Annotated in this window: 96 protein-coding genes and 1 pseudogene (2 of these 97 running past the window's edge); 49 read left to right on the top strand and 48 right to left on the bottom strand. The window is 38.3% G+C overall.

The features are described from left to right. The 7 genes from XM47_RS06365 to XM47_RS06335 all read right to left on the bottom strand — a co-directional run. Positions 1 to 1,321: the 5' portion of a DEAD/DEAH box helicase gene (locus XM47_RS06365; RefSeq protein WP_048690861.1), read on the bottom strand. It extends 1,820 nt beyond the left edge of the window; only the first 1,321 of its 3,141 coding nucleotides appear in the window; its start codon is at positions 1,319 to 1,321; its stop codon lies beyond the left edge, outside the window. Positions 1,322 to 1,331: 10 nt separating this feature from the next. Then, positions 1,332 to 1,556, bottom strand: coding sequence for an HVO_A0114 family putative DNA-binding protein (locus tag XM47_RS06360; RefSeq protein ID WP_245623429.1), 225 nt, complete (start codon positions 1,554 to 1,556; stop codon positions 1,332 to 1,334). 487 nt (positions 1,557 to 2,043) lie between these two features. After that, entirely contained in the window at positions 2,044 to 3,963 is a 1,920-nt protein-coding gene (locus tag XM47_RS06355; RefSeq protein ID WP_149865468.1) for an alpha/beta hydrolase family protein, read from the bottom strand. 136 nt (positions 3,964 to 4,099) lie between these two features. After that, a complete protein-coding gene (locus tag XM47_RS06350) occupies positions 4,100 to 6,115 on the bottom strand; it encodes a POTRA domain-containing protein (protein WP_048690857.1) in 2,016 nt (671 codons plus the stop codon). Positions 6,116 to 6,256: 141 nt separating this feature from the next. Then, a complete protein-coding gene (locus XM47_RS06345) occupies positions 6,257 to 7,705 on the bottom strand; it encodes a hypothetical protein (RefSeq protein WP_048690855.1) in 1,449 nt (482 codons plus the stop codon). Positions 7,706 to 7,725: 20 nt separating this feature from the next. Then, positions 7,726 to 8,430, bottom strand: a complete 705-nt coding sequence (locus tag XM47_RS06340) for a SapC family protein (protein ID WP_048690853.1) — start codon at positions 8,428 to 8,430, stop codon at positions 7,726 to 7,728. 59 nt (positions 8,431 to 8,489) lie between these two features. Continuing rightward, positions 8,490 to 16,700 (bottom strand): filamentous hemagglutinin N-terminal domain-containing protein, encoded by an 8,211-nt coding sequence (locus XM47_RS06335; RefSeq protein ID WP_048690852.1) that lies wholly within the window; start codon positions 16,698 to 16,700, stop codon positions 8,490 to 8,492. 209 nt (positions 16,701 to 16,909) lie between these two features. On the opposite strand from XM47_RS06335, the gene XM47_RS06330 reads away from it, so the two are divergent. The 3 genes from XM47_RS06330 to XM47_RS06320 all read left to right on the top strand — a co-directional run bounded on the left by XM47_RS06330 (position 16,910) and on the right by XM47_RS06320 (position 20,829). Next, positions 16,910 to 19,285, top strand: coding sequence for a DNA polymerase II (locus XM47_RS06330; protein WP_048690850.1), 2,376 nt, complete (start codon positions 16,910 to 16,912; stop codon positions 19,283 to 19,285). 87 nt (positions 19,286 to 19,372) lie between these two features. After that, positions 19,373 to 20,263, top strand: coding sequence for a hypothetical protein (locus XM47_RS06325; protein WP_048690847.1), 891 nt, complete (start codon positions 19,373 to 19,375; stop codon positions 20,261 to 20,263). Positions 20,264 to 20,307: 44 nt separating this feature from the next. Beyond that, the gene (locus XM47_RS06320; protein WP_048690845.1) at positions 20,308 to 20,829 is read left to right on the top strand and encodes a DUF805 domain-containing protein; all 522 of its coding nucleotides are present in this window, start codon (positions 20,308 to 20,310) and stop codon (positions 20,827 to 20,829) included. Positions 20,830 to 20,847: 18 nt separating this feature from the next. On the opposite strand, the gene XM47_RS06315 is transcribed toward XM47_RS06320, so the two are convergent. Both XM47_RS06315 and XM47_RS06310 read right to left on the bottom strand, forming a co-directional pair. Beyond that, positions 20,848 to 23,100, bottom strand: coding sequence for a CHASE2 domain-containing protein (locus XM47_RS06315; RefSeq protein ID WP_048690844.1), 2,253 nt, complete (start codon positions 23,098 to 23,100; stop codon positions 20,848 to 20,850). A 62-nt stretch (positions 23,101 to 23,162) separates the two neighbouring features. Beyond that, entirely contained in the window at positions 23,163 to 23,891 is a 729-nt protein-coding gene (locus tag XM47_RS06310; RefSeq protein WP_048690842.1) for a FecR domain-containing protein, read from the bottom strand. Between the two features lie 472 nt (positions 23,892 to 24,363). Between XM47_RS06310 and ilvG the strand changes: the two genes are divergently transcribed. From ilvG to ilvA, 5 genes are all read left to right on the top strand, one after another. Next, complete coding sequence (gene ilvG, locus XM47_RS06305) at positions 24,364 to 26,007, top strand: acetolactate synthase 2 catalytic subunit (RefSeq protein ID WP_048690840.1); 1,644 nt, start codon at positions 24,364 to 24,366, stop codon at positions 26,005 to 26,007. After that, on the top strand, positions 26,007 to 26,273 hold the full coding sequence (gene ilvM, locus XM47_RS06300; protein ID WP_048690838.1) for an acetolactate synthase 2 small subunit: 267 nt from the start codon (positions 26,007 to 26,009) through the stop codon (positions 26,271 to 26,273). The genes ilvG and ilvM overlap by 1 nt, the downstream gene beginning before the upstream one ends. An 18-nt stretch (positions 26,274 to 26,291) precedes the next feature. Then, positions 26,292 to 27,221, top strand: coding sequence for a branched-chain amino acid transaminase (locus XM47_RS06295; protein ID WP_048690836.1), 930 nt, complete (start codon positions 26,292 to 26,294; stop codon positions 27,219 to 27,221). A 180-nt stretch (positions 27,222 to 27,401) separates the two neighbouring features. Beyond that, positions 27,402 to 29,243, top strand: coding sequence for a dihydroxy-acid dehydratase (gene ilvD, locus XM47_RS06290; protein WP_048690833.1), 1,842 nt, complete (start codon positions 27,402 to 27,404; stop codon positions 29,241 to 29,243). 90 nt (positions 29,244 to 29,333) lie between these two features. Further along, positions 29,334 to 30,881 (top strand): threonine ammonia-lyase, biosynthetic, encoded by a 1,548-nt coding sequence (gene ilvA / locus XM47_RS06285; protein ID WP_048690831.1) that lies wholly within the window; start codon positions 29,334 to 29,336, stop codon positions 30,879 to 30,881. Between the two features lie 53 nt (positions 30,882 to 30,934). Here the strand turns inward: ilvA and XM47_RS06280 are convergent, their stop codons facing one another. Continuing rightward, the gene (locus XM47_RS06280; protein ID WP_245623428.1) at positions 30,935 to 31,525 is read right to left on the bottom strand and encodes a thioredoxin family protein; all 591 of its coding nucleotides are present in this window, start codon (positions 31,523 to 31,525) and stop codon (positions 30,935 to 30,937) included. A 119-nt stretch (positions 31,526 to 31,644) separates the two neighbouring features. Here XM47_RS06280 and XM47_RS06275 point away from each other — a divergent pair, with 119 nt between their 5' ends. From XM47_RS06275 to XM47_RS06255, 5 genes are all read left to right on the top strand, one after another. Then, positions 31,645 to 32,178 carry a DUF1415 domain-containing protein gene (locus XM47_RS06275; protein WP_048690828.1) on the top strand — a complete coding sequence of 178 codons (534 nt, stop codon included), beginning with the start codon at positions 31,645 to 31,647 and terminating at the stop codon, positions 32,176 to 32,178. Positions 32,179 to 32,187: 9 nt separating this feature from the next. Next, a complete protein-coding gene (gene ppk2, locus XM47_RS06270) occupies positions 32,188 to 32,958 on the top strand; it encodes a polyphosphate kinase 2 (protein ID WP_048690826.1) in 771 nt (256 codons plus the stop codon). A gap of 124 nt (positions 32,959 to 33,082) precedes the next feature. After that, complete coding sequence (locus XM47_RS06265) at positions 33,083 to 33,457, top strand: hypothetical protein (protein WP_048690825.1); 375 nt, start codon at positions 33,083 to 33,085, stop codon at positions 33,455 to 33,457. A 365-nt stretch (positions 33,458 to 33,822) separates the two neighbouring features. Continuing rightward, positions 33,823 to 34,464, top strand: a complete 642-nt coding sequence (locus XM47_RS06260) for a substrate-binding periplasmic protein (protein ID WP_149865467.1) — start codon at positions 33,823 to 33,825, stop codon at positions 34,462 to 34,464. A 235-nt stretch (positions 34,465 to 34,699) separates the two neighbouring features. Further along, positions 34,700 to 36,625, top strand: a complete 1,926-nt coding sequence (locus XM47_RS06255) for a CRTAC1 family protein (RefSeq protein WP_048690822.1) — start codon at positions 34,700 to 34,702, stop codon at positions 36,623 to 36,625. A 76-nt stretch (positions 36,626 to 36,701) separates the two neighbouring features. Here the strand turns inward: XM47_RS06255 and XM47_RS06250 are convergent, their stop codons facing one another. The 6 genes from XM47_RS06250 to XM47_RS06225 all read right to left on the bottom strand — a co-directional run bounded on the left by XM47_RS06250 (position 36,702) and on the right by XM47_RS06225 (position 42,758). Further along, complete coding sequence (locus XM47_RS06250) at positions 36,702 to 37,220, bottom strand: DUF2937 family protein (protein ID WP_048690820.1); 519 nt, start codon at positions 37,218 to 37,220, stop codon at positions 36,702 to 36,704. Beyond that, complete coding sequence (locus tag XM47_RS06245; RefSeq protein WP_048690818.1) at positions 37,213 to 39,117, bottom strand: MFS transporter; 1,905 nt, start codon at positions 39,115 to 39,117, stop codon at positions 37,213 to 37,215. Before XM47_RS06245 ends, XM47_RS06250 begins: the two co-directional genes overlap by 8 nt. A gap of 9 nt (positions 39,118 to 39,126) precedes the next feature. Next, on the bottom strand, positions 39,127 to 39,723 hold the full coding sequence (locus XM47_RS06240; RefSeq protein WP_048690816.1) for a TetR/AcrR family transcriptional regulator: 597 nt from the start codon (positions 39,721 to 39,723) through the stop codon (positions 39,127 to 39,129). A gap of 68 nt (positions 39,724 to 39,791) precedes the next feature. Continuing rightward, a complete protein-coding gene (locus tag XM47_RS06235) occupies positions 39,792 to 40,364 on the bottom strand; it encodes a response regulator (RefSeq protein WP_048690815.1) in 573 nt (190 codons plus the stop codon). Positions 40,365 to 41,668: 1,304 nt separating this feature from the next. Further along, positions 41,669 to 42,172 (bottom strand): pantetheine-phosphate adenylyltransferase, encoded by a 504-nt coding sequence (gene coaD, locus XM47_RS06230; RefSeq protein WP_048690813.1) that lies wholly within the window; start codon positions 42,170 to 42,172, stop codon positions 41,669 to 41,671. Between the two features lie 7 nt (positions 42,173 to 42,179). Further along, complete coding sequence (locus XM47_RS06225; RefSeq protein ID WP_149865466.1) at positions 42,180 to 42,758, bottom strand: hypothetical protein; 579 nt, start codon at positions 42,756 to 42,758, stop codon at positions 42,180 to 42,182. Between the two features lie 141 nt (positions 42,759 to 42,899). Here XM47_RS06225 and XM47_RS06220 point away from each other — a divergent pair, with 141 nt between their 5' ends. Next, positions 42,900 to 43,304, top strand: a complete 405-nt coding sequence (locus XM47_RS06220) for a hypothetical protein (protein WP_048690810.1) — start codon at positions 42,900 to 42,902, stop codon at positions 43,302 to 43,304. Between the two features lie 221 nt (positions 43,305 to 43,525). Continuing rightward, positions 43,526 to 45,403 (top strand): EAL domain-containing protein, encoded by a 1,878-nt coding sequence (locus tag XM47_RS06215; protein WP_048690808.1) that lies wholly within the window; start codon positions 43,526 to 43,528, stop codon positions 45,401 to 45,403. Positions 45,404 to 45,421: 18 nt separating this feature from the next. Here XM47_RS06215 and XM47_RS06210 read toward each other — a convergent pair whose 3' ends face one another. Beyond that, entirely contained in the window at positions 45,422 to 46,339 is a 918-nt protein-coding gene (locus XM47_RS06210) for a 1-aminocyclopropane-1-carboxylate deaminase/D-cysteine desulfhydrase (RefSeq protein WP_048690806.1), read from the bottom strand. A 237-nt stretch (positions 46,340 to 46,576) separates the two neighbouring features. Here XM47_RS06210 and XM47_RS06205 point away from each other — a divergent pair, with 237 nt between their 5' ends. From XM47_RS06205 to XM47_RS06115, 19 genes are all read left to right on the top strand, one after another. Beyond that, positions 46,577 to 47,515 (top strand): hypothetical protein, encoded by a 939-nt coding sequence (locus tag XM47_RS06205; RefSeq protein ID WP_048690804.1) that lies wholly within the window; start codon positions 46,577 to 46,579, stop codon positions 47,513 to 47,515. Further along, positions 47,512 to 48,159 carry a PilN domain-containing protein gene (locus tag XM47_RS06200; RefSeq protein WP_048690802.1) on the top strand — a complete coding sequence of 216 codons (648 nt, stop codon included), beginning with the start codon at positions 47,512 to 47,514 and terminating at the stop codon, positions 48,157 to 48,159. The genes XM47_RS06205 and XM47_RS06200 overlap by 4 nt, the downstream gene beginning before the upstream one ends. After that, positions 48,156 to 48,842 (top strand): type II secretion system protein GspM, encoded by a 687-nt coding sequence (locus tag XM47_RS06195; protein ID WP_048690800.1) that lies wholly within the window; start codon positions 48,156 to 48,158, stop codon positions 48,840 to 48,842. The genes XM47_RS06200 and XM47_RS06195 overlap by 4 nt, the downstream gene beginning before the upstream one ends. Further along, complete coding sequence (locus XM47_RS06190) at positions 48,839 to 49,216, top strand: general secretion pathway protein GspB (RefSeq protein ID WP_048690798.1); 378 nt, start codon at positions 48,839 to 48,841, stop codon at positions 49,214 to 49,216. The genes XM47_RS06195 and XM47_RS06190 overlap by 4 nt, the downstream gene beginning before the upstream one ends. Next, positions 49,206 to 50,849, top strand: a complete 1,644-nt coding sequence (gene mshL, locus XM47_RS06185) for a pilus (MSHA type) biogenesis protein MshL (RefSeq protein ID WP_048690796.1) — start codon at positions 49,206 to 49,208, stop codon at positions 50,847 to 50,849. The genes XM47_RS06190 and mshL overlap by 11 nt, the downstream gene beginning before the upstream one ends. Positions 50,850 to 50,856: 7 nt before the next feature. Beyond that, positions 50,857 to 51,783 carry an ExeA family protein gene (locus tag XM47_RS06180; protein ID WP_048690795.1) on the top strand — a complete coding sequence of 309 codons (927 nt, stop codon included), beginning with the start codon at positions 50,857 to 50,859 and terminating at the stop codon, positions 51,781 to 51,783. Continuing rightward, positions 51,780 to 52,880, top strand: coding sequence for a hypothetical protein (locus tag XM47_RS06175; RefSeq protein WP_048690793.1), 1,101 nt, complete (start codon positions 51,780 to 51,782; stop codon positions 52,878 to 52,880). Before XM47_RS06180 ends, XM47_RS06175 begins: the two co-directional genes overlap by 4 nt. Beyond that, a complete protein-coding gene (locus XM47_RS06170) occupies positions 52,877 to 54,637 on the top strand; it encodes a GspE/PulE family protein (RefSeq protein ID WP_048690791.1) in 1,761 nt (586 codons plus the stop codon). Before XM47_RS06175 ends, XM47_RS06170 begins: the two co-directional genes overlap by 4 nt. After that, on the top strand, positions 54,637 to 55,863 hold the full coding sequence (locus tag XM47_RS06165) for a type II secretion system F family protein (protein ID WP_048690790.1): 1,227 nt from the start codon (positions 54,637 to 54,639) through the stop codon (positions 55,861 to 55,863). Before XM47_RS06170 ends, XM47_RS06165 begins: the two co-directional genes overlap by 1 nt. A 2-nt stretch (positions 55,864 to 55,865) precedes the next feature. Further along, a complete protein-coding gene (locus XM47_RS06160; protein WP_048690788.1) occupies positions 55,866 to 56,360 on the top strand; it encodes a hypothetical protein in 495 nt (164 codons plus the stop codon). Between the two features lie 17 nt (positions 56,361 to 56,377). Then, the gene (locus XM47_RS06155) at positions 56,378 to 56,992 is read left to right on the top strand and encodes a prepilin-type N-terminal cleavage/methylation domain-containing protein (protein ID WP_172656507.1); all 615 of its coding nucleotides are present in this window, start codon (positions 56,378 to 56,380) and stop codon (positions 56,990 to 56,992) included. 130 nt (positions 56,993 to 57,122) lie between these two features. Next, entirely contained in the window at positions 57,123 to 57,557 is a 435-nt protein-coding gene (locus tag XM47_RS19445; protein WP_048690785.1) for a prepilin-type N-terminal cleavage/methylation domain-containing protein, read from the top strand. Between the two features lie 29 nt (positions 57,558 to 57,586). Further along, positions 57,587 to 58,072 carry a type II secretion system protein gene (locus tag XM47_RS06145; protein ID WP_048690783.1) on the top strand — a complete coding sequence of 162 codons (486 nt, stop codon included), beginning with the start codon at positions 57,587 to 57,589 and terminating at the stop codon, positions 58,070 to 58,072. Further along, positions 58,069 to 58,656, top strand: coding sequence for a type IV pilus modification PilV family protein (locus tag XM47_RS06140; RefSeq protein WP_048690782.1), 588 nt, complete (start codon positions 58,069 to 58,071; stop codon positions 58,654 to 58,656). Before XM47_RS06145 ends, XM47_RS06140 begins: the two co-directional genes overlap by 4 nt. Beyond that, positions 58,656 to 59,513, top strand: coding sequence for a type II secretion system protein (locus XM47_RS06135; protein WP_048690781.1), 858 nt, complete (start codon positions 58,656 to 58,658; stop codon positions 59,511 to 59,513). Before XM47_RS06140 ends, XM47_RS06135 begins: the two co-directional genes overlap by 1 nt. After that, complete coding sequence (locus XM47_RS06130; protein ID WP_048690779.1) at positions 59,503 to 59,940, top strand: hypothetical protein; 438 nt, start codon at positions 59,503 to 59,505, stop codon at positions 59,938 to 59,940. The genes XM47_RS06135 and XM47_RS06130 overlap by 11 nt, the downstream gene beginning before the upstream one ends. Continuing rightward, positions 59,937 to 64,064: a DUF6701 domain-containing protein gene (locus tag XM47_RS06125; RefSeq protein WP_048690777.1), complete on the top strand. Its 4,128-nt coding sequence runs from the start codon at positions 59,937 to 59,939 to the stop codon at positions 64,062 to 64,064. The genes XM47_RS06130 and XM47_RS06125 overlap by 4 nt, the downstream gene beginning before the upstream one ends. Before the next feature lie 116 nt (positions 64,065 to 64,180). After that, positions 64,181 to 64,408, top strand: coding sequence for a transglutaminase N-terminal domain-containing protein (locus XM47_RS06120; protein WP_048690775.1), 228 nt, complete (start codon positions 64,181 to 64,183; stop codon positions 64,406 to 64,408). A 113-nt stretch (positions 64,409 to 64,521) separates the two neighbouring features. Beyond that, on the top strand, positions 64,522 to 64,821 hold the full coding sequence (locus tag XM47_RS06115; RefSeq protein WP_149865465.1) for a hypothetical protein: 300 nt from the start codon (positions 64,522 to 64,524) through the stop codon (positions 64,819 to 64,821). A gap of 25 nt (positions 64,822 to 64,846) precedes the next feature. Here the strand turns inward: XM47_RS06115 and XM47_RS06110 are convergent, their stop codons facing one another. Both XM47_RS06110 and XM47_RS06105 read right to left on the bottom strand, forming a co-directional pair. After that, complete coding sequence (locus XM47_RS06110) at positions 64,847 to 65,683, bottom strand: IS3 family transposase (RefSeq protein ID WP_048690771.1); 837 nt, start codon at positions 65,681 to 65,683, stop codon at positions 64,847 to 64,849. Positions 65,684 to 65,685: 2 nt separating this feature from the next. Further along, a complete protein-coding gene (locus XM47_RS06105) occupies positions 65,686 to 65,991 on the bottom strand; it encodes a transposase (RefSeq protein WP_048690769.1) in 306 nt (101 codons plus the stop codon). A gap of 63 nt (positions 65,992 to 66,054) precedes the next feature. On the opposite strand from XM47_RS06105, the pseudogene XM47_RS06100 reads away from it, so the two are divergent. Further along, positions 66,055 to 67,119: pseudogene (locus XM47_RS06100) on the top strand (circularly permuted type 2 ATP-grasp protein); the annotation flags it as partial. Position 67,120: 1 nt separating this feature from the next. Then, positions 67,121 to 68,047: an alpha-E domain-containing protein gene (locus XM47_RS06095; RefSeq protein ID WP_048690767.1), complete on the top strand. Its 927-nt coding sequence runs from the start codon at positions 67,121 to 67,123 to the stop codon at positions 68,045 to 68,047. Positions 68,048 to 68,072: 25 nt separating this feature from the next. On the opposite strand, the gene XM47_RS06090 is transcribed toward XM47_RS06095, so the two are convergent. Beyond that, complete coding sequence (locus tag XM47_RS06090; RefSeq protein ID WP_048690766.1) at positions 68,073 to 69,086, bottom strand: AraC family transcriptional regulator; 1,014 nt, start codon at positions 69,084 to 69,086, stop codon at positions 68,073 to 68,075. A gap of 1 nt (position 69,087) precedes the next feature. Next, entirely contained in the window at positions 69,088 to 70,158 is a 1,071-nt protein-coding gene (locus XM47_RS06085) for a GGDEF domain-containing protein (protein WP_245623427.1), read from the bottom strand. A gap of 218 nt (positions 70,159 to 70,376) precedes the next feature. Between XM47_RS06085 and XM47_RS06080 the strand changes: the two genes are divergently transcribed. The 3 genes from XM47_RS06080 to XM47_RS06070 are packed head-to-tail and all read left to right on the top strand — an operon-like array spanning position 70,377 to position 76,161. After that, positions 70,377 to 73,091 (top strand): TonB-dependent receptor, encoded by a 2,715-nt coding sequence (locus XM47_RS06080; protein WP_048690764.1) that lies wholly within the window; start codon positions 70,377 to 70,379, stop codon positions 73,089 to 73,091. Next, on the top strand, positions 73,091 to 74,143 hold the full coding sequence (locus tag XM47_RS06075) for a purple acid phosphatase family protein (protein ID WP_245623426.1): 1,053 nt from the start codon (positions 73,091 to 73,093) through the stop codon (positions 74,141 to 74,143). The genes XM47_RS06080 and XM47_RS06075 overlap by 1 nt, the downstream gene beginning before the upstream one ends. Positions 74,144 to 74,151: 8 nt before the next feature. Continuing rightward, the gene (locus tag XM47_RS06070; protein ID WP_048690762.1) at positions 74,152 to 76,161 is read left to right on the top strand and encodes a phytase; all 2,010 of its coding nucleotides are present in this window, start codon (positions 74,152 to 74,154) and stop codon (positions 76,159 to 76,161) included. Positions 76,162 to 76,365: 204 nt separating this feature from the next. Here XM47_RS06070 and XM47_RS06065 read toward each other — a convergent pair whose 3' ends face one another. Continuing rightward, a complete protein-coding gene (locus XM47_RS06065; RefSeq protein WP_048690760.1) occupies positions 76,366 to 76,680 on the bottom strand; it encodes an SUI1 family translation initiation factor in 315 nt (104 codons plus the stop codon). A gap of 194 nt (positions 76,681 to 76,874) precedes the next feature. On the opposite strand from XM47_RS06065, the gene mutY reads away from it, so the two are divergent. From mutY to tmpT, 3 genes are read left to right on the top strand one after another with little or no spacing between them, the layout of a single operon-like run. Then, positions 76,875 to 77,924 (top strand): A/G-specific adenine glycosylase, encoded by a 1,050-nt coding sequence (gene mutY / locus XM47_RS06060; protein ID WP_048690759.1) that lies wholly within the window; start codon positions 76,875 to 76,877, stop codon positions 77,922 to 77,924. An 18-nt stretch (positions 77,925 to 77,942) separates the two neighbouring features. Further along, on the top strand, positions 77,943 to 78,215 hold the full coding sequence (locus XM47_RS06055) for an oxidative damage protection protein (RefSeq protein ID WP_048690757.1): 273 nt from the start codon (positions 77,943 to 77,945) through the stop codon (positions 78,213 to 78,215). 26 nt (positions 78,216 to 78,241) lie between these two features. Continuing rightward, positions 78,242 to 78,874, top strand: coding sequence for a thiopurine S-methyltransferase (tmpT, locus tag XM47_RS06050; protein WP_048690756.1), 633 nt, complete (start codon positions 78,242 to 78,244; stop codon positions 78,872 to 78,874). A gap of 63 nt (positions 78,875 to 78,937) precedes the next feature. On the opposite strand, the gene XM47_RS06045 is transcribed toward tmpT, so the two are convergent. The 4 genes from XM47_RS06045 to XM47_RS06030 form a co-directional block, all read right to left on the bottom strand. Further along, entirely contained in the window at positions 78,938 to 80,044 is a 1,107-nt protein-coding gene (locus XM47_RS06045; RefSeq protein ID WP_048690754.1) for a choice-of-anchor A family protein, read from the bottom strand. A 58-nt stretch (positions 80,045 to 80,102) separates the two neighbouring features. Beyond that, positions 80,103 to 82,883, bottom strand: coding sequence for an XrtA/PEP-CTERM system TPR-repeat protein PrsT (gene prsT / locus XM47_RS06040; protein ID WP_048690752.1), 2,781 nt, complete (start codon positions 82,881 to 82,883; stop codon positions 80,103 to 80,105). A gap of 82 nt (positions 82,884 to 82,965) precedes the next feature. Continuing rightward, positions 82,966 to 84,135: a phosphoglycerate dehydrogenase gene (locus XM47_RS06035; RefSeq protein ID WP_048690750.1), complete on the bottom strand. Its 1,170-nt coding sequence runs from the start codon at positions 84,133 to 84,135 to the stop codon at positions 82,966 to 82,968. A 215-nt stretch (positions 84,136 to 84,350) separates the two neighbouring features. Next, the gene (locus XM47_RS06030; RefSeq protein ID WP_048690748.1) at positions 84,351 to 85,469 is read right to left on the bottom strand and encodes a phosphoserine transaminase; all 1,119 of its coding nucleotides are present in this window, start codon (positions 85,467 to 85,469) and stop codon (positions 84,351 to 84,353) included. Positions 85,470 to 85,851: 382 nt separating this feature from the next. Here XM47_RS06030 and XM47_RS06025 point away from each other — a divergent pair, with 382 nt between their 5' ends. From XM47_RS06025 to XM47_RS06015, 3 genes are all read left to right on the top strand, one after another. Continuing rightward, entirely contained in the window at positions 85,852 to 87,852 is a 2,001-nt protein-coding gene (locus XM47_RS06025) for a VIT and vWA domain-containing protein (RefSeq protein ID WP_048690746.1), read from the top strand. A 437-nt stretch (positions 87,853 to 88,289) separates the two neighbouring features. Beyond that, positions 88,290 to 89,042 carry a ceramidase domain-containing protein gene (locus XM47_RS06020; protein ID WP_048690744.1) on the top strand — a complete coding sequence of 251 codons (753 nt, stop codon included), beginning with the start codon at positions 88,290 to 88,292 and terminating at the stop codon, positions 89,040 to 89,042. A 403-nt stretch (positions 89,043 to 89,445) separates the two neighbouring features. After that, complete coding sequence (locus XM47_RS06015; RefSeq protein ID WP_048690742.1) at positions 89,446 to 90,312, top strand: hypothetical protein; 867 nt, start codon at positions 89,446 to 89,448, stop codon at positions 90,310 to 90,312. Positions 90,313 to 90,410: 98 nt separating this feature from the next. Here XM47_RS06015 and XM47_RS06010 read toward each other — a convergent pair whose 3' ends face one another. From XM47_RS06010 to XM47_RS05995, 4 genes are all read right to left on the bottom strand, one after another. Next, positions 90,411 to 92,531, bottom strand: a complete 2,121-nt coding sequence (locus XM47_RS06010) for a PAS domain-containing hybrid sensor histidine kinase/response regulator (protein WP_048690740.1) — start codon at positions 92,529 to 92,531, stop codon at positions 90,411 to 90,413. Between the two features lie 157 nt (positions 92,532 to 92,688). Next, positions 92,689 to 93,009, bottom strand: a complete 321-nt coding sequence (locus tag XM47_RS06005; RefSeq protein WP_048690739.1) for a hypothetical protein — start codon at positions 93,007 to 93,009, stop codon at positions 92,689 to 92,691. Positions 93,010 to 93,194: 185 nt separating this feature from the next. Next, positions 93,195 to 93,416 (bottom strand): hypothetical protein, encoded by a 222-nt coding sequence (locus XM47_RS06000; protein ID WP_048690737.1) that lies wholly within the window; start codon positions 93,414 to 93,416, stop codon positions 93,195 to 93,197. 74 nt (positions 93,417 to 93,490) lie between these two features. Then, positions 93,491 to 94,483, bottom strand: a complete 993-nt coding sequence (locus XM47_RS05995) for a LysR family transcriptional regulator (protein ID WP_245623425.1) — start codon at positions 94,481 to 94,483, stop codon at positions 93,491 to 93,493. A 19-nt stretch (positions 94,484 to 94,502) separates the two neighbouring features. On the opposite strand from XM47_RS05995, the gene XM47_RS05990 reads away from it, so the two are divergent. Both XM47_RS05990 and XM47_RS05985 read left to right on the top strand, forming a co-directional pair. Further along, positions 94,503 to 95,285: an NAD(P)-dependent oxidoreductase gene (locus tag XM47_RS05990; RefSeq protein WP_048690733.1), complete on the top strand. Its 783-nt coding sequence runs from the start codon at positions 94,503 to 94,505 to the stop codon at positions 95,283 to 95,285. 237 nt (positions 95,286 to 95,522) lie between these two features. Further along, positions 95,523 to 95,861: a VOC family protein gene (locus tag XM47_RS05985; RefSeq protein ID WP_245623424.1), complete on the top strand. Its 339-nt coding sequence runs from the start codon at positions 95,523 to 95,525 to the stop codon at positions 95,859 to 95,861. A 56-nt stretch (positions 95,862 to 95,917) separates the two neighbouring features. Here the strand turns inward: XM47_RS05985 and XM47_RS05980 are convergent, their stop codons facing one another. The 4 genes from XM47_RS05980 to XM47_RS05965 form a co-directional block, all read right to left on the bottom strand. Further along, positions 95,918 to 96,166, bottom strand: coding sequence for a DUF3297 family protein (locus XM47_RS05980; protein WP_048690729.1), 249 nt, complete (start codon positions 96,164 to 96,166; stop codon positions 95,918 to 95,920). Positions 96,167 to 96,257: 91 nt separating this feature from the next. After that, on the bottom strand, positions 96,258 to 98,087 hold the full coding sequence (glmS, locus tag XM47_RS05975; RefSeq protein WP_048690728.1) for a glutamine--fructose-6-phosphate transaminase (isomerizing): 1,830 nt from the start codon (positions 98,085 to 98,087) through the stop codon (positions 96,258 to 96,260). Positions 98,088 to 98,113: 26 nt separating this feature from the next. Next, positions 98,114 to 98,878: a DeoR/GlpR family DNA-binding transcription regulator gene (locus XM47_RS05970; RefSeq protein WP_048690726.1), complete on the bottom strand. Its 765-nt coding sequence runs from the start codon at positions 98,876 to 98,878 to the stop codon at positions 98,114 to 98,116. Between the two features lie 143 nt (positions 98,879 to 99,021). Beyond that, positions 99,022 to 99,594, bottom strand: coding sequence for a peroxiredoxin family protein (locus tag XM47_RS05965; RefSeq protein WP_048690724.1), 573 nt, complete (start codon positions 99,592 to 99,594; stop codon positions 99,022 to 99,024). Positions 99,595 to 99,790: 196 nt separating this feature from the next. Between XM47_RS05965 and XM47_RS05960 the strand changes: the two genes are divergently transcribed. Then, the gene (locus XM47_RS05960) at positions 99,791 to 102,130 is read left to right on the top strand and encodes a hypothetical protein (protein ID WP_048690722.1); all 2,340 of its coding nucleotides are present in this window, start codon (positions 99,791 to 99,793) and stop codon (positions 102,128 to 102,130) included. 358 nt (positions 102,131 to 102,488) lie between these two features. Here the strand turns inward: XM47_RS05960 and glmU are convergent, their stop codons facing one another. Next, entirely contained in the window at positions 102,489 to 103,856 is a 1,368-nt protein-coding gene (gene glmU / locus XM47_RS05955) for a bifunctional UDP-N-acetylglucosamine diphosphorylase/glucosamine-1-phosphate N-acetyltransferase GlmU (RefSeq protein WP_048690943.1), read from the bottom strand. Between the two features lie 238 nt (positions 103,857 to 104,094). On the opposite strand from glmU, the gene XM47_RS05950 reads away from it, so the two are divergent. Further along, a complete protein-coding gene (locus tag XM47_RS05950; protein ID WP_048690721.1) occupies positions 104,095 to 104,958 on the top strand; it encodes a hypothetical protein in 864 nt (287 codons plus the stop codon). Between the two features lie 70 nt (positions 104,959 to 105,028). On the opposite strand, the gene XM47_RS05945 is transcribed toward XM47_RS05950, so the two are convergent. From XM47_RS05945 to mnmG, 13 genes are all read right to left on the bottom strand, one after another. Then, positions 105,029 to 105,454 (bottom strand): F0F1 ATP synthase subunit epsilon, encoded by a 426-nt coding sequence (locus tag XM47_RS05945; RefSeq protein ID WP_048690719.1) that lies wholly within the window; start codon positions 105,452 to 105,454, stop codon positions 105,029 to 105,031. Positions 105,455 to 105,472: 18 nt separating this feature from the next. Then, positions 105,473 to 106,858 carry a F0F1 ATP synthase subunit beta gene (atpD, locus tag XM47_RS05940; protein ID WP_048690717.1) on the bottom strand — a complete coding sequence of 462 codons (1,386 nt, stop codon included), beginning with the start codon at positions 106,856 to 106,858 and terminating at the stop codon, positions 105,473 to 105,475. Positions 106,859 to 106,886: 28 nt separating this feature from the next. Further along, positions 106,887 to 107,747: a F0F1 ATP synthase subunit gamma gene (gene atpG, locus XM47_RS05935; protein ID WP_048690715.1), complete on the bottom strand. Its 861-nt coding sequence runs from the start codon at positions 107,745 to 107,747 to the stop codon at positions 106,887 to 106,889. Positions 107,748 to 107,793: 46 nt separating this feature from the next. Continuing rightward, on the bottom strand, positions 107,794 to 109,335 hold the full coding sequence (gene atpA / locus XM47_RS05930; RefSeq protein WP_048690714.1) for a F0F1 ATP synthase subunit alpha: 1,542 nt from the start codon (positions 109,333 to 109,335) through the stop codon (positions 107,794 to 107,796). Positions 109,336 to 109,346: 11 nt separating this feature from the next. Beyond that, positions 109,347 to 109,880, bottom strand: coding sequence for a F0F1 ATP synthase subunit delta (gene atpH, locus XM47_RS05925; RefSeq protein ID WP_048690712.1), 534 nt, complete (start codon positions 109,878 to 109,880; stop codon positions 109,347 to 109,349). Positions 109,881 to 109,890: 10 nt separating this feature from the next. Next, positions 109,891 to 110,361: a F0F1 ATP synthase subunit B gene (gene atpF / locus XM47_RS05920; RefSeq protein ID WP_048690710.1), complete on the bottom strand. Its 471-nt coding sequence runs from the start codon at positions 110,359 to 110,361 to the stop codon at positions 109,891 to 109,893. A 54-nt stretch (positions 110,362 to 110,415) separates the two neighbouring features. Next, on the bottom strand, positions 110,416 to 110,637 hold the full coding sequence (gene atpE / locus XM47_RS05915) for a F0F1 ATP synthase subunit C (RefSeq protein ID WP_048690709.1): 222 nt from the start codon (positions 110,635 to 110,637) through the stop codon (positions 110,416 to 110,418). 52 nt (positions 110,638 to 110,689) lie between these two features. Next, a complete protein-coding gene (gene atpB, locus XM47_RS05910; RefSeq protein WP_048690707.1) occupies positions 110,690 to 111,553 on the bottom strand; it encodes a F0F1 ATP synthase subunit A in 864 nt (287 codons plus the stop codon). A 16-nt stretch (positions 111,554 to 111,569) separates the two neighbouring features. Next, positions 111,570 to 111,944 carry an ATP synthase subunit I gene (locus tag XM47_RS05905; RefSeq protein ID WP_048690705.1) on the bottom strand — a complete coding sequence of 125 codons (375 nt, stop codon included), beginning with the start codon at positions 111,942 to 111,944 and terminating at the stop codon, positions 111,570 to 111,572. A 178-nt stretch (positions 111,945 to 112,122) separates the two neighbouring features. Further along, on the bottom strand, positions 112,123 to 113,025 hold the full coding sequence (locus tag XM47_RS05900) for a ParB/RepB/Spo0J family partition protein (RefSeq protein ID WP_048690942.1): 903 nt from the start codon (positions 113,023 to 113,025) through the stop codon (positions 112,123 to 112,125). A 22-nt stretch (positions 113,026 to 113,047) separates the two neighbouring features. Then, positions 113,048 to 113,836 carry a ParA family protein gene (locus XM47_RS05895; RefSeq protein WP_048690703.1) on the bottom strand — a complete coding sequence of 263 codons (789 nt, stop codon included), beginning with the start codon at positions 113,834 to 113,836 and terminating at the stop codon, positions 113,048 to 113,050. Positions 113,837 to 113,851: 15 nt separating this feature from the next. Continuing rightward, complete coding sequence (gene rsmG, locus XM47_RS05890) at positions 113,852 to 114,496, bottom strand: 16S rRNA (guanine(527)-N(7))-methyltransferase RsmG (RefSeq protein ID WP_048690701.1); 645 nt, start codon at positions 114,494 to 114,496, stop codon at positions 113,852 to 113,854. Further along, on the bottom strand, positions 114,496 to 115,343 hold the 3' end of the coding sequence (gene mnmG, locus XM47_RS05885; protein ID WP_048690699.1) for a tRNA uridine-5-carboxymethylaminomethyl(34) synthesis enzyme MnmG. The gene runs 1,045 nt beyond the window's last position; only the last 848 of its 1,893 coding nucleotides appear in the window; its start codon lies off the right edge, out of view; it ends in the stop codon at positions 114,496 to 114,498. Before mnmG ends, rsmG begins: the two co-directional genes overlap by 1 nt.

Genomic DNA, 115,343 nt, shown 5'->3' with positions numbered 1-115,343 from the left:
TCACGATGTAGTCATAATAATCAGCGGTTAGGTTAAGTTGATCTAACTGATTGTCCAACGTTTGGATAGAAACAAACAACTGGCGATAATACTCCGGCGTATGTCCACCAACCCAAAGTTCACCAAAAGCACCATTACGCAATACGCCACGATATGCCGCCCTCGCTTGTTTTAAAATTTCTTCTCGGTGCGCAACAAATAAGAAATTTGCTTGAGGTTTTTCTTTGATAAAACGCGCAAAATCAAAGGCTGAAATTAGGGTTTTTCCGGTGCCGGTTGCCGCAACGACTAAATTGCGAAATCGTTGGTGTACACTGCGCTCAACGGCCAGTTGTTCCAAAATGTCACTTTGGTGAGGAAACGGCGAGATATCAAAAAAGTGGGTTGGGCTGGCCTCAATATCTCCGCGCTGCTGGTTCAAGGCTTTTTTGAGTTTTTCACTGCTTGTTGCATCGCCACTAAAGTGTTCAAAATCATTAGAAGCCCAATAGGTTTCAAAGGTGCTCAATGATTTATTGATAATGTGAGGGATTTCTTGCGAAGTAATTTTTAAATTCCACTCTAATCCATTGGTTAACGCTGATTGGGAAAGATTGGAAGAGCCGATATAACCAGTGTGATAACCCGTGTTGCGTAAAAATAGATAGCTCTTTGCATGTAAACGTTCCCGCTCAGTGTTATAACTCAACTTCACTTCGGTATTTGGTAAACTCGCCAAATACTCAACCGCTTTCGCGTCAGTCGCCCCCATATATGAGGTAGTAATAATTTTTAGCTCACGGCCGCTAGCAGTAAACTCTTCTAACTCTTTGCGAAAAATTCGTATCCCTGCCCACTTAATAAATGATACTAACCAGTAAATTTTATCCGCGGATAAAATCTCTCGCTTCAATTCAGATTCAAGTGATAATCCAGCATTGCTACCACAAAACAGCTCACTTTGCGTTAAACCTGTCAGAGGAAAAATATCGTTAATATAATTTTTAAAATCAGCTGAGATAGGATTTTCGAGCTCATAGAGCGCGGTCAGAATTTTACCTTGGCTGGCAAGCAAATTGTCTTCGATAAAATCGTTAGCTTGAATTTGTGTTTTTAGCCAGAGTAACAATTGATTGGACAAAGCAATTTGCTGTTGCAGACGATCATCTCTTGAGGGGACAGACTCAATCGCATACTCAAGAATGTGTGATAAGAAACGTGATAGCCAGACGGATGCTTCACTGCTATTGAGCTCACGTTCGCCGACATAGAATCGCTCTCGGTCAATGCGACTGGCAATCAGCTGTGTTATTAACTGCTCATAAATTCCAACTTGCTGCATGATATTCCTTTTATTCTAATGGCTGGATCAATAACAACATCGATTGATATCGCAGTTTTACCGCCAATCCATTTTGTGATTTTTGCATTTCAACCAAGTTGTACTTGCCCAATGTTTTCAGTGTTCTCGACACATTACTGACAGCTCGGCCTGTAAGTGTTGCCAGCTCAGTCACAGATTGCGGCTGTTGATCGGCAATCACTTTTAACAACTGCTGGTTTTCTTTCGACAGCACATTGGCCACGGATTTCAGCGAGTCGAATCAGATATCGACGGGGTGAACTGGGTCGGGAGTTTGCCCTTTAATCCCGATTACGCAGCGCGACTGTTTTGCGTTTTTAATTACTTTACATGCATAGTTTACTTAAATCGTTTGCTAGCTCTATAAAGCCAGCGCCAGCGAGTGCGTACAACAGCGCTTGGTCTGTACTGTACTCTTTATACATAGCCGAAAATCTTATCAACTGCTGATAATATCGCAAGGTGATTTTACTGCTTAGAGTAAAAACAATCTAACTGAGCAAGAAAAGTAGCTAAACCACACTTTCTTGCAGATAATTTTTGAGTTGAACAACACTTTTATGCGCATAAAAGTGATCATTTCATACATTTTTATGCGCGTAATAATATCAAGTGGTAAATTACAGCTTGTAGGTTGTTATTTAAAAATACAGTTTATATGCTGTTTTTTTTCTAGGCGTCAGGCTTGCTGACGCAGGGCTTTATAGTAGTTGTTTGGCTAGGAATTTTTCCATAGCTTTAAATGTCGTTAATCTATGGTCGGCATTACTCAAGTAATGGTCACCGCCATCAAGTTCTATATATTCGACGTCTTTGTCTAAATCGTCCAATTCATCAAACATATCTTCACTTTGGTCAACTCTCACAACTCTGTCTTTGGTGCCATGAATTAACAGTACAGGGACTTTGATTTTTTCAGCATGTTTTAACGGTGAGTGTTCCCACAGTTTGCTGTAGTCATCGCCGATTTGTTTTTTCACTATTTCGTAGTTAACAAAGTTTCTGTGTGCTTTTACTAAAGCTTCTATATCACTTACTCCAGCGAAGCTGACAGCACATTTATATAAGTCGGGCGTTTTCACTGTGCCCATTAATGCTGCGTAACCACCGTAACTAGCACCGACAATACAAACTTTATCTGGATTGGCAACACCTTGTTCAATAATCCATTTGGTGCCATCTTCAACGTCGTCTTGCATTGCTTGGCCCCAAGCTCTTAAGCCTTGTTGCATAAACTGAAAGCCGTAGCCAGCTGAGCCTCTAAAATTCATTTGCAGCACGGCGTAGCCTCTATTGGCAAAAAATTGAGTCCAATAATCAAAGCCATCATTGTCGTAGCTAATCGGTCCACCATGAGGGAAAATTAAGGTAGGCAGGTTTTTACCTGAGCTAGCTTGCGGCAAGGTTAGGTAGCCTTCTATTGTTAACCCGTCTCTCGCTTTGTAGCTTATTTTTTCTTTAGCTGCCATTAATTCTGGTTTTAGGTCTGAGTATCTGTAAGCAACTATATCCATAGTTTTAGCTTTGCGGTCGCCAACTAAGTAGACACCCGCTTCTGTATCACTGGTTGATAGGGTTATATATTTATTTTCATCTTGGCTAAAGCTAACTAGGTAATTGTCGTTATCTGGTAAGGCTTTATCAATTGCTTTTTCAAACCGAACTCGCGCTTTATCCCATATATAACCGCCAGCACCTATTACTTCGCCAGTTTTATTTGAGCGGGTTAGATAACCACTTACATCATAATCTTCTTTTGCATAAACCAGATTTAGCTTTAAATCTTTGTCCGTCAAATCGACTTTATAGATGGCATCTTTACCCTTGTGTAGCGCTTGTACATAAAGAATATTTGGATCGAGATCAAAACCTAACGGCCAAACCGTTTCGGCACTAAAAGCTTCAAACTTCCATAAGGTACGAAATTCTTCGTCTTTATTTTTTCGTTCTAAAATTTTGTAATGGGTTTTATCTCTGTATATGCCTATCCGTACATTACGTTGCTGATCTAGTTTCCAGTGAAAAATGTTAGTTTCGGCTCTTTCAAGAAAGCGAGTTCTCGCTTTGTCTGTCAGTGGGATTTGGACAACACTCGGCTCACCTGTGTGCATATGACCCGAAATTTGCATAATAATATAGTTAGGATCTTCCGGCACTATGCTTAATACATTAGATAGCACATTGGGCACATAATCTAATCGAGATAACGTCGATTTTGGAATAACCGATTTAAGCTTTTTTTCAAAAATATTAATTTTAACGACGCGATATTCATCTACCGGAGTACCTCGACGAGAGGCTGGATATTTAACATCAACAATAATATTTTCATTGTCTAACCAAGCTATGTCTGTCATGACATATTTTTTATTTTCTGCATAGGTTAGAAAGCTTGATTCAAAATTTTGTAAGTTTACCGATTGTAGTACGGTAGCTTTTACGTCGCCTTGTTCTGCTTTAAGTAGCATAGCTATGTGTTTGCCATCTGGCGAGAGTAAAATTTTGCTGACATCCGGCTTTGATGCAAAAGCTTTGGTTGGTATAAATTGAGGTTTACTTATCGCTAAGTTCGTAAATGTACAAAGCACTATCAACAAAATGGCAGTAAGGTTTTTCACCATTAGCATCCTTTCTAATATTCAGAAGATTTTTAAAGCAAGACAAAACATTTTACATGTTAAAACAGGGAAAGGGAAAGTCGTAATTTGAACCGCGATACCTGAAAATACGTTAGATACCGCGATTAGTCTGAGGTTTTTAGAACTTATATGCGTAAGAAACGGTTAAGCTTCTTCTGCGAGACTCGAAAACCTCAGGTTTTGTTCTCAAGTTAACCCCAAAGCTATGGTTACCTTGTTTATAATTAGCTTGTAGGTATGGATAAGTCACGTTACAAGTAAAATAGCTATTAATATCAACGGTTTTTATGCCGCAACTAAAGTGCTGAACTTTACCATCTTCTACCGTTATCGTTTCTGTCGCGACTTCAAACTCACCCGTTGGCTCGCCTTGTGAGTCTAAAATAGGCACTAGGACATCGTCGCCATTATCATCTTTTACATTCACTGTTGTTTGTACTGCGTCTGTATAGTCTTTGTCTGATGTGTAATTAACTGCGGTTTCTAAGTGATAGCCTAGTTGGATATTAAAGCTGTCAGTTAGTTTATATTGCAGTGCTAAGTCTAAATTACCACCCCAAATACCCGAATCGGCTCCACCGTATTTATATGAGCTAGGAAGTGCTTTTTCTGGTGTGTATTCAAAATGTGAATTCACGATAAGGTTTAAGTTTGGCGTAAATTGCTGATAATGAGTCAAATCAAAGTAGATTTTCCAAAAATCAGCTTGCATCAAGGTTTCGTTACCAACAGGGCCTGTTAGAGTTCTAAATTCTTGTTGCTGGGTTTGCGCATTTTTGACTCTAAATTTGTCATTAATCTCGGCCTGAGTTAAAGCGCCAAGCGCGCCTTCTAACGATTTAGTTAATTTAAACTGGGTTTTGGTGTATGCCTGTTGGTCAAATAACTTGTATCTAAAGTCTTTACTGGCAAAAGCACTCACTGCCAAGATTTTTTCTTTAGTATCTAACCATTTAAAGCCAGCCAATAAATCCGGGTGATCGTACACACAAATTCTTTGCCCAGTGGCTTCGTTTTCGACAACTTGATTAGTTGGACATTCATCTAAGCTAGTAATAGGCACATTAACGTTAATATTAGTATGCTGAATTTGTTGGTTTGTCGATTCTTTAATTTCAGCTGAGTAACCGTATTTGGCGTTGTCTCCTAACCAATCCCAAGGTTGTGAATATTGCAACTTCATTAAAGTGCCAGAACCATTGGCTTCAAATGTATCTGGGTTTAATATCTCAGGAGCGACTCGGTAATTCATGTAAGCGTAGTCAAACTGAATCTGACCGCCTTGTATGCCGTATGGCATGACATATTTAGCGGTTAACGAGCTGAAGTTACGATTTTCTTGCGGATCAATCGATACACCATATTGTAGGTAATCACCACGTCCGGTTGGGTTTACAAAAATTCCACCTAAGTTAGCTCTAACATCGCCAGTTAATCTTGATGCATTGTTGTATAAAGAGATAACGCTAGTCGCTTTAATCTCATTAATTTCTAGAATTAGGTCAGTTTTACCAAAGCCCGCATTAGATAACCTTGGCTTAATTTTAGCCGAAGGTAAAAAGTTTAATTTAGCGAGTCGCTTAGTTAATGTTGGCGCATGAATTATTTTACCGCTCAGGTCATTTAGATATCGAAGAAATAACCTAGTTTCATATTCAAAGCTATTATCACCCACTATTTTAATTTGGTTTAACTTGTTCTCTTCCATCTTAAGCGTAACAACGCCATTTTTAATTTGTTGTTCCGGAACTATGCAACGTGAAGTTTGATAACCTTTGTTGTGATATAGCAAGGTAACTCTTTGCGCAATTTCTTTCAGCTCAGCCACTGTGACCAGTTTGCCCACATAAGGTTTAATCACATCTATGAGTTCTGCTTTGGCTAACGTTTCATTACCTTGCAGGTTAATGCTATTTAAGCGAAATTTAACTTGCTGAGTCATTTTACTTTCAGCTTGGCGTTGAATGTTTTGATCTATCTCTAAAGCTTCGATTGATGTGGGTTTCTCTAAGTCAGCCGCGTTCACTTTGTCGATTTCTTGTTGGTCTTTATCTAGTTTTTGAATGGTATTGGCCGTGGCTTGTGTTGAGAAGTAGGTAGAAAGTAGCGCAATAGCGAGAGTACGAAGATTCATAGTTAGCCTTTATAAAATCCAACTTATTATTTTTATCGTTGAATAGGATTAGAAAATGAGCAACTATGAGTGTATACAAAAATCCCGTTTAAACTCAATGCTTAAACGGGATTATTTAATAAATAAATGCGGATATTTTGTTTAATTATTGGACGTAGAGCAAGAATCACCGTAATTCGCATTTATGCTCTGCAAAATACTCTCATTCAGAGGTTGGTTATCATAAGCTGAGCAGATTTCTGCTTTAGTGGCTAAAGCATAGCTTTGCTGGCCCTGGTTATTTACGCCGCATGTTTGAGTGCTTGTATCATAGTCAATACAAAAAGATATTAGCCTTAGCTGAGATAATGAATACCCTTCAACACCGACTAAATCAATCGCGTTTAAAGAGATAGCATAAGCGTCGTTACCACTAATACCGCCATATGCTTTGCTTGTATCTGAATAGCTGAGCTGAACCCCAGCACCAGAAAAATAAGCACCATTATCGGCAATGGTGATCACATTGCTGGTTTTATTTAAGCTTAAAGCAAAGTCACTCATGCCACGTTGTATCACGTCGTTACCTTGCGGAAAGATATCGCCATTAGCATCCATAGGAGGAACAAGCAAAAGTGATGCGACAAACGCTTCTTTACCGCCACTGCTTGCGACCGTTTCAGCCAAATCTATGCCGGATACAACTTGAGTTAACGCAGTCAGTAGCTTGGTTTCAGAAATCAAACTACTCACTTGAGCCACTGTCGTAGTTTGCTTTATTTCGGTTTGAACTAATTTAATTGCCGACTCAAATAAATTACCCTTGGTTGGGCTAGTTGCTTTATTAATGTTAGTTCCGACTTGAGTGGCGGTTGCTTTGACAACTTGAATACTTTCCGTGCTTAGCCCTGATGAATCTAACGCGGAATCAACAAGTTGATTTAATTTAGTATCATCCGTCAAGGTATCTGAGCTGAGGTTAAATCTATCAAGTAAATTAATACTCGTTAAATTAGTTTTAGAAGCTTTTTGCCCTGTTGAGGCGACAATAGCCTCTTGCACTGCTGTGATCTTAGCCGCTATTTTTTGCAGTTTAGTTTGCAATACAGGATCAGCATTTTTAACACCGCCAGATAATGCGCTATTCACTTCGGATAAATTTAACCCTCCCAAACCACCAGTGGTACCTTGTGCAGGAATCAAGGCGGTTATTGGGTTAGCAAAAACAGATGTAATACCGGCTTCGTCTGGGTTTATTTGAGGAATAAACTTAAGTGAAAATCCAACATTGTAAGCAATATCGGCTTCAGAAAGATCACCACTGGCATCCAAATCTTGAAAACTGTTAAAAGGCTCAGAGTCGGTATTTCTGGTAACAAAAGTAACTGGAGGCTGTGGTACTACCCCAGCATCAAATGAATATGTACCAGGAGAAGATTCTGTTGCCTGATTGCCAGCATTATCAGAAACATCTAAACCTATTAAAGCAGCATCTTCCGCAACAAATGAGTAATTAATTTGTTTTCTTGCAGAATCAGAGTCAGAACAAGCTGATAACCCATTCAGCAATAAAATCAAAAACAAGCTATTTCTTTTTAGTAAATGCTGCATGTTTTATTCCTTAGCTTAATTTAGTTTGCTAGTACTGATAACTTTCTAAAATTAGATAAACTCATTAAGTGCGCTACGATCAGGTTGTATACACCAGAGCGTACTAATTCAAGAGTTTGCTCATCAGATAAAGCTTTTAGTTTCTCTTCGTTAACACGCTTAAAGCCATTAATTGAGTATTTTTTTCCTGCAGAAACCATTTCAGCTTTGGCATCTTCTAAAAGGCCAAGTTCATTTATGGTAGCAACAATTGATTCTGTATTTTTACATGACTGCTGAAAGTCTTTCATAAAACCCATCACTTTTTTAGTAAATGATGTCGCTTCACCGTTAGATTCAAACAACGCTTGGCCATCATCTTTATTTACTGCCTCTGATGCGGCATCCAATGCAAGCATTAAGCTGTTGTCGTTTTGTACGAAAACAAATGGATATCGACGTAAAAATGCAGGAATGTATTCCCCTGCTCTCCATTGTAAATTTTCATCTAGCATTACATTTTTTTCTGGTTCAACGCCTAATAATGTAATGGCCGTTAAACTGCCTGATTTAGACTCTGTAAATAAAATAGGAAGTGATTTTGCGCACTCATAAAATTCATTTGCGGTTATCACGCATTCACGTAGTGAACTAGAGAATTGATAATTTTTAAGCGGTGTTACTTTATGATTAAAGTGAAGATCTTTATTTAATATTTCAACTTTACGATATATACCTAATTCCATACTGGCGTCCTTTAATTATTATTCTTGGTAGTAATGGGAGCTAAGCTCCCATTTAGTTTTTATTGCTCTGAGTTACCAAACAATTTTCTGAAGAAGTCTAAGAATCCGTTACCTGTATTCTTATCGTCTTCAATGTCTTGTACATCATTGCCTAATTGGCCTAATGTTTCATCTCCAACTGTTGCTGCTGTTGCATCAACCGCTTTCAATACGACATTGCTGTTATTAACTTCTTCAACTGTTGTTGCAGCGGTATCACCTTCTCCCACTCTAAAGTCTGCAATCGCATCTGCTTTAGCATTGGCAATATTAGCAGTGTTTTTCACACTCGCAATTTCAGTAGCGTTAGCTGTCACATCTGCAATTGCATTAGATAAGCTCGCACCTGTGCCTCCAGCTGTGACATTCACATCATTATTGATAGTAGTTGATGTAATGTTTCCATCTGTATCCATAGTGAATGCGGCTAATGCTGCTAGTTTAGTTGCATTAGCTGTTTCTGCAGTGGTTGCACGAGTTGTTTCATCGCTGATTGCAGTTGCATTCGCCATTTCAGCAGCGGTTGCACGAGTGGTTTCGTCACTGATTGCCGTTGCATTCGCTAATTCAGCTGCCGTCGCACGAGTGGTTTCGTCACTGATTGCCGTTGCGTTCGCTGTAACTGCGGCAGCTACTGTGCTAGCAGAAGTATAACCAGTTAATGTGCCTTCAACTTCTGTTACTCTATTATCTAATGCTGTATCTGCACTATCTGAAGCTGTTTCATTGTTATCAATATCAGTTTGAATTGCGGCAATTTCATTCGCTAATGTGTCTGAAGTTGAGTCGCTATTTAAATCGCCAGCTCTCACAGATGATTTAAGTGTTGCATAACTAACATCAGATCCATCCGCAGCTGTCGCAGTTGCATCAGCGCTATCAAAGAAATCAGCAATTGAAGCAATTTGATTACCTAACTTAGTAATAGTAGTAAATGAACCGCCAGTTCCATCGAAGAAGTCTGAAGCGTTAATACCTGCTGTGACTAAATCACCATCAATATCAACAAATCCATTTATACCATCATCACCATTCACTAAGTATGAAATGTAAGCGGCTACCGTTTGACCATTATCTGAATCAAATCCTTCACCTAATAATTCTTCTAATTGATCAATTCTGTTATTCACAGAAGTAAATGTATTTCGATTAAAGTAATTTAACTCTAAGAAGTTACCCGACAAGGTGTCGTTTGTTGCATCAATTAGATCCGGTCCAGCTGAGGTATCTGACGAATTTTCAGTTGTGAAGCTAATCGCTATTTCACGACTACCACCTTGCAAATTATCTTCGTCTTCTAAATCAAAACCTGCAATATTGATATTTAATGAAACATCATCAAAATCGCTATTATTATTTGAGTGATTTGTATCATTATCTATATCAACTGCATCTAGATCACCTAGTGAAACGGTTAAGCGATTTACAGATGAAGCTGTAGAGTCTTTCCAGTCAATATCAATAGGATTAGTTCTACCTAGGTTACCATGAGCAGTGAAAGTAAATGCCTTAGCTTTTAATAATGCATTACCATCTGAATCAATCTCACGTTCATTTGAGCTACCTGCACTCACACTTACACTAGATAAGTATAAGTCACTCGCCCCATCAGTCGCTTTAATATCACCCGCAAGTGTAATTCCAGTTTCTGCACTACCTTGAGTCTCTGTGATTGACACTGAGTAATCAGATTCATTCGTATTAACAGGCGTTGAGTCTGTAATTATGATGTCATTAACTGTCAGTGTATCACCAGAGTTAGCTGTTGTTGTGATAGCAACAGAGCCTTGAGCAGCTGAATCATTTATGGTTGAAACATCAATCGCATCTAAAGTAACACCACCGGTTGAATCAAAATCTAACGTATTGACTGTCACGGTCGCTGAGTCGGTTAAATCACCACCACTAGTTACTGTTAACATATTAGCCGTTGTCGCTCCTAATTCAAGCGCAGTTGAATCAACTAAAGTAACATCTCCCGTTCCTGCATTAACAGCAACTGAACCAGCAAAGCTATTTGCTGCATCATCTAATACAACATTACCATTACCCGTTGAGGTATCTAACGTCGTCGTACCTGATACCGTAATTACACCCGTATCTGTTATCGCGCCCGCTGAGATTATCGTTAATGCCGACGCCGTCGTTGTACCTAGATTTAAGTCATTTAACTCTAAGATATCAATCGTACCCGTACCTGCATTACCTCCAAAGTTCGCTAACGTATGAACATTATTGTCTAAATCAATATTGCCGTTCGCAGCCGAGGTATCTATGCTCACTGTACCTGTTGACGTTAACGCGCCTGCATCTGTAACTGAGCTCGCAGCTGTCACCGTTAAGTCAGCCATTGAACCTGCGTTCAAGGTTAACGCTCCTACCGAGTCAACTGTCACATCGCCCGCTGCGGTCACTTCAAGTGTTAATGCGTCTGTTTCATTAACATAAACATCACCTGTGCCCGCATTCACAACTAACGTATTCAATACTTGAGCATTATTGCTTAAGTCAATATCTCCACTCGCGCCCGAGGTATTAATGCTTGTTGTACCTGATACCGTTACAACCCCCGTATCTGTCACATCTCCGCCTGCTGTAATTGTCAGCGCAGAGCCTGTCGTTGTACCTAGGTTTAAGTTATCCGTTTCCGCAATATCAATCACACCTGTACCTGCATTCACAAGTAAATTGGTTAAGCTGTGTGTATTGTTATCTAAATCAACTACGCCATTTGAGGTGGTTAAGTTCGCTGTATCTGTAATCGTTAACGCACCTGCATCCGTAATCGAAGCTGATGTCGTTACCGTTAGATTCGCCATTGAACCTGCGTTCAAGGTTAATGCACCGACCGAATCAAGTGTTACATCACCCGCTGCTGTCACGGCAAGAGTTAGTGCATCAGCTTCATTAATGTCAACGTTCCCCGTGCCCGCATTAACTTGTAAGCTAGATAAACTATGTGCTGTGTTATTTAACGCAATGCCACCATTTGAGTGTGAGGTATCTATATCTGTTAAGCCCGATACCGTTAACGTACCTGTACTTGTTAGGCCGCCATTATTTACATCTGCGGTTAACGCTGAGGCTGTGATATTACCTAGGAATAATGCCGCATTGGTATCGACATCAACAGTGCCTACGCCTGCATTCGCCACTAACGTCGTAATTAAGTGTGAGTCCGCTGTATTCGCTAAGTCTATATTGCCGCCTGCAACTGAGGTATCAATACTCGCTGTATTAACGATTAATAATGCACCTGCATCTGCAACTGAGTCTGCAGCACTAACCGTTAGGTTATCCATTGAGCCTGCGTTCAAGGTTAACGCGCCAACTGAATCAATGGTGACGTCTGCTGCTGCCGTAACCTCAAGCGTTAATGCGTCTGTTTCATCTACATCCACATCACCTGTGCCTGCATTCACAACTAAAGTATTTAACACTTGTGTATTTGTACTTAAGTCAATATCACCATTTGCACCCGAAGTATCAATGGTTGTGGTACCCGATACCGTAATTACATCCGTATCTGTTACATCTCCGCTCGCTGTAATCGTCAGTGCTGAGGCAGTCGTCATACCGATATCTAAAGCATCTTCGTCAACAACTGTAATATTCGCACCATCTAACATCACGCTATCAAAGTTGTTATCCACTGTATTTAAGCTGATATCAAAACCGGTTGCCGTCACTGTCGTGGCGCCTGTTACGTCAACTGTACCTGAATCAGTTACCGCACCACCTGCTGTCACATCTAATGTGCCTGTAGCCGTAACCACACCTAAATCAACATCGTCTACATCAACAATTGAAACATTCGTACCATCTAAATCTATCGTACCAAAGTCACTTGAGGCATCCGCTAGCGTAATGTCAAAGCCTGTCGCCATCACACTCGTATCACCTGTTACTGTGATAGTGCCTGAGTCAGTTACCGCACCGCCTGCTGTGATGTCTAGATCACCTGAGGCTGTAACGCCACCGATCACGACATCATCTACATCATTAATGGTAACGTCGCTACCTCGACTAACAATTAAAGTTCCAAAATCATTACCAGCTTCATTTAAAGTTAACTCAGCATCATTCGAACCATTCGTACCAGTAGCAACTGTTGTGGTTCCAGTTACATTAATTGTTGTACCTGCATCCTGAGTTAAACTTTCTCCAGTACCAACATTGTCAACATTAGATGTCGCGGTTAAGTTGGTAGCTGTAATATCACCTAAAATAAACTCTCGCTCATCTACCAGCGTTACATCGCCAGACGTAGATGCATCAACAATATTAAAATTGTTACCTGTGTTTGTTAGAACTATATCGCCAGTCGAGTTTAAATCAGCTCTGCCATCAATTCTCAGGCTCGCTATGTTACTCATGCTTGTTGAGCTTGTGGCAGTGAAATCACCCGCTGCAAAGCCGCCTAAACCTAAAGCGCCAGCACTTTCAACAGTCACATCACCAACAGAATTAACCGTCAGATCAAGGTCTGTAGAACCATTATCTAAGGTCACATCAACCGTGCCTTCCGATCCAGAGTTATCCGTAACAGTAACTGCACCTGTAAAGCTGTTACTATCGCCATCTAAAATAACATCTGCATTAGCATTTGTTACGCTAGTTGTTCCTGTTACAGTTATAACGCCAGAGTCAGTCACATCGCCTGCTGCTGTTATAGATAAATTACCAGTCGCGTCCGTGGTGCCAAGATCTATAGAATCGACATCAACAACTGTGACATTGGCACCATCTAAATTAATCGTTTCAAAATCATTAGCTGCTGAATCTAACGTAATGTCGTTGCCCATTGAATCTATGGTCGTTGTACCTGTGGCAATCACTGTGCCGCTATCTGTAACCGCACCATTAGTAGTCAGGGTAAAAGATGTTGTCGTAACAGCGCCTAAATCTAAGCCAGCTGTATTAGTAACCGTTAGGTCACCACCAATATTTGCGGTAAGCGTGCCATCTAAAGCGTTACTACCACTCAGGACTGCATTTCCGGTTGTAACTATATCTAGCTCATTAGCAGTAATAACCGCACTACCGCCGTTCGAAATACTCGCACCTTGCAGATCTAGATCGTTATCACCACCCGCACCAATGTTTAACGCATTATCGATAGCAATAGCGCCAGCAGATAAAATATCAACGCCTGAATGAGTTGTAGTTGTATCTAAGTCAACCGCATCAATATCAACCGCACCACCTGTTGCTTTACCAAATGTAATAACACCTGTACCAGCTTGAATCAAATCGAGCTCTGCTTGCGATATATTGACATCTCCAGTACCTGAACCTAAGCCCAAGGTATCTGAATCTGATAAGCCTCGAATATCAATATCATTGTTATTTGTTGTTAAAGTACCAGATAAAGCTAAATCGCCCGTACCGGCTTCAATCGTAATATCTCCAGCGCCACTAGTATCTGAATCAGAGGTCACTGCTGCTAAACTAACTGTATTACCAGACAGCGTAACATCGCCTGTTGCGCTTAATGCGCCTGCAACGGTTAAGGTTCCCGTCGCTGATAAATCTAGGTCCCCAGCGGTTACCGTAATTGCATCTGCACCTGTGCTAATATCTGTAGCAGATTGAATATCTAAACTAGTAACTGTCAGGGTATCATCGGCATTATCATCCCCAACCGCATCAGTGAAAGTTAAACTATTACTTCCAGCATCAATTGCTAATGCAACGCCATCAGATAAAGCATTAAAAGTTGCTCCACCTGTCACATTGATATCAACATCACCTGTTGTGGTTAATCCAATTTGACCACCGGCACCAGTTTCAATGCTTGTTGAAGCATTAGAAGTTAACGCAGCAGAACTAATAACAATCGCATTAGTGGCCGTACTAGTGGTTGTAATATCATTCAGTGTTAGCGCATCTGTTTCTGTAATTGAGATATTGCCTGTACCCGCATCAATATCGATAGTATCAACATCAGTTAATAAAGTGACATCGCCACTGGCAACAACACTAATATCATCAGCGCTAACCGTTGCTGTTGTGGTCACTGTTGAAGTTGAATCTATATCAAGTGTTTTCGCTGTGACAGCTGAATCAATATTTAATGCGCTTGAATTAATATCAAGATTTACATTTGCATTGTTAATACTTGAACTGATAGTAACAGTTCCGGTATTTGCAGCATCTGAGATCTGAACATTCTGTTCATTTGTACCCGCTGTTAAATTAGAGAGACTGGTTGAATCTAAATTCAATGTGCCGGTTGCGCCACCTAAATCAATGTTGGCATCAGCCGTTGCTGAATCTATGGTGACAACCCCCGTATCAATAGCTGAGTTGATATCCATATTATCAGCGACTAAGTTCAAAGTACCCGCACTTGCAGAGTCACCTGAAACAGCACCATTGATAATAATTTCACCTGCACCACTGGTATCGAGTGATAATGAGGCTCCACTAGCAATTGTCATTGAATTACCTATGGTAATATCATCGCCCGCGTTTGCTGCAGATATGCTGGTATCACCATTAACGGTCGCAACACCTAAGACTAAATTGCCATCATTGGTAACATCTAAACTACCAGCTGAAGTTAAATTCAAATTATTGACATCGGTTTCAAACGTGCCTGAACTATTAGAGCCATTAATCACTAATGTATCTGCAGTAAAATCTGTGCCGGTAGCGCCACTAATTGCGCCATCAACACTTAAGGTAATAGTTTGACCAGTAGCAGAAATGCCAGAAGCTAGGCCTAAAGAATCGGAGGTGATAGAAATATCATCGGTATTTGCAATAGTTGCTGCGCTTATATCATCTGCAGAAATAGTTAAGTCTGCGACATTAGTATCGTCTATCGTTGCTGAGGTTAAATCGTTCGCGGTAATACTTAAATCATTTGAGTTACTTACTGTTACGTCTAGGTTGGTAACATCAGCGCCTTCAAAATCTAACTCTATTTCACCACCCGCTGATTTAGAAAGCGTAAGTGTGCCAGTTTGAGTGATCTGATCCGAATCATTTACACCTGTAATTTGTATATTCTCAGCAGCAGTGACATCGCCTAGGTTAAGACTGCCATCTAACTCTAAATATAAATTTCCGACTTTAGTCCCTGAAGTTGTCAAGGTTCCGCCAGCAGAACTAACTTGGATTAAATTACCACTTGAACCTATTTCTAAATTATTAGTTGCTGAATCAGAGGCAGTGATCGTAATTGTGCCGTCGGATATTAGATGCGCATCAGCATCGCTGAAATCAGTGTTCTTACCACTTTGGGAACCTGTCGTTGCTGTAATTGGGTTATTAACAATAACCGCACCACCAGCCAAGCTTTGGACACTGGTTAAATCTATATTTGCACCTTCAATTTGGCCTATCGTAAGCGTGCTTTCAGATTGAGAAACAGACACATCGCCAGCTGCGTCTATATATATGACACCCGCTTTTACCGATTCTATATCGACATCACCATCTGTGCCATCAAGGCCTGCAGCGCTAATTGATATTTCTCCATCGGCAGCAATAGCACCCGCTGAACCGTCAACATTTCCATCTGCAGTTATTGTCAGGTAGTTAGCACCTAGAGTATCCGTGCCTGAACCAGAGTTGGTAATAGTAACATTACCCTCAGATACAATATTTAATAACTTATCATCATTAACCGTTGCTCTAATTGCATTGATAGTAATATCAGCATTGTTCCCCGAGTCGGTCAGAGTTAAACCAAAATTTTCGTCTATGCCGTCGCTGTCATCTGAATCGTAACCAGTCAAATCTGCGATATCTTTAGTTGATATCATCAAATTACTATTTAAAGCGCCAGTATTGTTAAAATTACTACCAACAGTAATACCATTTGGGTTAACAAAAATGAGCGTCTCAACATTGGAGGAGTTAACAGCACCATCCATTAAACTGGCATCGTTACCAACCACTCGGTTGAGTATGACAGAGTCAACGACACCACCATTAAAGTTTATCGTTTCATCCGAAGCTAGACCTAAGGTACTCCAGTCGATAATTGTATTTTGTGTTACAGTATCGACACTTGCGGTTTTAGAACCATCACCAACACCTGAAATTGTAGCCCCGCCATTACTATCTACCGAACTATCAGCTAATGACCCTGTCGTTGCTGAAAATGCATTGGATGCGAATAAAGCTGTCGATATCGCAATGGCAATTGATGATTTGGTGGTTGTTAATGGGTGAGAAAATGGCGTATTTGCTTTAACACGAGTGGTTTTACGATTCATTTTTAGTATCCTTGGTTTAACCCAAAATTTGTTTTATTTGCTACTGTTGGTTTTATAAGCATTTTTGAGATTAGTACAAAGTTTTCAAGATGCAAAGATCTTTTTACAGGAAAAAACATAATAAAAACAAAATTGAAACTTAAATTGGACTTATTATTTTAAAGCGACGCTAGGTGCCACAAGGGCTGTAGAAAAAACGAACTTGATTTATGACAGAAATTTTACAACAAGTTGTCTATAAAGGTTTTTTATTGACTCGACAGAGTAAAGACACTAATAACGGAATTGAAGTCAGTTATTGGGTTGTCAATTCTGACGGCCCCATGTTATTAACATTGCCCCAACAAAGAAGTTTATTTTTCATTCAAACTGAAGATCAAGCACAAGCCATAACCACGTTAACTGAGCATAGAATCAAGGTTTCTGCTAAAGCGCTTAAACTAACCACCTTCGTTCATCAAGAAGTCACAGCGTTATACTTTGATAGAATAAAAGATCACCGCGCTGCAAATAGAGTTCTGAACCAAAATGGCATAGAAACCTACGAAGCTGACATCCAAGTACACGATAGGTTATTAATTGAAAGAAATATAACCTCAGGTATTGCCGGGTTAAGTACTGAAACAGCAAATGCCAATCATACTTTTAAAGCGTTAGCTTGCACAAAAATAACAGCTGCACCAACTGAAGTTTGTTTATCCTATTTATCGCTAGATATTGAATGCTCAATGCAAGGCGAACTCTACTCAATCGCATTACAAAATGACACCACAGAGTTAGTTTTAATGATAGGTAAGCCTGAGCCTTCAACGCTTAATATAATCTGGCTAGAAAATGAATCCGCGTTAATCCAAGCACTCATATCATCAATCCAAGAACTAGACCCTGATTTAATCATTGGCTGGAGCGTGGTTAATTTTGATTTCAGACTGTTATTTAAGCGAGCTGAGAAACACAAAATAGCATTAAATTTTGGTCGCAATAACACGAGAGCCTATTGGCGCGATAACCGAAATGACACTAACCAAGGTTTTGTCACTATTCCAGGGCGAGTCGTAATTGATGGCATAGATGCGTTGAAAACAGCAACTTATCATTTTGAAAGTTTTAGTTTAGAAAATGTATCTAGGGAGTTATTAAACAAGGGAAAGTTAATTGAAGATGTTAAGAATCGAGCCGAGCATATCACACATGACTTTCGCCACAATAAAATAAAGCTAGCCCAATATAACTTAGAAGATTGCAAACTTGTCAGTGAGATCTTTAAAAAAACTCAGCTATTCGACTTTTTAAAATTAAGGAGCCAACTAACAGGCTTGGAACTAGATAGAATAGGTGGCTCTGTAGCCGCCTTTACAAACCTCTATCTACCTAAACTACATAGAGCAGGATATGTCGCGCCCAACCTTCCGGAATCTGGAGGGCTCGCCAGTCCTGGTGGCTATGTTATGACATCGATCCCAGGACTATTTAACAATGTCCTAGTCCTTGATTTTAAAAGCCTATACCCCTCAATTATTAGAACCTTCAAAATAGATCCCATGGGCTTAGTGGAAGGGTTAAAGTCCCCTGACAACGCGATTGAAGGGTTTATCGGTGGTTTATTTTCACGAGAGAAACACTTTTTACCTGAGATTATTTCAGACCTTTGGTTACAACGCGATCAAGCTAAAAGAGATAAAGATAGTGCAAGATCTCAAGCATTAAAAATTATCATGAATTCATTCTATGGTGTACTTGGCTCTGGCGGTTGTCGCTTTTACGACAAACGCCTTGCAAGTTCAATTACCTTGCGTGGCCAGCAAATCATGCAGCAAACCGCACTATGGATAGAATCCCAAGGCTACAAAGTAATCTACGGTGATACAGACTCAACTTTTGTCTGGTTAGAAAATGTTGAATGTACAGACGAGGCAAACCAAATAGGTACAGATTTAGCTAAGTTGATCAACCAAAAGTGGCAACAAAAACTAGCCGAAGAATATCAATTAGACTGCTTTTTAGAGCTTGAATTCGAAACCCTATATCACAAGTTTTTTATGCCGACGATCCGAGGCTCTGAACTAGGCAGTAAAAAACGCTACGCAGGCCAAATTGTTAGCCAAGGTGAAACTCAACTGGTTTTTAAAGGCCTAGAAACGGTTAGAAGTGACTGGACTGAACTCGCTAGGGAGTTCCAAACTGAGCTATATAAAATGATATTTAGCGATCAAGATCCATCTGAATATATCAAAAGGGTTATCCAAGAAACCTTAGATGGCAAGCGAGATAAGCAACTTAGCTATCGTAAACGGCTAAGGCAAAAACTATCAGCTTATGTAAAAAACATCCCGCCTCAAGTGAAAGCGGCTAGATTAGCCGATCAACAAAATCAGCAATTGGGCTTGCCTATGCAGTACCAAAATAAAGGCTGGATAAAATACTTTATTACATTACAAGGGCCGCAACCAAGCGAGTATTTGACTGCTAAAATTGATTATCAGCACTACATAGATAAACAAATCAAACCGGTCGCAGAGAGTATTTTGCCATTTATTGGGTTAAACTTTAGCCAAATAGAATCTCGGCAACTAAGATTATTCTAGTAAGAAAAGCGCTATATAACCTTAACTCGGGATTAGAAATTAGCTAACTCAATTAAGATGAAACGGAAATAAATACAGGACACAAAAATGTTTAGACTCTGCTTACTATTTAGTTTGCTTACTCTACCTAGCACCATTTTATTTGCAGCCAATGCTAGTTCGCAGTTCACCAGTCATTTTTCTATTAGTGAATTAAAAAATGACAACCTAACAAATTCAATAGCTCAATCTGATAAATTAGCTGATAGTGCCAATACATTAGCATTCAGTTTTGATTACAGAAGAGAGTTCAAACTAGGCCAAATGTTTGGCGGAGGGCTTAGTCTAGAGAACATAAATTATCAAAGTTTGGACATGTATGACCAAACCAGCTCAAACCTCTATTTAGTTTATGGTTGGCAAAACAGCTTTGGTTATCTAGCGCCTTATTACTTCATCAAAGCTAGCTATCAAATCAATAACCATAGAATAGATGCCATGTCCGGCAACACTCAGACGATAACCTGGGTCATGAATAAAAGATTTACCGATGAAATACATACTCAGTTAGGTTTTGGTTATTTAGATAGGAGCGCCAACAAAACTTGGTTTAACAATTCAGAAATTAACTTATTTTTAAATGCTGATTACAATTTTTCGATCAACACATTAGCTTATGCTGGCCTAGAGTTTAAAAAAGGCAAAATAGTCAGTGCAATCAATCACGACTCTGCCGAGCAAAATAGCCTTTACTTAAGTCAAGCGGCACAATATGCTCAAAATAAGTGGCACGCTCATGAACTTAGTGAAATGTCAGGTAATGCTTGGTATCAATATAAATTATCGGCAACAACAGCTGTTTTTAACTTAGGTTTACTGACTAAAATTACGGATAAAATTAACCTAGATATTTCAGCTAGCTATGCCAAAAGCAACGCAAAAGGCTCGCTTAGTTACAGCAGCACAATTTTATCTTCTAAACTGAGCATCAATTTTTAACAGAAATAACTGAAACAAAAAATCTCGACAAAAAGGAATTAATGATGGAAAACACAGAAAATTTATTTACCGCACCAGAAGCTGAACTCGTCACTGAAAATCAAGGTTATTCAACCCCTAAAATTTTTCAAGCATCCGGCAGACTCGGCAGAGTAAGATATTTAGCGCACGCGTCTATTTCGTATTTAGTCTTACTCCCTGCGGCGGGTTTATTCGCGATCAGCGAAACACTTGGCGCGATTGGAATTGCGGTAGGTTATGCATTCATGTTTTACATAACCATAGTCGCGGGTATCAAGCGGCTTCATGACATTAATCGAAAAGGTTGGTATTTACTCTTGTTGTTCGTGCCACTCATTAATTTGATTTTAGTCTTAATACTGCTGTTTAAATCTGGAGACATAGGTGAAAACGAATACGGATTACCTGCACATCCGAATACAGCAAAAACTTGGATACTAGGTTTAGTAATGCCATTAATATTTATAATCGGTATATTAGCTGCGATTGCTGTACCCGCATATAATGACTACCTACAAGCAGCGCAAAACGCGGCGGCTTCTTAAATTAATAATCATAAACGGCTACTTACGCTGGTAAGTAAAGCTACCATCCCAGCCTGCCTCTGGCGGGCTGGTTTTAAAGTGTTTAATTCTAGCTTGGTAGAGCGAGTATAAAGACTCCGTTACCACTTTTTTCTGTCGCAAACTGTCTAACTTATCTAACGCTGCTTGCCATTGGCACTGTCGATATAAATTTAAAAACGACTGAAAATCAGATAAATAAGCTTTGGGTAAAACTTGATGTTCATTATTTAGATTTGATGTTTGATATTGCGGTGGACATAACTCGTAAATACGGCTGGCTTCGCTTTTTCCTTTCACTTTTACTTTATCTAATTCACGAACTAGCATCTCGCTACTTAATAAACTTTCGCCGGTCTCTTGTCCCAGTAAACAATAACAACCATAAACTTTGGTTAACCCTTCCAGCCGAGCAGCTAGATTAACCGAATCGCCCATCACAGTGTAAGCCATTCTAAATTCAGATCCCATATTACCTACATTCATTTGTCCTGTATTAACACCAATGCCAATTTGAATGCTCGGCCAACCGTTTGCTTGAAACTTTTTATTTATTACAGCTAACTTAGCCTGCATTTGCATCGCAGTTATGACCGCATGTCTAACATGCTCTGTATCGGCAACCGGCGCGCCCCAAAACGCCATAATGGCATCACCTATATACTTATCAATCGTACCTTTATTGCTGTGAATAATTTCGGTCATCTCAGTTAAATACAGATTCATCATTTCAGACAAGGCTTGCGGGCTTAAGCCCTCAGATATTTGCGTAAAATTGCGTATATCAGAAAACAAAACCGTCAAGGTTTTACTTTGACTCTCTAGTTGATAATGCTCTGGAGATTTAGCCATATCTGAAACTAAATCAGGTGGGACATATAAACCAAACTGCTTCACAATAGATTGTTTTTGGCGTAATTCCATCAATAAATTAAACGCAGTTAAGCTAATGAAAAGCAAGATAGTTAATACGAGTGTTGAAGCTGTCGGCACCACAATACCTTGCAACCAAAAATATTGGCTTGCCGCAATAATAGCGCCGATAACAGAAACTAAACCAAATAATTGCTTACGTGAATCAGAGCACAAGGAAATCAATAACACCACCAAGGTAGCAAATAAAATTGCGCCCACTTCAAACTTTAAAATCGCATTTGGTTGAGAGCGAATAGTGCCTTGAATAATGCCTTCGACTATATTGGCGTGCACCTCAACTCCCGGAAATGCTTTAGCAAATGGAGTTGTTCTTAAATCAAGTAAACCTGCTGCATCTGTGCCGACTAATACCGCTTTCCCTTGTAATAAACCAGCTGGAATTTTCTGCGTTAGAATGTCCAATGCCGAAAAATATTGAAAACTATATTGATAACCTAAATAGGGTACGAACACCTCTGCTCTCGAGCCGACATCAATCGTTTTATCACCTAAATTAACTGAATTTAGCACCATGTTACCTCTGCCTTGTTGATGAAAAGACAAGGTTAAGCCCTCAATATCTAGTTTTAATCGCGCAACTTCCAACGCCAAAGAGGGATAAACATACTGCCGAAAACGCTCAACAAGCGGAACTCGACGAAAGACCCCATCACTGTCTAGTAATGAGTTTTGAAAAAAGCCACTGCTTTTGGCCTGCTGATGAAAAACGGGCAGGTTGGCAATATAAGATTGTGCCGAAACTAACTGGCTTTGTTTAAGGTACTCTGGTTCAAGCGTGATCGGCGGCAAAGGGAGTTGGTTTTTATTGCTGACATCTTGGTTTTTCGCTTGCTCAAAAACTATCCCAAGCACAACATTTCTGTCTGTGAAAGATTCGGCTAACTGAGTATCAAAATCTAGTTGAGGTTTTAAGCTTTGATAAGCTTGTTGAAAAAGTTCACTTTCGGCAATTTCAGTACCCGCTAGCAGGTCTAAAACTTCTGTGGCTGTTGTATCCGATGGTTCAGAAAAAACCATATCAAAACCTAAAACTTTAATTTGATAATGCTCAAATAATGAATTAGTTAGCTGGGCAATCACATCTCTTCGCCAAGGCCATTGCCCTAATTCAGCTAGGCTTTTTTCATCTATATTGACGATAACAAGATGCTCAGATTTTGCGTCTTCGACTAGATGAAAATTAAGCCGTTGATCATATATAAAAGCTTCGAGTTTATCTATCCATTGGATTCGAGTGACACTCAAAGCATGCAATAAAATTAAGCCACATAAAACGACTGGGAATAATAAAATTCGTTTTTTGAAGGAAGAGAACAATGAACTCGCCTTATTTTCAACTTGCTAAAATTAGTTAATGTCTTATCCAGAGTTGAGATTCGTTAATATTTTTTTCTAAGATCACTATAACCCATCAAAGAAGAGAATGGTGTTGTTCTCCCGACAAGCGCTTCTATTAACATCAACTCTTCATCTTCGTGATTTTTCATCGGCGCTTCAGTAATGATTTGACCACCCTGACTATCAGCAAAAATATATCTTGCCGCATCATGATGCTTACTTGTTATCACTTCACTCGTGGCAGGATGACTAGCCGATGCAATTTTAGTTTGACCGTAACAAGTACAAACATAACTATGATCGTCTTCAGATTCAGCATAAACCCCTGTGCCTCTAATACCTATAGTTGCAGTTGTTGTTTTAATTTGGTGCTTTTCCGTACCTTGCCTTTCGCCAAATACAGATAAAATTTTGCCTTTAGTTAGCTGTAATCCAGTTTCAACCTTATCGCTGCTACCAGACAAAATAACCTTGCTATTTTCTCTGACGATATGCGCATCTTTACCCACAACAAAAATTAATTGGCTATTTGAATCTGTCTCTATCGTCGAGTTCGCTGTGACTATGGTTTTTTCTGATGCGTACTGGCCATTGACCTTAACTTTACCGCTGAGTTTAAATATAGATTCATCACTCGTTAACTGCCTTGGAACTTTACCCAAAGCATGAACCAAAGGCGCTAATAGTGCAGAACCGGCGGTAAAACCATACCCCCCCGCAATTAAAGTCTTTAGCAAAAACTCTCTACGACTTTGGCTTGATTGAAACATAGTGCACCCTCGTGTGTTGTTTGTGAGTGAGAAAATATAGGTATTTCAAATATTTTGTATCAGCTAGTGTTTAAGTTAGCCCGTTTTTGAGTAAAACAAAACAAAGCATTTAAAAATTAGCTTATAAAATGAGACTGGCTATTGACCATTTTTCTTTCACAGCAATGTTAGAAAGGGTCTAAAAGCCTTATTTTTAGCCAGTTGGCTTGTTTTTATTCAATTGTTATGGTATTTATATGCCCCTAAATGAGCATATAGAGCTTTACAGGTTTTATTTTGGTATGAATATTCGCATTCTGATTAAATTAGTCGTCATCGTGGTGGTGTTACCATCGCGGGGGATTTGTACGATTTAAGCAGAGTGTAAACGGCCAAATCAAACCCCCGCATCGAAAGATTCGGGGGTTTTTTATTATCTATTGCAAATTATTTTGATTAGGTATTTGGCTGTCAGCAAAGAAAAGGGTTGATAATGACCGGCGCACAACTGGTTTTAAAAGTTTTACAACAGCACGGTGTACAGCACATATTTGGTTATCCAGGTGGTGCTATCATGCCAATTTACGATGCTTTGTACGATTCAGACGTTAAGCATTTTTTATCTAGACACGAGCAAGGCGCTGCATTTGCAGCTGTTGGCTATGCGCGAACCACCGGTAAAGTTGGCGTCTGCATGGCAACATCTGGCCCGGGTGCGACTAACCTAGTAACAGGTTTAGCCGATGCTATGATGGATTCAGTTCCAGTCGTTGCTATTACAGGTCAGGTTTTTAGCAGCCTAATCGGTACTGATGCGTTCCAAGAAATGGACGTATTAGGTATGTCGTTATCAATCACTAAACAAAGCTTTTTAGTTCAATCATTAGATGAACTTGCAGACATCTTGCATCAAGCATTTGAAGTGGCTCAGTCTGGTCGTCCTGGTCCTGTATTAGTAGACATACCAAAAGATATCCAAATTGGTGCTGTTGATTTTGAACCTTATGCGCTACCAGAAAAAACATTTGAGCCTGTCGCAGATTGCGATATCGCTAAAGCACGAGATTTAATCGGCGCAGCAAAAAAACCTTTGTTTTATGTTGGCGGTGGTGTGGGTTTAGCAGATGCTATTGACGAATTACAAGATTTGTTAGATGCAACTCAAATCCCAGCTATCTCAACCTTAAAAGCATTAGGTACGGTACCAAGCGATTACCCATACAACTTAGGTTTTGTTGGTATGCATGGTAACCAAGCTGCAAACCATGCTGTACAAGAATGTGATTTATTAATTTGTACCGGCGCTCGATTTGATGATCGTGTAACAGGTAAACTGGATACTTTCGCACCACATGCTAAAGTTATTCACCTTGATATTGATCCTGCTGAGATAGACAAACTACGCAAAGCTGACATTTCTATTTTAGGTGATTTCAAACAAATATTACCTGCGTTAAAAGCAACGCCAGAAATTTCAGCTTGGCAACAAGATGCGATTGAATCAATCGCTAAATATGCATGGCGCTATGATTATCCAAATGAAGATATTTATGCGCCTGCATTACTGAATAAATTAAGTAAAGCTTTACCATATGATCACGTAGTCAGCTGTGATGTTGGCCAACACCAAATGTGGGTTGCACAACACATGCAGTTCACCTCACCACGTAATCACTTATCAAGTGGTGGCGCGGGTACTATGGGATTTGGTTTACCTGCAGCAATTGGCGTTCAAGTTGCTCGTCCAGATACTACCTCTGTTGTCGTATCTGGCGACGGTTCATTCATGATGAATGTTCAAGAGCTTGGCACAATAAAACGATTTAATTTACCAGTTAAAATCGTGCTACTAGACAACCAAAGATTAGGCATGGTTAAGCAATGGCAAGAGTTATTCTTTGAAGAAAGATACTCAGAGACAAACTTAAGCGATAACCCAGACTTTTTAACCTTAGCTAAGGCATTTGATATTCCTTCGGTAAGTATAAGTAAAGCAGATGAAGTAGATGCTGCAATTGAACAACTAGTAAACAGCGAAGGTGCATTTTTACTACATGTTCAAATTGATGACAAAGCCAATGTTTGGCCATTAGTTCCGCCAGGCAAAGCTAACCACGACATGATAGAGGGCGCATAATGACACACACAATTAATTTAAAAGCACACAACCGACCAGAAGTTATGGAAAGAGTTTTACGTGTTGTCCGCCACCGTGGTTTTGCGCTACAACAAATGTCAATGCAGCAATGCGATATAAATCAAGAAGTTAATATCACACTAAACGTAACAGGCGAACGTTGTATAAACAACCTAGAGTTACAATTGAGCAAGTTGTACGACGTTTCACATATCGAACTAGAAGCTGCGACTGCGATCAAATCTGCGGTTGCTATGAATGCTTAATTAAAAAGAGACGAGTATATGAGTGCACCTAATTTTCCTGAATTAATTTGGTTCAACGGTAAGATAATTCCATGGCAAGAAGCGACAGTTCACATTGTCTGTCATGCGATTCATTACGGTTCATCTGTATTTGAAGGTGTACGTTGTTATGACACGCCCAAAGGGCCTGCCATTTTTCGTTTAGATGAACATACTCGTCGCTTATTTGATTCAGCAAAAATTTATCGCTTTGAAATTCCTTTCACGCATGAAGAAATAAACCAAGGCTGTAAAGACATAGTTCGTGATAACGGCTTAAAATCAGCTTATTTAAGACCTTTCGCTTTTATGGGCGCACATGGCTTAGGTTTAAATCCACCTAAAGTGCCATTAGAAACCTCTATTATAGCGTTAAACTGGGGTTCTTATTTAGGCGAAGAATCACTTGAACAAGGTGTCGATGCCGCGATTACCTCTTGGAATAGATTAGCCCCTAACACTATGCCAACAGGTGCCAAAGCTGGTGGTAATTACTTATCTTCGATTTTAATTACCACAGAAGCTAAACGCCACGGTTACGTAGAAGGTATTGGCTTAGATCAAAACGGCTGCATCTCTGAAGGTGCTGGTGAAAACATTTTCGTTGTCCGTGACGGCGTTATAAGTACACCACCAACCACAAGTGGTATTTTACCTGGTATCACTCGCAGTACATTGATGACATTAGCTGCTGAACGCGGCTATAAAGTTCAAGAACAAGCGATTCCGCGTGAAGCCTTATATCTTGCAGATGAAGTATTCATGTGTGGTACAGCCGCAGAAGTAGTTCCAGTTCGCAGCGTTGACCAAATTCAAGTTGGCAATGGCAAGCGTGGTCCAATCACTGAATTATTGCAAGCGGATTACTTCGGCTTGTTTAACGGCAAAACAGAAGACAAATGGGGCTGGTTAAGTTATATAAATGAATAAATCATTTAGCCTAACAACTCAGTTCAGCAACTGGTTAATTAACACTTAACTAGAGACAAATTATTATAAAGCAGGCTTTCGCCTGCTTTATTGCAGATAAGCACAAATTACAATCTAACGTATCAACGCCATTACTAGCAGCAAACCGGCGAAATACACAGATATAAACTGGAGAAGATAATGCCAAAATTAAGATCCGCAACGACGACTCAAGGCCGAAATATGGCAGGTGCACGCGCATTATGGCGTGCAACAGGTATGAAAGACGAAGATTTTAAAAAGCCAATTATCGCGGTTTCGAACTCTTTCACTCAGTTTGTACCAGGCCATGTACACTTAAAAGATATGGGCCAATTAGTTGCTCGTAGCATTGAAGCAGCAGGCGGCGTTGCAAAAGAATTTAACACTATCGCAGTTGACGATGGTATCGCAATGGGCCACGGCGGTATGCTTTACAGCTTACCATCACGTGATTTAATTGCTGATTCAGTTGAATACATGGTTAATGCACACTGTGCTGATGCGATTGTTTGTATCTCAAACTGTGACAAAATCACCCCAGGGATGTTAATGGCGTCAATGCGCTTAAATATTCCAGTAATCTTTGTATCTGGTGGCCCAATGGAAGCGGGTAAAACTAAGCTTTCAGATCAAATCATCAAACTCGATTTAGTTGATGCCATGATTCAAGGTGCCGATCCAACTGTTTCTGACGAACAAAGCAACGAAGTAGAACGTTCAGCTTGTCCAACTTGTGGCTCTTGTTCAGGTATGTTCACGGCAAACTCAATGAACTGTTTAACTGAAGCATTAGGTTTATCTTTACCGGGTAACGGTTCAATGCTGGCGACACATGCTGACCGTGAAAACTTATTCAAACAAGCAGGTACTCGCATTGTTGAATTATGTGAGCAATATTACTTCAACGATGACGACTCAGTATTACCGCGTAATATCGCCAATCGTGGTGCGTTTGAAAATGCAATGGCACTTGATATTGCAATGGGTGGCTCAACCAATACGGTTTTACATTTAATTGCAGCTGCGCAAGAAGGCGGTATTGATTTTGACTTAGCCGCAATTGACGCTATGTCTCGTCGCATTCCAAATTTAAGTAAAGTTGCACCTGCAACGCAAAAATATCACATGGAAGATGTTCACCGTGCTGGTGGCGTAATAGGTTTATTAGCCGAATTAAACCGTGGTGGATTATTAAACAAAGACGCTCGCCATGTTTTAGGTGGCACAATTGAAGACGTGTTTGCTAAATGGGATATCATGACCACAACTGATGAGTCAGTTAAAGAATTCTACCGAGCTGGCCCTGCAGGTATTCGTACCACTCAAGCTTTCTCACAAAGCTGTCGCTGGCCAACCCTAGATGACGATCGTGAAAATGGATGTATCCGCAGTATCGAACACGCATACAGTAAAGATGGTGGTTTAGCCGTTTTAACAGGTAACATTGCCGTTGATACTTGTATCGTTAAAACAGCTGGTGTTGACGAATCTTGTTTAACATTCAAAGGTCCAGCTGTTGTATTTGAAAGCCAAGATGACGCAGTTGAAGGCATTTTAGGCGACAAAGTAAAAGCCGGTGACGTAGTTGTAATTCGTTACGAAGGTCCTAAAGGTGGTCCAGGTATGCAAGAAATGCTTTACCCTACTACTTTCTTAAAATCTAAAGGCCTAGGTAAAGCTTGTGCATTGATAACAGATGGTCGCTTCTCAGGTGGTACTTCAGGTTTATCTATCGGCCATGTTTCACCAGAAGCAGCAAGCGGCGGTACAATTGGTTTAGTTAAAGATGGCGACATCATAGCGATAGATATCCCTAACCGTTCGATTGAGCTAGAAGTAAGCGAAGAAGAGTTAGCGACTCGACGTGCAGCACAAGATGCAAAAGGCTGGCAGCCAGAAAATCGTGAACGTGAAGTATCGTTCGCGTTAAAAACTTTCGGCTTCTTTGCAACAAGTGCTGATAAAGGCGCCGTTCGCGATCGCAGCATTTTAGAAAAATAAACAACTCCAAACCTATCGCCCTAAATTGAATCAGTTCAATTTAGGGCTTCAATTCAGCTAGAAAATCATTACTAACCTAACGGAAATAGCATGAGCTCAGACACCACAAGCGCACCAGAGTATCTACGTAAAATTTTGCTCGCGCCAGTTTATGATGTTGCACGCAACACAGATTTAAACTTTATGCCGAGTTTGTCAGAACGAATTGGTCACGACATTTGGCTAAAACGGGAAGATCAGCAACCGGTTAAATCATTTAAATTACGTGGCGCATACAACAAAATAGCTAACTTGTCTGAACAAGCTAAAAACCGAGGTGTAATTACAGCATCAGCTGGAAACCATGCTCAAGGCGTGGCGTTATCTGCAAACCGTATGCAAGTAAAAGCGACGATTTGTATGCCTGAAACCACACCAGATATCAAAGTGGATGCAGTACGCAGCTTTGGTGGTGATTGGGTAGATATTGTCCTAATCGGTAAAAGCTTTGACGTTGCTAGCCAACATGCACAGCAACTGGCGCAAGAGCAAGGTTATACTTATGTTCCACCATTTGATGATCCAGATGTGATTGCAGGGCAAGGAACAATAGCGAAAGAATTATTCGATGAAAAACGTGATTTAGATATTGTCTTTATTGCAGTTGGCGGTGGTGGTTTAGCTGCTGGTATTGCGGTATATCTAAAACAACTTAAGCCAAATATAAAAATTGTCGCAGTTGAATCAGATGAATCGGCTTGCTTACAAAAAGCACTAACGCATGGCGAACCAACGCCGCTCGACAAAGTCGGTATATTCGCAGATGGTGTTGCAGTAAAGATTATCGGCAAAGAACCTTTCCGTTTATGCCAACAGTATGTTGACGAAGTTATCACAGTAACTAGTGATGAGCTTTGCGCAGCTACTAAAGATATTTTTGATGATACCAGAGCTATTGCCGAACCTGCTGGTGCCTTATCGGTTGCCGGTATCAAAAAGTGGCTAGCCAATAACCCTGAAGCCAGCCAAAACAAACTGCAAATTGCAGGTATTTTATGTGGCGCTAATATCAATTTTCACACGCTTAGATATGTATCAGAGCGCGCAGAGTTAGGTGAGAAAAAAGAAGCTATCATAGCGGCAACCATTCCTGAAGAAAAAGGCGCATTTAGAAAATTCTGTGAGATCTTAGGTGGACGAGCCATTACAGAATTCAATTACAGATACGCACCAAGTAGTTCAGCACATATTTACGTCGGTTTAAAACTCCGTCGTGGCGAAGATGAATTACAAGAAGTATTAGCCGAGCTAAAACAAAACAACATTGACTGGTTTGATTTATCTGATAATGAAGTCGCTAAACAACATGTGCGCTATATGGTTGGCGGCAGAGCGCCAGAACTAACTAACGAGCGTTTATTTAGCTTCGATTTCCCTGAGTACCCAGGGGCATTATTAAGCTTTTTACAAACACTTGGAGAGCGTTGGAATATCACTTTATTCCATTACCGCAACCACAGTGCAGCCAGTGGTATGGTATTAACCGGATTTGATGTTAAAGACAGTGACATGGCTGAGTTTACTAGCCATATCACTAAGATAGGTTATCAATTTAGGGATGAAAGCGAAAACCCTGCCTATCAGTTCTTTTTAAAATAAAGTAGACCTTTATTTTATTGTCTAACATGTCACGAGCTTAAGCTTAGCTTAGCTTAGCTTGGCTCGTTACCAACCTTCCACTTAATATTACAACCAATTGAAGCAAGTTGCTCCGTTGGCACTGGCTTGCCTGCAACAATTGCATCTAAGGCTTGGCTTAAATCTTTACCTGTTGACGGATTAACGCTTGAATCATAATTGCCAGATGAAATTCTATGTGGGCGAGAAGCGTCAAACTGGCCACGATAAACTAGCTTTAAATTAGCATCAAATGCATAAATATCTGGTGTACAGGCTGCATCATAAGCCTTGGCAACACTTTGGTCTGCGTCAATCAAATAAGGAAAATTATAACCGCGCGCTGCTTTTTCCTTGATCATATTTTCAAAGCTATCTGCTGGATAAGTTTCGGTGTCGTTGCTATTAATTGCAATAAACTGAACACCTTGGCTCGCATACGCTTTAGCCATTTTAGCGATCTGAGGAGCAATATGTATCACGTATGGGCAATGGTTACAGATAAACATCACAACCGTCGCTTTATCGCCTTTAACTTCAGTAAGCTTAGTAAAAGAACCTTCTGTGTTTTTTAATTCAAACTCTGGAGCAGATGAACCTAAATCCATCATGTTGGAAGCTGTCATAACCATGCGATAAATCCTATAAAAATTTTGATGGCTAATTCTAACGTTTTTTATGCCAAAAAAGGAAAACATCTGTAGTATTAAGTTTAAACTTATCTATTCACTCAACAAAAGTATTTATGACCCCAACAGAACAAACCAAACAATGGCTCGAAAAAGTAGTGATAGGCCTAAACTTATGCCCATTTGCTAAAAAGCCACACATGAAAAAGCAAATCCGAATACAAGAAACTCACGCACTCAAGCAGCAAGATCTATTAATGGATTTAGCTGCAGAAATAGAGCTGTTAGAAAAAGATACTAAGATAGAAACCAGCATACTGGTTATTACTCAACAGCTTGAAGATTTTTACGATTACAATGATTTTTTAGATACCGCCGACCAACTAATAGATGACAACAATTGGCGTGGCGAATTTCAGGTAGCGAGTTTTCACCCTGACTACCAATTTGCAGGAACAGATAAAGACGACGCCGAAAACTTAACCAATCGTTCGCCTTTCCCTTTGCTACATATACTGCGTGAATCCAGTTTAGATATAGCGGTAGAAACCCACCCAGATGTCGACCAAATTCCAGAAGACAATATACAAAAAATGCGGACACTCTCGGTTGAAGATAAGCAAAAGCTATTTAGTTACTTACCAGAGTAAAACGAAATTATGAATAAAAGCGATTACCAAAAGCATCTTACAAACCTGCAAATAGAATTAGTCAAACTTCAGCACTGGGTTAAGTTAAAAAACTTAAAAGTCGTTGTGATATTTGAAGGAAGAGATGCTTCAGGTAAAGGCGGGATGATAAAAACGATTAGCGAAAAGCTCAATCCACGACAAGTAAAAACAATCGCCCTGCCAGCCCCAACTGAGAGAGAAAAAACTCAGTGGTACTTTCAACGCTATGTTCAACACTTGCCCGCCGCAGGAGAAATATGTTTATTTGATCGCAGTTGGTATAACCGAGCTGGGGTTGAAAAAGTAATGGGCTTTTGCTCCGATGAGGAATATTCATATTTTTTAACTAATTGCGCCCATTTTGAAAAAATGCTGATAGATTCTGGCATTATTTTAATTAAGTACTGGTTATCTGTTTCAGCCGACGAGCAAGAAAAGCGATTTAAATCTCGCTTAAACGATCCCATAAAACGATGGAAATTCAGCCAAATGGACTTAAAAGCGAGAGAAAAATGGGCAGATTACAGCCAAGCAAAACTAGCCATGTTAGCCGCGACAGATACTCAGGCAAGTCCTTGGCATATGGTAGAAGCAGACAATAAAAAACTTGCTAGACTAAACTGTATATCTCACTTACTGAGCCAATTCGACTACCAAGAAACCAGTTTCGAACAAATACAATTACCCAAAGTAGAAAAAACGGGTTATGCCGATAGTAAACCCGCCAGTTCAAAATACATAGCCAAACAGTATAAATAGTAGCTAGCTGGGCATGGGTGATATTTTACAGAAATTCCAGAAGGTAAAAGCGGCTCGGTTTCGTTTCGCTTCACATTTTAGCCAACTAGTAATAGCTCCTTCGTGGAGCGTTAGGTAATATCTCATGGTTGACTTACTAAACCCAAATTTAAGAGCTCGAGATTTGAGAAAGCTTGTTGAGCCTCATTTATTTGAAGTAAATTGGGAAAATGGTGTTGATGAAACCAGTGAGTGGGTAGTAGCGTCATTTGAAGAGCCGAAACATGAAGAAAACCTAGTATCTTGGTTAGAGAATAAAAAAATCTCTTCAACAACTGAATTAATTATCACCGATTTATCTTGGTCAAACTTACATTATTTAAATTGGTCAGAGTTTTTACCTGAGCTGCCTGTGTATTTCCGTGATCAACAAGTTTTGGCTATATCATCAAATCGGAGTTGGATACTTGAATATGCGCCACAACAAATAGCTAGGTTTGGACGTTGGGTAAAAAATTAACCAACAAAACAGGATCCTTAAGAAAACATTAAATCAATAGGTTAAAGCCTGTCCACCTCCTATTCACACTGTTAGCTTATTCATTTTTGATCGATAGCTAAACCCAATCAAAGCCTACTACAACAATTGTGTTAAGTTCAGATAACTGTTCTTTTTGAGGCATTTTATTGCTTATAAACAGATCCCATCCTAGGATTCGTGTAACAATCACTATCGTTTACTTTTCGTCCAAGTTTAAATATGTAAGTATAACTTTTTAGTTAAGTGTTTTATGGGAGGGCCTTATTAAATTTTTATTCGTTATATTGTTTTTCGCTGCGCCCTTTTCAGTTACCGCTGAAAAATCTCAGCCAAAACAAGTGCGTATGATAGCAATTGATGAAGCTAAAGGTGTCTCAGTCGCTGAACGCATGTTAACTTATATTTACGCAAAAATTGATTATAAAATCGATATAGTACGTATGCCAGCTAAAAGAGCTGAGCGAGAAAGTCGTCAGGGAAATTTAGATGGTGAATTGTTGCGGGTAAAAGATTTTGCTAAACATAAACCCTTGCTTTTGAGAGTACCCACACCTGTTTCTTCAATTGATATTCAAGCCTTTAGTCACCGAGACTCTAAAGTTTTAATAGAAAATATCAATAGCTTATCAAATTACACTTTGGCTTATACCCGAGGGCGAAAGTATGCAGACCCATTTAAAAACATTGCTAAACAAGACCATGCATTAACCTCAATTAAGAGCTTGATGCAATTTATTCACTTGCGCAGAGCGGATATAGCGATTGTTGATAGATTCACAGCACTTGTCGCATTAAAAACACTTAAAATTAATGATGTAGAAGCAGTCGGCCCAATACTTGAAAAACGTTATGTTTATCATTTTTTACATAAAAAGCATGAAAAGTTAGTCGGTTTACTAAATGAAGTTTTAATTGAAATGCAGCAGTCTGGTGAGTTAGAGCAACTAAAAAAGATACTCGAAGCTGAATACTTAGCTTCTCTTTAATAACTTAATAAGCTTCCTAAATAATATTCCATCTGTATATCCCAACCGTCTTAAACCAAAAATTAAAATCAAACGACTGATGACTCTTCATCTTCTAACCCGCTCCTTTAAATAGTGGAGAGAATGTTGACGTGGTAAAGCCACACATTTATTTCACCTTAATTATTTAGCCTTAATTATTTTGTTACCATGAAGTGTATAATGTTAACAATTTTAAATAAGGGAAGAATAAGTAATGGCTTTAAAGAATAAGATTATGCTTGTGATTGCACTTGGAGTAACAGGCTGCAGCACTACAGACATGACAACTAACATGACCAAAAGCAAGATTGTTTTTAATGACGTATCTCAACAAGTTGGATTGATAACTGAAGCAAATTGGAAGTATGGTGGCCCCACTATTGCTGATATCAATAATGACGGTCACTACGATTTGTTATTAACCAATCATAATACGACGCCAATTGAATTATTTATGGCTAATGGTGATGGCACTTATCGTAAAAATAAGGATATTTACCCAATAGTAGATTTGCACGGAATCGCAGCTGGTGATTATGACCTAGATGGAGATCAGGATGTATTGATTTCGTTAGGAGGAGGTAACGGCACAACACCACAACCACAAAGATTATTGCGCAACGATAATGGTGAATTTACCGATGTCACAGTTGAAGCTGGTTTATCGGAAATGGGCGCGCGTGGTCGTGCAGTGCGCTGGGTTGATATAGACAACGACGGCGACTTAGACTTTATGCAAGTGAATGCCGAAAAAATGATCAGTGAAGATGTGCCGCGCAACATACTGTTTGAAAACCTAGGAAACGGTAAGTTTGTTTACCGAGCGAGTTCTGGTTTTGAAGATATCGACGCTGAAAGAGTGTTAATTACCGATTTTAACAATGACGGTAAATTTGATTTAATTGCCTTTAATGCCTACCACGCCACATCTATATGGCAAGGTAACGGAGACTTTAATTTTAAAGACGTTACTGCTGAAGTATTCCCTCAAGCGCCTGATGGTTACCATGGCGTATTAACCGCAGCACAAGCAGATATAGATAACGACGGCGATTTAGATTACTACTTTGCCCGTGGCAAGTTGTACTACACTATTGCCAATAATGCGATCTCCTTTAATAAACAAAAAAGACGATTAGATCTACGCGACGAAGGCAATAAAAGCCAAGATGGCTTAACTTTACATGCCAACGGTGACTTAACCTTAACCGATTTCTCCCATTTTCCACGCGCTAAGCGAATGGAGTTTATGCCGGTTTATTTAGGTGAAAGTAAATCTCAAATAACCACACCAGCACAAGCCGTGAGTATTAGCCAACAGCAAGCACAAGGTTTTCCAACTGAAATTACCGAAACTGGCTGGTATATAGGTTATCTTGGTAACGGTGAGTGGCGTGTAGAATGGAAATTAACAGATAATCTTGCATGGGATATACGTGCATCATTCTCAGGTGTTGAAGATTATAAAGCTGATTGGATTCCACAAAGCTTAGGTTTATCAGACGTGTTATTACGAAACGATAACGGCAAATTTGTAGATATATCTGAAAATTTACCTAGTGTCTCGCAAGACAATAACTGGGGAGTAGTAACAGGTGACTTTAATAACGACAGCTTAGCTGATTTTTTTGTTTATCGTTTTGGTGAATTAAAAGAGCGCGTCACAGATGCATTATTTATCAATCAAGGCAACAACCAATTTAAAGCACAAATGCAGCATGGCGCTGCGACTGAATTAGGCATGGATTCGCACGGTGATATGGGCGCAGCTTTTGACTACGACTTTGATGGCAAGCTAGATTTATTAAGTGGCGATGACGACAATGGTCGTTGGCATTTATACCAAAATCAAACAGACCTGACAGGTATGAATTCTTTATTATTGCGAGTTGGTTACTCTGCCACTGGTATTGATCCTTTAGGCGCAAAAGTCACTGTCACAACGGCTGACAGCCAACAGTTTCAATTAATTGGTTCGCACAGTGCATCGCATTCGCAAAGTGTTATGAATATATGCCACTTTGGTTTAGCCAAAGCAAATCAGGTTGAAAAAATTACCGTTGTATGGCGTGACGGTAGCACTCAAACCATGGAAGATGTTGGGATAAATGAAATGCAGCGTATTGGACAATTTAATTAGCTAATTACTCAATATCAAGCTGTCAGAGTAAAATCGGCGAATATTCGTCGGTTTTACTCTATTTAACCTGCTCTTTTTAATTTTGCTTTACCCCAGCAGCAGAAAAGAGTTTAGCTAACATTAACAAAGCAAAACTTAATACTAGGTCGAACAATAAGCATCCCATAGTTGCCACTAAAGCGCCCCATACTATCGCATTGGTATTGAGTGGAACTATATAAGTATATTCTTGCTTAGCTTGCTGCATGACCTCTGGATTAGGGTTTTGCAATAAATGCCACGCAATTTGATATTCGGCTTGAGTTAATATTTCAGTTTCAGCTTTTAGTAACTCAACCCTTTGATAAATACTATCTATATTGACGCCATCGGCTTGCATCACTTGATCGTCGCTTTGCTGGTAATAGACAATTAATTTTTCTAAGCTGCCGCCAAAAAATTTATCTGCGGTTTGTTGAAAACCTGCCAAGTTCAATTGCGCTTCGGCCAGCCTAGCTTTCGAAATAAGTGAATATTGTTGAATAAACCCAGGTATTTGGATTGCCGATAACAGACAGCAAGAAAATATAATTAAGCGTAAGTAATTTCTAAGCATAGGAAACCACCTGTTCTTTAGCGTCTAAGATAGACTGAATTTTAACTTGTAAGTCAGCCGCATTAAGCTGCGTTGCAGGAATTGGTTGCGCTATGTTAACGGATATTTTTGACCAAAATCGTTTGGGTTTAGTGGTTAAAGCATGACCGTCTTTATGACTAAAAAAAGATCCCCACAAACCAATTAATCCAATAGGAACAACAGGCACAGGATCGCGTTGAATAATGAGTTCAATCCCTCGTCTAAACTCATTCAGTTCGCCGTCTTCGGTCAGCCTACCTTCTGGAAAAATACACACGACTTCGTCATTATTAAGTGCTTGGTGGATTTGCTCAAATGCCGAATTATAAGTCGCTATATCTTGCTTAGGGCTACAAATCGGGATAACTTTTGCGTGCTTGAAAAAGTATTTAAGCCCTGGCATCTGACTAATACTTTTATCCATAACAAATCTAACCGGCCTTTTACAGGCTCCGGCTAAAATTAACGCATCGACATAACTAACATGATTAGCCGCTAAAACCACAGCGCCAGATTTTGGGATGTGATTCAAGCCAGACGTTTTCACTCGGTACATAGTATGAGACAGCAACCAAATCATAAATCTGAGTGTAAACTCTGGGACTTGCTGATAAATATATAAGGCAACTAAGGCATTCAATACCGCCATCACCGCAAACAGCTGTGGAATACTTAATTCAATCACAGCAAGACAAACTATGGCGAATAATGCACTCATCACCATAAACAAGGCATTTAAAATATTATTTGCTGCTATCACTTGAGCTAACTGTTTTGAGTCACTTCTACTTTGAACCATGGCATAAAGAGGCACTATATAAAGCCCACCTGAAATACCGATTAACCCGAGGTTAACCATGACACTCCAGTTATCCGGATTTTGGATAAAATCAAACGCAGATTGAGTTGTTAAATAGGCATGCTCTGGCGTTGAAATTAACAAATTTAAACCAAACACAGTTAAGCCAATCGAGCCAATCGGAACCAATCCTAACTCAATATCAGAACCAGATAACTTGCTACAAAGTAAAGAGCCTAAGCCTATACCTAACGAAAAGATAGCGAGCAAAATAGAAACGACTTCAGGTTCTGCGGCTAAATACACTTTTGCAAAATTAGGAAATTGAGTTAAATAGGTTGCGCCTAAAAACCAAAACCAGCTAATCCCTAAAATGGATAAAAAAACGGCTTTATTTTGTTTGGCGATTTTAACCACAGAGACAGATTGTCGAAACGGCTGAAACTTAACTTTTAAATTAGGATTAGCTGCGCTGGCGTGAGGAATAAATTGGGCAGAAAAAAGCCCTAAACAAGCTAAGCTAACAACTAAGCAAGCGGCAAATAAAGTGCCATTGTCTAAGCCGATTAAAACACCTGCGATTAAAGTACCGAATAAAATCGCTACAAAAGTACCTAACTCAACCAAAGCGTTGCCTTGAACCAGTTGCTCCTTTGACAAGTGCTGAGGTAACAGAGCGTACTTAACTGGTCCAAAATAAGCAGATTGAGTACCCATTAAAAATAATAGTAATAACATCACCTCAACCTGCTGAAACCAAATGGCTAACGCCGCACAGCACATAATTCCGAGTTCAAATAATTTTAATCTTTTAATCAAATTGGATTTTTCAACTTTATCGGCAATTAATCCCGCATGCGCCGAGAATAAGAAAAAAGGTAAAATGAATAAAGCTGCGGCCAAATTGATAATAACATCAGAGCTTAAGCTTGAATTAGAGGTTTGAGGGAGCAGGAAAGCCACAATCAATAGCAGAGTATTTTTGTACACATTATCATTCATTGCGCCACAAGCTTGGGTGCAGAAGTAAGGTAAAAATCGTTTTTCTTTTAATAAGCTAAAAATAGATTGTGACATGGTATTTCCTTATTTTTGCCAACTAGTTAAATAATGACGCACTAAATCCGTAATCAGTTTCTCTCCCAGTAGCGGCTGACTAAATAATTTATCATCGAGTGACATTTGTGTAATCCCTTGAACAGAGGCCCAAAGTGTTCGACTTGCATCTGTGTATTCAGTTTCATCTAAACCTGGCTTTAACTGTTTTAAACTCACTTCGAGTAAACCAAACAAATGGGTAATTTTATTTAAATGATTTGCTGGGATTTCTTCATCTTCAGCTAATTTAAGCTCTAGCATTAACCGCCATAAATTGGTTTGTTCAGTTGCGAATTGATAATAAGCTAGCGCCATAGCTGCAATTTTAGTCTCTGCTTGAGTGCTAGACTCAATCGCTCTTTGGCAATAGTTTGTTAAGCGATCTAACCCAATGCCGCTTACAGCAAGCAGGCAATAATTATAGCTACCAAATACATTCAGTAATGAGCTAGGTACATACCCGACTTTTTTAGCTAATTGACGCAAACTTAGTCCTTGTATCGGCTCAGTTTGCAGATGCTCTAAAGCCCTGTCTAAAATAAGCTGCTTTAATTCTTCTCTAGTATGATCACTTCTTCGCGCCATGATAACCTCAACAAATAAAACAACGTTCAAAATAATATTAAAAAGCCGTAAATGCAAATATATTATGCTTATTCTAAAAAAGATTTGAATTTTTCGGTAATCATCTGTTGGTTAACTGGCTTCACCATGTAACCATTTGCGCCAGTATTAATTGCATTTAAGATATGTCGTTTCTCTGATATCGAAGAAATTAAGTAAAATGGCGTTTTCCATAAATCTTTATCCATTCTAACCATCTTCAATAATTCTAAACCTGAAATTTTTGGCATCTCCCAATCAGAAACAATGAGTTGATAAGGCTCTTGATCTTCATACGCTTGTTTCAATAATTGAAATGCTCGTAAACCATTTTCTGCTAAGTCGACTTGCTTGAAACCAATATTCATAAAAAAGTGACGATTGACTTTGCGCATTGATTCAACATCATCAACGAGTAGCAGCTTGCGCACTTTAGGTTTTTCTTCAGATTTATTATCAAGGTGCTCTATTTTGTTTAAAATGGAGACAACAGTAATTAATCTTGATTCAATCGCAACGCGTTTATCCCCTTCAACTTCTGGTGCATCTAATCTTTGTTGAGTACGACTGACAAACTTGCTCAATTCAGTCTGTAAGAATTTGATCTCTTTAGTCGAAAACATAGCTTTCCTCTGATGCAGGGCTGTTAGCATTAATTGCTAATATTTAATTAAAGTTTAGCCTGAAAAAATTTACAACACTCGATAATTCAATAATTTACTCATTTCGGTTAAACACATTCAGCTAAAGATTCGAATAAAACACAAAAGAATTAAATAAGTTTGAACTATTCTAAAAATATATCGTCTATCTTTATGTAGTACTTAAATGTGTTCCTGTAGTATCTCCCTGTCGCCCATCTTCATTTATGAACATGGGCTTTTTTTTGCCCGAAAAACAACAATGAAACGATTTGTTAAGCATCCTAGGAAACAAGCAAAAAAATAATCAAAGAAAAAACCAACAAAAAATGAACTCATGCTAAAAAACAGCGTCTATTCCTATGTTGTACTTAAATGTGTTCCTCTTGTATCTCGTGTCTCACTTTAGCCCATCTTCATTTATGAACATGGGCTTTTTTTTGCCCGAAAAACAACAATGAAACGATTTGTTAAGCATCTAGGAAACAAGCAAAAAGATAATCAGAGAAAAAACCAACAATAAATGAACTAATGCTAAAAAGCAGCGTCTATTCCTACGTTGTATTTAAATGTGTTCCTGTAGTATCTCATGTCTCACTTTAGCCCATCTTCATTTATGAATATGGGCTTTTTTTTGCCCGAAAAACAACAATGAAACGATTTGTTAAGCATCTAGGAAACAAGCAAAAAGATAATCAAAGAAAAAACCAACAAAAAATGAACTAATGCTAAAAAGCAGCGTCTATTCCTACGTTGTATTTAAATGTGTTCCTGTAGTATCTCATGTCTCACTTTAGCCCATCTTCATTTATGAACATGGGCTTTTTTTTGCCCGAAAAACAACAATGAAACGATTTGTTAAGCATCTAGGAAACAAGCAAAAAGATAATCAGAGAAAAAACCAACAAAAAATGAACTAATGCTAAAAAGCAGCGTCTATTCCTACGTTGTATTTAAATGTGTTCCTGTAGTATCTCATGTCTCACTTTAGCCCATCTTCATTTATGAACATGGGCTTTTTTTTACCCGAAAAACAACAATGAAACGATTTGTTAAACATCCAAGGAAACAAGCAAAAAAATAATCAAAGAAAAAACCAACAATAAATGAACTAATACAAAAAAGCAGCGTCTATTCTTATGTTGTATTTAAATGTGTTCCTCTTGTATCTCGTATTACCCTATCGCCCATCTTCATTTATGAATATGGGCTTTTTTTGTCTGAAAAACACGGCAGAAGATCTAATCAGCAAAAACAGATTAAAGTGAAGTATTAAAAATACATTGTTAATGTTTGTCTTGATCACTCACTCTAGATAATTTATTTACCAGCTCAGCAGCCACACTCTCAGAAACAAACCCAGAAACATCACCACCATGACGGGCAACTTCCTTCACTATAGTTGAAGAAATAAAGCTATTTTTTTCAATCGGCGTTAAAAAGATAGTTTCTAATTCTGGGTATAAACTACGATTAACATTTGCCAATTGAAATTCATATTCATAATCTGCGACAGCCCTAACGCCTCTAATTAATACGCTCGCTTTGTTTTGTTTCGCTAAATCAACCAACAAACCAGTAAAGCCAATCACGACAACATTCTCTAATTCGCTTGTTACTTGTTGGATCATCTCCACCCGCTCTTCTAGGCTGAAGAGTGGCCTTTTAGTTGGGCTATAAGCAACACCTATGATAATTTTATCGAAAAGCTTACTTGCTCTCTCAATTAGATCTAAATGCCCATTGGTAATAGGATCAAAAGTCCCCGGATATATTGCAGTAACAGACATAGTAAACTTACTCTAATGCAGAAAATATTTGTTTAATTTGAATTAAATAGGGTTGTAACACCTTCATATCTTGGGTGCTATTTTTTGCTTGCTGTTCTAATTGCATCGCTTGTCCCATCATATTCATCATTTGACGTTTCATTTGGGCTTTTTGCTCATCAGTCAGTGCATCTGAATTCTCTAATTGAGACAAAGCATCCATCATCTCTTTGTTAATGCCTTGAGGCATTGCTTGTTGAGCTGAAAGCGCAATAAAGCTCTGCATAATTTGAGTTTGTATTTCAAAAAATCGTGTTTGGTTCTGAATACCATATTGCTTTAATAATTGAGAAAAATCTTTGTATAAACCATGTTTTTGCAACATTTGAGTCGCGTATTCAGCTACCTGTTGCGGACTAGATTTAAGGAAATCTAGTTTATCATCCGATGCCATTTTACTTTTATTTTGCTCTAACCAAGACATAACTTGAGGTGCCGCTTTTAACCATAATTCAACTTCATTAGAAGTTAAATCTTTAGCATTAACAGAACAAACAAACCCAATTAAAATTACAAGTTGGCAAACTTTACTGATTATTTTTTTCATGCCTAAATCCCACATACTTATCCTAATCAATAGATTAAGCGCTTTTAGCTAAAATGAGAACTAAATCATAAATTATTTAATACTTATATTCCCCTTACTCTGCTAAAATTATGGGATTGGTTTGTAACGGGAATTAGAAAAATGAGTGTTAATCAAGAAATGATTAAACAACACGGTGATAGTTTATTAGCTAAATTACCGAAGGGAATTGAATGGCAACCAGATCAAAGATTTGATGCTTTAATTGCCGAAATTCCTAAACCTTTAATGCCTGAAGTTAGTCAAACATTAAAGGAACATTTTTCTCAAAAATGGAATAATAAAAATATCAAAAAAGCACCAAAAGAAGTAAAACAAGGTGCAGGTATTTTTGCCGATATGGAAAGGGATCAACTTCTTTTTGGTGAAGAAGAATCTCCAGAAGTTATGGCTGCTTGGTGGCCATGGGGTCCAGGCGCACCAGCCTCTTTGAGAATTTTTGTACCACAAGAAATTAAACCGGAAAAAGCTGGATTATTTTCTAAATTATTTTCATTCATGAAATAACCACCTCATAAAGCCTAAGATTAAACCTAATGTTAGGCTTTATAACGACTGCCAAGTATCCACGCCAATAGATTAATAACAGATAACCCTGTCAGCATTTGAGTGCTATCCTCTTGCTCCTTAATAAACATTATTTTGTATAAATTTCATCCAATAGTTGCGAATATAGGATTTTAGGTTAGAGTTATTTAATAATAATTATAATGTAATGCAGGTAATGGATGGCCTCGCTTCCGCTAAAAACATCAGCTAGAACACTCTTTGCTTGGCAAAGAAGATTCACTATCGCCATAGGCTTTTTAATGCTTTCGTGCGTGAGTGTCTGGTGTTTAACTATTTCCCACCTTACCGAGCAGCAAATCAATCAATATATTATTAACCAAATTAAGTTAAAACCTGAGATTAGCCTAGAAGAATTAGAGCAAGCGCTAGTGTCCAATCCAACATTGACTTGGTTTGTCGAATTAGATACACAAAAGCGAATCCCACTAAATCCAGAGTCTTGGTTAGATTGGTCACAACAAAGCGAAAATTTCACTATTGAGGGCAATAAAAGCTTTTACTTAAGATACATAGTTGTCGATGGGGCTCATATTATTTTTATTACCGTTAGCCTTTTTTGCTTTTGGCTAATTGTCCTTTCAGTTTTTTGGTCACTCAGCAGAACCACAGAAAAACAGCTATTTAGTTTAGAAAGAAAAGCGCGACGGTTAAACCTGTCGGCTAGAGCGAGAAATAAGAGCCAACACGAAGATTTATTCACTGTTATAAACCAACTGCTAGATGAACTTTCTTGGTCCAGACAAGAACAAAACAAAGTCGACAAGTTTATTCGGGTTCAAACCTTCTTAGATCCAGAAACAGGGATTGGAAATCGAGTTTTTTTTGAAAATAGGCTAGAAGCATTACTCAATATTGAAGAACAAATTGAGCAAGGCGCGGTTATCGGCATTCGTTTTAATCATTACGATGAACTGCAAGAGAAGTTTGGTGAAGACTTAGCAATAGAAGTGTTAAACCAATACTCAAATATTATTAATCAAAGCCTAAGAAGACATCCACAAGCTATCTTTGCTCGCTATAGCTCACAAGATTTAGCCATTATTTTGCCTAATATTGCCATCCGAGAAATAGAGCAACTCTGTAATCATTTACTTAGAGCACTTGAGCATGTTCGGCTCCCCAAAGAAGTTGATAAAGATAGCTTCTACCATATAGGTGTGGCGACCTTCAAATCAGGCGACAACCTGACTCAAATATTGCTTGAAGCTGATATGGCGATTAGGGCAGCACAGCTTCAAGGCAGCTGTAACTGGTTTATGTATCAGGATGAAGATAATGTAAAAACAGTCACTATGGGCTCGTTACAATGGCGCACCTTGCTTGAATCGACATTAAGCAACCAGAGTTTCGCCTTATATTTTCAGGCCGTTATTAATATCCAACCTCGGCAACTCAATCACCAAGAAGTATTAGTTAGATTAAGAAACCGAGATGGCAAGGTTCTAAACGCCAGCTTATTTATGCCTATGGCTCAAAAATGCGGTTTAGTAACGCCTATTGATAGGTATGTTTTAAATCGATTATTTGAACTATTTGATCAAGATATTAATAGCCCCGTCCGCTGTAGTGTCAATGTCCACGTTGAATCTTTACTTAACTTGGAATTTAAACAATGGTTAATAAATCACTTAACTATTCATGCCCACCACGCTGAACGTTTAATTATTGAAATATCAGAGCATGCGATAGTCACGCATAGTGAAGAGTTAGAAAACATCCTCTTCCAGTTAGACAGGCTCAATGTTAGGTTGTTGATAGATCAAGTTGGCCAATATGTACTTAACTCAAGTTACTTAAAACAGCACCCGGTCAGCTACTTAAAATTACATTCAAGCATTGTTAGAAACATCAACCTAAGAAGTGAGAACCAACTTTTTATCAGAAGCTTACAAGGTACATGTGCCGGCTCTAATATAAAGATATTCGCATTTGGTTTAGAGACGGAAGCTGAGTGGCAAGTAATTAAACAGCTACATTTAGCAGGGGCCCAAGGCCACTACTTTAATCAACCCGAAGCCAACTTACTCACCAAGTAGTATCGCCTCACACAACAGCTAAAGTAAAATATCACCAAAGAGCGAATTAATGTTTACCAAACCTCTTTGTTCAAAGCCTCGCCACCCTTGTACTCCTCCTGTATGGATCAAGACAATTTTTTGCCCGTTAAAAGCATTGGTACTTATTTTCTCAAATAAAGCTCTAACCGTTTTACTGGTATAAATAGGATCTAAGCAAATCTGATGTGTATGATAAAAGTCTTTAACGAAAGCCAGCAACTCAGGGCTTAGCTTAGCAAACCCGCCTAAATGAAACTCTGTCCATAGCTGCCAGTTTTTACTCGTTTTAGGGACTAAATCCGCTATCTGCTGTGCTAAATATTCACCTTTCGCGATTGCACAAACACCAATTGCTTGCTGATGCGGTTTTAAAGCTGATATAACCCCAGCTAAAGTTGTTCCGCTGCCAACAGGGCAAACAATCGTATCGAAATCTATGTCTATTTCTGAAACTAGCTGAGCAACAGACTCAATAGCAGGCTGGCCATAGCCACCTTCAGGAATAATCAGCGAGTTAGGATTTGCTTGCTGTAAGTCAGATAAAAATTGCGAGTCATATCTAAGCTGATAGGTTTTTCTATCAACAAACTGAAATGCCATCCCCTGAGCTTGGCAATCTAACAAAGTTGGATTAAGCGAAGTTGTTTGATCACCGCGAATGATAGCGCTAACTTTCAGCTTAAGCTGGGCACAAGCATAGGCTAAAGCATGTAAGTGGTTACTATAAGCACCACCAAACGACATTACATCTTTGCTTTGAGCTTGAGCCAAAGCCAAGTATGACTGTAATTTTCGCCATTTATTGCCTGAAACTACATTATGAATTAAATCATCTCGCTTGATGAATAATTCAACATTATGTTTGGATAAAAGCTCACAATTTAGTTGTTGAATTGGGCTAGGTATTTGAAACAAATAAACTTCCTGATTAAATCTTATTGGCAAGCTGTGATTAATAAGCAATAATTAGATTATATACTTATTCATTACACATGATATAGCGTGAATGTTTATAGTACTGGCGGAGTAACCAGAATCTAAAGTTGTGTTTCTATCTTAATAAATGGATTTTTATAATTATTAATGGAATATAAATAACTCTAATTTGTTCATTATTTTAATATAGTCAACGCTTATACCAACTTGGATTTTATGACAAATATTTTTCGAAGCTTAATTGGTAAATTAAAACGTAAAAGTGCAGCTACACATACTGCCGCGCTTATGATGACCAGTACCCACCTATATTTACTCATATACTTAAATGGTCAAAAGAAGCCAGTTCACCATGAAGAAATAATTAAAACGCCAGATACTAGCTGGGGTGAATGCATTGAAGAAATATTAAAAAACGAACTACTAAAAACCGCCACACTCAATATAGTTTTGCCTGGTGACCAGTATCAAATGTTAGTCGTTGATAAGCCGGATGTTGAAGAAGCAGAAATAGCTGCGGCTTTAAAATATTCAGCAAAAGACTATATTTCAGGCAGTTTAGAAGATGTTGTCATAGAATATTTTGATATACCTACCCAAATATTTGGTCAAAACAAAATCAATTTAATCGCGGCGAAGAAAAAATTTATTGAAGAGTTAATTAAAATAGCGACTAAAGCTTGCCACAGCTTACATAGAATCACGGTTGATGAGCTAGCTTACCAAGATATTTTCAATAATGATGAAGATGCGTCTATGCTAGTTATCCATCACCCTAAAGAAGAGCTATTAATGCAAATCGTTAAAGATGGTCAATTATTCTTTTTTAGACGAATTAGAGGATTTACCAATCTAGAGCAATTTGCAGAGCTAGAAATTAGTCATGGTGCATCAGACAGTTTAAGCTTAGAGATTCAGCGCTCATTGGATTATTTTGAAAGCCAATTAAGACAAGCGCCAGTAAAAAGAATCTACCTTGCAGTTTCGAATCCACACCAAAATTTATTAATCGATAAAATTGGCGAGAATTTTACCATTCCCGTATTACCACTCAAAAATAGGGTTGCTGACGAATTACCAGAGGTAGACGTAGATCAAGGTTTCTATCCAACCGTAGGCGCTGCAAAAGAGTTACTAAATGGAGTTGATTCGTGAAACGCAATATCAATTTTTATTTAGATGAATTTAAGCCAAAGCCAGATCCACTATCTTTAACCAAAGTATTAGTAGCTTGGACTGTCAGTATCTTATTGGTTGCCATTTTTAGTTTCTGGGTAAAGCAAGAAGCTAAGCAAGTTGATGCTGAACACAAGCAATTAAAGCAATCGGTTAACAGCAAAGAAATTATGATCCAAGAGTTCAATAGTGCAATTCAGACTCGAAAACAAGATCCTAAGTTAATTGAAAACATTGAAATTTTAAAACGTAAACTCGCGTTAGAACAAAAAATAATGTTTGAAGTAAATAGAAGAACTAAAGGTGAAAAATTCGGATATTCAAAATTGATGTTTGATTTATCTCATAAACGCTTAGCGGGTGTTTGGCTTAATAAGATAAGCTTTAATCAAGATGACATCAAACTCAACGGTGCAAGCAACCAAGTCTATAAAATACCTAAATGGCTGAAGCAACTCAGTAGCTCTAATTACTTTAATGGTCGAAGCTTCAAAAATTTAGAATTAAAGGCATCCGATAATGGTTTGTACACTGAATTCTCAGTCACCAGTCAATTCGAAACCAATAAAATGAGTCAGCAAACTAAGCTAGCGCTACCTAAATTAGGGGGCAATTCAGAATGAATAAAGCCCAACAGCAATGGCAAAATATAAGCGAAAAATACACGGCTTTTTCTATCCGTGAAAAAGTGATGATTTTATCTGCTGGCTTAGTTTTCTTTTTATTTGGCGGCTTTACTTGGTTTATAGAGCCAACATGGCAAAAATGGCAACAGCAACAAGCTGAACTGACAAATTTTGAACAAAAGCTAACTCGGCTCAACTCAACGTCGCTCAAGCTTCAAGAACAACTTAAAATAGATGTAAATTTGCCACTCAAGCAACAAATTGAGCAATTAAACCAAAATATAGAATTGGTTGAAGGGCAAATTCAAAAGCTAAAAACAGAATTAATTAGTGCAGAGCAAATGACTCAAGTGTTAGAAAGTATGTTAATCAAAACATCTAACCTGAAAATAATTAGCCTTGCCGCAATACCGAGTGAAAGTTTACTAAACAATAAAGCAGAGCTAACAGAAACTATAGAACCGGCCGATAAAGAGAAAATTGTTTTATATCAACATGGCATAAAGCTTAAATTAGAAGGTAGATATGAAGATATTTACCAATTTTTAAAACAGGTTGAATCTTTACCTTGGCGTTTTTATTGGCAAAACTTTGATTACAGTGTGGAAACTTATCCCAATGGTATTTTAACCATAGAGATAATATCGCTGAGCTTAACCGAGGAGTTTATAGGCTTATGAAGCAAGTAACTCTATTACTCATTTTGGCAACCTTTAGCCGAGTTAGCTTAGCTGATCTTGTCGATCCGACTCTGCCTGATTTTAGTGTGCTTGGCCAAGCAGGCCAAAAACAAACAAATTTTATTCAAAAACAAAAAAATAAAGTTTATAAATTACAAGCATTAACATATTCAGGTAATGCACGATCAGCTATCATCAATAACAAGGTATACCAGGTAGGCGATCGACTGAGTAATCAGGTTAAATTAATCGCAATCGAAAACAATTACGTGCTGTTAAATAACCAAGGTAAAAAACAAAAGCTTTTGCTTAACAAAACACAAGTAAAATCATTCTCAGAAAACCAACTAAGTGTAAAAAATAATGCGAATTAATCTTTTTTTCCTAATAATCGCGGTCAATTTACTCGCAAGCTGTCAAACAACCCAGCTGCAGCCAGAGATTGACTCAGCTTTAAAAGAAACTAAGTCGGAAAAGAAAAAGATTCCAGCTCAAGTTTTAGCTGACTTAATGCCGCAACTCGAACAAATGTCTAGTACTGAGCAAGTTGCAGAGCAAAGATTCGACATAGATGCACAAAATGTTGAAATTGGTGCCTTTTTTCAAAGTTTAGTTACTGGAACTCAACTCAATGTCATTCTTCACCCTAATACATCAGGTGAGATTAGCTTAACTTTAAAAGGAGTCACTCTAAAAGAAGTGGTCGAGCTTATTTCTGATATGTACGGCTACGATATCAAATTAAAAGGTCGTATCCTACAGATTTATCCTGCGGGTTTAAGAACAGAAACCATATCAGTCAATTACCTAGCCATGCAGCGTAGTGGCGCTTCGTATACTTCAATTACCTCTGGTGGTGTTTCAAATGCTTCAAATGGCAACCAACAAAGTAGTGGTGGCTCTTCTAGAGGTCAAAATAGTAATTCTAATTTAGGCCTTACTGGGCAAAATGCGAATAATTCGAGTAGTGATTTTGGTAGTAGTAATATTAGCAATGGTACGACCATAGTTTCAGGTAGTAATAATGACTTCTGGAAAGACCTTAAACAGGCACTTACCACACTTATAGGTGATAGCGAAAACCGCAGCATAATAGTAAACCCGCAAGCTGGTTTAGTTACAGTAAGAGCTTTCCCTGACGAAATTCGAAATATAAAAGAATTTTTAGCCGCTACTGAAGAGCAAATGCAGCGCCAAGTAATACTAGAAGTAAAAGTAATCGAGGTCAGCTTAAACGACGATTACCAACAAGGTATAGAATGGCAAACCATACTGGGTCCACAAAATAACACAACGGTTTTATCTGGCCGTTCAGGTGGTAGTATCCAAAATGCGGTATCGAGTGTACTTGGTGGCGTCACTAGCATAACTGTGAATAGAAGTGACTTTACAGGTTTAGTCCAATTACTACAAACGCAAGGCGACGCTCAAGTATTATCTAGCCCAAGATTAACGGCCTCAAATAACCAAAAAGCGGTCATCAAAGTAGGTACTGATGAATACTTTGTTACCGAGGTATCAACGACAACGGTAACAGGTACAGCAACCACATCCTCGCCGAATATAGAGCTTGAACCTTTCTTTAGTGGCATAGCTTTAGATGTAACCCCGCAAATAGATGAAAATGGCAGTGTTACCTTGCATGTTCACCCATCTGTTATCGACACCAGCGAACAAATTAAAGTGGTGACATTAAACCAACAAGATTTCACTCTGCCACTAGCGCAAAGTAATGTCAGAGAGTCAGATACCATAATCCGAGCTAACAGTGGTGAAATTGTCGTTATAGGTGGTTTAATGCAAACCTTAACCAGTAAAGTCGATGCTTCGACACCTTTGCTCGGTGATATCCCTTACTTAGGTGAATTATTTAAATCGAAAACAGAAAAATCGTTGAAAAAAGAATTAATCATTATGATTAAGCCAACTGTTGTTGGCGCTGGAACTTGGCAAGAGCAATTAAAACGTTCTTCAGATTTACTAGATAAATGGTACAAGTCGGAGTAAACAATCAGTGTATTTGTATCATTTTGGATTAAAAGAATTACCTTTTGGTTTAACCCCAAACACTCAATTTTTCTTGGGTTTGCCTAGCCATCATCAAGCATTACAAACCTTGCTGACAGCGCTAAAAATGGGCGAAGGTTTTATTAAAATTACCGGTGAAGTTGGCACAGGTAAAACCCTGTTATGTCGTAAATTAATGAATGACATGCCGAATGGCTTCATAACGGCTTATATTCCAAACCCTTATTTACAACCGGATGAGTTGAGAATTGCTCTGGCGAAAGAACTAGGAATTAACACTGAGTCGGTTGACTTAAACCAATTAACCCAGCAAATTCAAAACACGCTAATGGAAATTTCTAGCCAAGGTAAAACCGCCCTGCTCATCTTAGATGAAGCACAAGTTTTACCAGACGAAAGTTTAGAAGTGCTGCGGTTGTTTACCAACTTAGAAACAGAAAACAAAAAGCTACTACAACTTGTTCTGTTTGCTCAACCAGAATTAGATGAAAGACTCGATGCACATAAGATGCGTCAAATAAAACAAAGGATCACCTTTTCCTTTAAGTTAGATGGCTTAGCTGAAAATCAGGTACAAGCTTACTTGCATCATAGAATGACAGTCGCTGGGTACCAAGGTATGCCGGTTTTCCCTGAGAAAATTTGCCAGCTTTTATATAAAGCAACTCAAGGCACACCTAGATTGTTAAATGTACTGGCACACAAATGTTTAATGCTGGCCTTTAGTGAAAGTAATAAGGAAGTCACTCTAGACAACGCAAAATCAGCTATATCGGATACCGAATCAACCGCAAGTCAAAGCAAAAAGTTTGAATTTTTAGCGTTAAATACCAAGCAGAAACAAATTGCTCTAGCCAGCGTAGGGTTTGTCAGCTTGATTAGCCTGGGCTTAGTTATAGGGTTAAGCATATGAGCGTGATCAATCAAATGTTGCAGAACTTAGACAAGCAGCCTAAGCAAACTGCCGATGCAGATTACCCTATCTTAGAGGTTGAAAAAAAATTAACCTCTAAATTTAAGCCGCTTGATATCAGCATTATATTTTTACTGATTTCGATAGCCGCTATTCTTGGCTGGTACTTTTATTTTAATCAAGCGACCAAAGTACCAATGGAAGCAAAACACGCTGAACAAAATCCTGCAATAATACCGGTAGAATCGAAAGTTCAAGAACCAGTATCTGAAGCTAAAAAACCAACAAACATAGTTCAAGCTGTGGTTAAAGCCAAAGCTGACACCTCAGCAGAGTCAACAACACAAGCGCCAAAGTTAACGCCACCGTCAACACTAGTAGAACCTAAACTTACACCTAGCCAAACCAAATCAGAGCCGAATAAGCCTTCGAAAAAAGTAAATAACACAGCTAATTCTCAGCCTAAGCAAAAGTCGACGGCCCCAGCGAAAGCCAAAGTGTCCATTGCAGCAACGACTAAAACACCAGAAGAAATAGCTCAAAACAAGTTTAATCAAGCTAAAGAAGCTTTGAGTAAAGGCTTGTTTGTTAAATCTGAACAGCTACTAAAACAAGCTTTAAACTTAAAGCCGGATTTTCATCAAGCAAGAATTACTTGGATGAGTATTAGATACGGTGAGCAAAATTATCCAAGCGCATTGTCGATTTTGCAACAAGGCATACAAGCTTACCCTGAGCATCTAGACTATCCATTTTTAGCCGCTCGAATATTAACTGAAATAGAACAACCAGACGCTGCGTGGCAATTAATTGCAAACCGAACACCAGAAATCAGTATGCACTCAGACTTTTACCAGTTTAAAGCGCTGCTGGCTCAACAAACAGAAAACTGGCAGCCGGCTTTGACAACGTGGCAAGAATTACTCGGCTTAAATCCCAATCAATCAAACTGGTTATTAGGCGCAGCGATAGCTGCAGACCAAATAGACAAAACCCAAGATGCAATTCATTATTATCAGCTTGCCCTAAGTCATTCAGGCTTAAGCCAAGCATCGCTTGAATTTGCGCAGCAAAGATTGTTAGAGATACAACCATGATAAAACCTAAATTAAAAAAACGCTTAGGGGATTTATTGGTTGAAGAAGGTATTATAACCGAAGGTCAACTAACATCCGCACTACAACAACAAAAACAGTCTGGACGCAAACTAGGTGGTACTCTGATTGCCTCCGGTGCTATTTCAGAGCGTCAATTACTGACCTTTTTAGCCCAGCAGTTAAATGTACCATTTTGGGATATTTCTCAACGTCGAATTGATTCCAGTACAGTCCAAAAGATACCAGAAGTACAAGCTCGTCGACATAGGGTCTTGTTGGTCGAGGAATCAGATAAAGAATACACGTTGGGAATGAGTGACCCAGCTGATATTAACGCAATAGATGCGGTTTCTGGAATACTGACCGACAAGTCATTAAAAATTGTTGCGGTGCGCGAAAGCCAAATTTTAGAGTCTTTCGACAATATGTATCGCCGCACGGCAGACATACAATCTTTCGCCTCACAGTTACAAGATGAGTATAACGAAACCGAAGATTTTGAAGTTGGCGGTTTTAGTACTGATGGTGATGAAGAAGAGGCTACAGTCGCCAAATTACTCAATACCATATTCGAAGATGCGGTTCAGGTAAAAGCATCCGATATACATATCGAGCCTGACGAAAAGCAACTTAGAATACGCCAAAGGGTTGATGGTGTTTTACAAGAGTCAGTATTAAACGAAGCCAGAATTGCGCAAGCTCTGGTACTCAGATTAAAACTAATGTCTGGTCTAGATATTTCAGAAAAACGCCTGCCACAAGATGGTCGCTTTAATGTAAAAATTAAAGGCAAAAGCATAGATGTGCGTATTTCAACCATGCCGATTCAGTATGGCGAATCGGTTGTAATGCGTTTATTAGATCAATCAGGCGGGGTATTAACTTTAGATCAAACTGGGATGCCCGATGATATCTTGCAACGTGTGCGAAATGTTATCCATAGGCCAAACGGCATGATATTGGTTACAGGTCCAACAGGTTCAGGTAAAACCACAACGCTTTATGGCGCGTTAAGCGAACTAAACCAAGCCAGTACTAAAATCATCACAGTTGAAGATCCGGTTGAGTATCGCTTACCTAGAATCAACCAAGTCCAAATTAATAATAAAATAAACCTGTCTTTTGCGAGCGTATTAAGAACGGCACTACGCCAAGATCCAGATGTCATCATGGTTGGTGAGATGCGAGATCAAGAAACGGTTGAAATTGGTTTACGCGGCGCATTAACAGGTCACTTAGTGCTATCAACCCTACATACCAATGATGCCATTTCCAGTGCGATTCGCTTAATAGATATGAATGCCCCTGGCTATTTAGTCGCGAGCTCACTCAGGGCGGTTATTGCTCAAAGGTTAATAAGAAGAATTTGTGATGATTGCAAAACGACTTACGAATTAACACCAAGTGAGAAAGTTTGGATGTCTGGACTTGCTGGTGAAAGTGTTGAGCATCAAGCATTCTTCCAAGGCACAGGTTGCCAAAGCTGTAATTACGTGGGGTTTAAAGGCCGAGTTGGTGTTTTCGAGTTTTTAGAACTCGATGAAGACATGATGAATGCATTAAAACGTAATGATACCGAAGATTTTTCTAAAAGAGCTAAATTAAGCCCGCATTATCATTCGCTTGCTCAAGCTGCGCTTGATTATGCCATATTAAGCGTTACCACAGTCTCAGAGGTACTAAAACTGGTTGAAAATATTGCCGAACTCGATCGCCAAGCGCAAACTATTTTAGCTCAAGAGCAGGTCACTGAATAATGGCGAGTTATAGCTACCAAGGTAAAAATGCAGGCAAGCCAGTTAGCGGTCAAATAGAAGCGACTAGCGAAGCCGCTGCAGCTGAAGCTTTAATGAAAAAGCAAATAATGCCTTTATCTATTTCGCTTGAGAAAAAATCATCAAGTGATGGTGGCCAATCATTGGCCAATATAGAGCTTTTTGTGCCTAATGTAACACTCGCTGATTTAGTTATGTTTTCGCGCCAAATGTACTCGCTAGTCAAAGCTGGTATTCCGATAATGAGGGCGATAAATGGTTTAGCGGATACTACAACTTCCGTTAAGCTTAGCCGTACCTTGCAGTTAGTTAATGCAGATCTAGAAAAAGGTAAACCTTTATCAAACGCGATTGCGGCACATCCAAAAGTATTTTCTCGACTTTTTATCAGCATGGTCAGCGTTGGAGAAAACACAGGTAATTTAGATGCAGCGTTCTTGCAACTTTCTTACTATTACGAACAAGAGCAAGAAACTCGTAAGCGAATTCAATCTGCATTACGTTATCCAATAATGGTACTAGTTGCGATTGCAGGTGCTATTTTCGCGATGAACATTTGGGTAATCCCAACCTTTGCCCAAATGTTTAAAAAATTCGGTTCTGATTTACCGACCATGACCAAAATTCTGATATCCAGCTCAAACTTTTTTGTTAACTACTGGTATGTCGTCATAGCTGTTATTTTTGGTGGATTATTCGCAGCAAGGCAATATATAAAAACAGAGTCTGGTGCGGTTAAATGGGATAAATATAAGCTCAAAATTCCAGCGGTTGGCAGTATTATTGAACGCTCGACGTTATCACGCTTTTCACGTTCGTTTTCTATGATGCTCAGTGCTGGGGTTCCACTTACACAAGCACTAAATCTAGTATCTGAGGCTGTCGATAATGCCTATATGTCGCAGCAAGTTCTCAAAATGCGGCGAGGCATAGAAAAAGGCGACAGCTTGCTCAGAACCGCGAATGCAAGTCACCTGTTTACCCCATTGGTGTTACAAATGATTTCAGTCGGAGAGGAAACTGGCAGCATAGACCAGATGCTAACCGAAGTGGCAGATTTTTATGAACGCGAAGTTGATTTCGATTTAAAAAGTTTAACCGCCAAAATTGAGCCTATCTTAATCAGTATAGTCGCAGGTATGGTATTAATTTTGGCACTTGGTATTTTCATGCCGATGTGGAATATGATGAATGTAATTAAAGGCTAAATGTGAAAAACAACCACCAGCATCAATCTAAAATAAAACCAGCCGAATTTGGTATGGGTAGAATTGTGATTGCTGTGGGTATTATGTTTTTACTCATGATGCTTTGGTTAACTAACTTTAAATCAACTGAAAATAGTGCGGTTGAGGTTAGTTTTAATATGGCAGCAAAAGAATTTAGAGATGCAGTCAATTTAGCTCATCTAGAGTGGCTTCGAACTGCAGGGGCAGAGAAAGTTACCTTGTATTCAGACTGGCAAGATGAATCTACAGGCTTAACCTTAAAGATGAATAAACAAGGTTGGCCTAAACTTTCATCACTGAATCAAAGTGGTTGTGAGCAAATATGGTTAGATTTACTAGATAAGCCGTTAAGTATAGTAAAAGAGCCAATTTTGGTTTACTACCGTGAAGAGCATAAACAGACGATTTGTGATTATTTAGTTGGTGATAATATCATTAGCTACAACGCCTCAAGTGGTTTTATTGAGCAAAAATAGTATTTTGGGAGATGGAAATGGCACAACAAATACAAAGAGCGAATTTAACAGCTCAACGCGGTTTCTCGTTAATAGAGTTAGTTATCGTAATCATCATTTTGGGTTTATTAGCAGCAACAGCTTTGCCTAGATTATTAAGTGTCACAGATGATGCTGAAGATGCCACGGTAGAAGGTGTCGCGGGTGGTTTTGCTACTGCAGTTGGTTTAGTTCGCTCACAATGGGAGCTAGATGGACGACCAGCCAGTAATGCGGGAGCAAATGTCGCTACTGTGAGTTTAGATGGTGTGATAGTGGCGGTGGACCCTTTAAAAGGCTACCCAACCGGTGGAGAAAGTGACAATAATTCAAGCTCTAGTGCTTTAACAGATGATGATTGCCAACAAATTTTTATTCGCATTTTACAAAGCTCACCAAAAATAACGACTAGCTTTAGTGGCAATAACAATTCAAATTTTGCCGAAAATGACTACTACACCCAAACTGGCACTAACAGTGGTCAAAGCACTTGCCTTTATTACCTAGTCCAAACCATTAAAAATGGATCTAGTAGCCCAAGTGGCAGTGGTTCAGGCAATGGCTTTGAATACTTGCCACAAACAGGCCAAGTCAGCGTTTTTAGTAACAATTAGTAAGCGAAATATGACGAATTAAGCAATTTTTTAATTAAATGACTAAAAACCATAAAGATTTAATCATTTAACGATAGATAAATTTTATAGAATCAACTAAATTTAAGTTAATACACAGTAGAGGTTAGATATGAAAAAAGCTCAAGGTTTTACCCTAATTGAATTAATCATAGTTATTGTGATTTTAGGTATTTTGGCAGTGACAGCAGCACCTAAGTTTATTGATATTCAAGATGATGCTCATAAGTCAGTCGCTTCGTCGATACAAGGATCTGTTTATTCTATTTCAAACATGGTACATGCAAAATCATTAATCGCTGGTAACAATACATCAGCATCCGCTAATGTTTCGGTAAATGGTAGTAATGTTGCGATAGAATACGGTTATCCTGCACGACAATCAATTGAAGGTCTCATGGAATTACCGGCTGGCTGGACAGATACAAGCTCAGGTACAACTTATACTGCCACAAGAACAGGTACAACTAACTGCACAGTTGTTTATACTGAAACGACAGATGCCGATGTGCCACCAACTGTAGTCGCCACAACAACAGGCTGCTAAAAAACATTTCTAGAATTTAGGATAATAATATGAAGTTCGCACTAAAGGGTTTCACCCTAGTTGAACTTATCGTTGTTATCCTCTTAATCGGCATCTTATCGGTAGTCGCACTACCTAAGATGTCGCTTATCTCTTCAGGTTCAGATCTAGCAGAAGCTCGCTCTCGGCTTATTGCTTTACTCCGCCACACTCAACTGCAAGCTATGCAAAATACCCAAGACACTTGTCATCGAGTTTTGGTTAGTGCTTCCCGTTTTGGTCAAAATACAGATTGCTCCTCTTCAAGTATTCCAACGAGTTTTGAACCAAATTATTTAGGTTTTAGCTCTGCTGAGGACGCGAGTGCTGATATCGTATTTACCGCTAATGGCTCGGCTATTTCTGGTAATTTTGATATTCGTTTTAGCTCGCTAGGTTTACCTTTGGAAGATTGCTCGGTCGGTTGTAGCCTAACGCTAACCGACAATGATGCCTATACCATTACAATAGAGTCTCAAGGTTACATCCACAGATGATGCCTGTTGCTAAGCCGCATAAACACACAAAGCTGACTTCATCAGCTGGTTTCTCGTTAATCGAACTAGTTATTGGTATGCTGGTTATGAGTATCGCTTTAGCTTATTTCACCAATATGCTGACGAATAGCAATAAATTTGTTGCTGATCCTTGGCATCAAGTCAGGGCATCAGAACTTGCTTCTGCTCTTTTGAGCGAAATAAATGCAAAATCTTTTGATGAAAATTCAGATCGAAATGGCGGTTTAATTAGATGCAGCAGTAGTGATACTGGTGCGGTAAATTGCACAAGCCCAGCTAACTTAGGCAGTGACAGTGAATCGAGCCGAGATGATTATGATGATGTAGACGATTATCATGGTTTAACTCAATCTGGAGCCGATATCATAGAAATTGTCACCAGTGGTAACCAAAGTTTATCGGCTAGTTATGCTAACTACCAACTGAGTGTCACTGTATTTTACGATGCGAACTTTGATGGTGTCGACGATGCCGCAATTGGTGCTCATAAATTGATTAGAGTAACAGTGACAGATCCGCTCAATAACCAGATTCAATTTGCTAGCTATCGGAGTAATTACTAATGAAGGTAAAAACTCGAATAGCCAACCACGGCTTTACGCTAATTGAATTGATCATAGTTATCGTTATGCTTGGCATATTAAGTACTTTTACTTTTGGTTTTATTAGTTGGGGCGCGAGATATTATTTGGATGTCAGCGAACGCCAGCTTGTGTTAGATGATAGCCGTTTTATTATTGAGCGACTAACCAGAGAGTTACGCACTGCTTTACCTTACAGTGTCAGAACCCTGACTGACAACGACGAATATGCTTGCATTGAATATGTCCCCATAGTAGCCAGTGGTCGTTATATTGATATTCCTCAAAACCCTGCTGATAGCGACGATATTACAGTTTCTGTGATCAGCCCAACATCAGGTAGCTTAGCGGCAGGTAATCTGTTTAGTGTATTTACCACTTCGGCAAATGAGGTTTATGATTCAAGCAATAACCAAACTTTTACTATAGATAGCGTCAGTGCGATTGCGCTGGATTCTAGCCAAACTGTCAGTTTTTCTTCTGCTATCTCTTTTGATGATATTTCACCCGCGCAAAGATATTACATTTGGTCGACACCTGTAAGTTATTGCTTGGAGCTAAATAGCGACAAATATGATATTTACCGTTACCAGTCTTATGCTGCAACAACGAACCAACTAACTCCGACTCAGTTAAAGGCGGCAAGCAATGTTAGCTATGCGTTAATGGCAGAAAATGTATCCAACTCACTTGCAACTGAAACGCCTTTTCATGTGAATGACAATTCGAGCTTAATTCGCCATGCTCAAATTGCTATCTATTTGGAATTTTCGCGATTAACTGACGATAATGAGAATATGTTTTTCCATCATTTAGTGCAGGTACCTAATGCACCTTAAATTTAGCGCAACTAAACATAGCCAAAAAGGTAGCATGTTAACTTCTGCTATATTCATTATTGTTTTTATGGCGATTATCCTTGCCGGTGTGATGCGCTTAATAAATATAGGTGGCATCAATACCGCATATGAAGTAATAGGCTTGAGGGCGTTACAAGCTGCTCATACTGGGATAGAAGTTGGCTTATCTCGCTATTATCCACTGACAACTTCATCCTCGACTAACTGTACCACTGTCACTACATCAAGCGTTAGTTTACCTAGTACTTATGGTATGTCGGATTGCAGCGTCAGTTTAACTTGTTCAACCAGAGATAATGTCATCGATGGCTCGAGAGATATTATAGAGCTAACCAGTACAGGCACTTGTAGTAGTGGCGACTTTACCACTAGCCGGCAGTTAACCATTGAGGCAATAGAATTATGAGTTGGAAAACGCTCACTAAGGGTCTGGTTTTATGCTTGTTGCTCAATTTTCCTAGCTATTTGTATGCGGCGAGTTGTAGTGATGTGTTTAAGGGTGCTATCGGCTCTAACTACAATCAAGGTGAGCTGACTATGTATAGCAACTCACAAATCATCAATGACCCAGATAACCAAAATTTGCCATTTAAAAAAATAAAATATCAAATAGCAAATAATACCTGCGGTTCAGGTGTCACCTGCGGCATAAGTGGCAGCGCTTCCGATAGCTTAACCATGCCTAGTTATTTAGCCTCAAGCAACACCTCTTGGTATGACTATAACAATGACTCGACAATAAGCTCAGAGCATAATGGTAATGTAAGTGTTAACAGCGGCGTAACCTTAGGCTTTGCTGCTGCGAATAGCGTGTATCGCTTTACATCACTGACGATAAATACAGCCGAAGCCATGCTCTTTCCCCCTGGTGATTATTATTTTGGTTCGTTAACCTTGAATAGTAATGCTTCTATAGTGTTTGATTCGAGCCGAGGTACGGGTGGTGTTAGGTTTCATATTTTAGGTCAACTCACTTTAAACAATGATGGTATCAATAAAAATGGAGACCCTAATGACTTTGCTATTTTCATTCACAGCCAAAATAAAACTAATGGTTTAGTGTTGAATAGCAACTCAGGTGTTACAGGCTTCGTCTATGTTGAGCATAGCAAACAAGGTAATAATATTTATGGTAAAGCCGTCATTAATTCTAATGCCTATGTAAAGGGTCGTTTATCCGTTTCTAGCTTAACTATGAATAGCAGTGCCAGTGTGGAATATGCAGGTGATGCCAATCAAGTTGATATCGGCAGCGCTTGCGAACAAACAAATGTTTCCAGCTGCCCAGTTGCAAGTAGTCAGCTTTCCGATGTAATAATTAATGAAATCCACATTGAAAATAAAAATAACTGGATTGAGCTATATGTTAAAAGCGCTAACAGCGTCGACTTAAATGGTTGGAAGATAAAGGCTAACGGCACGAGTAATGGCAGTCAATTCGAAGCAACTTTGTTTAATTCAAGCACTAGTTTTAATTCAGGCTCTTATATCGTTTTTGAAGATACTCAAAGCCCTCATTTATCCGGTATCACCAACAAATACCAAAATAGTGATATTGAATGGCATAACAACTTTCAAGAAATCTTACTCGTCGACAGTTCTGACAACTTAGTTCATTACCTGCACTACGCCAATAATAATAACAATGCTGATTTATGGAGTGATTGCTTAACTGATTACCCAAATGCAACAACGGATATAGATCCTCCCGGAAATAATGGCACAGCTTGCGCAATAACAGATGGTGAAACGGATACCAATGATTGGAATTCTAACTGTGATCCATCGACACCTGGTAGTTCGAATACTGAAGCCACTACTAGCTTATTACTCCATTATCCATTTGATTCTGGCAGCGGCCAAACCGCAAGCGATAGCAGTGGTAACAATTACGATGCAACCTTTGGTAGCAGTAATAGTTCAGACAACCAAGATCCAACTTGGCAATGTGCTGATAACGGTTATTCTATAAATCTAGATAGCTCGAGTAACCAAAGATTAATCGCCCCTAGTTTTGCCCCACCGGCTAACGGTACTGTGGCATTTTGGTTCAAGATTGACAGTTTTCCTACTAGCCGCCAACGAATTTTTGGTTTTGGCGATGGCTACGAAGCAAGGTGGGAATCAGGTAATACTGTTTATTGGGACATCAACAAAACAGGCAGCAACTCTAGTATCTCAACCACCTTTAGTAACTCAGATTTAGGTGAATGGGTTCACATAGCTATTTTATCTAATGCAAATGATAATACTTGGTCTGTCTATAAAGATGGTGAGTTAGATGATAGCGGCACTGAAGCACTAGCCGCTCAATCCGCTTCAGTCTTTCATTTAGGCGGAAGCAGTTGGAGATCTGGAAGCCAATCTTTTCATGGTTCAATTGACGATTTTAGAATATACACAGGTGCACTGACAGAAGCAGAAATAGACGCGTTAGTAACATTGGACCCAGTGGATTGTGCCGCCACGGTTGATCATTACGAGATAACGCATGACACAAGTGCACTCACTTGTACCAGTGCAGATATTACAGTTAAAGCCTGCGCTGACGCTAATTGTACTTTATATGACCAAGTCACCAATGCGAGCTTAACCAAAACCATTTCGGGTACCACAACTACCGTTGACTCAGCTGCTTTTACAGGCAGTAAATCGATTAGCTTACAGCAAACGAGTGCCGCAACTGTAACTCTAGGCTTAACGAACTTATCGCCATCAGCTCCTGTTACCTGCAATACAAATGGAAACTGTGAAGTTGTCTTTTCAAATTCTGGTTTTGTATTATCCAGCGTGACTAATGGAACTAGCTGCCAAGGTTCAAGTGTGACTATCCAAGCGCTTAAAGATGACGGTGGAGCCACATGTGCACCAGCTTGGGTTGGCGATAGAGATTTAAATATCAGTTTTAGTTACCATACTCCAAACTCAAACGCTTGGGCAACTCAGCTCAATGTCACTGATAAAAATACCACCCATGGAATTAACGCTAATACTAATCAAACAATAGAATTAAGCTTTAATAATTCAGCTGAAGCGACTGCCAACTTTACCTATAACGATGCGGGTCAGCTAACAATAACCGCAAGTGATCCGGATGCAGTATTACAGTCTAGTTCTAGCACCATCTTATTTGCCCCGAGTCAATTTGCCTTAAGTAGCAGTAAAGATGGAATTACATTCGACAATGACACAAGCAATACAATCGCGGCGGATGACTTTTCACTTAAGATTGAAGCTCAATGTAGCAATGGCACCAATACAGCCAACTACCAACCTGGAGATTTAGAAGCTCAGCTAACTAGAACAATCCCGAGTGTGAATGGAATTGACGGTACTTTAACTTATGCCAACTCACAAAGTACCACATCAGATTTATCGGCCAGCTTTGTTAATCTTGCCAGCCTAAGTTTTAGCCAAGGCGTCTACTTATATAACTCTGCACAATACTCAGAAGTAGGTTCAATTCAACTCAGCTTAAGAGATAACAATTATCAAGGTTTAAGCTTCTCAAGTAATACTTTAACTTTAGGTGGCTTTATCCCAGCTAAATTAGAAATATATACCAATGGCGATACTTTACCGTCTGGAGACAGTTTTACTTATGCAGACGAAACTATACTCGGCAGTCTAGATAATCTAATTAATAATACATTTACTTATTTAGGCCAAAGCTTTGGCTATATTACAAATGATGCACCAAGAGTAATGATAATTGCGCTAAATGCAGATAATCAGCCAACCTTTAACTACTCAAGCGTACACTCGACCGCCAACATAAATGCGGATACCAGTAATATCACAGCCAGCGCGACCGATAATGGGATAAATTTAACCTCTAGCTTGGCTAATGGCAGCTTAACTGATAATGGTGATGGTAGTTTTAGTTATCAATTTAGCAGCGCGGATAATTTTATTCATACCAGAGGGGTTAGTGAATTAAGCCAAACCCCGTTCGTCACAAATATTGCTTTAAGTTTCGCAACAAATACCTTCTACGATGCCAGCATAAATAGCATACAAAATACGAGTACGGCTTCGTTTTCACCAGCACAAGCAAATATTAGACTAGGCCGATTAAAAATTGGTTTTAACTACGGACCAGAAACAGATGACCTGAGCCTGCCATTAGAAATTCAATATTTAGATGCAACATCCACTTGGGTGACAAACTCAACGGATAGTCAAACAAGCTTAGCTTCTAGTTTATTTACAATTGGCGGAACAACTCATAACTCGGGAGAGAACTGGGAAGCAAGTTACAGTTTAACGCCTTCAAACCCAAGCCTATTATTGGCCCCATCCAACGCGACTAATGCAGCAGTACCGAGTATCGGCTTATACGACTTTGAGTTTCAGGCTCCCGGTAGCGGTAAGCAAGGTAAACTACCTATCTCAGTCGATTTATCTAGCTTGCCATATCTAAGATATGACTGGGATTCAAACTCAACTTTAGATGATGCCATTAACAGCAGCTTAATTTGGGGCGTATTTAGAGGTAGTGATAAAGTAATTTTTTGGCGTGAGAATTAATTATTTGTTAACAGCCTGTTAGCTCTAAAATTTTCAGTTCGATTAGACTAATACTGCTTGCTAAATAGTTTAAATAATGAGTAGATAAGTACATCAAAATTTTGCAGGAGCTCGATATGACCATAAAGGTTGGAATCACGCACCACGCTGAAAACAAGTACGATAAAGCTATTCAATTAGACCTTCATATATTTAGATTACGCCGAGCTCCACATAGTCGTACACCCATAAAAAATTACCTTCTAAAAATTTACCCCGATAATCATTTTATAAACTGGCTACAAGACTCTGTTGGAAATTATCTGATTCGGGTGGTATTTCCAAAAAAATTAAAAACCAAATAGGGTCTAATACCCTAACTTAAGGTGGTTGGGACTGTAATAGTGACCAATTCGTTATGGCGCTATATCAAAATGCAGTTTCTACTAAATTGGGTATATACTGAAGGATTATTCAATTGTATTACAGCGAATCTCATAATATGCAAAACATGCCAGACTGGCTTGCTCAGTATCTGAAAAATGCAGATCAACATGATGAAGTGGAGCATTACAACGGCGGGAATAGCGAACACTGGGATATACTTTTTAATAAGTTTTCGAATTTAAATAGCAAAGATATTCTATTAAGAACAAATGAAATAAAACGCTTAATTCAAGACGCAGTTGCAACTAAAACCCAAGACTCAGAAGCATTATGGCAACTTGATCCTATGCCTATGATGATTTCTGATTGCGATTGGAAAACAATAGTGTAACGGTCAACTAAATTTGGAGACTGTTTTAGGCACATTTTAATAAATTTGTTTCATACTGAGCTGGAGATATATTTCCTAACTTATAATGTCTTCGTTTTTGATTATAAAATGGTTCAATGTAATTAATAATATCTATTTTAGCCTCTTGTCTAGTTTCATACCGACGGTAGTTAACTCGCTCCGATTTTAAACTTCTAAAAAATCGTTCTGTCACAGCATTGTCTAAGCAATTGCCCGCTCGGCTCATGCTAGATGTAATGCCATTACTTTTTAGCGCTTGTTGAAACGATTCACTGGTATATTGGCAACCTTGGTCGCAATGGAATACAACCTCACCTTTGATATTTCGTTTTTGAACCGCCAAACGCAATGCTCGAATAGTCAGCTCGCTGTTCGGCTTATCCGAAAATGCCCAACTAATGACTCTACGGGAACACAAATCAACAACTACTGCCAAGTATAACCAACCTTGCTGTGTTCGAATGTAGGTGATGTCGCCAGACCAATAAGTATTTAATTTTTCAGGGTTAAATTGTCTATTCAATATATTCGGTGCGATAACCGAAGCTTTTTGACCATTTGAATATTTATGCGGCTTTGGCCGCTTAGCAATCAAGCCCAGCTTCTTCATGCAACTTCTAACTTTTTCTATTCCAATATCGAAACCTAAATCCTTCAATTCTGCCATCATTCGACGCTTGCCATACGTTGCATCCATTTCATGATGAACATGCTTCATCGCCGCTTCTAACCTGAGTTTATTGGCATTAATCTCTTTGGGTTTAATTCGATAATAAAACGAACTTGGTGCGATATCTAAACTCTGACAAATTTGCTTAATGTTATAGCCTGCCTTCTTCAAACCTACCGCAACTTGTTGCCGCTGTTCATTTCCATAGCGAAGAAGGCGGAAGCCTTTTTTAGCAGTTGGTTATCACTTTGAAGTTGTTTAACTTGTTTTTCTAGCTCTTGAATGCGCTTTTGTTCTGGCGTTATTGCGCCAGCCTTGGGTGTAAATCCTTGTTGTTCTTTTTTGTATTGGCTAACCCAACGTTGAATTGATGATAACCCAACTTGCATAGCATCGGCTGCATCTTGATGTTTGTAACCTTGGTTTATCACTAGGTCGACACATTCTAGTTTAAATTCTGGTGTAATATTTCTGGGCATTTTGGACCTCACTAGTTGTATTGAATAATACCTCTAAACAAGTCTCCAAGATAAGTCTACCGTTACAGACCTCAATGTGTGGGTATCTCTCCGCCTAATGGCATTTGGGCTCATATATGTGGCTCTGATTTGGTTCGTGATGACACCGGCCAAATATATGTGTTAGAAGATAACTTAAGAGTCCCTTCCGGTGTATCTTATATGATTGAAAACAGGTCAGTTATGAAGCGAGTCTTCCCTGAGGTTTTTGAACAAAATAATATCTTACCTGTTAATGATTACCCATCTCATTTGTTTGACATGTTAGCGGCTATGTCACCTCGCAAAGAAGAGAAACCAGAAGTCGTCGTATTAACACCAGGTATCTTTAACTCTGCCTATTTTGAGCATTGTTATTTAGCTCAAGAAATGGGATGTGAGTTAGTTGAAGGACGCGATTTAGTCGTAAATGATGATGATTGTGTATATATGAAAACCATTTATGGTTTACGCCGTGTTGATGTCATATACCGCCGAGTAGATGATTTGTTTTTAGATCCTGAAGCCTTCAACCCAGAATCGACACTTGGTGTTGCAGGTTTAATGAGAGCTTGGAGCAAAGGTAATGTTGCACTTGTTAATGCGCCGGGGGCTGGTGTTGCTGACGATAAAGTGGTTTACGCTTATGTCCCTGAAATAATCAAATATTACCTGAATGAAGAAATAAAGCTGCCAAATGTGCCGACTTACAAATGTATGAATCCAGACGAATGTAAATATGTAATAGAAAACATAGATAAGCTAGTCGTAAAACCTGCTAATGAATCTGGTGGTTATGGTTTATTAATTGGGCCTAAATCGACCAAAAAAGAACAGCAAGAATGCATTAAACAAATTAAAGCGGATCCAAGAAATTACATCGCCCAGCCCACACTCAATTTATCAACAGTCCCGACGCTAGCCGATGGCAATGCAGAAGGCAGACATGTTGATTTGCGTCCGTTTATCTTATCTTCGGGTGGGGAAAACATCCAAGTAACAACCGGTGGGCTAACACGAGTTGCTTTAGTAAAAGGGTCTCTAATTGTGAACTCTTCTCAAGGTGGTGGTAGTAAAGATACTTGGATCATTGACGAGGAGGGTCAGTAATATGTTATCAAGAGTTGTTGAAACCCTATATTGGATGGCGAGATATGTTGAAAGAGCCGAGAATGTCGCTAGGCTAGTCAATGTAAACAACATACTACTTATGGATTTACCTAAAGGCATTTCAACCGGTTGGGAACCTATCATTGATATTATCGGTCATAGGGAAAACTACCTTAAAAGCCACAAAGATTTTAACGAACGCAGCGCATTAAACTACTTATTAATGAGTTCAAACAATACTTCATCCATTATTAACTCGTTATGGAATGCACGTGAAAATGCTCGCACAGTAAGAGATGTTATTCCGAGAGCTGTGTGGGAAGGGATTAATTCACTTTATTTATATGTCAAAGAGAATCAATCAGAAGGTTTAACTAAACGTGGACGTTTTAAATACTTAAAGCATGTGATCGAATCCGCACATTTAATATTTGGTTCACTAGATGCCTCGATTAACCATGATCAAGGTTATAAGTTTTTACGATTCGGTTCCATATTAGAACGAGCGGATATGACGACGCGAATACTCGATGTTCGATCTGCTAGCCTAATAGAAAATGATACCAGCAGACCATTTGACAATATCCAATGGATTAGTGTGCTACGTTCACTAAGTGCTTATCAAATGTATCGCCAGCAAATGGGAGTCAGAGTTAATCGTGCCGATGTATTGGAGTTTATGTTACATAACCCAGTATTCCCACGCTCTGTGCTATATTGTTTGGAAGAATTAAAACGTTTAATTACGCCAATTCATCATTCTGACGATATGCAAAACTTACTTGAAAAAGTGACTGACGATTTAAAACAAACTAAAGTCAGAAGCCTGAAAAATGGGGACCTGCACGAGTTCTTAGATAAAGTACAAATTGACCTAGCAGGAATACATAACCTGATAGCTAAATCTTACTTTTTACCAAATGAGTAAACTTAAAACGGCATGAGGTGTTAATTCACCCATGCCTAAATTTTTGCTTAAATTGACTAGGCGTTAAGCCAAACCAGCGCTTAAAGGCTCTTCTAAAGTTAGCCACATCATTAAATCCTAAACGGCTTGCTAAATCCTCATTGCTTCGTTGGATATCGCAGTGTATCGATAGCACTCTTTGTCTATGATATTCGTCTTGCAGTGCCAAGAAACGAGTTCCATGCTGTTTCAAACGCCGTTTAAAAGTAGCGTTGCTTATGCCTAGCTGTTCAGCAATGTCTGCTTGATTCAGTTGACTATTGTTGGCGATTAATTGAATCACTCGCTCTCGAAAACCAAATTGATAGCGGCTTTGTTGCGCTAACTTGTGTAATGCATGATCCCGCTTTACTTGGCTATAATTTGGCAATAAAGCGACAAGCTCTTGCCGAGCTAGTCTGATTTGATTAGTACTTCGATTAAAATTGATTTTGAAGCCTAAATTTTCTTCGTATTCTTGAATATATCTAGGTTGGGAAAATTCAAAATCATAGGCAACATTGACTCGACGATTAGATAAATACCTCAAGCTTGAATGAATTGCGGTGCAGTATAGTTCTAGCAAAAATTGAAAATTTTCATCGCAACCAATTGCGTCTTTAAATTGAATGATACATTCGTGCTTTGTCCAGACTAAGTTAGTACACAATAAAGGCGCTATTTCGCAGCGATAGCTGTTCAATATATGAATGCAGTCTAACAAGTTTTTAGCATAAAATAAGGCTTCACTTATTGCACCGTAATTACTCGGAAACAATCTTTGACCAAGCAAAAAGCTGGTCGCATTACCAGCCATGAGTTGGCGTGTTTTAGAGATTAATTTTAGTAACTGATCTGCACTAATCAGTAAGGTATCTGAACTTAAATCTTCATAGAAAATTCCAGTGCCTCTCAGTAATTTATCTTTATTTACGCCTCTGGAAGCTGCCAGCTCAATCAAGCTAGCAGCAAGTTGCTGAGCCTGTATAAACTTATCTTCTAAAGTAAAATAAGCGTGCAAGTTAATTAACTCTTATTGCGCGTTTATTCTCTAAATCTAGATTTACTCTCCTAATTAGATCTGCTGCGGAATCCCGTTTTTTGGATTCAATTAAACCCGCGGAGACAGTGTGGAACTCTGCAGTGCCCGTTTGATTGGGTTTAAAGGCTAAATGTTGAATCGCAGTGCAAATTTGCTCCACAATTAATTGAGCATTTAACAAGCTAATTTGATTGAATAAAACAATGAACCTGTCTCCTGCATAGCGACAAGCAAGGTCGCTCTGGCGTAGATTCATAACAATAATATCAGCAACTTCTCGCAGCAATCTATCACCATCCGCTAGGCTAAATTGTCGATTAAATTTAGCAAAATCATCTATATCAAACATAGCAAGCGTGCAGTCTTGCTGTGATTGAGCGATTAAATCTAATTGTTCACGCATATAGTCGGCGCTATATAGTTGAGTTGTAATGTCTATTTGCGTGTGCTCTCTAATTAATGCCTCACGACGATTTAATTGTTCAGTTAGCTTTAATTGTTCTTGATGCCATTGATACAGTGCCCAAGTCATCATTACCATGCCAATTAATGCAGGAATTGACTCAAGTAAATATAGCCAGAAGTGTTCATCAGGGTAGGTTATAAATTCATCTAGTAAATCCAAGCTACAAGAGATCAAAAAGCAAGTTAAGCCAAGGGTTAGTAAGTTGGTTACTCTACCTTGCGGTCGACTCGCAAGAATAAAGAAAATCCAAACACCCGTCATTAACGTCATGCCGCCTTCACCTAAAACATCTAGCCAATCGATAGCGTCAGCAGGCTTAAATTCACCATTATAAAATGCACTAACGAGTGTTATCAGCAATAAAGTTGCCACTAGGAGCACCAATTTTAGTTGGCGCTTGATAAAAGAAAAATTCATTGCGTCTGTATCCGATCTAGAGAGTAATGAGCCGCTACATGCTAATTGAAAGGAAAATAAACGCAAAGGGTCAAATTGGCTCAGCCAACTGACCTTAAACCACTTGATACAAAATAAAACGCCAGCAGCATTGTAATTAAAACCCATAACAAATTGAAAATAAGACATTTAATTGGCATGTCAATTTAGCTCAAAATCTATTTTATTTAATGACCTGTAATTAGACTTGACTAAAAAACAAACAGTTTTAATAAAAGATTAATAGAAAAAAATCTCAACTCACGTTTAATCCGCAGCATAAATGAAGCTAGCCCATAGCAAGGTTAACCGTCTGGGAATAGCACTTAATATATTTTTTAAACTCAAGAACAAAGGAAATTGGCTATATGAAAGGCAAAAAAATAAACTTAAAACCGAGTGTAATTGCATTAGCTTCTAGTTTAACTATGTTCGTTCAAGCACAAGCAACTGCTGCTACATTGCAAGGTGAAATTAAGGCACCTGCCGCAAACCAACTGATAACGGGTGCAAATGTTAAAATTAAAGAGCTTGGTTTAACTACTGTTAGTAAAAGAGATGGCAGCTTTCGGTTCGATAACTTGAAAGCGGGTACTTACACACTTGAAATAAACTATATAGGCGCTAAGCCTTATACCAGTCAAGTTGAAGTGTCCGAAGAAGGGGTTATTCACCAAGAAGTTATGCTAGAAGCCGAGCAAGAAATTGAGAATTTAATTGTACGTGGGCAAAGAGCTGGGCAAGCGGGCGCAATTAACGGCCAAAAGAACTCAAAAAGTATTAAATCTATTGTTTCCGCGGATTCCATTGGCCAGTTTCCAGATCAAAATGCATCAGAAGCATTACAAAGATTGCCGGGTATGTCGATTGAACGAGATCAAGGTGAGGGACGATTTGTCGGTATTCGAGGTATCGATCCCAACTTAAATAATGTCACGATTAATGGTTTAAACCTGCCCTCTCCAGAAGGCGGTGTTCGCTCAGTTGCACTTGACGTTATTCCGTCACAGCTTATCGGCTCCTTAGAAGTTTCTAAGTCGGTAACACCTGATATGGATGGTGATGCAATTGGTGGTTCAATTGAGGTTAAAAGCTTAAGTGGTTTTGATCGTGCAGAGCAAAGTATTAGTTTTAATGCTCAGGTTTCACAGAACCAACTGAGAGATGAGTTAAGCCCTAAACTTGGTTTAAGCTTTACTGACGTATATCAAGTGGGAGCTGATGAACTTGCAATCGCTACTGCTGTGTCTTGGTCTAAACGTAAATTTGGTTCCGACAATGTCGAGTCTAATGGCGATGATGAGGTAGAACATAGGCATTACAATATTACCCGTGAGCGTTTAGGTGCAGCCGTTAATCTAGACTATAGAGCTGATTTTAATAACCAGTATTTTTTAAGAAGTTTATATAGCGAATTTTCAGATGAAGAGTTCAGACTCGCCAATACTTTTGTGTTTGATGACGAAACAGAAATAGAATCTGGGACTAAATCACGCAAAGAAACTCAAACGATTTTATCTATGACAGCTGGCGCTGAGCATATAGTAGATAGCTGGAAAATTGATTGGCAGCTTGGTTATTCAAAATCGACCGAAGATAATCCAAATGCATTGTATTACACACTAGTGGCAGAAGAACTTGATATATCTACCGATATGCAAGGCCCAATACCAAAAGTGAATCAATCAGAAGCAGTGCAAGATTTATCAAATTATGAGTTGGATGAAATATCGAATGAGTCGGATCATAGCCAAGATAAAGAAACTAGCTTGAAACTTGATTTAACCAAATCATTAGAGTTTGATAGCGTACAGGCTCAGTTAAAGTTTGGTGCAAAGTACCGTCAAAGAGAAAAACAAACCTATGCCCATATCAATATTTATGATGATGGTTTTGACAATATAGATTTTGTTTCAGCTAAAAACCCGCATCTAGAGTGGAGTTTAGGTCAGTTTGGTCCGGCGCTAGATAAAGCTTACCTAGAAAACCTATACCGCACTCACTCAACTAATTTAGAGCTGAATCAACTCAATTCAAGAGTTGAATCGGAAGGCAGTAGCTTTGACATTTCTGAAGATATTTTTGCCGCATACATAATGACAGAAATAAACCTAGATAAGCTAACGCTTGTTGCTGGTGTGCGATATGAAAAAACCGACTTTGCAACCACAGGCGCAAGAGTCGAACTGATTGAAGACGAAGAAAATGACAATGAAGAAGTTGTAAACACGCCTTGGATATCAGATCGAAGTTATGCCAAATGGTTACCAAGTATTAATGCTCGCTACGAATTAACAACAAAACTAATAGCCCGCGCAGCTTATAGTCAAACCCTTGCTCGGCCAAACTTTGGTGATGTTGCCGCTGTGCAAGTAATCGAATCAAAAACAGAGTTTGATGATGACTCAAACACTTTTGAAACAGAAAGGGAAGCTGAAGTAGGAAACCCTGAACTTAAACCTTATTTTTCAGACAATTTTGATTTGTCGCTCGAATATTACCCGGGTCATATTGGTGTGATGTCAATTGGCTATTTCCATAAAAAAATTAGCAATTTTGTGATTATTGCCAATGTAGCAAACACACCAGAATGGGATGGTTATGATGATGTATATCAACCGATAAATGGTGAGCAAGCGACATTAAATGGGGTTGAGTTATCTTGGGTGAAAAGCTTTGATAATGGTTTGATTATGTCTGCTAACGCTACGTTGACAGATTCTGAAGCTGTAACCCTTTTAGATGAAGAACGTTTTGTAACTAGCTTACCAAACCAATCAGATACCACTGCAAACTTAATGATAGGTTATGAAACGGACGATATTAGCTTGCGCCTAACCAGTGTTTACAAAAGCGGAAATCAAGAAGAAATCGATGGTGATATGATTCGTTTTGAAGATAGTCATACCCAATATGACTTCACCGCTAAGTACTTTATTAATCAAAGAACTCATGTTTATTTTAACGCGATCAACTTAAATGATGAGCCTATGTACCACTACTTCGACAGCAAAATTAACAATGCTCAGTACGAAGTATACGGCCGAACCTTTGAGCTTGGCTTCAGCTGGAACTCATTCTAATGATGAATATTTTTACTCGTTTTAATCAACAAACTAGGCTGCGTTTTGCGCAGCTAGTTACGCAGATAAGTTTGTTAGCTTGTAGTTTGCTGATCAATAATTTGGTGTTGGCTACAACCCCAATCAGAACAGAAGCTTGGTATCAACAAAACACGATTGCGAATTTGCAACAGCTGGATGACTCAATTAATTTTGTCGTGATTGGTGATTGGGGACGCAATGGTCATTATCAGCAGCAGGCTGTTGCGAATCAAATGGACAATCTAATGTATTGGCTTGATGGCGATTTTATAATATCGACAGGTGATAATTTTTATCCTAATGGTATTTCAAGTGTCAATGATCCATATTTGCAGACTTCGTTTGAACAAGTTTATTCTGGCCCTAATTTATTTGAACCTTGGTATCTGACTTTAGGTAACCATGATTACAGAGGGTCAGTGCTAGCACAAATTGCATACACTAAAATTAGTCAAAGGTGGAATTTACCCGAGCGCTATTACAGCAAAACTTTCAAGCTAGAAAACCAAGGTGATATTGCATCAAACAATAACCAAATATTAATTGTTTTTTTAGATACAAGTCCGTTTGAAGCAGATTATCAAACTAATGATAAATATATTTCAGTGCGTTCTCAAAATGCAGAAGAACAATTAAATTGGATGGAACAGCAGCTATCTAGCAGTCACGCAAAATGGAAACTAGTTGTTGGCCACCACCCTATGTATTCAAGTGGTAAACGCTTTGGCAAGACGGAATCAATCCGACAAACCTTAGAAGATAGACTAGAAGCACACCAAGTTGATGCATACATTGCTGGGCATGAACATGATCTGCAGCACAATAAAGTTAAAGGTAAACAGCTCCACCATTTTATTTCAGGTGCAGGGGCCACCACAAGACCCGTCAAAAATCGTAGTTTTACGCGCTTCGCTAAAGCCGAATCTGGTGTGATGGCTGTTTCAGTTAATAGCCAAAAATTGCTCGTGCAAATGGTAAATGCCCAAGGCCAAGTAATTTATAAAACAGAGCTTACAGCGCAAAATAAATAGAGTAGTCAATGAATAAAATCAAATTAAATAAAAAATTAAACACACAGAAGCTGGTAATTATTGGTAAGTATCTAATGCTTAAATTCTGTCTAGTTTGTTTAATCAGTTGTAATCTTAATGATAACAATCAAAAATCAGTATTAACTGCAATACAGCTAGACGCTAAGCCTTTGCTGTCATTAGAAAAGCTAAATGGTCACAAAGCGGTACCTGTTCGCCAGCAGCCAAATCTCTGGCTTGCAAACAGCGAAAATTATGGGGTCATGTTATTTGACCAAACAGGAAAAATATTGCAGCAAACAGGTGGTAACTATGAAGGTTTAGATACTCGAACGATCACGCCAAGTGAAAGCTTGGTGATTAGCTTAAATAAAGAGCTAGGACAAATTGAATTATTTGAACTGAGCTCAAAACAGAGTTTAATCGCTAAGAATAGTTTGCAGCTTGAAGGCACGGTTGCGCAAAATATTTGCCTTTACCAAGATCCAAATCAAGGTGATATATTCAGTTTTATACTGACAGTAGATAACCGAGTAGAACAAAGACTTGTTTATTTAGCGAGCAAGCAAACTTATACCAATAAATTGATTCGCTCATTTTCGGCACCACCAGCTAGTGAAGCTTGCGTGGTCAACGACCAAGCGGGATTACTCTATATAGTGGAAGAAACCGTAGGTGTATGGCAATACCAAGTTGACCCTGAAAAAGATTTGAACCGTCAACCAATTGCGCTAACTAAACCCTTTGGCTTTATTGAGGGGGAAATAAAAGACGTTAGCTTACTGCTTGATGGCAGTATTATTTTGGCCTTGCCAGAATCCAAACAAATCCAACACTATGCAGTTGTTGATAGTAAATTCCAAGTTCAGCCTGTGGTTTATCAACTGGAACAGACAATTGAAAGCTTAAGTGCGAGCACTTCAATATCAATATCAACTTCAACATCAACTAAACAAATTGAAGTTAGCTTCTTTGATGACAACACAGACAGTTATTTTACAACTCAAATTGCGCGTCCAATTTCATCACAGATCCCAAATAACAGCTCAATTAAATCTATTCAACCTAGCATTGAAACCGATACAGTAAGCCGTTTTGGCGATGCAGCTGATGACCCTGCAATCTGGGTAAATAAAGTAACGCCAGAGCAAAGTTTGATACTCAGCACAGATAAAACATTTGGTTTATATGTTTTTGACCTCGCAGGAAAAACCCAACAAACGATAGCAACGGGTAGAATCAATAATATAGATGTGAGCTACCAAGCCAAAACACTTTCGGGTACTTTTGACTTTGCAGCTGCCAGTAACAGAACAAATAACAGTATCACTTTGTATAAAATTTCTAGCCAAGGTTTAGTTTCAGACTGGGGAGAAATAAAAACCAGCCTACCTGATGTTTATGGCTTGTGTAATTACCAGTCGCAAAAAACAGGTATTCACTATGTATTTATCAATGATGAAAGTGGGCATTACCAACAGTACCAAATTGATTTTTCAAACGCGAAACCTAGCGGTAAATTGGTTAGAGTGTTCAAGTTAGAAACGCAACCAGAAGGCTGTGTTGCGGATGCGACGAGTGCAACTTTGTATGTTGGAGAGGAAGATAAGGGAATATGGAAAATAACGGCAGAGCCTGATTTAACGGCTATTCCAGAGTTAATATACGAAGTCGACAATAAAACATTATTTGATGATGTTGAAGGCTTAGCTATTTATCACGGCAAAGACAACTCTTACCTAGTGGCTTCTAGCCAAGGTAATGATAGTTATTTACTTATTTCAACCCAAGCACCATATCAAGTTCAAGCTCAATTTAAAATTGGCGCTAATTTACTTAAAGGGATAGATGGCGCTTCTGAAACCGATGGTTTAGACGTGACGAGTGCAAATTTGGGCGGTGAGTTTAGTCAAGGCTTACTCGTTGTTCAAGATGGTCGCAATGTGATGCCAAGCCAACCACAGAACTTTAAACTTGTGCCTTGGCAATCAATCGCACCATTAATTTCAAACAATTAAATCAGATCGGGCGTGTTTATCTTTGTTTAATTCAATTTGAGCTAAAAGACAAATTGAATTAAACAAAGCAAAAGTAATACGATTCATGTAATACCATAAACACACCCTTTCTTATCTTGTTTAAATCATTAAACCTAATTAACCTGAGCTTTGGATAGCATTAGCTAAATTCTTATCCCGAGCTCAGGTTAATTACAGAAAAGGTTAGCCACCAGCAAATTTTACTTTATAGCCTAGCTTTTCTAATTCAGCTTTAATTAAATCTCGCTTATCGCCCTGAATTTCAATGATGCCATCTTTAACTGAACCACCCGTTCCACATTTTTTCTTTAAAACTTGCGCGATTTTTTTGAGTTCGGCGCCAACTAAAGGCAATCCAGCAATCGTAATAACGCCTTTTCCCTTACGGCCTGCGACTTCTCGTCTAACCCGAATAAAGCCGTCACTAAATGTTTGAGCCTCTTCTTTGGTCTCTTCAGGCTTAATTCTGCCGCCGTCTGTACTATAAACTAATGACATATTTTAATACTCTTAATCGAACCCATATATAAAACAACTAGAAAACAATCCTTAAACGACTATATAGAGCTAAATCAATTTAATTGGGACTGTTAAATTGAGTGTGATGTTGGCAAAATAGCGAGCAAAATTCAAACCTTAATTATCAGATACACATAAAATGAAAGTAAGGTTTAACAAAAAATAAGGTATTCATGCTAGCTAACAAGACAGAATTTGGCGATCAAGTTATCGCTTGGTATCACCAGCACGGGCGCAAACATTTACCTTGGCAGCAAAATAAAACGCTATACACAACATGGCTCAGCGAAGTTATGTTGCAACAAACTCAAGTAACCACAGTAATCCCTTATTTTGAACGCTTCACGACTCGTTTTCCAACGCTAGAAGCGCTAGCTAAAGCTGAAGAAGATGAGGTGCTACAGCTTTGGACTGGTTTAGGCTATTACGCCAGAGCAAGAAACCTGTTGAAAGCCGCTAAAACTATGATTTCGGAACATAAGGGATTTCCTGAAAATTTTGATCAGGTTTTAGCTTTGCCCGGTATTGGCCGTTCAACCGCAGGGGCAATTTTATCACTTACTTTAAAACAAGCGTATCCTATTTTAGATGGTAATGTTAAGCGTGTTTTATGCCGTTATTTTGCAATTCAAACTTGGTCAGGTGAAAAAAAGACACAAGATAAACTTTGGCAATTAAGCGAGCAAGTTACGCCGGCACAAGACATTGAATATTTTAATCAAGCTATGATGGATTTAGGCGCAGGTATTTGTAGCAGAAGTAAACCAAAATGTAGTTTGTGTCCTTTAGTCAATTCATGCCAAGCATACAAAAAAGAGCTAACCAAGCAGCTACCCATTTCTAAGCCTAAAAAAGATAAACCGGTCAAGCAAACCTACATGCTGGCGCTAAATTATAAACAATCAGTGTTATTAGCTAAACGACCAAGCTCAGGTATATGGGGCGGTTTATATACACTACCTGAATCAGATAGAAAGCTGAATGAGGCAGAAATTGAACAGCTTTTCTCAGTAAAAGTGAGCAAGGTAATCGAAAAACCTGAGTTTAGACACACATTCACACATTTTCATTTAGATGTCACGCCAATTGAAATTGAAGTAAAGCAAGTAATATCTTCAATTCGAGATACCTCTGAAGTCTGGTTTCAGTTAAAATCAGATGCAGAATTTGGTATGTCTGTACCAACCCAAAAAATTCTTAATTTAATTTCAGAACAATTATAGTCAATAAGCGAGTTAATTATGTCACGAACAGTATTTTGCCAACATTTAAAACAAGACGCCGATGGCTTAGATTTTCAACTTTACCCTGGTGAACTAGGTAAACGCATTTACGATAATATCTCTAAACAAGCTTGGGCTGAATGGCAAAAAAAACAAACCATGCTAATCAATGAAAAAAAGATGAACATGATGAATCCAGATGATAGAAAATTTTTAGAAGCCGCTATGGTTGATTTTTTGTTTGAAGGTAAAGATGTTGAAATTGAGGGCTACCAGCCACCAAAAGCCTAGCCTTAGTAATAAGTTAAAGGATAAATATGCAAGCTAGTTTTTGGCATTCAAAATGGGATAAAGGGGAAATAGGCTTTCATCTTGATCAAGCTAATCCTCTATTACTCAAACATTTCGATAGCCTAGCGCTTACTAAAGGACAAACTATTTTTGTACCTTTGTGTGGCAAGACTAAAGATATTGCTTGGCTATTAGCGCAAGGGTTAAATGTTGTTGCTGTAGAGCTAAATAAGACAGCTGTTGAAGCCTTATTTTCAGAGCTAAATGTAACCGCTCAAATCACTCAGCTAGACGAGCTTAATCTCTATAAAGCTAAGCAGTTATCTGTTTTCCAAGGCGATTTTTTTAACCTAAGCTCAGAGCTGATCGGAAAAATAGATGCTGTTTATGACAGGGCGGCTTTAATCGCATTACCTATAGAGATGCGAATTAAATATACACAGCAAATAATGCAGCTGACAAATAAAGTAAAACAACTCATTATTTGTGTTGAGTATCAACAAGCGGAAATGCAGGGACCACCCTTTGCAATACATGCAGAAGATATCTCGGCCTACTACGCCAAAAGCTATCAATTAAATTTATTAGAAAGTATAAAGGTAGAAGGCGGACTTAAAGGCAAACTAGCCGCTAACGAATCTATCTGGCTGCTAAGCTAGATAACGAAACGGGAAGCTAAGCTTCCCGTTTTTTAATTTTTAGTGCTTATGCGCATGATACTATTATGCATATGAAACAATAGGGCTCTGTATTTGGCTTTTCTCACGCCGCTTTCTAAGCGCTAAAAACAATGCAAAAGCAAACAACACTAGCATAGCTGGTTCAGATACAGCAGGGGTCTCTGGCGACTCACCTGAAGGGTATAAACCATTCCATAAATTGAATTGCCCACCACTACTTTGCCAACTTTTAGCAATAACTTGGCCACTTAAGTCGCCACCTAAAATTTCAAAATCAGCCTTAGGCGCTAAAATGTGTCCATAAAAACCAGAATGGTCTATCGTAACTTCTTCTGCTTCATAAAAATTATAGATAATGTTACTCGGCATATTCTTTTGGCCACCCACATAAGCGAATTCACCCGAATAATTTTGTGCCAGATCATCATAATAAGTGACCCAGTCTAAATGCACATCTGTGCCACTTACATTAACAACTATAGGTGTACTAGGATCTAAATTAGTCGAATAAAAATCAGTTGCCTTTTTCAGGTTTTCGCCTGAAATACTCACAACTAAAACACCAGCGTCATTAACGAGCTCATTATCTGGCGTAAAAATAAACTCAGTTTCACTTGTCCAGTCAGCATTTCCTTTCGCTATAATTTCGCCTGTATTTGATAATGCAGCTAAGTCTTCCGATAACTGGTTTAGATGCTCAAAAGCACCATCAAAATCAATTGGCTTATCGCTAAAATTAAACACCTCACCTAATACAGGGTCTTGGCCTTGTACTAGAGCATTTGGGTCATTAACAACACTACCACTTTTAATTAAATCGCCACCTAATACTAGATTGCCTTTAATATTGTCCACTCGGCTTACTGAAACATCTCCAGCGACAACGAGTACATCATCATAACCAGCACCGGCTTCAACAAACTGAACACCGTGTAAGCTTTGATTAGGGTTATAATTTACCGCAACATCTAGGTTGCCGATATTAGCATCACCACCTACAGCTATTTTCCCTTGGGAATCGCTCCATGCTGTATGTGTAAAATCGTTCTGTACAAAGATGTTGTAGTCTTTTGCAACACCAAGATCTATTTCCCAAGCATGTAAATTTATAGAAAATAGACTTAAAACTAATAAAAATTTCAATTTCATTTTTGACCACCATAATTGAAGCGCGGTCATATTAGTTTATTTTTTAAACAAAATCAATTCATCTGATTACTCGTTCTAATTTATCTTTTAGTTTTACTGCATTACTCTTATTTTTAAATTCAAATTGACGTTTTAAAACATTATCTAGCAACTCATAGGCTTCATAGTGCCGATTTAATTTATCCAGTGTATAGGCTAAATGATATACAAGATCAGGTTGGCTAGCATTTTTAGCATGAGCCAATCTAAGGTAATGCAAAGCCTCTGAATACCGCTCAGAAAGCGCTAAAAACCAGCCATAGGTATCTGTAAAGGCAACACTTTCTGATTGTAACTTATATGCTTTTTCAGCATGTTTTACAGCTTTTTCTAATGACTCCGTTTGATACAAGTAGGCTAGCTTATGGTGTGTAATCGCACTTTCTAAGCTTTCATTCGCTTTTTCAAGTAAACTTATTGTTAGACTAAGTTTATTTTGCTGTTTATAACAAGATGCTAGTAAGTAAATTGCAGTCATGTCTTTAGGGTATTGATTTATCCAAACTTTTAATTGCGCTTCCGCTTCACTATATTTGGCTTGTTTTAATAAAGTCCCAATTAAAGATTTGAAATGTTCGACTTTTCTCGTTGTTAAAAATAAATTGCTGATAATTTTTTCAGCTAGCGCATAATCTTGCGTCTCAAAAGCAAGGTTAAACTCTAACTCTCTAATCGACTCATTCGTTCCAGCAAAACTAACCAGCTGCTTTAGGCTGTTAGCTGCCTTACTGAACTGTTTTGCATTTAGCTGGTACTGAGCAGTTAAAAATAAAATTTCAGTTTCTTCTACATCTAATTTTTCAAGTCGATTAATTATCTTAACCTGACCTTCAAGATCACCGGCTTGTGTATTTAAAACAAATAATCTTTTTAATAATTGAGCCTTATCATAATTTAAGCCAAATAAAGTGCGCAAGGCGCGTGTTGCTGAATCTACTTGGTTATTAGCAATAGCCAACCTAACCTGAAAGTCGAGTACATCGGGATCTAGTCTATTTTCTTTTACAATAGTTGTAATTAGGGCTTCGGCTTTGTTTTGCTCATTAGTTCTTAAATAAAGCTCTATCAAAGATTTTGCTGTGGTTAATGCTTTATTTTTTAGATAATTAGCTTCTAGTAAATTAATAGCTTTATAATACTGCCCTTGCGCTATGGCCAACGAAGCTTTTAACCCATTAACCTCTTCTTGGTTACCTTGAACCTTATCTAAAATACTCGTTACTTCATCATAATTTTTAGCATTTAACTCTATACTCGCTAAAGTCAGCAAGGCTGGATAAAAATCAGCTTGTATGGCTAAAGCTTGCTCTAAAAATTTTCTGGCCTCTGGTAAATTTCCAGCCTTCAAATAAAGGTTAGCCGCGGTTTGATGGCTATGAGGATTTAACGCATCTTGCTGTATTAAACTTGATACGACTTTGCCAGCTAATGGAAGCTCATTGAGTTGAATCAATAACCTAGCTAGCTCTAAATCTAATAAAAAATTATTAGATACTGAACTGTTTTGAGCTATCAGCTGACGAGCTTGTGTTAGGTTGTTATCCGCTATATTTAATGCAACTAGATGGTTTCGTATCGAGTTATTGTGTGGAAAAGCCTGATAGGCTTTTTCAAGCCTAGATTTAAACTCTTGTTTTGTTTCGTGTTTACTCGCAAGGGACAATAGTCGAGTTAAGCCAAACTCATCTTTCGGTTTTCTAAAGTTATATTCTAAATAATACTGATAGGCTTGAGCTGTATCTTTTCGTTTTATCTCGGTTTCAGCTAAGATTTTATAAATCTGAGCATCATTTTCGTTCATTAACTTATAATTAAGAAAGTCCCTTCTAGCACTGTCGTATTTAGCGGTTAAGTAATTCACATAACCCGTCAACAAGTAGATTTGACTGCTAGGTACTTTTTCTTTATCAACTAGAGACAGCTGATGATTAATATCAGCTAATATACTTTTGGTTTCTCTTCCCTGATCTAAATTAGCACCTGAAATAGTCGCGTAGAGTAGATTAACAAAAGGGTTATTAGGCATTCTATCTCTTAACGAAACGACTAAATTTAGCGCTTCTTCTCCACGCCCTAGCTTTTGTAAAATAGAAGTTTTACCTAATAGAGCCAAGACATTTTCTGAACTGAAGGCTAAAATTTTGTCGTAAATGGCTAAAGACTCGGTTAACTGATTGCTAGACTCTAGTATTCGAGCAAATAGCAAATTAGCAGGTACATTTTGCGCGGAAACCTCTAAAACTTGCTGCACAACTGTTTGGGCTGATTCGAGTTTCAGCTGTTTTTCATAGGTTTCAGCTAGTACTAATTTAGCCTCTAACAAATCGGGGGCATATTGTATAACTTGGTTTAAAAGACTTTCTGCTTGTGTGTATTTTTCTTGTTGTAATAATAATTTAGATTTTAATGTGAGAATACTGGGATCATTTTGATATTTATATTTGTACTGAATTAATAATTCATCTGCTTGTTCAATTTTATTCAGTTGGATTTTACATTCCACCAGCATAGGTAAAATTTGGCTCCAGTCACCACCAGAATCTAACGCATTTTGTAACTCTTTTTCTGAAGATAGGCAGTCTTCTTGTTGCAGATAAATTTTACCCAGTAAAATTCTTGCAGGCGTGAAATCAGGCGAAATTTGCAAACTGCTTTTTAAATGAATAACAGCCGCTTCTGTTTGACCTTGATGAAAGGCTTTTAATGCTTTTTCATATCTGTCGCCAGCTTGCTCAGCATAAACAGAGAACGAAATAAAAGAGGCTAATAAAAAGGGCTGAATCGCTTTTAAAAATTGCATATATAAGTCTAATAATTAAATATTAGACTTATTATATACCTAAACCTGTTTTCGTGTTTTAGCTAGTTTTACCCTAAGTCAGTTATACACTTCTAACATGAAAAACATGCTCAACACTCGAGATTTTTTGAATCAAGTCAGCAGTAGGTCGTTGCTCTATATCCAAAATAGTATAAGCAATGTCGTCTCGGCTTTTATTGACCATATCTAATACATTAATATTTAAATCTGCCAATAAGTTAAGTACAACACCCAATACTTTAGGTACATTATCGTTGGCAAAAGTAATTCGGTAACCAGAGGTTCGCTCCATGCTCACAGCTGGGAAATTCACTGAATTAGTAATGTTACCATTATCTAAAAAGTCGATAAGCTGCTCTGCGCCCATCACAGCGCAATTTTCTTCAGCTTCAACTGTGCTAGCGCCTAAATGTGGAAATAGAATAACATTGTCGTTTTTAATTAAGTTTTGACTCGGAAAATCTGCAATATATGCACTTAATTTACCGCTTTCTAATGCTGCTAACACTGCATTTTCTTCAACTAATTCACCCCGCGCTAAGTTAATCAATTTAGCGCCTTGCTTAATTGCAGCAAAAGCATCGTCATTCATAAACTCTTTTGTTGCCTCAACCACTGGCACATGCAAAGTGACATAATCAGAACGAGATAAGAGCGCATTTAAATTATCCGCTTTTTTTACATTACTTGAGAGTCGCCAAGCCGCTTCAACACTTAATTTAGGATCATAGCCAATAACCTTCATGCCTAAACTAAGTGCTAAATTAGCCACTTTAGCGCCAATAGCACCTAAACCAACCACACCTAAGGTTTTGCCTTCTAATTCGCATCCGCCGTATTGCTTTTTACCCGCTTCTACTTTTTTATGTAGTTCATGTGGGTCATTAACATCCGCTAGCGACTTAACATAGTTCATACTTTGAGTGACACCACGAGAGCCAAGCAAAAGGCTTGCAAGCACAAGTTCTTTAACTGCATTTGCGTTTGCCCCCGGTGTATTGAATACAACTATGCCTTGATGTGTATAATCTGTGACAGGAATATTGTTTACACCCGCACCTGCTCTAGCAACTGCTAATACAGATTTAGGCAAAGCTTCTGTGTGTAATTTATGACTACGGAGTAAAACAGCATCTGGTTCTGCTTCATCAGCCGATACTCGATAACTGTCTTGAGGGAATTTATTTAAGCCTTTAGCGGCAATATTATTGTAGGTTCTTATGGTTTTCATCTTTGTTAGCTCTTATTGTTTTTAATTTAACTTAAGGATGAATACTGCAAATACCAGATACCACTTAGGTATTATTTCATCACATTTCCGTATGCTTCATTATTATTTACTTAACTATATGCTTGAATACTAGTTTTAAGGTGAATCAAATTAGCCTAGCAAGCTTAAGAAGGTCGCTGCTAGGCTATTAATATTAAATTTTAATTGAGTTTAAATTAAGCTGCTGTCACTTCTTGATAAGCCCAAGTTAACCAAGGCAATAAGGCTTCAAGATCAGATTTTTCAACTGTTGCACCACACCAAACACGTAACCCAGCAGGCGCATCTCTGTAAGCGCCGATATCGTAAGCAACTTGCTCTGAATCGAGTAGTTTAACAATAGCTTTTACTTGATCTTCATCTGCTTTCAATTGAAAACAAACACTCGTGTTTGAACAGATATCAGCTGATTCAGCTAAGAAATCTATCCAATCATTTTGTGCAACAAAATCAGTGAAGACTTTTAAGTTAGCTTCACTTTTCGCAACTGCTGCAGATAAACCACCAATATTTTCAACCCAATTCAGGGCATCTAAATAATCTTCAACACAAAGCATAGAAGGTGTATTAATTGTCGCCCCTTTGAAGATACCATCAATTAACTTGCCGCCTTTAGCAAGTAAGAAAATTTTAGGCATAGGCCAAGATGGCGTGTAAGTTTCAAGTCTTTCAACTGCTCTCGGGCTTAAAATTAGTACACCATGAGCGCCTTCACCACCTAATACTTTTTGCCAACTAAAAGTGGCTACATCAATTTTTTCCCAAGGCATTTGCATTGCAAATACAGCACTGGTTGCATCACAAATAGTTAGCCCTTGACGATCATCACTAATCCAATCTGCATTATTAACTTTAACGCCAGAAGTTGTACCATTCCAAGTAAATACTATGTCGTGATCTGGATTAGCTTGACTGAAATCAGGCAATTGGCCATAAGGTGCAGTAAATGAACGTGCATCTTCTAATTTTAATTGTTTAGCAATATCAGAAGCCCAACCAGAACCAAATGATTCCCATGAGAATACATCAACCGGTCGTTGGCCTAATAAAGACCACATAGCCATTTCCATAGCACCTGTATCTGATCCCGGAACTATACCAACTCGGTAGCCTTCTGGTAATTCAAGTAAACGCGCAGTTTCAGTAATAGCCAGTTGTAACTTTTCTTTACCTAAACTACTACGATGTGAGCGACCTAAAGCTGAAGTATCTAATTCAGCTAGATTATAGCCAGGGCGCTTAGTACAAGGGCCAGATGAAAAGTTAGGGTTGGCTGGTTTAAGGCTAGGTTTCATTTATTTTCCTTTTGGCATATTGGAGCTTATTCGGCAGACTTAGCCTGATTAAGTTCACAATTTAGTAACATATATAAAATTTATAGTGCCTTAATTCTATACAATGCTCAATACTTTACCTAATAATTTAATTGCCAAATTTGTGCATATTTATTGCCCAGCCCACAGCAAAAATATCTAACGCCAAATAGTGATTTATTGGCATCAAAAATTACGCCTTATATAAGTTGTGTCCATTGGTTAGATTATTTTCTTCTACCATCTTGAGCTCACTTCCCAATAAAAATAAAACAACGTTCAAAATAAACTTGCAATATTAAAAACACTGTTCATAATAAATAAAAAACAACGTTCATAATTTTAATCCATTAAGGAAATCAAAATGAATATACTCCGTATTGCTGTTTTAAGCCTAATAAGTTTATTCGCTATTTCGAGCGCTCAGGCTGCAGGTTTAATTAAGCCAACAAATAGCCAACTACCCGAGCTAGAACTAACAGAACATAAAGTTGATATCCAAGTTTTTGATAATCTTGCTGTCGTTAGTATTGAACAAACCTTTTTTAACCCAAGCCAGCAAGATCTCGAAGCCATTTATCAATTTCCAGTACCTAATTACGCTGCAGTTGGTCAATTTTCTTGGTGGTTGAACGGACAAGAGATCCAAGCTGAAGTGGTAAAAAAAGAACAAGCAAAACAAATTTATCAAAAGCAAAAAGCAGCCGGGAAAAACGCCGCCTTAGTCGAGCAAAATAAGTTCTATGATTTTAAAATAAAGCTCACTCAAGTTTTGGCACAGCAAGATGCCAAGATAAAATTAGTTTATATCCAAAAATTAAAAGCAGACCATGGCATATTTGAGCTTAACTATGCTCTAGAAAATGGAGGAACAGATGAAGTAGCTAATGCATTTTGGAGTCGCAATGACAAAGTAACTCAGTTATTTAGCTTTAACTTAAACCTACACTCAAGCTATCCAATTGATAGTTTCAGATTGCCAAAACATCCTCAAGCTAATATTCAACAAATTTCAGAACAAGAATGGCAAGTCAGTTTCACTAATTCAGGTGTAGAAGGCGGACAAAGCTTTTCACTCAATCAAGATATTTTGGCTTACTGGCGCTTAGCAGACAATGCTCCTGCAGGACTAAACTTAATAAGTTATAAAACCCAAAATGCGAATCAAGGCACTTTTATGCTGACCTTAACCCCAGGCAATGATTTACAACCTATCAATCAGGGTTCGGATTGGACTTTTGTTTTAGATAAATCTGGCTCTATGCAAGGCAAATGGCATAGTCTGCTAGCGGGTGTAGAAATCGCAATCAACAAAATGCCTGCCAATAACCGGGTTCGTATTCTAATGTTCGATAACAATACTAAAGACATCACCAATGGTTATGTTCAACTTGATGCAGAGGGTAAGCAGCAACTTATAGCAGCAATGCAAAATTACGCTCCAAGTGATGGTACAAATTTATATAAAGCGGTTAGAGAAAGTGTATCTGGCATAGATAGAGATAGAACCTCAGGCATAGTATTAGTAACGGATGGCGTAGCGACAGTTGGAGAAAAAAGTGAGCGCAAGCTAATGGCTTTATTAGATAAAAAAGATATTCGATTATTCACTTTTATTATGGGCAACAATGCCAACGCACCACTACTTGAACACTTAGCCAAGCAAAGTAATGGTTTTGCGCAAACCATTTCAAATAGTGATGATATTGTAGGTAAGGTGATGCTTGCTGCTAGTAAGGTTAGCCATACCGCAATGCATGATATAGAGATTAAAATAAAAGGTGGCAAAGTCATCAACTTGAATCCAGCAGAAATACAAAGTTTATATCGTGGCGAACAACTCACTTTGTTTGGTCAATATCATAAGGCAGAGCAAGTAGAATTAATAGTATCGGCCAAAGTGTCAGGTAAACCTATTCGTTATCAAGCAAAGTTTGATTTGCCAAGTGAATCAACTCAATACCCAGAAATAGAAAGACTAAGTGCCTACGCTCAAATTTTGGATATAGAAGAAAAGCAGCGTCGATTTGGTAAAACAGACGATGCAACCCAAGCAATCACAGATATCGCATTAGAGTATGGCTTAGTAACAGACTACACCTCTATGTTATTGCTCACTGAAGCTGAATACGAAGATTTAGGCATTCAGCGTAAAAATGCACAAAGAGTTAAGCTGGAGAGCCAAGCAAGAGAAACCAGGAAAAACATTCAACCAAGTTCAAATCATATATCAGGTTCAGAGCAAAACTTTGGCGGCGCTAGAGCAACAACAAGTAATAGTTCTGGCTCAGGCAGTGGAGGCGGCAGTATAAGCATTCTGCTAGTGCTGTGTTTCGGGGTTATTAAATTTGTTAGGGTCTGTTGATCTTTTGAGTACAATTTTGCAGCTGTTTGTTTGGTATTTATACAAGGCATAGTGATTGACGTGTAGTGCGCTACACAAATGAGCTATAACGTAGAAGAAATGCCAAACAAACGCTGCCTTTCAGGTTCGTCCTAAATGCGTTTTACTCTTTGTTACAGCGTTTTGACTTAATCCATTAGGCCTTCAACGCTGCGCCTCGATTAAAAAAGCATTTAGTTAGAACAAAATTTGTACATCAAACGTCAACAGCCCCTAGATTAACCAATAATAAATGAGTTAAAAACGAGGAGCTGGACAAACCGCCAGCTCCTCATTAAATAAGCCTATGAATATTTTCAGTTTTGAGTTGAGTGCTAGCTCAGTAATCGCGACCAGCTTAATTCTTATCGCGATATTATTATTTTTTAGATTTATCCAAATACTAAAAGGAATTCAAATTGACTCTTAATAAACGAATTTTGTTTGGCTTGCTAGTTAGCTTAGCCACCTTTAGTTTGATAACACCTATTGCGCAAGATCTGAGCTATCACACTTTTGCAGATCAAACGCACTTTTGTAATCTAACAAATGGCATGAATGTATTGTCGAATGTGCCATATTTTATAATAGGTGCAATCGGCTTAATAAAGTTATTCTCAGCGCCGAAATCATCTAGAAATACACTTAAAATGAGTTTAGCTATTAGTTTGATTTTAGTCGCTTTAGGCTCAGGGTATTATCATTTAGCACCAAGTAATGCGACTTTATTATGGGACAGATTAGCTATGTCTACCTGTTTTGCTGCGCTTCTGACACTAGTATGTTATGAGCTTAATAGTGCAAATAATACTGCAAATTTAAACCCTATCGCTTCAGTATGGAAATTAGGCCTAGCTTTACTCGTCGCTTGCTTAGGATCTGTGCTTTATTGGTACTGGTCTGAGCTGAATAATTTAGGTGATTTACGCGCATATGCTTTAATTCAATTTGGCGGTATCTTATTTATTATAATCAGTTTATTTCGCTTATCCGGCAACACTCAACGTGCATTTTTCATCCTAATTATTGGCTATATACTGGCAAAAATATGCGAGCATTTTGATCAGCAAATTTATGATGTATTAAATCAAACAATCAGTGGTCACAGTTTAAAGCATATTATTTCAGGGCTTGCTTTAGCGCCTTTAGTAATAGGTTATCAGGATAATTAAAGTACTCAATGGACTCAGCCTGTGTTAGCAACATTTTGCAGGCTGGTCATACCAACTTGCTGACTCTCGAGTTAACCCTGCAGATATTTATTAGCCTGCTAACCACTTAATTAAACACTCACCTTACTACCCTAATGCCAGCATACCCTTACATAACCATGCAATTTAACCGCATGAATTTAATAACTTAGCAAACGACCCCGACTTAAAGTCAGTAAAGCTTAGACTAAATAGCTAGCAGCCTATTCACTGGGCTAAATCATTAGGAGGCAGGAAAGGTTAATATCGTCATATTTCTAATAAATTAAGATTTAGCATACAAATATCTCATTAACATTATTTTAAATTTAAGCTAAAATAGTTTTATCAAAGTTATATAGCGTAGAGTTAATAATAATTACTTATGAAATTAAATATAAATTCAATATCGAGCATCTTCCTGATATTTTTATCTCTATTTACTAGCTCTATTTTTGCTAAAGAAATTGTATTTCTCCAAGCTGATGAAGCCAAAGATAAATACCATATTGATTTAATTAAATTCTTGTATAAAGACGATCCCAATTACTCCTTGAGACCATATAGAGGTGAAATATCTTACGGCCGCCAAAAGAGTGAGATAGAAGCAGGAAAGCTTACCGTTGCTGCTTTTGCGACGGATAAAAAGATAGAGCAACGACTGCAACCTATCAGAATTCCAATTTTAAAAGGGCTATTAGGCCATAGAATATTCATCATACGAGATGGGGAGCAGTCTAAATTTGCCAATATAAATTCATTTGATGAATTATTAGCATTTAAAGCTGGTCAAGGTAGAACTTGGGCGGATACAGCTGTTTTAGAAACTTCAGGTTTAAATACCATTACCGCCGTAAAATACCCTAACCTTTTTTTAATGCTGGAAGGTGGCAGGTTTGATTTTTTTCCAAGAGGCGTACACGAACCCTTTTCTGAGGTCGCGGCAAGACCTGAACTTAACCTAGTTGTTGAGCCTAAATTGATGATGGTTTATCCACTTGCGCTTTACTTATTCGTATCAAAAGACAACCAAGAACTCGCAAAAGATATGACGATGAAACTAGAAAATTCGATTGATTCTGGAGAGTTTGATAAATTCTTTTATAGCCATCCCCTAATTATAGATGTCTTGAAAAAAGTAAATATTAAACAACGTAGAGTTTTTAGAGTTGATAACCCACACATGTCAGCAGATACACCAGTCGATGAGCCAAAGTACTGGTTAAATATAGAAGATATACCAGACATTTAAGCAATCATGATAGCGAGGCGTTATAAACAGATAACGCCTAGCATACTTCCCTGTCTTATCTTCCCTACGCTCTCCAATGAATATTACCAGCTTCCAAATCAAGTGTACTTAGCAAGTACTGTATAAAAGTCTTTAACCACTATTGGTTTAGCAATACAGTCAACCATTCCATGTTTTTGATACTCTAAAAAATCTTGCTTCATGACATTTGCAGTTAAGGCGATTATTGGAATATTAGGCAGTGCTTGTTTGATCTGCTGCGTTGCACCGATTCCATCCAAGTTCGGCATCTGAATATCCATTAATATAATATCAGGTGGGTTTTCGAGCGCTTTTCTTACAGCTTCTGCACCATCACAGGCAAGACTGACTTTGGCATTTAACCCAGCTAAAATGGCTAGTACCACTTCTTGATTAATTTCATTATCTTCGGCTAATAAAATAGATTTTCCCGATAAATTTAACTTTAGACCGCCTCTATCTTGTTGATAAAAAGATTTATACTGCGCAGCCGTTGACTCAAGTACCACTAATTCAAAATCAAACTGGCTCCCCTTGCCTAATTCACTGCGACAAGTTAAATCACCAGTCATTAAATTCGCTAAGCGTTTTGAGATCGCTAAACCTAATCCTGTTCCACCGTACTTACGGCAAGTTGAAGCATCGAGTTGATTAAAAGCACTAAATAAATTTTTAATATTATCTTCTGATATTCCAATACCTGTATCTGAAACCGTGAACTTTAAATGATATAGACCAGATTTGAGTTCAGCTTTCACGAGCTCGACTCGAACACTCCCAGCTTGAGTAAATTTCAACGCATTGGAGGTCAAGTTATTGAGAATTTGTCCTATTCTAAGGGGATCACCAACAAAAATTTTATCTAGTTCTACAATGCTCTCTAATTTTAACTCAAGTCCTTTTTCTCTCGCTTGAAGTCCTAACGAAGCTTCTAACTGCAGAAATAACTGCTCGAGGTTAAATGGGGTTGATTCTATTTCTAATTTTCCAGCTTCAATTTTAGAAAAATCCAAAATATCATTTATCACCGCTAGTAAATGATTAGCTGATAATTTTATTTTAACTAGATAATCGGCCTGCTGAGCATCTAAATTAGTCTCTAAAATAAGCTGGGTCATACCTAAAATACCATTCAGAGGTGTTCTAACCTCATGTGACATATTGGCTAAGAATTGTGATTTAGTCTGGTTCGCGGATTCTGCTTTAAGCTTTGCAATAGAAAGCTCCTCAATACTACGCTTTTCTTTTGTAACATCTTCATAAGTGCCAAGTAAGCCAATCACATCTCCTTTATGATCTTTCAATGGTACTTTAGTGGTGCGGATCCAACCAAGTGAACCATCAGGTTTAGTTTGCGGTTCATCAATTTTAATTTTTTCTTTTAAATTGTGTATAACTTCTTTGTCATCTTCTCGATATAAATCAGCTTCTTCAAACCACGGCATATCGTAATCTGATTTACCGACAACATAAGCAGCATCACTCACGCCAGCATCATTAGCAAAAGCCTGATTTGCGCCTAAAAAGTTGCACTGTGTATCTTTCCAAAAAACTCTTGCTGGTATAGTGTCGAGTACAGCCTGCAATAACGAATTAGACTCAACCAGTTCATTATTTGCTTGCTCCAATTGCAGATTAGCGCCTTCAATTTTTTTATCTGCGTTTTTTAAAAAAGTATCGTATTGCGTTTTAATTTGGTTAATTAAAATAAAGCAACTGATGCTGACGCAAAAAACAAGGAAAGCTTCCATCGCCCAAGCTGCGAAATTAAGACCATATTGATTAGCATCTACTTCTCCTCCCACTATGCCAGAGGAATGAGCTATAAATCCAAGTAAGTAAATAGTTAATACCACAGCTGTTATTATATAAACCGCTTTGGCTTCAAGCAGCAAAGCAGATAGTAATAATGCAAACACCAAAACGATACCGGCTGACGCTATGATGCCAAACTGAACAATGCCTAATAGGCCAATGATAAGTATGATTGAAATAACAAAATAAGATTTAACCAAATAGCTTAATTTTTCTCTTAATAAGTAAGATAACCAAAATAAAGAAACACTTATTAATTGGATGAAGATAAGTGGAAGAAACCCAGTTTGAGACATCCGCATCACAGAAAAAGCCATGATGGGCACTGAAATTACCATCATTAACTGCATACTTCTATGCAGGGTCAACTCTTGAATTGTCATCTATAAATCCCCATCGACATTTTCCTTGAGAATAGAGAATAAAATCTATGTCTAAATATAGACTAATAAACAAAGTTTAGAGTTGGATCTGTAGAGGTTTATAAGAAATAAAATGGGGGCTTAAATTCGAAATTTTAATTAATTTATTAAAGTTAAATTAAACGATTTCATTAATGATTCTACCAACAACGTTACTAGCATCACCAGAAAGCTCTGTTGCCGATAGCGCATTATTAGAATTTACAGATAAAGAAACCAGTTCATTTGTTACAGAATCACCGCCACTAATCCCAGATAAAATTTGACTGGTTTGTCCAATTTGCTGGGTTGCAACATTCGCAAGTAATTCTTCTTTAGTTTGTAGTTGGTTGGTAATATTTTGATTAACTGAAGTAGCAACCAGTGAATTGGATTGATCACCAAAAGTGCTATTCAGAATAGATTGATTTAAACTATTATTAATTGAATTGATCGACATAATTTATCCAACTACACATAAAAATTAATACTGATTAAATTCTAGCCTAATTATCTTTTTATATCTAAATGTATTTGTAGAACAGCTCACAATGCAAATCAATAAATTGGTTAATCTGTAAATATAAAGCAACTCTTAGCTTTAATAACTTGATTTGATGAATAACTGATTAGCTGCATCGTCAGCTATGCGATTCTCTCCTTTACTTCTGTTTGAACTAACTCAAACAGCTCAAGCAAATCATCATCTTCTAAATCAGCTATATGGACACTTCCAAAAATTCTTTTTTTATTTAGGTCTTTCTCTGCACAATAAGAATGAGCGACCCCCCGACCAGGCACTGTCATAGGTTTACCAAGAGAATCATCGTTTTCTAAAATATTTTCGTTACAAAACATACATTTCATAATTAGCCCATTAGCGCAGGTTTTAGTCACTTGAATATTTTCAGTTTAGCTAACTCTGGTTATTTTGCGAGTCGCTAAACTTGATCTGGTGATTTATATATCTCTTGCATTTCGCTGGCAATAAAATCGAAAACACGTCTAACTCTTAAACTAGTGCGCAATTCCTGATGACAAACTAACCAAACAGGTAAAGTCATAATAGGCCCCATATGCTCAAACGCCCTTTCAAGCTTAGGCTCAGGGTCTCCCATTTGCTCAGGAAAAAAAATCAAACCTAAACCTTCTTTACACAATTCTAATTGAAGCAGCTGAAAAGGCGTAATGACAGGAAAGTTTTGCTGGGATAAATTCCAGCCTTGTTGATTCAATATATCAGCAACCGAACTAGTTTGATCAAAGCCGATAATATGTACATTTTCTAGTTGCGAATAATCGCTAATTTCAGCTAGTTGATTTAAATAGTCAGGCGAAGCATAAAGCCATATCACTTCCTCGCCTATTTTTTTGGCGATTAAATCTGGCTGCTTAGGATGAAAGCTACGAATCGCAATGTCTGCTTCTCGACGTTTTAAATCGCTCGGCTCATTAGTCACAACCACTTCAATTTCAATCCCAGGTTCAAGCCGACGAAGTTTAGCGATAATCTTTGGCAAAATATAAGTAGCAGTTAATTCACCAGCCGAAACAATTACAGTGCCTTCAATTTGTTGAGACTGACCTGTGGCTGTTAGCGCAAAATCTAACGCTGCATTACCCATAATTCGTGCATGCTCTAATAGCTCTAGCCCACTTTTTGTCAGTACAAGCCGCTGCCCAACTCGTTCAAACAAGGAAACCTTTAATTCGGCTTCTAATGCACAAACTTGCCGACTCAAGGTAGGCTGGGTTGAATTTAACGCTTTAGCCGCAGCCGACAAAGTACCTTCCTCAGCTGTTACTAAAAATGCACGTAGATGATTCCAATCAAAATGAACTGAATGCCAAGTCATACGAATTTGTATACCATAAATACAAATACCTGAGTATATATACCAAGTTTGTATAGGTAAAGTAGACCTATATTTCAATGACAATTGGTTTAATACAATGACAGTTTTAATTTTAGGAGCCAGTGGCGCAACTGGAAGCAAGCTGGTTCAGCTATTACTAGAACAAGGTATAAATGTTAAAGCGGTAGTGAGATCCAAATCCGATTTTATCAATAGCCAAGCCAAGTACATTCAACAAAACAACCAGCTCAGCATAATACAGGCTAACATATTAGCCATGTCTAACGCAGAGCTGACAAGTATATTGCAAGGGTGTCAAGCTGTCGTATCCTGTCTTGGACATAACTTAAATTTTAAAGGTTTATTTTGCCAACCTAAGCGACTCGTTACCCAAGCAATACAAAAGGTTTGTCACGCGATTGAACAAATACCAGGTGATGCACCATACAAGATGCCGATTAAACTAGTATTAATGAACACCACAGGTAATCAAAACCACAAAGCTGGAGAAAAAGTATCTGTGTCACAAAGCTTAGTGATAAGCTTACTTAGGTTAGCTTTGCCACCGCATGCTGATAATGAAGATGCCGCACAATATTTACAAACGAACCATGCTCAAACACAGTCCAGCAATACCACACAGCAAATACAAACTAAGCTTGAATGGGTTGTCGTTCGCCCTGACAGCTTAACCAATGACACTAAAGTCAGCACATATGAGATCTACCCATCCCCTATTCGAAGTGCGATTTTTGATCCGGGAAAAACCAGCCGAATTAATGCTGCACACTTTATGTCTCAACTAATCCGTGACAATACCTTATGGCAAAAATGGCGAAGCCAGATGCCCGTCATTTATAACGCTGACTATATAACTTAGTTTAGTTAGCTAATTTTTTAGCTCAAGTACAGGTTAAATACTCAAAGGAGAAATACAATGAAAATGAATTATTTCGTATTTGGTACTAATACCAATCCATCCTAATTATTGCTCAATTTTACTGGTTAAAAAGCACGTAAACTGCGTTATGAATTTTGCTATTAGTTTACTAGTAGCGGCAATTCATGCCTTGTTAGCGCACTTTTTTTCTACGTAAAATATAGATCAAAAATTTAGGTGAACTGGTATAACAAGATGCAAGCTGCGGTTGAATTTTATGATGCGCTTTTTAATGATACCTCAATTAATAAAATTCACGCAGAAGGCAGAATGACATTATGGGCAGGTGAAGATTTTATGTTTGCTTTAGCCGAGCCTTTCGATGGCAATAAAGCGACTGTTGGCAATGGCACTATGCTTGGGTTTAATTTAAATTCATCGACTGAAGTGGAAGCAATATATAAAAAAGGATTAACCCTTGGCGGTACAGATGAAGGAGAGCCTAAAATTCGCTCCGGTCGATTTTCAGCTTACATTAGAGATTTAGACGGCAACAAAATTTGTTTGTTTGAGTAAATGGAACTAGATAGTGCATAAATAAAATTTTTTATGCACTATCTCTGTTTAGCAGCTTAAATATAATAAGCTTCAACTGTGCCTTTTAATTTAATTAAAATAGGCTGACCACGGCGATCTAATGCTTTTGGTGAAGGAATTTTAACCCAACCTTCACTAATGCAATATTCTTCAACATCATTACGCTCTTTGCCGTTAAGGCGAATACCAATTGGGTGCTCAAAACACTCTGCAACATAATGTGGACTACGAGAGTTGCTCGCAAGGTGATCGGGTAAATCTGGTTTAGCGTTATTGTCGCTCATACTTATGACCTGAAATAGTTAAAAACGAATACAAATGTGAGCGTGCATCATATATGCCCGCCCACAAAAATTAAACTCTTAAACCTAGCTTTTACTCAACGGTTACTGATTTAGCTAAGTTTCTAGGTTGGTCGACGTCTGTACCTTTAATAACAGCTACATGGTATGACAATAACTGTAATGGAATTGTGTATACCATAGGCGCAATTATGTCTTCTGTTGGCGTTACATTGATTACACGTACATTTTCTTCACTTTGGAATTTAGCGTCTTTGTCGGCGAATACGTATAAAATGCTACCACGAGCGCGTACTTCTTCAACGTTAGAGTGCAGTTTCTCAAGTAAGTCATTCTTAGGGGCAACAACGATAACTGGCATTTCAGCATCAATTAACGCAATTGGACCATGTTTTAACTCACCAGCAGCATAAGCTTCGGCATGAATGTAAGAAATTTCTTTAAGCTTTAATGCACCTTCCATCGCGATTGGGTATTGATCGCCTCTACCTAAAAATAGTGCATGGTGCTTGTCGGCAAACTCTTCTGCTAGCGCTTCAATTTCTTTATTAGCAAGTAATGCATTTTCAATTTTGCTTGGCAGCTGCATTAATGCATTGGCAATTTCTAGTTCAACGCCAGCTGGTAAACCTTTGTGTTTACCTATAGTTAAAACTAGCATTAATAATGAAACAAGCTGAGTGGTAAATGCTTTAGTTGAAGCAACACCGATTTCTGTCCCTGCACGTGTCATAAAGTGATAATCAGATTCACGTACTAAAGATGATCCCATCACATTACAAATACTGAGCGAAGATAAGTAACCTTGCTCTTGGGCTAAACGTAAAGCTGCTAAAGTGTCTGCTGTTTCACCTGATTGTGAGATAGAAACAAACAAGCTGCCATCATGTACATAGAATTTTCTGTATCTAAATTCTGAAGCGATTTCTATGCTGCAGCTAACATTTGCGTATTGTTCAAACCAGTATTTAGCAACCATACCTGCGTGATAACTCGTACCACAGGCAACAATAGTGACATGGTTAATTTTTGGTACGACTTCTTCAAAACCTTGACCAAAGATACCCGTTTCGATACCAGAAGCAGAAATACGACCTTCTAATGTTTGACGAACACAAGTTGGTTGCTCATAAATCTCTTTCATCATGTAATGACGATATTCACCTTTGTCTGCCGAATCAGCTTTGGCATCGACTAGGTTAACTTTACGTTCAACTTGCTCACCGTTTTTGTCAAAAATTTCAACTGATTTACGACTAATGCGTGCAACATCACCTTCTTCAAGGTAAATGAAGCGACTAGTAACAGGTAAAAGCGCTAATTGGTCTGAAGCAACAAAGTTTTCGCCTATGCCTAAACCTATCACTAACGGGCTACCTGAACGCGCAACAACCATAACATCAGGGTTTTGCTTATCTATAATGGCTGTACCATAAGCACCAGTCACTGTTTTTGCCGCCGTTTGAACTGCTTTTAATAAACACTCACCTTGGCTTAATAATTTATAGATTAAGTGAGTTAATACTTCAGTATCGGTTTCTGATGAGAAGTGATAGCCTTCTTCACTTAATTCCGCTTTAAGTTCTTTATAGTTTTCGATAATGCCATTGTGAACAACAGCAATTCGGTCTTGTGACATGTGTGGATGTGCATTTGCTTCAGTTGGCTCACCGTGTGTCGCCCAACGCGTGTGAGCAACGCCTGTGCCGCCTTGTGGAAAGCTTTCTGCAACTGAATCAGCTAAGTTTTTAACTTTACCAACACGACGTAATCTTTGGATTTCGCTATTATTAATTACGGCTAATCCTGCAGAGTCATATCCTCTGTATTCTAAACGACGTAATCCTTCTAATAAAATATCTGCAACATCACGCTGCGCTACTGCTCCTACGATTCCACACATAATATATTCCTAGCTATCGTTATATTTTAAGACTGCGCAATTAAAACTTGCACACCCATATTTTTAATTTGTGCCACTGCCTCTGGTGTTATACCGTTATCAGTAACCAGTGTTGTAATTTGTTGCCAAGTCAGTTCAAGGTTTGGAATTCTTCGACCTATTTTATCGGATTCTAACATCACGATAACTTCCCTTGCTTGTTCAGCCATGACTCTACTTAAGCCAATGAGTTCATTAAAAGTAGTCGTTCCACGTTTTAGGTCAATACCATCAGCCCCAATAAATAGCTGGTCAAAATCATACGACCTTAATACCTGCTCTGCAACTTGACCTTGAAAAGATTCTGAGTTTGGATCCCAAGTGCCACCTGTCATTAATATGGTTGGCTCTGGCTCTAACTCTCTTAACTGGTTAGCAACCTCAAGGGCATTTGTCATTACCACTAAACCAGCTTTTTGGCTTAAATGCGGTAATAAGGCAGCTGTAGTCCTACCACTATCAATAATAATGCGGTTGTGCTCACGAATACACTCAGCTGCTTTTTCACCTATGGCTTTTTTAGCTGCTGATATGGTTTTCTCTGCATCTAGAATGACTTCTTGAGGCAAAGGTACTGCGCCACCATAACGGCGTAGCAGCAAACCACTTTTTTCAAGTTCTGCAAGATCTTTTCGAATCGTGACGACAGATGTTTCGAAACGTAACGAAAGTTCATCAACCGTAATTTCGCCTAACTCGTTCACTAGCTGAACAATTGTATGGCGCCTTTGCTGGGTATTACGTTTCGACATTTTCGATTTAATCCAAATAAGTTTCGTTTCGAAATTTAGGCGCTATTAAATCAGAAGATATATAGAGGTGCAATAAATTGAAGGATTAAAAAACAAAAAGCAGAAAAAATTCACGTTCTGCTTTCTGTAAATATAGAGTTTACTTAAAGTTTAGCTTTTATTACTTCTAACATTTGCTCACCAGAAGGCCTAACTTTAATATTCTTACTGGCGTGATACCAAGCAATTGAGCCATCTTGTTTAATTAAAAATACAGCTGGATGAGGTATCTTCTCGTCTCTTTTAATACCAAATAGCTGGCTAACGGTTAAATCAGAATCGCTTAAGAATAAGTAATCTTGACCAAAACTTCTTTGCGTATTCTTGTTAGTTGAAACCGCATCTGGACTGATTCCAACCAACTGAACATTATGCTTTGCTAATTCTGGTAATACAGATTCAAATGATTCCAAATTACTAATACAGTAAGGGCACCACTCTCCACGATAAAAAACGAGCATAGCATGCTTTTTATCCAATATTTGCGTTAATGAAACCTTTTCATTTGCTGAATTATTTAGGCTGAAATTAGGTGCTTGTTGACCCACTTTTAAATTAACTGCTTCAACATCAGAATAACTCGCACTTAATAGTTGCTCTTTATTTATTCCAGATGAAGAACAAGCAGTAATAAAAATCATCAAAGTTGTGACAATGGCATGTTTAAAATTAAACATTAGCTTTCCTTAATTTAAATATTTACGACTGGTTTAGAAGACACACAAAAGTGAATAAAAATTTCAACTTGATTATGTTAATCCACCTAATGAATAAATAATAGGCAATCAAGCTGGTAGATTTGTAAAAACAGATAATAATTAAAGACGAGTTTAAATAGGTAATTTTATTAGAATCAAATAAACGGAGTCCATTATGAAGGGTATATTTAAGCCAAGTCTGATTGCAATCGCGATTAGTTTAGGGGTTTCTGGCTGTAATGTTTCAGTTGATTTAAATGATGAAGATGAAGAAGTTAAAGTAGGTTACTTTGTTGATAGCGGTGTAGAAGGCGTATATTACCAAACCGAAAGCGAATCGGGTTTCACTGGTTATGACGGCATGTTTTACTATCAAGAAGGTGACAGTATTACATTCTCAATCGGAGATGTTAGCTTACCAACCACTATGGCCAAAGCAGAAATAACCCCTGTTGATTTAGTTGGTGCAGATCCTACTGATTCAACCGTTATCAATATTCTTCAATTTTTACAAAGCTTAGATGACGATGCCGATCCAAGTAATGGTATCTATATAACATCCGCCATTGATGCTAGCTTTACCGGAGAGTCGCTAGACTTTTACTCGGATACTTTCGATTCCGATTTTGAAGCTATAATCACACCACTCAATTTAACTTTAGTGTCTGAGCAAGATGCTTTGGCTCATTTCTTAAATTTACCAACATATCATACTGGACCTATGCTACATGGAAGCTGGGTATTTACAGAAACAGATGATGCAGGCCAAGCTGAAGGCCGTCATGTACTAACTTTTCTTGATGACAACAAGTACATTTTAGTTCATGAGACTGCCGATGATGAAGGCGGTGATCAGATTGCAGGTTCCGTTGAGTATGGCAAATATTCAATTGATGATTTAACTGGTGAATTTAAAGTAGAGCAAGTTATTTCAGCATCTGACGGCGATGGCGGTTTAGAAAATGAAGGCAGACCAAACGAGCAATACTTTAGCTATAATGCAAATGGTCAATTAGAACTGACTATACGTGAAGCGCCTGAATTAGCAGATGGTAATTGGGATACCAACCAAGATAATTGGGGGGATTTTAATACCTTATATCTAGATAACGCTTTTAACCCTGCAGATCCAATGACTGGTAGTTGGGTATTATCAGAAATAGACGACAATGGCGATCCAATAATGGACAGCATTAATGTGATCACCTTATTTGGCAATGGTGAGTATGTTGTTGCACATACTATGAATACAGAAGCTTATGGGACTGATACACCACTTTCCGCATCATCTGAATGGGGCAGCTTTACTCATGATGACAATGGAGGCTTTACCATAAACACACCAAGCATTGATTTAGATGGTAATGGTGGTTTATATGACGCGGAAGAAACCAATCAAGAAGTTACCAACATTATGGTTAAAATGAATGGGGATTTAAGTGTAACCGAAATAGATGATTTAAATGTTGAATCTAGCTTCTCTATTATGCCTCTGTTATATCCAAAAATGATTATGGAATCGGATGTAGATCACTTTGAGTCAATGGTAAATGGCAATAAAGAAAGCTTTATGTTTAATGATGATAAATCAGGTACCTATTCACACGAAGATGACTCTGGAAATGTATCTTCAGATAACTTCTCTTGGTCTATTAAGGATGGTCGTTTAGAGCTTACTTATTCAGATAACGCAGTTGATTATTTCACACTCGTTGGTGGCACTCTCAGTTACGGCTATTTATCAATGTCTTGGGACGATGATGGTGATGGTCAACTAGATGGCGAAGGTGTTCTAATCAAAACGATATCTATGATGGATGACTATATTCCACTGACCTCTTCTGACATTGTTAGTGTTAATCTTACTTATACTGAGGCTGATGGTACTCCACTAGTCATCCCATACACATTTAATTCAGATGGCACAGGTTCAGTAACTTGGGAGCAATTTCAAGACTTTGATTGGTCAGTCAATGATGCTGGCGAATTAGAACTAACTTGGGTAAAAGACGATAAGACATGGACATCCGTAACTCGGTTATTAGAAGGTACATTTACCGATGGAAAGCTCGTTGAGATTCTTGATGATAACAACGATGGTACTATCAGTGACGATGAGCATTTCCAATATGAGAGTTCATTACCAACTTCATCAGGTTCAACCATTATCCCATTAATGGCAGGTGATATTACCGGTACAGTCTTGTTCAGCTATTTTGATGCTGCTGGTAACCCTGACGGAACGGGTGAGTTTACATTCGTAAATAATGGTTCTGGGAGTGTCAAATGGGATGATGACGCCAATGATATTGAAAACTTCACTTGGTCAATAACTCAAAGTGGAGAGTTAGAAATTGATTTAGAAAATGCCCCAACCTCTGATATCTATTCACTTATTCAAGGTACATTTAGCAGTGGCGAATTAATAGGAGAAATCGACCAAGATGAGGCCAACGGAGATAGAGAAGCTAGCTTACAAGTGATGACATCCTCGTCAGTATCTAATCCGATCTAAAAACAACTATCTATTTGGATTAATGCTCCCATCATTGCCTTAATGATTGGGAGCATTTTTTTCAAGAGTAATTTAGCACTTCTCATGTCCCTTCCCTTACTTCCCTACAATGAGATTTTTTCAACTTCACTATAAGTAAACCATAAGAAACAAGCCAATAGCCAAAGCATTAAATTTTTTAAAGGCTCTTAAAAATAAACGTAAATAAAATATAACAGCCCCTATAACAAGATAGGAATACAGGTTATTAGAGAGTATTTTTAATGATTGAAAGGTCAAAAATTTCTTATATATAAAACGCAGCTAGCTGGTCGATAGCTGCGTTTGGTTGATTTTTTAAAAACTTCTATTGAGGACGTTATTTTTTCTTAACCGGTCTCTGCCAACCAGCAATATGCCTTTGTTTTCCTCTAGCGATAACGAGTTCATCTTCAGCTGAACTTTTTACAATTGTTGAACCAGCACCAACTGTTGTGCCTTTAGCTAAAGTGACAGGAGCGACAATTGATGAATTAGAACCAACAAACACACTATCTTCTATGGTTGTTCTAAATTTATTCGCGCCATCGTAATTACAAGTAATAGTACCTGCACCCACATTGACGCCAGAACCAATATCACTATCACCCAGATAAGTTAAATGGTTTGCTTTAGAGCCTTTCGCAATTTTAGTGTTTTTGGTTTCAACAAAGTTACCTATATGAACACCTTCAGCGAATTCAGAGCCTGGACGAATTCTTGCAAATGGACCTATAAAGCAGGCTTCGCCAATAGTTGCATCTTCAATCACTGAGTTAGCTTTAACTAAAGTGCCGTCAGCAATTTTACTGTTGCGAATAATACAATTGGCTTCAATTGTCACATTATTGCCTAACTCAACATCGCCTTCGAAAATTGCGTTAACATCAACAGCAACATCTTGGCCGACTTTAACCGATCCTCTTACATCAACTCGTGCTGGGTCCCTAAAAGTAACACCTTCAACCATTAAAGCTTCAACTTGTTTCTGTTGATAAATTCGCTCTAAAGTTGCTTGTTGCATTCTATTATTAACACCTTCCACTTCAGCGGCTTCTGCAGGTTGAGCAGTTGCAATTGGGTAACCTTCTTGGGCGCACATAGCAATAATGTCGGTTAAATAATATTCTTGTTGGGCATTATTATTCGATAGATTAGCTAACCAAGATTTTAATAGTGCAGCGGGGGCGGTTAAAATACCAGTATTAACTTCATTCACTAACTTTTGTTCATCGTTAGCATCTTTTTCTTCAACGATAGCAACTACATTATTTTCAGCATCTCGGATAATACGGCCATAACCTTTTGGATTAGGTAGATCAACCGTCAGCAGACCTATGCCTTTAGTTGGTGCTACTGCTAACAGATTTTGCAAAGTTTCAGCAGTGATAAGTGGTACGTCTCCGTATAGGATAAGTACTTGTTCTTCATCTATATGAGGTAATATTTGTTGAACAGCGTGGCCTGTACCGAGTTGTTCTTTTTGTTCAACCCAAACTAAGTTATCTTCAATAACATTAGCCTTTAATTGCTCACCACCATGACCATAAATCAATATAATTTTTTCTGAATTGAGTTGGTAAGAAGCATCTATAACATGCTTGACCATGGATTTTGCACCAATTTTATGTAGGACTTTAGGTAAACTGGATTTCATGCGTGTGCCTTTGCCTGCGGCAAGGATCACTGTAGATAATGGTTGAGACATCATTTTCTCTGTTTATTTATAATTAATCATAATTTTAGCCTAGGATAGCCAAGCCACTATATTTAGGTCAACCTAATAAGTTATAAATAATTTTATAAATGAGGAAAATAGCTTGTTACTCAAAAATAATACAAAGATTTGCTACCCTAAAATTAATAATCATTAAATTACTCGACTCTTGTTATTTAAGTTACCATAATAACGCCATGATAATTTTTACTTGCAAAGGGTTTGCTTTATGTACAATTTCAATTTTTTTCCTAGAAAGCTAATCAAGCTATCAGCCTTCTGCATTGCAATGTCCCCTGCTGTTTTAACTGCTCAATCTATTGACCAAATTTATTCACAATACTTTAGCGATCTAAAGCAGCATCAATTAGCTAAATTAACTAATCAAGATAAATTGAATATATTCAATCAGAAATACCAAATATGTTCTGAGCAATCTAGCTCAATTACGACAGAGATAGATTACGTTAAGAATAAAATCAAACAGTTACAAAAGAAGCTTAAGCAAGGTGATTCCTTTGCTGAGCTAGACTTAATGTCTTTGACTGAAAAACATGAAAATCTAATTTCAGCAAAATATAAATGCGATACTATTATCGATAACGCTAGTTTGATTAGTGCTAAATTTAAGCAAGAATATCGTGAGTCCAATCAAAAACTAGAACTTAGTAAGCAAAAAGTTCTCGACTTTGCACTTAACGAAAAGTCGTTAAATAGCAAAACAGTGGAAGGGGAAATCACCTATCCATGTGCAAGCGAAGACACTATGCAATGTAAATCTGAAGCTAAAGCCACTTTACTCAAAGAGCTTAGTGAAAAACGTAGTCTTTCGCTTACCTCTAGCTCAGTGATTAATAACTTTATGTTAGAAAGCGATAAAGTAGCCATTACCAGTGAAGCTAAATTTGAGTCAGTTGAATATGTTGCAGAAGAAGTAGTCGATACTAATGAAGGCAAAGCTTATATGTTAAAGGCTATTGCTAGATTCGAAACAGGTTACTCTGATGCAGAAAAAGCAAATGATAAAGCTAAGCTTGTCGTGGCGATTGAGAATTACTTAAGTAAATTAGAAGCAGATTATAAAAATAATTAGTCTTTTATTTAACGCAAAAAATAAAAAAGGACGGCAAGCCGTCCTTTTTTTATCGCTGGTAAAAGTAATCTTACTTAGTATTTTTACGTAAGTCGCTGATTACTCTTAATTGAGCTACCGCTTTAGCTAATTCGATCGCTGCTTGAGCGTATTCGAAATCAGCAGAAGGGTTATTAATATGCTCTTCAGCTTGGCGTTTAGCTTCTAATGCAGCTTGCTCATCCAAATCTTCACCGCGAACGGCTGTATCTGCAAGAACAATAACATTAGTCGGTTGAACTTCTAAAATGCCACCAGACAAATAGATTAGTTCTTCTTCACCAAACTCTTTAACTAGTCTTACCATACCAGGTTTAATCGGTGTAATTAAAGGTGTATGGCCAGGCATGATACCTAGCTCACCTTCGATACCCGTAATCTGGATAGATTCAACTAAACCGGAGAAGATACTTTCTTCGGCGCTGACTACATTTAAATGCGTTGTCATAGCTGCCATAAATTACCTCCGGCTAAATTAAAGGTCTTTAGCTTTTTCAATAGCTTCTTCTATTGGGCCAACCATATAGAAAGCTTGCTCTGGAAGGTGATCATACTCACCAGCTAAAATACCTTTAAATCCAGCGATAGTATCTTTAAGAGATACATAACGACCAGGTGTACTGTTAAATACCTCTGCAACGAAGAACGGCTGAGATAAGAAACGTTGAATCTTACGAGCACGTGCAACGATTTGCTTATCTTCTTCAGATAACTCGTCCATACCTAAGATTGCAATGATATCTTTTAACTCAGTGTAACGTTGTAAAACTATTTGAACGCCACGAGCTGTATCATAGTGCTCTTGACCAACAACTAATGGATCCAACTGACGTGAAGTTGAATCTAGTGGGTCAATCGCTGGGTAGATACCTAATGCCGCGATGTTACGTGAAAGTACAACTGTTGCATCTAAGTGCGAGAAAGTCGTTGCTGGAGATGGATCCGTTAAATCATCCGCAGGTACGTATACCGCTTGGATTGATGTAATTGAACCTGTCTTAGTTGAGGTAATACGCTCTTGTAAAACACCCATTTCTTCAGCAAGTGTAGGTTGGTAACCTACCGCAGATGGCATACGACCTAATAATGCAGATACCTCAGTACCAGCAAGAGTATAACGGTAGATGTTATCTACGAAGAATAATACGTCACGACCTTCGTCACGGAATTTCTCAGCCATAGTCAAACCAGTTAACGCTACGCGTAATCTGTTTCCTGGTGGCTCATTCATTTGACCGTATACTAACGCTACTTTATCAAGTACGTTAGATTCGTTCATTTCATGGTAGAAATCGTTACCTTCACGAGTACGCTCACCAACACCTGCGAATACAGAGAAACCACTGTGCTCGATAGCGATGTTACGAATAAGCTCCATCATGTTTACGGTTTTACCAACACCAGCACCACCGAATAAACCAACTTTACCACCCTTAGCGAATGGACAAACTAGGTCGATAACTTTAACACCAGTTTCTAATAAATCGTTTGAACTTGCTTGCTCTTCATAGCTTGGTGCTTCACGGTGGATAGACCAACGTTCTTCTTCACCAATAGGACCCGCTTCATCGATTGGGTTACCTAAAACGTCCATGATACGACCTAAAGTACAAACACCAACTGGAACCTTAACAGATTCGCCAGAGTTAACTACTTTAAGACCACGACGTAAACCATCAGAAGAACCCATCGCGATGCCACGAACAACACCGCCACCTAATTGCTGCTGAACTTCTATCGTCAGACCAGCGATATCGCCTTCTTCAACTTTCAATGCATCGTATACGTGCGGAACTGAATCTTGTGGAAACTCAATGTCCACAACCGCGCCGATGACTTGAACGACTAGACCTGAACTCATAATCTTTCCTCTAAATCGTTGCTTATGTCTAAACAGCAGCTGCACCAGCTACGATCTCACCCAACTCTTGGGTAATCGCTGCTTGACGCGCTTTGTTGTAGACTAATTGCAATTCATCAATCAAGTTGCCTGCGTTATCAGTTGCGGCTTTCATCGCAACCATACGTGAAGCCATTTCTGAGGCCACGTTTTCAACAACAGCTTGATATACCTGAGATTCAACATAACGAGTTAATAGTGCATCTAAAATAGCTTCTGCACTTGGCTCATATATGTAATCCCACTTATGTTTTTGCTGACTTTCCTCTGCCTTTGGCAAAGGTAAAAGCTGATCGATCTTTGGTTCTTGTGACATAGTGTTTACAAACTTATTGTAAACGACATACAAGCGGTCAATTTCACCTTTATCATATGCTTCTAGCATAACTTGTACAGAACCAATTAAATCAGTTACTGATGGTTTGTCGCCTAAACCTGAAGCTTGGCTGACAATATTTCCACCAAAGCTGTTAAAGAAAGAAGTTGCTTTAGCACCCACAACTCCAAAATCTACTTCAACACCTTTTTGTTTCCAATCAGCGTAGTCTTTAATGACTTTTTTGAACATATTAGCGTTCAAGCCACCACAAAGACCACGATCTGTAGAAACAATAATGTAACCGATACGCTTGACCTCACGTTCTTCCATATAAGGATGCTTATAGTCAGAACTGGCAAGCGCAACGTGACCGATAACCTTACGCATACTTTCTGCGTATGGACGAGAAGCAGACATGCGTTCCTGCGCTCTGCGCATTTTGCTTGCTGCTACCATTTCCATAGCGCTAGTAATCTTCTGAGTGTTTTTAACACTCCCAATCTTACTTTTTATCTCTTTAGCGCCGGCCATTTATCTTCACTCCGATTAAATTAATCGTTAACTACTCTCTTGGTTATTACCAAGTTTGAGTCGCTTTAAATGATTCCAATGCAGCTTTTAAGCTTGCTTCGATATCACCATTATAAGCTCCTGAATCGTCGATTTGTTTCATCAAATCAGCGTGTTCAGATAACATGTATGAGTGAAGTGCCGCTTCGAAATCAAGAATTTTATCTAGTTCGATATCGTTTAGATAACCTTTATCAGCTGAGAATAAAGAAACAGCCATTAAGCTAACACTTAACGGTTTGAATTGCTTTTGTTTCATTAACTCAGTTACGCGTTGACCATGTTCTAATTGAGCACGTGTCGCGTCATCTAAATCTGAAGCAAATTGAGCAAATGCTGCTAATTCACGATATTGAGCAAGTGCTAGACGGATACCACCACCTAACTTTTTAACGATCTTAGTTTGTGCAGCACCACCAACACGAGATACCGAGATACCAGCATTAATTGCCGGACGGATACCTGAGTTAAACATGCCAGCTTCTAAGAAGATCTGACCATCAGTAATCGAGATTACGTTAGTAGGTACGAATGCAGAAACGTCACCAGCTTGAGTTTCGATAATAGGTAATGCTGTTAATGAACCAGTTTTACCTTTAACGTCACCTTTAGTGTATTTTTCAACGTAATCAGCGTTTACACGAGAAGCACGTTCTAATAGACGAGAATGAAGATAGAAAACATCACCTGGGTATGCTTCACGTCCTGGTGGACGACGAAGTAATAGTGAAACTTGACGATATGCAACAGCTTGCTTAGATAAGTCATCATAAACGATTAACGCATCTTCACCACGGTCACGGAAGTATTCACCCATAGTACAACCAGCATAAGGTGCTAGGTACTGAAGTGCCGCCGATTCTGAAGCGTTAGCTGCAACAATAATAGTATTTTCTAAAGCACCGTGCTCTTCTAATTTACGAACAACGTTCGCTAATGTAGAAGCTTTTTGGCCAATCGCAACGTAGATACATTTAACGCCTGTATCTTTTTGGTTGATGATTGCATCGATAGCAATTGCTGATTTACCAATTTGACGGTCACCGATGATAAGCTCACGCTGACCACGACCGATTGGAACCATTGCATCGATAGCTTTATAACCAGTTTGTAATGGCTCATCAACTGATTGACGCTCGATTACACCTGGTGCAATTTTTTCGATAGGTTCAAAACCATCATTTTCGATAGGACCTTTACCGTCGATTGGTTGACCAAGTGTGTTAACAACACGACCTAATAAACCTTTACCAACAGGAACTTCTAAAATACGGCCTGTACCTGTAACTTTAGTACCTTCTTGAAGATCCGCGTACGGACCCATAACAACGGCACCTACAGAGTCTCTTTCTAAGTTTAATGCGATAGCGTAACGGCTACCTGGAAGCTCAATCATTTCACCTTGCATAACATCGGCTAAGCCGTTGATGCGGATGATACCGTCTGTAACAGATACGATAGTACCTTCGTTACGAGCTTCACTGACGATTTCGAACTGTTCAATACGTTTCTTGATCAGTTCTGCAATTTCAGTGGAATTCAGTTGCATGCTCTAATCCCCTACGACTTTAACGCTGTGGTCAGTCGATCCAATTTTCCGCGAATCGTGCTGTCTATAACCATGTCGCCAGCTTTTATTAATAAGCCACCTACGACAGATTCATCAACACGACAATTAAGCTTAACTTTTCTGGCTAAACGTTTCTCTAAGCTGGCTGATAAACTAGTTTGCTGTTTAGCATCTAATTCAACCGCAGATAACACAGATACTTCAATTTCTTTATCGTGTTCTGCTTTTAGTTCAGAAAACATTTTAGATACTTCAGGTAAAGTATTTAAGCGATTGTTTTCAGCCATCACTCTGATTAAATTTTGACCGTTAGAGTCAAGCTGCTCAGCACAAATCTGAATAAAAATTTCAGTAACCTTATCTGCAGAGAGAGAACTTTTCAGTAACTCTACAATGCTTGGGTTTTTAACAACTTCAGTTGCAAAAACCAACATAGATTGCCAATCTTCAATTCGATTTTGCTCAAGCGCATAATCAAAAGCGGCTCTTGCGTATGGTCGGGCAATTGTTGTCAATTCAGACATAAGTTACCCCTTATAATTCCTCAACCAACTGGTCAAGAATGTCCGCGTGAGCCTGAGCATCGATACTACGAGCCAAGATTTTTTCTGCGCCAGCAATTGCCAATACAGACACTTGCTTACGTAGTTCTTCTTTTACACGATTGCGTTCAGCTTCAATTTCAGCCTGACCTTGGGCTAAAATTTTATCGTTTTCAGCTTGGGCTTTAGTAGCCGCTTCTTCAACGATTTGTGCTTCACGTTTTTTCGCTTGTTCAACGATAGCTGCAGCTTGTGTTTTAGCTTCTAACAATTGATTTGCTATTTCTTTCTTAGCGACATCAAGTTGTTTTTCTGCTTCATCAGAGGCAGCTAAGCCATCTGCTATTTTTTTCTGGCGTTCTTCAATTGCACCGTTTAGCTGTGGCCAAACAAATTTCATTGTAAAAACAACGAAAACAAAAAATGCTATCGATTCGCCAATTAGAGTTGCGTTGAGATTCACAACGACCCCCTTAATAAGTTACTTATGTTCGTAAAGATAAAGTGGCTAATAAGATTACACACCAATAACGAACAACATGTATAACGCAATACCTACACCGATCATAGCAATCGCATCGATAAGACCCGCTACAATGAACATTTTAACTTGTAGTTGAGGTGCTAATTCAGGCTGACGAGCAGAAGCTTCTAAGAACTTACCACCTAACATGCCGAAACCAAGTGCAGTACCTAATGCACCTAGACCGATTAAGATAGCAACAGCGATTAATGTCATTTTATTTCTCCAAATATTTGAAAGTTAAAGTTAAAAAATTAAAAGTTAAAAATTAATGTTTTTCACTCATCATGCTCAGATAAACAATCGTAAGCATCATGAAGATAAAAGCTTGCAATGGTATTACTAATAAGTGGAACGCAGCCCAAATAAAGTGAACTGGTAATTGATATAAACCAATTGTCGCAATTAAGACAAATATCAATTCACCTGCATATAAGTTACCAAATAAACGTAATGCTAAAGAAACAGGTTTAGCAACAAGTGCAATTGTTTCTAAGATAAAGTTAAACCAGTATAACCAAGGTGTGTTAAATGGATGTGCATATAACTCTTTTAAAAATCCACCAATTCCTTTGATCTTGACAGAGTAGTAAATCATTAATGCAAATACACCAAAAGACAAACCAAATGTCATGTTTAAGTCAGTAGTTGGTACAATTTTATTGTAAACACCAGATTGACCAGAAGTGATGGTTTCCCATGATTCGCCTGCAATTAAAGACGATAAAGTTGCAATCCAATCAACCGGCACCCAATCCATAGCGTTCATCAAAAACACCCAAACAAAGATAGTTAAAGCTAACGGTGCAATTACTACACTTTTACCATGATAGGTATCTTTAACGCTTTGCCCAACGAACTCGATTATCATTTCAATAAAACATTGAAATTTACCCGGTACGCCAGTGGTTGCTTTTTTTGCTGCACTACGAAAAGTGAGAATAAAGACTAAGCCTAAGAAAATAGACCAGCCTAAGGTATCGATATGCCAACTCCAAAAACCTGCGCCCTCATCTGCACATACTTTACTGCTGGCTAAAGTATAGCCCTCACCAGTATTACACACAGAGGCGTGAGTTAAGTGATGCTGGATATAGCCTTGAGAGGTCAGGCCTTCACCATTTGCTGCCATTGTTGTTTCCCAAAAGTTAAGTAAAAGAATTTGGTGAAAATATATGTGCGACTAAACCGACTGCAAATCCACTAAACAAAAAAGCGACATCAAACGCCTGAGATTTTAGTGCGATAGCCAGTACTATGCTGGTCAACACAAGTTTTACCGAGACTCCACGGTAAAATCGGCTCATAGTTTGCTTTAATTGCGTTGCGCCAGATGAAGAAAACAAAAATACCGCTAAAATAAAATTTGGTAAAATTGCTATTACGCCACCCACAAATAAAGATTGAGCCGATAAAAAATCTGTTACTACTAATACCAATCCGCTTAAAACTAATACTGCAAAAAACTGAAAAGTTATTATTTTACAAGCAGTTAAAAACCCATTAAGGGCTAGTTTATTCAAACGAAAACCTTAGTACTAACTTTGCAAATGTTTACAATCAAAAACAATTACACATAAAATTTGCGCAGAGTATACAGATTTATACTGTATTTTCAACTTAATCTGCGCAAGGTTTTAATTGTTGTAAACGAGAGTGAATAAGGCTTAGCGCCAAGTTTTTTTGTTAATAAATTGTACTCTATCTCAGTTTTTCTAGAATGCCTTCTAAGGCATCTAAATTTGCAAAGTCAATAACCATCTTGCCTTTACCTGAACGGTTGTGACTGATTTTGACTGAAGAACCAAGTATATTTGCCAGTTCATTCTGCAAATTTTCGACATCAGGATCGATTGTTTTCTCAGCTTTTTCTGCTGCTGGCTTTAATAATTTACTGACTAGTTTTTCTGTATCACGAACAGTTAAGCCTTTAGCAGCAACAATTCGACCCGCGTCTGACTGCTGTTCACCTTCCAAACCTAATAGAGCACGAGCATGCCCCATATCTATATCACCATGCTCCAATAGCGTTTTTACTTCATCTTGTAAGGTGTTCAGTCTAAGTAAATTTGTAACTGTTGTTCTTGATTTACCAACTGCTTGAGCAACTTGCTGATGGGTTAAATCAAACTCTGTTAGTAAACGATCTAATGCAATCGCTTCTTCCATCGCATTAAGATCTTCGCGTTGAATATTTTCAATCAAAGCAACTGCAACTGCAGCCTCATCTGGAATATCTTTGATTAAACAAGGTACTTCGGCAAGTTCAGCTATTTGCGCAGCGCGCCATCTTCTCTCACCGGCAATAATTTCATATTGATTTTCACCAGCAACAGGACGAACAACGATAGGCTGGATAATCCCCTGAGCTTTAATTGAATTTGCTAAATCTTCTAGCGCTTCAGGCGACATATCTTTACGTGGTTGATATTTGCCCGGTTGTAAGAACTCTATCGGTAGTTTTTGTAATTCACTCGCTTCAACATGGGATTCAGCTGCTGACTCTTCTGTCGTATTTTGATTTGAATTGTTATTTTGCAACGCGCCGCTTGTCGTTAAGAGTGCATCTAAACCGCGACCTAAACCTCGTTTTTTAACTGACATTGAATTACCTAAATTATATTTATTATGCGACTTGTTTTGATTTTTGTTTTTCACTTCGACGTATCATTTCACCAGCTAGAGCTAGATAAGCTTTTGCACCAGTTGAAGATTTGTCATAGTACATCACAGGTGTACCAAAGCTTGGCGCTTCAGCTAATCGAACATTTCTTGGAATAACTGTTCGATAAACTTTATCACCGAAGTGAGTCTTTAGTTGTTCTGATACATCATTGGCTAATCGATTTCTTGGATCGTACATAGTGCGTAAGATCCCCTCAATTGATAATTTAGGATTAACGACTGAAGCTAATTTATTAATCGTATCCATCAAGGCTGTTAAACCTTCCAATGCATAATATTCACATTGCATTGGCACAAGTACCGAGTCAGCTGCTGCCATGGCATTAACCGTCAACATATTCAGTGAAGGCGGACAATCAATAATTATATAATCATAATTTGCACGAACTTTTTCTAATGCATTTCTGAGTCTAAGCTCGCGAGCAAAGCATTCCATCAACTTTATTTCAGCGGCTGTTACATCTGAGTTAGCCGCAACAAGATCATATTTACCACTCGTATCTTTAACCGCAACTTTATCTAGCGCCTGTTCTTCAATGAGTAATTCATATGCAGTTGCAGGAACTTCATATTTATCGACACCGCTACCCATAGTTGCGTTGCCTTGCGGATCAAGATCAATCAATAAAACTTTGCGTTTTGTTGCCGCCATTGAAGCAGCTAAATTGACAGCTGTCGTTGTTTTACCAACCCCACCTTTTTGATTAGCAATTGCTATGATCTTGCCCATGATTGCTTTACTCCGTTATGCCAATTTAAATTCAATTAGGTGCCTTTCTTCATTCAAGAAAGGGACTTTAATTTCTGTTGATTGTGACAATAAAAATTCTTCAGACAGTGTATCAATTTCTGCGCTTGGATAAACGCCTTTCATCGCAAAAAATTTACCTTCTGGTTTTACCGCTAGATGCTGACACCAAGACAGCATGTCCTCTAACGAAGCAAAAGCTCTACTGAGCACGCCATCAAAGCCTTGGTGATCTTGAAATTCTTCAACTCGACTTTGTACTGGTGTGACATTGGTTATACCTAATGCAAAAATAGTTTGCTTAATGAATCTAATTCGCTTACCTAAACTATCAAGTAAAGTGAATTGACTATCAGGCATCATAATCGCAAGTGGTAATCCAGGTAAACCAGGGCCTGTACCAACATCAATAAAATTTTGTTGCTTTGGCAAGTGAGGCATTAACGCTATTGAATCAGCAATATGTCTAACCATCATGTCCATTGGATCACGAACTGAAGTTAAGTTGTAAGCTTTATTCCATTTATCCAACATTTCAACTAAACCAACAAGTTGTTGTTTTTGTTTTTCTGTTGCTGAAATATCTAATTTATCTAAGCAAGTGTCTAATTTGGTTAGTAACTGATTTGATGAAGCAGACATTAAGCTTGTTTCCTCAATAATCCTTGTTTTTTCAAACTCACTAACAATAACGAAATTGCAGCAGGTGTAATTCCAGATATACGCGACGCTTGGCCAATTGTTTCTGGTTTAAATTCTTTTAATTTAGCAATGACTTCGTTTGATAAACCCGATACTTTACTAAAATCAAATTCATCCGGTAATGCTGTATTTTCATTACGTATGGTCTTTTCGATTTCTTCTTTTTGACGCTGAATATAACCAGAGTATTTAATTTGAATTTCAACTTGTTCACCGGCTATTTTATCTTCAATACCTGGACCAAACTCTTCTATTTCCATTAATTGCGGATAAGTGATTTCAGGTCTTCTAATTAAATCTTCTAGACTGGCTTCTCTGGTAACAGGCATTTTGGTAATCGCGTTCACTTTATCGACGGCCACATGCTTGGTATGAACCCAAGTTTCTTTTAATCTTTGTTTTTCTTTTTCGATTGTCTCAATTTTGTTTGAGAAAAATTCCCAACGCGCATCATCAACTAAACCAATTTGACGGCCTAGTTCAGTTAAGCGTATGTCTGCATTGTCTTCTCTAAGCAACAATCTATATTCCGCTCGGCTTGTAAACATGCGATACGGTTCTTTGGTACCGAGTGTCGTTAAGTCATCAACTAGTACACCTAGGTAAGCATGATCTCTACGTAAAATTAGCGGTTCTTTTTCTTGAGCAAATAACGCCGCATTAGCACCCGCTAATAAACCTTGCGCACCGGCTTCTTCATAACCTGTTGTACCGTTAATTTGTCCAGCAAAGAATAAACCTTTGATAAATTTAGTTTCTAGAGATTGTTTTAAATCTCTTGGATCAA

The sequence above is a fragment of the Catenovulum maritimum genome, from assembly GCF_001050375.1.
Taxonomy (GTDB): Bacteria; Pseudomonadota; Gammaproteobacteria; order Enterobacterales; family Alteromonadaceae; genus Catenovulum; species Catenovulum maritimum.
Note: the sequence above shows the minus strand (reverse complement) of the source record. Positions and strands in the feature narration are given on the sequence as shown.

Bases quoted from the DNA above. Each gene is read 5' to 3' on its own strand.
- XM47_RS06120 (WP_048690775.1), top strand. From the start codon at position 64,181: ATGACCATAAAGGTTGGAATCACGCACCACGCTGAAAACAAGTACGAT.
- XM47_RS06000 (WP_048690737.1), bottom strand. From the start codon at position 93,416: ATGAAATGTATGTTTTGTAACGAAAATATTTTAGAAAACGATGATTCT.
- XM47_RS06080 (WP_048690764.1), top strand. From the start codon at position 70,377: ATGAAAGGCAAAAAAATAAACTTAAAACCGAGTGTAATTGCATTAGCT.
- XM47_RS06195 (WP_048690800.1), top strand. From the start codon at position 48,156: ATGAATAAAGCCCAACAGCAATGGCAAAATATAAGCGAAAAATACACG.
- XM47_RS06310 (WP_048690842.1), bottom strand. From the start codon at position 23,891: ATGTTTCAATCAAGCCAAAGTCGTAGAGAGTTTTTGCTAAAGACTTTA.
- ilvG (WP_048690840.1), top strand. From the start codon at position 24,364: ATGACCGGCGCACAACTGGTTTTAAAAGTTTTACAACAGCACGGTGTA.
- XM47_RS06225 (WP_149865466.1), bottom strand. From the start codon at position 42,758: ATGAAAAAAATAATCAGTAAAGTTTGCCAACTTGTAATTTTAATTGGG.
- XM47_RS06125 (WP_048690777.1), top strand. From the start codon at position 59,937: ATGAGTTGGAAAACGCTCACTAAGGGTCTGGTTTTATGCTTGTTGCTC.
- XM47_RS05895 (WP_048690703.1), bottom strand. From the start codon at position 113,836: ATGGGCAAGATCATAGCAATTGCTAATCAAAAAGGTGGGGTTGGTAAA.
- XM47_RS06175 (WP_048690793.1), top strand. From the start codon at position 51,780: ATGAGCGTGATCAATCAAATGTTGCAGAACTTAGACAAGCAGCCTAAG.
- XM47_RS06235 (WP_048690815.1), bottom strand. From the start codon at position 40,364: ATGTTTTCGACTAAAGAGATCAAATTCTTACAGACTGAATTGAGCAAG.
- XM47_RS06355 (WP_149865468.1), bottom strand. From the start codon at position 3,963: ATGGTGAAAAACCTTACTGCCATTTTGTTGATAGTGCTTTGTACATTT.
- prsT (WP_048690752.1), bottom strand. From the start codon at position 82,883: ATGCAATTTTTAAAAGCGATTCAGCCCTTTTTATTAGCCTCTTTTATT.
- XM47_RS05900 (WP_048690942.1), bottom strand. From the start codon at position 113,025: ATGTCAGTTAAAAAACGAGGTTTAGGTCGCGGTTTAGATGCACTCTTA.
- mutY (WP_048690759.1), top strand. From the start codon at position 76,875: ATGCTAGCTAACAAGACAGAATTTGGCGATCAAGTTATCGCTTGGTAT.
- XM47_RS06220 (WP_048690810.1), top strand. From the start codon at position 42,900: ATGAGTGTTAATCAAGAAATGATTAAACAACACGGTGATAGTTTATTA.
- XM47_RS06055 (WP_048690757.1), top strand. From the start codon at position 77,943: ATGTCACGAACAGTATTTTGCCAACATTTAAAACAAGACGCCGATGGC.
- XM47_RS06215 (WP_048690808.1), top strand. From the start codon at position 43,526: ATGGCCTCGCTTCCGCTAAAAACATCAGCTAGAACACTCTTTGCTTGG.
- XM47_RS06155 (WP_172656507.1), top strand. From the start codon at position 56,378: ATGGCACAACAAATACAAAGAGCGAATTTAACAGCTCAACGCGGTTTC.
- XM47_RS06280 (WP_245623428.1), bottom strand. From the start codon at position 31,525: ATGACAGCTTCCAACATGATGGATTTAGGTTCATCTGCTCCAGAGTTT.
- XM47_RS06045 (WP_048690754.1), bottom strand. From the start codon at position 80,044: ATGAAATTGAAATTTTTATTAGTTTTAAGTCTATTTTCTATAAATTTA.
- XM47_RS19445 (WP_048690785.1), top strand. From the start codon at position 57,123: ATGAAAAAAGCTCAAGGTTTTACCCTAATTGAATTAATCATAGTTATT.
- XM47_RS06345 (WP_048690855.1), bottom strand. From the start codon at position 7,705: ATGCAGCATTTACTAAAAAGAAATAGCTTGTTTTTGATTTTATTGCTG.
- XM47_RS06095 (WP_048690767.1), top strand. From the start codon at position 67,121: ATGTTATCAAGAGTTGTTGAAACCCTATATTGGATGGCGAGATATGTT.
- XM47_RS06145 (WP_048690783.1), top strand. From the start codon at position 57,587: ATGAAGTTCGCACTAAAGGGTTTCACCCTAGTTGAACTTATCGTTGTT.
- XM47_RS06245 (WP_048690818.1), bottom strand. From the start codon at position 39,117: ATGTCACAATCTATTTTTAGCTTATTAAAAGAAAAACGATTTTTACCT.
- atpE (WP_048690709.1), bottom strand. From the start codon at position 110,637: ATGACATTAATCGCTGTTGCTATCTTAATCGGTCTAGGTGCATTAGGT.
- XM47_RS06005 (WP_048690739.1), bottom strand. From the start codon at position 93,009: ATGTCGATCAATTCAATTAATAATAGTTTAAATCAATCTATTCTGAAT.
- atpB (WP_048690707.1), bottom strand. From the start codon at position 111,553: ATGGCAGCAAATGGTGAAGGCCTGACCTCTCAAGGCTATATCCAGCAT.
- XM47_RS06025 (WP_048690746.1), top strand. From the start codon at position 85,852: ATGAATATACTCCGTATTGCTGTTTTAAGCCTAATAAGTTTATTCGCT.
- XM47_RS06170 (WP_048690791.1), top strand. From the start codon at position 52,877: ATGATAAAACCTAAATTAAAAAAACGCTTAGGGGATTTATTGGTTGAA.
- XM47_RS06075 (WP_245623426.1), top strand. From the start codon at position 73,091: ATGATGAATATTTTTACTCGTTTTAATCAACAAACTAGGCTGCGTTTT.
- XM47_RS06035 (WP_048690750.1), bottom strand. From the start codon at position 84,135: ATGAAAACCATAAGAACCTACAATAATATTGCCGCTAAAGGCTTAAAT.
- XM47_RS06065 (WP_048690760.1), bottom strand. From the start codon at position 76,680: ATGTCATTAGTTTATAGTACAGACGGCGGCAGAATTAAGCCTGAAGAG.
- XM47_RS06070 (WP_048690762.1), top strand. From the start codon at position 74,152: ATGAATAAAATCAAATTAAATAAAAAATTAAACACACAGAAGCTGGTA.
- glmU (WP_048690943.1), bottom strand. From the start codon at position 103,856: ATGTCTCAACCATTATCTACAGTGATCCTTGCCGCAGGCAAAGGCACA.
- XM47_RS06085 (WP_245623427.1), bottom strand. From the start codon at position 70,158: ATGTCTTATTTTCAATTTGTTATGGGTTTTAATTACAATGCTGCTGGC.
- XM47_RS06295 (WP_048690836.1), top strand. From the start codon at position 26,292: ATGAGTGCACCTAATTTTCCTGAATTAATTTGGTTCAACGGTAAGATA.
- XM47_RS06140 (WP_048690782.1), top strand. From the start codon at position 58,069: ATGATGCCTGTTGCTAAGCCGCATAAACACACAAAGCTGACTTCATCA.
- ppk2 (WP_048690826.1), top strand. From the start codon at position 32,188: ATGAATAAAAGCGATTACCAAAAGCATCTTACAAACCTGCAAATAGAA.
- XM47_RS06260 (WP_149865467.1), top strand. From the start codon at position 33,823: ATGATAGCAATTGATGAAGCTAAAGGTGTCTCAGTCGCTGAACGCATG.
- atpH (WP_048690712.1), bottom strand. From the start codon at position 109,880: ATGTCTGAATTGACAACAATTGCCCGACCATACGCAAGAGCCGCTTTT.
- XM47_RS05945 (WP_048690719.1), bottom strand. From the start codon at position 105,454: ATGGCAGCTATGACAACGCATTTAAATGTAGTCAGCGCCGAAGAAAGT.
- ilvD (WP_048690833.1), top strand. From the start codon at position 27,402: ATGCCAAAATTAAGATCCGCAACGACGACTCAAGGCCGAAATATGGCA.
- XM47_RS06165 (WP_048690790.1), top strand. From the start codon at position 54,637: ATGGCGAGTTATAGCTACCAAGGTAAAAATGCAGGCAAGCCAGTTAGC.
- XM47_RS06130 (WP_048690779.1), top strand. From the start codon at position 59,503: ATGCACCTTAAATTTAGCGCAACTAAACATAGCCAAAAAGGTAGCATG.
- atpG (WP_048690715.1), bottom strand. From the start codon at position 107,747: ATGGCCGGCGCTAAAGAGATAAAAAGTAAGATTGGGAGTGTTAAAAAC.
- XM47_RS06275 (WP_048690828.1), top strand. From the start codon at position 31,645: ATGACCCCAACAGAACAAACCAAACAATGGCTCGAAAAAGTAGTGATA.
- XM47_RS06010 (WP_048690740.1), bottom strand. From the start codon at position 92,531: ATGACAATTCAAGAGTTGACCCTGCATAGAAGTATGCAGTTAATGATG.
- XM47_RS05960 (WP_048690722.1), top strand. From the start codon at position 99,791: ATGAAGGGTATATTTAAGCCAAGTCTGATTGCAATCGCGATTAGTTTA.
- rsmG (WP_048690701.1), bottom strand. From the start codon at position 114,496: ATGTCTGCTTCATCAAATCAGTTACTAACCAAATTAGACACTTGCTTA.
- XM47_RS06250 (WP_048690820.1), bottom strand. From the start codon at position 37,220: ATGCTTAGAAATTACTTACGCTTAATTATATTTTCTTGCTGTCTGTTA.
- XM47_RS06350 (WP_048690857.1), bottom strand. From the start codon at position 6,115: ATGAATCTTCGTACTCTCGCTATTGCGCTACTTTCTACCTACTTCTCA.
- XM47_RS06190 (WP_048690798.1), top strand. From the start codon at position 48,839: ATGAAGCAAGTAACTCTATTACTCATTTTGGCAACCTTTAGCCGAGTT.
- glmS (WP_048690728.1), bottom strand. From the start codon at position 98,087: ATGTGTGGAATCGTAGGAGCAGTAGCGCAGCGTGATGTTGCAGATATT.
- atpA (WP_048690714.1), bottom strand. From the start codon at position 109,335: ATGCAACTGAATTCCACTGAAATTGCAGAACTGATCAAGAAACGTATT.
- XM47_RS06105 (WP_048690769.1), bottom strand. From the start codon at position 65,991: ATGCCCAGAAATATTACACCAGAATTTAAACTAGAATGTGTCGACCTA.
- mshL (WP_048690796.1), top strand. From the start codon at position 49,206: ATGCGAATTAATCTTTTTTTCCTAATAATCGCGGTCAATTTACTCGCA.
- XM47_RS06205 (WP_048690804.1), top strand. From the start codon at position 46,577: ATGACAAATATTTTTCGAAGCTTAATTGGTAAATTAAAACGTAAAAGT.
- XM47_RS06135 (WP_048690781.1), top strand. From the start codon at position 58,656: ATGAAGGTAAAAACTCGAATAGCCAACCACGGCTTTACGCTAATTGAA.
- XM47_RS05970 (WP_048690726.1), bottom strand. From the start codon at position 98,878: ATGTCGAAACGTAATACCCAGCAAAGGCGCCATACAATTGTTCAGCTA.
- XM47_RS05980 (WP_048690729.1), bottom strand. From the start codon at position 96,166: ATGAGCGACAATAACGCTAAACCAGATTTACCCGATCACCTTGCGAGC.
- XM47_RS06240 (WP_048690816.1), bottom strand. From the start codon at position 39,723: ATGGCGCGAAGAAGTGATCATACTAGAGAAGAATTAAAGCAGCTTATT.
- XM47_RS06320 (WP_048690845.1), top strand. From the start codon at position 20,308: ATGGAAAACACAGAAAATTTATTTACCGCACCAGAAGCTGAACTCGTC.
- XM47_RS05965 (WP_048690724.1), bottom strand. From the start codon at position 99,594: ATGTTTAATTTTAAACATGCCATTGTCACAACTTTGATGATTTTTATT.
- XM47_RS06255 (WP_048690822.1), top strand. From the start codon at position 34,700: ATGGCTTTAAAGAATAAGATTATGCTTGTGATTGCACTTGGAGTAACA.
- XM47_RS05990 (WP_048690733.1), top strand. From the start codon at position 94,503: ATGACAGTTTTAATTTTAGGAGCCAGTGGCGCAACTGGAAGCAAGCTG.
- XM47_RS06330 (WP_048690850.1), top strand. From the start codon at position 16,910: ATGACAGAAATTTTACAACAAGTTGTCTATAAAGGTTTTTTATTGACT.
- ilvM (WP_048690838.1), top strand. From the start codon at position 26,007: ATGACACACACAATTAATTTAAAAGCACACAACCGACCAGAAGTTATG.
- XM47_RS06265 (WP_048690825.1), top strand. From the start codon at position 33,083: ATGGTTGACTTACTAAACCCAAATTTAAGAGCTCGAGATTTGAGAAAG.
- atpD (WP_048690717.1), bottom strand. From the start codon at position 106,858: ATGAGTTCAGGTCTAGTCGTTCAAGTCATCGGCGCGGTTGTGGACATT.
- XM47_RS06015 (WP_048690742.1), top strand. From the start codon at position 89,446: ATGAAATTAAATATAAATTCAATATCGAGCATCTTCCTGATATTTTTA.
- XM47_RS06335 (WP_048690852.1), bottom strand. From the start codon at position 16,700: ATGAATCGTAAAACCACTCGTGTTAAAGCAAATACGCCATTTTCTCAC.
- XM47_RS06340 (WP_048690853.1), bottom strand. From the start codon at position 8,430: ATGGAATTAGGTATATATCGTAAAGTTGAAATATTAAATAAAGATCTT.
- coaD (WP_048690813.1), bottom strand. From the start codon at position 42,172: ATGTCTGTTACTGCAATATATCCGGGGACTTTTGATCCTATTACCAAT.
- XM47_RS06325 (WP_048690847.1), top strand. From the start codon at position 19,373: ATGTTTAGACTCTGCTTACTATTTAGTTTGCTTACTCTACCTAGCACC.
- XM47_RS06030 (WP_048690748.1), bottom strand. From the start codon at position 85,469: ATGAAACCTAGCCTTAAACCAGCCAACCCTAACTTTTCATCTGGCCCT.
- tmpT (WP_048690756.1), top strand. From the start codon at position 78,242: ATGCAAGCTAGTTTTTGGCATTCAAAATGGGATAAAGGGGAAATAGGC.
- XM47_RS05950 (WP_048690721.1), top strand. From the start codon at position 104,095: ATGTACAATTTCAATTTTTTTCCTAGAAAGCTAATCAAGCTATCAGCC.
- ilvA (WP_048690831.1), top strand. From the start codon at position 29,334: ATGAGCTCAGACACCACAAGCGCACCAGAGTATCTACGTAAAATTTTG.